Genomic DNA, 115,343 nt, shown 5'->3' on the forward strand with positions numbered 1-115,343 from the left:
CAAAGCCTTGCGATTGCTTCATTCCACTTCGTTGCATTCGCAATGACATATCGTAAGTGATTTGCCGAACTTGATATAATTTCATTATAAGTAGGATTTAAATCCTTACTCAAAAAATAATTATGAATTATAAATTATCAGTTAAAATTTTTTAGGTTATTCAGTACTTATTATGCTAAATTATTAAATAATAAAAATAATTGTAATTGTATCAATAACTACTTTACGAATAAATCAATTTCTTTTGGTTAGGCGAGAGTAGCAGCTTCTATCAAAATTGAAAATACTTTAGTGTTAGTAGTTAACTTTACTTTAATAACATCAGGTAGACAAGAAATACTGTCATCTCCATTCAATCGAGATATCAAATATTGCCAAAACAAATAGGCTAATTTTCAACAAGTTTTTTTAGACCCGTAAATGTATCATGGACCCGACGACCATGATTATGTCGCGTGCCACCACTAATCTTGCGTCAAGTGAAATACTCTCAAATATCAGAGAAGTTGCCAAAAGCTGAGTTTAAAACACATACGACTGTTTAGGGACTTCCAGAAAATAAATTATCCAAATTTACTCAGATAAGATTTTTCTTTCTCCCCCTGCTCCCTGCTCCCTGCCCCCCGCCTCCACAGTGATAGGATATTTTTTTAGTTGGAAGTCCCTTAGCTATTTGTAGCTATTACTAGTGCGATCTGAGGCAGGATGAACCGGAGTAGAAGCGTAAACAAATATCCTCCATAGCAAGAAATACAGTTACCACCACCCCGGATAGCCGTTTTTTAGTTCATCTAACTCGCGTTAACAGGCACAAATTGAAACAGGATAAGGAATATAAAGTTCATACTAACCCTTGCATTAAGGAATAGAAACCGATCGCAATAATCGCTCAATAACAGTTCTTGCGTTGCGACCTCCTCTAGGAATCAGGCGATGGCAAAGAACATGAGGGACGAGAAATTTCACATCGTCAGGAATGGCATAATCACGCCCTAATAGAAAAGCTAGCGCTTGGGTAGCCCGTTGTAATGCTAATGTGCCACGCGGACTGACACCAAGGGCTATTTCCTCATCTTGGCGTGTTGCCCGCACTAACTCGAGAATATACTGTTGCAAGGAAGTTGCCACTTTTACTTGAGAGCATAAGTAACGCAATTCCTGTACTTCTGCCAAGGTAATACAAGGCTGCAAATCAGCAACTTTCACACCATTTTGGAGATTTTGCAGCATCTGGAGTTCTTCTGTCTCGGAAGGATAGCCCAAACTCAGGGACAACATAAACCGATCCATTTGCGCTTCCGGCAGAGGAAAAGTACCTTGATACTCAATAGGGTTTTGAGTAGCAATGACAAAAAACGGTTGGGGAACTGCACGAGAGACACCATCGACTGTTACCTGATGCTCTTCCATAACTTCCAACAAAGCTGACTGAGTGCGGGGTGTAGCGCGGTTAATTTCGTCAGCTAACAGCACATTGGCAAAGACTGGCCCAGTCAGAAAAGTAAATTCGCCGCTTTTTGGGTTCCAGATGTTGGTACCAGTGATATCAGTTGGCAGTAAATCGGGAGTACATTGTAGCCGTTGAAACTTGCCATCCAGTGAACGAGCTAAAGATTTCGCGAGCAGGGTTTTACCAACACCAGGGACATCTTCTAGGAGAGCATGACCACCACCTAGCAAGGCGACTAGCACTAAGCGTATTGCTTCGGTTTTACCAACGATGGTAAGAGCCAGATTTTGTGTTAAGGCGTCGATTTTTTCTCTCATGCGGTGCGGGGAATAGGGAGTAGGGAATGGGGAATTGGGACACAACTCTTGGAGAGGCTGCGCCAACGACAAGCAGTAGTTGAGCGCAGTCGAAACTCAGTGCATCGCTGGGGACTGGGGGACAAGGGGACAAGGGGACAAGGGGACAAGGGGACAAGGTGACAAGGTGACAAGAGGTGAGAACTTGCAACAAGTCTTTCCCCTTGTCCCCAATTCTCCTTGTCCCCTTGTCCTCTGCCCCATGCCCTGTTTGGCCAATGCCCAATTCCCAACGCCCAATGCCCTATCTATTGTTCCCACTAAGCACTCAAAACTTCTTTAGCAACAACGCAGTCAAGTTGAATTTGTGTTTTCAGGGCTTCTAGAGAAGGAAATTTTTGTTCAGGGCGCAAAAATTTAACTAGCTGGACAGCCAGTTTTTTACCATACAAATCACCTGACCAATCGAATAAATGTACTTCCGCAGATGAATAAGTACCATTTACAGTTGGGCGATTACCGATATTCATTACGCCCAAGCTCTCACTAGGAGGGACATCTGATGTTTCACTGAGAATAAAAACGCGGACAGCATAGACTCCTTGGCGGGGCAAAAACTTTTCTTTTGGTAGTTGGAGGTTGGCGGTGGGAAAGCCAATCGTTCTGCCCAATTGTTGACCTTGAATGACATCACCAAGGAGGGTGTAGGGACGTCCTAGTAGTAGATTGGCGTTTTCGATGTCGCCATGCTCAAGGGTTTGGCGGATTAATGAAGTGCTAATGCGGGCATCCTGAGCCGGAGTAGTACTGACGCAACTGCTTTGCGTGGGCGAGTCACCTGTATAAGTTTGTAAGGGAACGATCGCCACAGGGATATTGTACTTGGCGGCGATTAATTGCAAATCTTTGGCAGTACCACTACGCTTTTCGCCAAAACAAAAATCTTCCCCGATACTAATTCGCTGGCATTGCAGTTGTTGCACGAGAATTTTTCCGACGAATTCTTCGGGGGTCAGGGCAGATAATTCTTTGTCAAAGGGTAGTAGTACCAGTTGTTCTACCCCAAGCGATCGCAATTGTTGGACTTTTTCATCCAGTGGCGTTAACAAAGTCCGGGGCTGCCCTGTAAAGAACTCCTGTGGATGGGGGTCAAAGGTGACAACTGTTGAGTAGGTATATTCTTGATTTGTCAGTTGTCCGTTGTCAGTTGTTAGTTGTTGATTTTCTTTTGACTGCGGACTACTGGCGACTGAGAACTGACTCCCAGCGTGCAAGACTGGTTGAATTACCCTTTGATGACCAAGATGAACGCCATCAAACTTGCCAAGGGCAACAGCAGTCGGCGTTAGCAGCCCTTCGCTCGAAGAAGCAACCCACACAGAACACCCATTTTTAGACAAATTTAGCACGTGGATTCTGAGATTTTAGGTTTATTTTAGCTATCAGCAGGAAGCTACCCTATGGTAAACCGCCTTGAGGAGGACATTCACTAACTGCCCATGAGGTTTTTTGCGATCAGCCAGGGTATTGATGCAATCCCTTTTAGCTATCAGCCAAAAGCCTAACCCACGGTAAGCCGCCCAAGATAATATCTTGTGCTATTAGCTTGACAGCTAATTGCTAAGTCCAGATAACCCCAAATACCAGAGCTAAAAAGCCTCTAGCTCCTTGTTGAGGCTGTAACGAGGTTAATCTCTGATTCAGCCACAAGAGAAGGCGTTTGTGAGTATCTAGGCTGTGTTGGTGAATCTATGAAGTTTGTCCTCCTGTTGCCGCCCTGATCCTGTGGTTGGCGCTCTGACAACTCTGGGCAGTGCTGTCTCACCGTACAGCCAACAGTTACGCTCTCGCGCTGAAAGCTTCTGATCACCAATCTAATCTAAAATCTCCAATTCCTCCGATCGCAATCTTTAGGTAGAAAACTTGCTAACAGGAAAAGATTCTGATAAGGCAACTGAGGTGGAAACCTGAAGTACCATTCCTTCTCGTGCCATAATAGCACCAGGAAATTTCTCAGCTGCTTGTTTGCCTACACGATCCAAAAAGTCGTCATTGTGGGCGGGGTCGTGGTGGTAAATAACCAAAGTTTTGACGTTAGCAGCTTGTGCCACTTTCACTGCTTCTTGCCAGGTAGAATGTCCCCAGCCAATTTTCAGGGATGTTGGGCAATGATATTCTTCGTCTGTGTAGGTAGAATCGTAAATCAGGATGTCGGCATTACGAGCTAGCCACAGCACATTTTCATCGAGTCGGTCGGAAAAATGTTCGGTATCAGTGATATAAGCAGCAGCACCACCACGCCAGTTGACACGGTATCCTACAGCTTCACCTGGATGGTTTAAAGGTGCGGTTTCTACGGTAACGTCATCGATATGAATTGGTTGCCCCGGTCGAATGTCGTAGAAATTTAAATTGGCTTGCATAATCTGCAAGGGTACGGGAAAGTTCGGGTGCAACATTTGATCGTTGAGGCGCTGTTCTATGGTCGAACCATCAGGTGCGATCGCGCCGTAGATATGAAAATCATTCCCCTTGACAAACCCTGGGGTAAAGAAGGGAAAACCCTGCATGTGATCCCAGTGAGAGTGGGTAAAAAATATATGAGCTTCTAACGGCATTTGGCGCAACAAAGATTGCCCCAAAACATGTAGTCCTGTGCCAGCATCGAAAATTAAGCGTTTATCGCCCGCTTGCATTGATATGCAAGGGGTATTACCGCCGTAACGAACAGTGTGTGGCCCTGGACTGGGGATGCTACCGCGAACGCCCCAAAATTGTACGGTAAATTGGTTCTCTATCCTAGACATGGGTGTTGCTTGCTGGACTGAGCGGGCGATAAATGGAAGTTTTGTTACTTATTTTGTCTAAGTTTATGCTGTCTCACCGATTTTGCTAGAGGGAGGATTTCTTGGTAAAACAGCATACCCTGTTTCTGGCTGATTGTGTAAATGTGGATGAAATACTGTCAGTTAAAATTTTCCAGGTTTTAGGGTGGATGTGTATCCGTTATTTCAAGAGTGCCCCTACGTTATAGCCTACATTTTTCTGTAATGCATTTGAATAACTCCAGTTTTATCCTGATAAATCAAATGATTCACTGAAAATTGAATTCCCACTCAGACAATTTATCTAGCCCAGTTGCGTAGGTTAAATTGTATTGTAACGGAGTAATACTGATGTAGTTTTTACGTACAACCTGCACATCTGTAGGTACATTTTGAGGCAGATTTAATCCGCTTGGGGGTTCTACATCCTCAATTACCTCTCCGGTTAACCAGTAGTACGTTTTTCCGCGAGGATCGACTCGTTTATTAAACACATCAATGTAATGCCGTAGGCCTTGACGGGTGAGAGTAACTCCGGCAATTTCTTCCCACTTCACAGCAGGAATATTGACGTTGAGCAACATTAAATCTGGCAGAGGTTTTTGGGCTAACTGGTCTACGAGAATTTTGGCAAACTTAGCAGCAGCTTGAAAATCTTTAGAGGTGTGACTAATAAGACTCAGCGCTACGCTGGGAATGCCTTCAATTAAACCTTCCATTGCCGCAGAAACAGTGCCGGAATACAAAATTTCAGTTCCCAAATTTGCACCTTGATTAATGCCAGAGAGAACCAAATCAGGGGGTGTCTCTAGCAAAGCCCACAGTGCCAATTTAACGCAATCTGAAGGCGTACCATCGCAAGCCCAAGCTTTGATAGCAGGATGAAAAATCCCTTCAACAATTTCGGCACGAATGGGTTGGTGTAAAGTTAATCCGTGTCCAGTTGCCGATCGCTCTCGATCTGGGCAAACTACACTCACATCATGACCTGCATCTGCCAAGTAATTGGCTAGGGTACGAATCCCCAAGGCAGAAATGCCGTCATCGTTGCTAATTAGTAATTTCATAGTCATTAGTCATTGGTCATTAGCTATTAGTTATTTGTTATTAGCCATTTGTCAATGTCTGAGGTCACAAGCAGCAATAAAATATTTATACTCACTAGATACTGTGGTGGAGTTCGCCTACCTTCAACCAGGTGCTCTGAGCAATTTGTCTAATAACTTGTCTGGTTAATTGAGATGTTAGCTAGATTTACGCCAAGCTGTACTAGCCCAATCGTCTCTAACTAATAAAGATTTGGTTTTGATCCTCGCCTTTAGCTGATATTAATGGTATGGCTGTAGGTTTATTTATCGAGCAGCTTATAGCTTTTGACTATAGACTAATGACTAATGACCAATGACTAATAACTAATGACTAGCAATTTAGAAGCTCAACTTTTAGCACTGCGGCAGGAAGGAGAAAAAGCGATCGCAGCCGCCAACACCCTAGAACGCCTAGAGGAACTCAGAGTTAACTATCTGGGTAAGAAAGGGGAACTGGGGGCACTGTTGCGAAGTATGGGGCAAATGAGCGCAGAGGAACGACCGAAAATTGGAGCGATCGCCAATACAGTCAAAGAATCCCTGCAAACTAGTCTAGACCAGCAACGCGCTGCCCTCGAAGCCGCACAAATTCAGCTACAGCTAGAGGCGGAAACTCTGGATGTAACTATGCCGGGTATTTACAGCCCCCAAGGTCGCATTCATCCCCTCAACGGCATTATTGATCGGGCGCTGGATATCTTTGTTGGTATGGGCTATACCGTAGCTCAAGGGCCAGAAATGGAAACAGATTACTATAATTTCGAGGCTCTCAACACCCCGCCTGACCACCCCGCCCGTGATATGCAAGATACCTTCTATCTGCCAGATGGTAATCTTCTGCGGACTCATACTTCGTCAGTGCAAATTCGTTACATGGAAAGAGAAGAACCACCGATTCGGGTTGTTGCTCCAGGGCGAGTTTATCGGCGAGATAATGTAGACGCGACTCACTCAGCAGTTTTCCATCAAATAGAACTTTTAGCCATTGACGAGGGACTAACTTTTACAGACCTCAAGGGCACAATTAAAGTATTTTTACAAGCAATATTCGGCGAGTTGCCAATTCGCTTCCGCGCCAGTTATTTTCCGTTTACCGAACCATCTGCTGAAGTTGATTTGCAGTGGAATGGACGCTGGCTAGAGGTGATGGGCTGCGGGATGGTCGATCCAAATGTACTTAAGTCTGTGGGTTATGACCCAGAAGTTTATACAGGGTTTGCTGCCGGTTTTGGTGTAGAACGCTTTGCAATGGTGTTACATCAAATCGATGATATTCGTCGCTTGTATGCTAGTGATTTGAGATTTTTGCAACAATTTTAGGGAAGCGATCGCTTTAAATAATCAGGGGTTTACTAAATCTCTTGCAAAAATTAATTGGATGAAAATATAACCACAGATAAATACTCATGAATTATCTGTGGTTTTAAATAATGAATCGGGATTGATGAATTTGGTAAACTATCAATGTGTAACTTCTGTTGACGTGATATGACTGCAATTACTGGCAAACGTCTAACGCTTGAAGAATATTTAAAGTATGACGATGGCACGGATAGTCATTATGAACTTGTGGCAGGTGAGTTAGTTGCAATGCCACCCGAAAGCCCAAAAAATGTCCAGATATCTCTCTTTTTGCTGGTCACTTTTCTCAAGTTCGTCCCGTTCAATCGGTTAAGTAACAAAGTTGAAATTGTTGTTGCTGGTTCTCGTGCGACAACTCGCATTCCTGACTTAGTTGTGCTGACGGATGAACTTGCAACAGCCTTAGAAGGTGCAACACGATCCACAATCACCCTGGATATGCCACCTCCGGCATTAGTTGTCGAAGTTGTTTCTCCTGGCAAAGCTAACGAAGATCGGGACTATCGCTACAAACGTTCTGAGTATGCCGCAAGGGGAATTGCTGAATATTGGATTGTTGACCCCCAAATAAATGCAGTTACCGTACTGATATTAGTTGATGGGTTTTATGAAGAAACCAGATTTACAGGAAATAGTGCGATCGCTTCTACTATTTTCCCAGAGTTACAGCTAACTGTAGAACAAGTACTCAAAGCTGGAGAAAGCAATGCGGGTGATGCCATTCCTTAATTTAAATTTAAAAGGCAGACTGACGAAGGGATTTGAGAGGTGTGATCGCACAGTTTTTTTGCATAATTGCGGCTGAAGGAGCTTTTTGAACGTACAAAAACTTTGCTTGAGTCAGTTACCCCATTTTATTAACTGCAATTATGATTGCTTTCCTCTCGATTTCAGGGCAACATATCTTATAGTAAATCCTGTAATCCTAAGATACTAAAGATGAATAGGAGAGATTTAATTGCTAGAGGATATTTCCCAAAAGAACTGCCTCCTCCTTTTAATACAATTTCCCTTGCTGACTTTGCTACTTCTAGTAAAATAACCTTTCCACTTTACCCTAAGACAACTGCAAAGATTTATAGCCATAATCATGTTAGATATAACTCATTAAGAAGAAATTTAGGTGTTCCAAATCCAGTATTCTTCTTAGAACTTTCTCATTTTTTAGATAATAATTGGTCTACAATTGATCAAATAATAAAACGTTCTAAATTTTCAAAAAGTAAGCCTACTCATACTCCACTTCCACAGCGTGAACGTTCTATTTCACCTGTACTTGATTTCTACTTAATTCCTGTTGAAAGAGCTAAAAATAGGATAGCTGGGCGATATATATTACATACAGACATTTCTCGATTTTATCAATCTATTTACACTCATAGTATTCCCTGGGCAATACATGGAAAATCATTGGCTAAACAAAAACAACAGAGAAATAACATGACTCTTCTGGGAAATAATCTTGATAAAATTTTGAGAAATAGTCAAGATGGTCAAACGCTAGGTATTCCTATTGGCCCAGATACTTCATTAGTAATTGCCGAATTGATACTTTGTACAACAGATATAGAACTAGAAAAACGATTAAGAAACACTTGTAGTTATCCATTTAAAGGCTTCCGGTATAGTGATGATTATGAGTTTGTCTTTCAAAATATTTCAGATGCTGAATCAGCTTTAAGTCAAATTCAACAGGTACTTTCAGAGTTTGAACTAACTGTCAATTCTGAGAAAACTAAAATTATTGAGTTACCGTGTTCTTTAGATTCAATATGGGTTTTAGAACTATCTGACTATAAATTTAGCGAAAGTAGACTTGCACAAATGCAAGATATTATTCGTTATTTTGATAAAGCATTTAAACTTAGAAATGAATTTCCTGGAGAACCAGTACTTAAATATGCAGTTGCACGAATTAGTAATATTAACAACCTTGACATAGAGAATTGGTCTCTTCTTGAAAGCCTTCTCTTACAGTCAATTACTATTGAACCTAGTACTTTACGTGATTCTCTTTCAATAATTCAAGAAAAGAAGGTAAACAAATATAATATTAACTTATCGTTGCTTGAAGAAGTTATTAACTTTCAAATCTACAGAAATGCAATACTTGGACATAGCAGCGAAGTCGCTTGGGCTATTTGGTCAGCAATGGTATTTGACTTATCAATTAACAAGCTAGCTACAGAGTCTATTTCTAAAATGGAAGATTCTATAGTAGCAATTTTAGCTTTAAATGCACGTAAGCAAGGACAGATTAAAGAAAGTTTAGATACAAGTACATGGGAACAATTTTTAAATGAAGATGAACTTTATGGTGAGCAATGGCTCCTTTGTTATGAAGCTAATCTACAAGGATATTTATCTAAAGGAGTCGATTACGTATCAAAAGATCCTTGGTTTTCTCTGCTAAAGGATAATGGCGTTACTTTTTATGGAAATAAGACTCCCTTAGTTATTCCGCCAAGCTCTACTAGTGGCCCCTCTGGTAGATTCTGAACTTTGGCTATTTAATTTAACTTGTTAATACTAGTATTTGGCGAGAAATTATTCTGCGATCGCATCCCTCGCTCGCATTTCTCGCTCAAGCCATTTTCTAGTCTGCCAAACCAGCCTCCTGCTAACCATAACTATTGGTAAACTAAAGGCAACGCCAGTTCTACTGAGTGATTTATTCTATGTTCGCTGAAACCTCCTCGCGCTACGTTACCCGTAACCCTGAAATTTTGAGTGGAGAGCCAATTATTATAGGTACTCGGACATCTGTTCGTGCAATTGTCGGTTTGTGGCGATTGGGGATTATGCCAGAAGAAATCCTGAACCATTTGCCACATCTGACGCTAGCACAAGTGTTTGATGCTTTGAGTTTTTATCTCGATCATCAGGCAGAGATTAATGAATACATTGAACGAAACCGAGTACCCGATGAATTAATACATCCGTCTGTAAAAGCTATATTGGGGACATCGTGACGGTTTTTGCTGCACTTTACAGCGATGAGGATATGTCAGCCTTGGTTGCGACACTATTGCGTAAACGCAAAGCGGTTTGTCGTTAGACATCGCGCGGTCTGGATATCACAACTGTTTCAGAACAAGCAACACTCGGAAAAACTGACCGCGAACAACTTGAATTTGCAACTTCTGTAGGCAGATGTATTCTGACACATAACCGTGTCGATTTTGAGCGGTTGCATCTCCAGTATATAGAGGAGAATAAAGAACATTTTGGGATTATCGTTGTGCCTCAGAAAAATGCTTATGAAGTCGCGCAACGGATTGGCATTCTGGTAAGCACACTAACGGCTGATGAAATTAGGAATCAGTTGTTGTATGGATAAATCCTTCCAAATTAAAAATATTAAGGTGGTCAGTGAATGACACTAACCACCTTTTTGAGACTTTATTTAACTATTCCTGAATGACCAGGGATATCTGCCAAAGGTTCAAATCTACCGCCTAAGTATTTGGCGAGAAACTCTTCTACGATCGCAAAAAAGTGCAACCGATTTTCTGGTCTAGCAAAACCATGTCCTTCATCTGTGTAAAGTGCATATTGCACCGGCAAACCAGCCTGTTGCATGGCGTTGACAATTTGATCGCTTTCTGATTGTTTCACCCGTGGATCGTTTGCACCTTGACCGATAAGTAAAGGTTTTTGAATTCGGTCAGCAAAGAATAAAGGCGATCGCGATTTCAGAAACTCCTCTTCTGTCTCCAAGTTACCGACACGATGAGAAAGCATTGCCTTCAATGGTTCCCAATAAGGCGGTATAGTTTCTATCAGCGTAATCAGGTTACTCGGCCCCACAATATCCACACCAGCAGCAAAAACTTCTGGTGTAAAAGTTAACCCCACTAAGGTAGCGTAACCACCATAAGAACCGCCCATAATGGCAATCTTTTGCGGATCGGAAATACCTTGTTCCACTAACCAGTTAACGCTGTCAATCAAGTCGTCATGCATTTTAGCAGCCCATTCTCGATTTCCAGCATTCAAAAATGCTTTGCCGTAGCCAGTGGAACCGCGAAAGTTTACTTGCAGAACAGCATAACCCCGGTTAGCTAGCCATTGCGTTGTGGGAGAGAAACCCCAAACATCCCGCGCCCAAGGGCCGCCATGAACCAGCAGTACTGTTGGGAGATTCTGGGTAGGTATTCCCACAGGGGTTGTTAAGTAACTGTGGATAGTCAAGCCATCCCGTGCTTCGTAGGAAATCGGTTGCATTGAAGCTAACTGCAACGCTTCGAGTTTGGGTTGGTTGCTAAAAAGGAAAGTGCTAGTTTTGGACTCTCGGTTATAGGCATAATAATAAACTGGCCCATTGTCAGTTCTATAAGCTACTAGCCAGGTTTTATCTTCCAAGTCGCGGCTAATTACAGAGAATTCTCCAGGACGCACCTTGGCGATTTCCTCAAAATCTGCGGTGATACTGTGATCGATTACCTGCCATTCTTGTTTATCTTTGTAGAAAGAAACTGCTTGGATAACTCGCGTCAGTGGCTGAATGATTATCCCCACGACATCATACTGCTGGTCTTCAGCAATGACAGTTTCTTGACGGGTATCTAGGTCAACAGCTAGCAGACGTTTGGCATTAGCATCATGATTCCCTTGAATGTAAAGGGTTTTGCCATCATCTGAGAAACTTACAGAATTCCCTTCCTCTTCTGGCCCCCAGTGGCGAAGAATTTCCCACTGTTTATCTGGTTTCTGCAATAACAAATCGTAACCACCATCGGCTGTGCTAGCTGTTGCTGCACCTATTTGGAACTGAGCGTCAGATGTCCAACTGATAATGTTACCGGGGTTGTCAGTGTCGAACTCCACTGCACCATTTTTGAGGTTGATGCGGTAAACATCAAACTTTTGGGGATTGTTCAAGTTCAACGCTACCAGCACTTGATCTGGAAATTTAGGTTCCAGTTCCACAAGTTCGGCTTTCACACCCTGGAATGGCGTTAAGTCACGCACAATTTTGGAGTGGATATTAACCAAGTGGAGGTGAAAGTTCTCGTCGCCATCCGAGTCTTGCATATAAATCAACTGGTCGGGATTATAAGTCCAGAAGAAAATGCGGATACCGCGCTTTTTGTCGGCAGTTAGTATCTGGTCGTCTTCTTGTCCTACAGTTCGCAACCAAACCTGCAAGACATTTTTTTCATCAGGGGCAATATATGCCAAGTACTTGCCATCAGGCGATAGTTGTGGGCTGGTTTTTTCGGGATTCCCAAACAGAATTTCGCGCGGAATCAGTGGTGGTAGGGAGGGCGCTTGAGCAGATGACATATTTTTATCCTCTACTTGACTACCCTATTGTCACTTGGTGGCGAAAATGACAATTCATCCTATTGGATGAACCTAGCTGGAGAATATGTAGGGGAGCAGGGGAAAGAAAAAAGTTTTAACTTATTCCCTGTCGCACGATAAGATTATTTATCTTTTCCTTTGCGTCCTTCTCTAACGAGACGCTGCGCGATCGCAGTTATTAAAAAATCTACGTATTCTAGCGGGAACACCTGACGGCGAACAAGCAGCAAGGGAGTAATACTCGTAAATGAGTCTTTTATATTCGGCGATGAGTCTTTGATATTCGTGAATGAGTCTTTTATACTCGGCGACGAGTCTTTGATATTCGTGAATGAGTCTTTTATACTCGGCGACGAGTCTTTGATACTCGTGAATGAGTCTTTTATACTCGGCGACGAGTCTTTGATACTCGTGAACGAGTCTTTTATACTCGGCGACGAGTCTTTGATACTCGTGAACGAGTCTTTTATACTCGTCAATGAGTCTTTGATACTCATTGACGGCAATTATCGCAATGTCCGCAACGTAAGTTCGCAGCTTCTTTGTCAAAACCAAAGGCATTTAACAAAAACTGCCAACGACACTGCTTAGTTGTTAGGTATTGCTGCATCTGTTTAACAGCGTGTAATTGAGTTGGTGGCTGATTTCCGGCTTTTTGCCCAATACTGTAATGGAAAGGATCGAGCCAGTTTAGCTGACCGTTGCTATGGAGTAAAGCTAGCGCCGTTGCACCTTCGGGAAATTGTCGAGTTACTGCATTCACTTCTCCCTGTTTTGGTAATCTTTTCACAAGTTGCTGCGCTATTTGTTGTTGCGATCGCATTTGCTCTTGAAAAAATTGCTGTCTTTGCTTATCCTCTGGATCTAACCACCCAGTAGGTTCACTCACCAATGTCAACGCTTCTGCTGGTTTCCCATCCCTTCCAGCCCGGCCAATTTCTTGCACATATTCAGATAACAAATGTGGTGCGTGAAAGTGGGCAACCCAACGAACGTCACTTTTATTTATCCCCATACCAAACGCACAGGTACACACAACAAAGGGGATTTTGCCACTTAACCAGCTTGCTTCTACTTCACGGCGTTCGGTTGCACCCAATCCCGCATGATAACTAGCTGTGGCATAACCCATCTCTGCTAACCATTGGGCTAAATCTTCGCTATCTCTCCGAGTGCGAACATAAACTAATCCCGATTGTTGGGGTCTATTTTGAATAAACTTTAATAATTGTTGTTTCCTACCTCGTGGTGTCCAAGCGATGCGAACGCTAGGATGCAAGTTTGGACGGTAGGGATTCAAGCGGAAAATATCTGGTTGCTGTAATTGTAAAACTGTTTGAATAATCTTTTGGGCTGAGGGGTCAGCAGTAGCGGTAAAAGCAGCGATGCTGATTTTTGTTCCTGGTGGTTTTGATTTGAGCAATGCCGGACGCACCGCCCCTAATCTGCGGTAAGCTGGGCGAAAAGTATCGCCCCACTGCACTAAACAATGAGCTTCATCTAAAATTAAGCCATTAATTTGCAATTGCGGGTGAGATAATCTTTCCCAAACTGGCGCACTGAGCAAAGTTTCGGGCGATAAATACAGTAATCTTAGCTGTTGACGTTCTAAAGCTTGCAGCGTTGCACGGCGTTGAGATGAAGATAATTCACTATGCAAAAGTGCTGCTTTTTGGTGGCTTTCTCGTAGTTCCTGAACTTGGTTTTCCATCAACGCCACCAAGGGCGAAACTACCAGAGTTAATCCTGTTTGTAGCAGTGCGGGAAGTTGAAAACAAATTGACTTCCCGCCACCTGTGGGCATAATAATCAGCGCATCTTTTTGTGACAATAAACTGCTAACAATTTCTCCTTGCGGTGGACGAAAATCTTCATAACCCCAGATTTTTTGAAAAGCAGCGCGGACTTCTTGCCAAGATTTGGCTGTAGACTGATTCATAATCAATGATAAATGCACCCATATCCTTGAATGCTGAATATAGCCTCTGTTATCCAGCTAATGGTTCAGTAATTTCATCATTTGACACTATAAACCCCTGACCCCAAGAATGAATTATAATTTTTCAACCTATTAAATAAAAGATGTAGCAAGATGAATGAAGAGTTAAAACATCGATTTTACATTAACACCGATAAATCTAAATTAGATATTCAAATGATTCATGATTTTTTACAAACTTCTTATTGGGCTGAAAACATCCCATTGGCCACTGTAGAAAAGTCAATAAACAATTCTTTATGTTTTGGACTTTATGAAGATAATCAACAAGTTGGCTTTGCGAGAGTCATCACTGATTATGCAACTTCTGCGTTGTTAAAAGATGTTTTTATTTTGGAGCCTTATCGAGGACAGGGTTTAGGAAAATGGTTTGTAGAATATATTTTGGAATATCCAGAATTGCAAGACGTTCAAAGATGGATGTTAGGCACAAAAGACGCTCATGGACTTTATCGCCGTTATGGATTTAAAAATTTGACAGAACCGGAAAAAATTATGATGCGTCTAAATCCAAATGCTGATCAAGAATAAGTGTTTTAAAAGTATTAGGCGACTAGAAGTCGCTATTACACAAACATAGACGTTTTGCGGCTTCCCGCAGGTTAGTCCACGCAAGTGGACTAACACAAAATCAAGGGTTTGCTAACCTGCGGAGGCGGGTTTTGCCTGGTGTAACCGCGACTTCTAGTCGCTAGGATTACTGATTTTGGGAATGGAAGGGACAACCGCCTGCCGTTAATTTCTGAAGAAAGACATTATTATCAAAATAATGCTCTAAAGACTCAATCTTCAAATCATCTGTGACGCGAGCAATACTAACTCCTACGATTTCTATTGTTTCACCTGTGGGTGCATAGTCTTTATAGGAACCATTAAATGTTCCCCAATGTCGCCATTTAAAGGTAACATTAGGTGGTCCCGAAAGGACTTCTGTTAATTCCCAAAGGAAGCCATTAGGAAAGGCTGTATGAAAAACTTGAAATGAAGATTCAAAGGTTTCTGTTTCAGAGTTATATTGCTCACTTTGACCTAAAAACAGGTTATAAGTACCTTCGACTGCAACATCTTGAGCAGTGAATTGTTGTCCTCCATTGGTACTCATTTTAAACTTATCATTAACAATCGAAAGCCACTGTTGAGGATTAGATTTATTAGAAGCTTCCATCTCAAAATTTCGGACTAAGTTTTGGGCGATCGCTTCTAAAGAACCTTCAGGATGCTGAAATTTACTCTCTTGATGAAGAAATTCATTGGTGTAAGAATAATCCGGGCGTTTTCCTTCTCGCCATTGTACTTCTTCATCATGAGCAATGACTATATCTCTATCTTGTACCCAGAGTGGCAATTCTGTTGTTTTTTCGCTACTCATACAAGTTGACTGATTATAAACATCGTTTCTCAGAATAAAATTTTATGCCTACAAGTAAATCAAAAAATCTAAAAAAGTAAAAAATATTCATAATGAACTTAATAAACTTAACTTGTAGCACAAATCCGAATATGAGCAAACACGGATGCTTCTTGAGCTATAAACTTATCCTGTCAGGTTTAGGTTTGTTCATCCGCTAGTTACACAGAATTCAATTCTGTTAGCGGTAGCGGGGCGTTTAGCCCATTCTGGCTCCTGACTCCTCAGTTTTGTTTCGTTAAATCAAATCTAATTGCATTAAATTACCTTCAGAGAAACCGAGGCTGGAGTAAACTGGTTTACCTGATGGCGAGGCGTTAAGAAGCACTCGCGTGCAACCGATCGCTTTTAAATATTCAATTGCTCTATTAGTTAGGTCTTTAGCTATGCCTTGTCTGCGGTAAGGTTGTTCAACGTAAACGCCCCAAATATATCCAAATTTGCGGTATTCATCTTTGAAAACATTTGGGTATAAGCCTGCAAAAAGTTGACAACTTACAGAACCCACAACTGTATTATCAAGCTCTGCAACAAAAGCCTTATAAAACAAATCTCGACGAGCCTCTTCTATAAATTTGAGGGTAATATTCTGCCACTCCAGAAGGATATTACTCTCATGAACACCAATATCTAGCCACATTTCATAAGAGTGTTTTGCAATCAGTGAGTCTTCTTTGGTGGTGGCTTCTCTGATAGTAATATGTTTTTCTGTCAGCATAATTTTCTAACAATTTTTCGGAACTCACAGATAACTCCTCCCCAAGGTCGGGGAGGAGTTATTGAGCATCAGCTAAAAATAAGGTGCGGTGATTTTATTGTGGGCGAGTTGACAGATCCGATCTCAGACTTTCTGTGCAGACACTTCCTCTGGCTTTTCTTGACTTTGCAAAGATGCATACAACCTATTCAACGCATTTACATAAGCTTGTGCGGATGCCACGATGATATCTGTGTTCGCTGCGTGACCAGAAAACACTTTAGATTCATAACGTAAACGAATCGTTACTTCTCCAATGGCATCAATACCGGCTGTTACTGACTGCACAGAAAACTCAATCAACTGGTTGGGTACATTCACCACACGGTTGATGGCCTTGTAAACTGCATCCACGGGCCCAGTACCGATCGCAGCATCGGTTAATTCTTCGCCGTCTGGGGTACGCAGGGTAACTGTAGCGGTGGGACGGGCGTTGCTACCACAAGAAACTTGCACCAACTCTACCCGGAACAAATCGGGTGCTTGTTGAATTTCATCGTTAACGATCGCTTCCAAATCCCAATCAGAAATTTCTTTCTTTTTATCTGCTACTTCTTTAAATCTGACGAATGCTTTATTTAATTCAGTATCCGACAGTTCAAAGCCTAATTCTTTCAACCGAGTGCGGAAAGCATTTCTACCTGAATGTTTGCCCAAAACTATTTGATTGTCTGTTAAGCCAATCAATTGGGCATCCATAATTTCGTAGGTTAGCTTGTTTTTTAACACACCATCTTGGTGAATCCCAGACTCATGGGCAAAGGCATTAGCCCCAACGATCGCTTTATTTGGTTGTACTAACATTCCCGTCAAATTGGAAACTAAGCGTGAGGTTTTGTAAATTTGTCGGGTGTCGATATTTGTCAAGGATTCTTGAGAATTTTCTGGTCTGCCGAGATAAGGGTTAAAATATTGCCGCCGCACGTGCAACGCCATTACCAATTCTTCTAGTGATGCATTTCCGGCCCGTTCACCAATGCCATTGATTGTACATTCTAGTTGCCTTGCGCCATTTTTGACGGCTTCTAAAAAGTTAGCAACTGCCAAGCCTAAATCATTATGACCGTGAACAGAAATAATCGCTTGGTCGATGTTGGGAACATTGTCGATAATGCCCTTAATCATCGCTCCAAATTCGCTAGGAGTTGTGTAACCGACAGTATCGGGAATGTTAACTGTTGTTGCACCTGCTGCGATCGTCCGCTCTAATACTTGGTACAGAAATTCTGGATCGGTACGAGCCGCATCCATCGGTGAAAATTCGACATCTGTCATGAAGGATTTGGCATAAGCTACCATTTCTTCGGCGATCGCTAACACTTCTGCCCGTGACTTCCGCAACTGATACTCTAAATGAATATCAGAAGTCGAAATAAATGTGTGAATTCTGGCGTTAACTGCTGGTTTTAATGCTTCAGCAGCCGCTTCTATATCTGCTTTAATGGCTCTTGCCAAACTACAAACTATCGGGCCATTTTCTGTTCCGACAATTTGAGCAATCTTCTTGACTGCTTCAAAATCTCCGGGACTAGCAAAAGCAAAGCCTGCTTCAATTACATCTACACCTAGACGCGCTAATTGCTTGGCAATAACTAGCTTTTCGTCTATATTCAAAGTCGCTCCCGGACACTGCTCTCCATCTCGCAATGTTGTATCAAAAATGATGATTCGATCTGTTTTGTTTGTCATTTGCCCTTTGTTGTTTAGTGTTTACGTTTAGCTCAATATATCTTCAACCTTAGTTTTTCTTTTACTCTTACCTTTGTAAATAATTGCTAAGGCTACTAACCTTCAGTTTTTTCTATTTGATCTCTGATATCATTTAAATCTATATATCTATCAGTAGCATTGCGTAGCTCTCTCGCGATCATTCCTTCAGTTGATACTACCGTAATATGTGTATTTTTTGAGCGTAATAGTTCGATTGCTCTTTCAAAATCTCCATCGCCACTGAATAATACTACTCTGTCATACTGGTCTACTGTATTAAACATATCTACAACAATTTCAATATCTAAATTCGCTTTTTGCGAGTAACGACCGGAGGTATCATCATAGTATTCTTTAAGAATTTTAGTTCGGACTGTATATCCTAAACTAATTAGAGCATCTCTAAAACCTCGCTGATCTTGTGGGTCTTTTAAGCCAGTGTACCAGAATGCATTAATTAATGTTGTTTCTGATTGCTCATGTTTAAAATATTCTAAGACTCGCCGCGGGTCAAAAAACCAGCCATTTTTTTGTTGAGCATAGAACATATTGTTTCCGTCTACAAAAATAGACAGACGATTCATTGGAGAACCCATACAAATTTACACCTAATAATATATATGAATTTAGATGGAACAATAGATTATAGCAATTTTCAAATGCCTTGTTTGCTAATATCTATAAAGTAGCTCTTCATCTATAGCTTTTATCCTACCTCTTTCAAGGCATAAAAACGGATGCAACATTTGGAGTTGAGATCCTGGGTGCTAACCTTATTCACCTCCAGCACTGCAAGAGCTACCCTGTGATCAAAATCTACCAATAAAATTGACTGAGTAACAGCATTCATAGCTGCATAACACTAAAGTTTACTCCTAAAGAGGTATAGCATAGGCTAGTGGTGGGATATGAGTTAATGCCTATCTTTAAGTTTTACTTTCAGTAGTGCTGAGTCCTGAGTCTTCGCCGATCATTAAAATAATGGGGATCGAATAAGGAACTTGTTTCTTTTTCTGTACGACTCAACTCGCTTGCTTTAGTAGCAATTTCCGAACAACTTCAACAATCATCTGCAATGTGTTAACTCAGCACAGGCTAAACCCTAGCTATTCGCTAACAGGACTCTTTGCTCGGAACTGTTTCGCTCACTATCAGGACACGCTTTGTAAGAAGTACCAATATTGCGCCAGAGAAAGAAGACGGCCTTGGGACAGCTTTGGGTAGAGCACCCAGCTAGGAGCATACTTGTTGGTTAGGTTAGGGTAAAATCTCACCGCAACCAAATGCACAGGCAAAGTATATCCGGTTCTGATCTGTGAGACAATCACTAGTTGTAACTCATTCAACAGAAAATGAATAAATTAGGTAGTGCTTGAGTAAGAATCTCTTGGGGGCTAGCTCTGACAATAAAAGTTTGTTGATGAATAGAAGATAGTTTACAAATGTATAAGATTGTCATTTAAGTCTTATTTCAATGTGCTTACACTAAAACGTGGTCTGAATAAATAAAAGTGTTCGACTTAAATCAATCAGTAACACGATATGGCAGAAGAACCTACATCTACCTTAACTAAAAACTATGTCTTTGCTGCCAATAGACACTCAAGTAAACCGACAAAACTGACTTCGACAGCATCGGTTCGCCAGTCCAGGTGGATGGTTCGCTTAGGTCATCTTCTGGCTGGCGCTTGGGCAATGGGGGCAGCACTGCTGAGTGCTTCTGGTGGGGAATTGGTTCAATTGATCGAAAATCAGGCGCTTTCTGGCTTTATTCAAGTGCGTGGACCGATTGTGCCTCCAGAAGACATCGTGATTTTAGCAATAGACGATCAGTCAATATCAGTTCCCGAACAGTACTATAAAACAGATCCGCAACAGTATGCCTACCTAGAAACACTGAAATCTTTTCCTTATCAACGTGCTGCTTATAGCCAGGTAATCACAAAATTAATCAAAGCAGGTGCTCGCTCTGTAGCATTAGATATAGTTTTTGATACACAAAGTAGTTATGGAATTAGCGACGATCGCCAACTCCAGGTAGCATTGCAAAAATATGGTAGCAAAGTTGCCTTAGCAGCCATCTACGAAAACTCCCAGACGCACCAAGGGTCTTTTATGCAACTGACAGACCCACAACAGATGTTTCGTAAAGAGTCAGTGTCCATTGGCTCAGTTAATTTCCCCTTAGAAGTAGATGGAAAAGTTCATCGATTAGCGAGTGAGTTTCCCAAGTTATTAGGTGAAGATAATTTATTTACCAAGAAGCGACTCTCCTTTGATGAAGCGGCTCTCAAGGCAGCACAAGTAAATTATCCCCCACCTAAGGGCGATCGCATTTATTTTTGGGGGCCTGCGGGTACATTTGAACAAATACCCTTTTGGCACGTACTCGACCCGGAAAACTGGAACACCTATTTACAGCAGGGAAAGTTCTTCAAAGACAAGATCGTGCTGATTGGTGCAACAGATAAGTTACACAATGATTATTATCCAGTAGCTGCTAGCAATAGCACTCAACCGATGTCAGGCGTGGAAATTCACGCCAATGCGATCGCAACTTTGATGACAGGGAAAGCGATCGCTCAAGGAATTAACACTCCACTATTGCGGGGTTTGTTTGTGCTAATTCTAGTTGGCAGTACAGCCTTGTTGATTAGCAGACGCAAACGTAGCATAAATAGATTTTTGTATAGCCTCGCCTTGTCTGGCGCTTGGGTAGGAATTAGCTATGGGTTATTTGTCTATGGTCAGTTAATTTTTCCCACTACTGTACCAATAATCGCGATCGCTATGATCGGACTTTGCTACCTGGGAACCTCAGTAATGAGGGAAAGCATCAGAAAACGCCAATTAGTAGATATTTTTCAGAAGTATAAAACTTCTCCCGTTGTCCAAGAGATTATCAGCCAACAATATGACCTGCAATACCTAATCCAGCAAAGAGATTTAGCCTTATCAGGTAAAGTCCTGGCTCAACGCTACAAAATTGTCAAAGTTCTCGGTTCCGGTGGATTTAGCGAAACCTACATTGCCGAAGATACTCTACGTCCAGGGAATCCGCAATGTGTTGTTAAGCAACTAAAACCAGCCAGCACCAAACCAGAAGCCTTGCAACTTGCCAGACGTTTATTTAACTCAGAGGCGCAAACCTTAGAAAAATTGGGAACTCACCCTCAAATCCCTCAACTTTTGGCGTATTTTGAAGAAGATGAAGAATTTTATTTAGTACAAGAACAGATCATTGGTCATCCTTTAAATCAGGAATTGCTAGCAGGTAGAGCAATTGATGAAATTGCTACGATCAAAATTGTCAGCGACTTATTGCAAACATTAACATTTGTCCATGAAAACAACGTGATTCACCGAGATATTAAGCCCAGCAATATCATCCGGCGACATTCAGACGGTAAACTGATACTGATTGACTTTGGCGCTGTCAAAGAAGTCAGCACAAAACAGCTCGATTATCAAGAGCAAACCCCTTTTACCATTGGCATTGGTACTCAAGGTTACGCACCAAGCGAACAATGTTTTGGGCGTCCACACTACAGTAGTGATATCTATGCAGTCGGCATGGTTGGGATTAAAGCCTTGACTGGTATAGCACCCCGTGACCTCGATAGAGATGCTGATGGGGAAATCCAATGGAGCGATGCCTACGGCGGTAAACTACGCTTCCAGGTGAGCCACTCTCTAGCTAAGATACTTAGTAAAATGGTGCTGGATGATTTCAAACAGCGATATCAGTCTGCATCAGAAGCTCTTAAGGATCTTGAATCTCTTGAAGCTTTCGACGATTTGGTAAATTCCCAAAGCAGATACCATATCCCACAAGATGACTCATTAATGAATACGTTAGACGAATTAGGCGCTCCCACAAAATCTTGCTCTGAAGCATCCTCAGAAACTCCTTGAGAAGGACGCAGGGACGCAAAGAGAATATTTGATCTATTTCTTTGCGTCTTCTTCAATGAGTCCTGCACCTGATGTTAATTCAACGACAGAAATTCTTCTCCTGCCGTGGGATGAATGCCTATGGTTTCATCTAAGTCTTCCTTGGTAATGCCTTTGCGAATTGCCACACCGAGACTTTGAATGATATCTGCTGCGTGTTCACCCACCATGTGAGCACCCAAAACTTGCCCAGAATCAGCATTTAGGACTAACTTCATAGTGGTTGGCTCATTCTGTTGGATTAACTGATACAACAGTGGTTGAAATTGGGTGTAGTAGCATTGTATAGATTCACCAAATTTTTCCCGTGCTTTCGCCTCCGTCATCCCTACGCTAGCCGCTTCTGGACGGCAAAAAACAGCAGTGGGCACATAATCATAATTTAGTTTTTGCACCTTGTTGCCAAAAACTGTATCTGCAAAGGCAATACCTTCTGCCTTAGCCACTGGAGTTAATTGCACGCGGCTGGTGCAGTCACCCACAGCAAAAATATTTTCTTGGCTGGTGCGGCTGTATTCATCTACTTTGATTGCACCATTTTTACCAAGTTCAACATGGGCATTTTCCAAACCAAGATTCTTGGTGTTGGGAGCGTAACCTGTGGCAACTAAGATCGTATCTGCTGTAATTATTTTTCGCTTCTCACCAGTAATAGTTAGCAACAAACTCTCATCTGAGTATTTGATTTGTTGAACGCTGCTATTGGTGAATAACTTAATTCCCCGTTTGCTCAAACCTTTTTGTACAGCAGAGCAAATGTCATTATCAAACCCCGATAAAATCATCTCGTCTTTTTCAATTACCGTCACCTCACAACCGAAAGCGTGCATCATGCTGGAAAATTCTACACCAATGTAGCCGCCGCCAATAATTGCTAAACGTTTTGGTAGATAAGGTAGTTGAAACATCTCGCGGGAGGTGATGGCGTATTCTATACCTGGGATTTTGGGCTTGAGGGGTTGCCCTCCCACAGCAATTAAAATTTTGTCAGATGTAACTGTGCGTCCATCAACATTGATAGTATGGGCATCTATAAAAGTGGCATGTTGAGAAATTAATTCAATTCCAGCTTTTTGCAATTGCTGAAAATAGGATTGGTTAACGCTCTCAATATGCTGATGTACTGACTTAATAAATAATGTCCAGTCAAAGTATGTTTGACAGTCACTCCACCCATAACTGTGCGCTATTTGATTTTGCAGGGCGAAATCAGCGGCGTAGACAATCAGTTTTTTCGGAACGCAGCCGCGATTTACACAGGTTCCACCAATGGCTTCTTGTTCGGCAACAGCGACACGTACACCGTAACTAGCTGCTTTTTTAGCTGCTGCCAACCCTCCAGGCCCAGCACCAATGACAAACAGGTCGTAATCAAATGCCATAAAAATCTGTTCCTTTTTTACTGTTTGGAAAGCAGAGCTATTTCATCCCTTATAGTTATTCAGACAAAACTTCATCTACTGTCTTTGGGTGGACAATTTGGCATGAAACCAGGCTGATATGTAGCAGATTGCCCCATTAATAGCAATTACATCCAAAAAGAACAGCGATCGCTCGATTATTACTAAGTTATATTACACTATGTTGCCAAAGAAGCATCTTGTCTATTCTACAAGAGGTAGATGTTTGCGTAGGCGTAGCCCGTCGTAGACATCGCTTCTGTCGGGTAGGCGATCGCTTAGTTTTGGTTGGTATGCAATCGCATTTCTATGCAGCAACTGCATTGAAGAAAAAATTCAGCCGATTAAGCCATTGATGCCAGACGTGAATTAGCCTTGCACGATCAAATTCAAAAATCTCTGCTTCTTCACCTGGTAAGGCTACGACAATGAGAGCATGGTTAATTTTGCAGTTAAAGAGGCGATCGCTATAATACCGATTTATCGCACCACCATAAGCAGCTAGTTGTAAAGGCTTGTCATAAAGCTTATCAATTCTCAGTTTTGGTTCCTCGGCTGTAGTCCATTCAATTAAATGTGGAACACCTTGGTAACGAGTAACTAAATCAACTTTCCCGGCGTAAAGTTCCTGATAGTTAGGCACAAGTTGCTCAACCAGTTGAACATCGCTAAGTTGGTTTAGCACAGATTGAACGCTATCCCAGTAAGGCTGAATCAGGCTGCTGTCAGGTTTGGGTGAGTAACCTTGCAGGTGTTCTTTAATCAACTGGTGCAAGGCATTTCCTCGGTGACGGCTGTTAGCAGCAATTCGATTTGCTTCTGCATCGCCAACTTTATTGCGCCAATAGGAAAGGGCGGCTATAGACTTTGGTGGCTGTGTCGCTTTTAAAACTGTGGTGACAGCAGGAAGAAGAACGCCACCATTGCCTTGATAGTAGCATCGTCCATTGATGTAGGTAGATTTCATAAGTTGCTAGTAGTGAATTACTACATCAACTTTTGCGTTAGCCTAGTACACAAGTAATACACATGCTGTGAGTCTTTGTGACTATATCGAGTACACAGATGTGTATTGTGGTTGTGATGCGCTAAGAGTTATGAATCAACAACATTTCAATGCAGTATTTAATCGCTTAACTGAAAGGCGGCGAGAGGTGCTGCTGAAACTACTGGCTAATGAGAAAGATGAAGCGATCGCAAAATCTCTGTATATCAAACCAACAACGGTTAGAAAACATCGTCAGGAGATTTGTGAGGCATTTGGTTTAACGAATGAATTTCAAGATCAACGCCACTCGAAGCTTCCCGAATTGATTACTCTATTTGCAAAGTACAAGCCTGAGTTATTAAATCAAAGTAGTTTAGAATTCCCACAATCTGAAAATCCCACTGAAGAGAAAACGATATTTAAGAATCCTGATTTTGTGGGGCGTGAGGAAGCGATCGCACACCTCAACAACCTTGTTAACGAAGGCGCAAAAGTTATTCTAATTCACGCAGAGGGCGGTATAGGTAAAACAACCTTAGCTACAAAATGGTTTGAGCTTCAAGGTTTAGAATATCTTGAACTGCGTGTAGGAAGTACACCCCAGAACCTGAACTCAGTAGAAGATTGGGTAAGAATCAAGCTCATAAATTACTTTAAAGTAAATCCAGAGCAAAATTTTATTGTTATGCTGGAGCAATTGAAAATTCAGCTAAAGACTAGAAAATTTGGTGTTTTAATTGATAATCTTGAATCTGCTTTAATAAATGGCGAATTTATAGAACCATATCATAGCTATTATGTAGAACTATTAACCGTACTAGCTCATAAAAGTGTACATTCGGTAACGCTTATCACAAGCCGTGAGCAAATTTATGACTATACAGTAAAACGTCTTCAAAATTTTACTAATTATGAGTTGGATGGATTGAAGCAAGAGTCATGGCAACAGTATTTTAAAAGTTGCGAAATTAGTATAGATGATAATGCTCTTGGTGAAATGCATCAAGCCTATGGCGGGAATGCTGAGGCTATGTTTATCCTTAGTCCTGAGATTGTCAAAGAAGCTCAAGGGAATTTAAAAGTTTACTGGCAAGAAAACTGTGAAGATATATTAAGACATCCAACTCTCAAACAACTTGTTCAATATCAATTAGATAAGCTTAAAAATAATAATTTACAAGCCTATGAACTAGTTTGCCGTTTAGGGATTTATCCTAATCAAGATATTACTGTTCCAAAAGAATGGCTGTTTTGTTTACTTTGGGACGTACCAGTAAATCGGAAGCAAAGAGTGATTGATGCTTTAATAAAACGTTCTCTTGTAAAGGTAAATAATTATGGTTATTACTTGCATCCAGTTACTCGGACAGCAACCATAGAAAATTTAAATTCAAGAAATGAATCGCATGATGAAAATTTATTATTAATTAAACATGAAATTGATCAATCGATTAGTCTATTATATAATTTGCAGCATATATTTAATTTAATAAATAAAAAGTTTTATAGAGTATCTCAATACTATACGAAAGCTGGCTTTAGAGCTTTTTATTTGGGCTTTTTTCTTGTCTATAATCTTGGTGAACGCTCCAACTTCGTGCAATATAGTGATAGATATTACTGCGAACTTGCTTGTATTCTTGAACACGCTTTTGCAATATACTGTAAAATGCAATTACAAGATACTGAAAAGCTAGGTGAACTATTAGGAAACTTCATAGTAGAAAAATACACTGACTTTATAATTGATTATTTCAATAAAAATAAAGAAGAGTTACAAAAATCTATTATTAGAGACTATAAAAAAATTGATCGGCGAATTATGTCATTAAAAATGATTGAAATAACAATTGAACACTTTGGTATTGAATTATCGAGTTTTTGTGAAATAAACATAAATAGATTATTCCTATATGATATAGATATAGTTGCTAATTTGCTTGGCGAAATAATACTTAATATGGAAACCATAAAACTAGATAAAAGTTTACTTACTAAAAAAAATAGAGTTAATACACTCAGAGTTATTAGCTCAGGAATTAGTGAAGCTATTAGTCAAAAAAAGGATACATATAAATTAAAAACTATTTTCAAGGAAATATCTGAAGACTTAATCAACCCAGATAAAATGCCAGAGTATGGACTTTACTTCTGTATAAGAGAAACAGATAATAATATTTTAAAATTGCAATTAACTGAAGAAGAGAAAACGCGATTAAAAAATTACTATGATACTAATAAGTTGTTGATTTATTCTTTAAAGCAGAATATTTATGTATCTCATGAGGTGCGATCGCACATCGAAGACACCCTACTCTTACCCATCGCTGAAATAGAAAAACGACCATTCAAAAATTAAATTGCCTTCTTCTTTGCGTAATGAGAAAATCAAAAACAAAGGCGGGTGCGGGGATTGAACCCGCTAATCCCCACAATGGTGGAGACGTAACCGATAACCCTAAATTCTTCGGCCCTGAAAGGCAAGTTGCGAACAAGGATAACCCGCCATGAAGTATGAAGGATAAAGTGTTTCATCCTTTACCCTTCAGCAATATCTACAATTCACCCGTACCTAGCATCTGAATGATCCGAGGTATACCTGGGTCGAATCCTGCCAAATCCCAAGACAGCGAATCTTCAGGATCTACCAAGGTAATTTGGTAAGGTGTCAAGGTGACATACACCGCCTTGACATTGGGATTTACCTTTTTACGGTACTCCTTCAGCGCTTGACTTGGATGCTTATACCCAGCCCAGCTTTCCGAGTCAGTCCAAAAGCAAACTACATCTGCTTTAAACTTATTCTTAATCATCCAGTCGTAAGCTACAGATGCATCCGTTCCACCAAAGTTTTGATTGCTAGCTTTGCGAACCGCAGAACTAAAACTATCTTTGGCGGTGATATCTAATTCCCGGAATTCCGTAGCAAAACCACGAATCATGTAGTTTTTCTCTGCTTTTGCTGTCACCAGTGCCATTGTGGTGGCAATTTCACAACAAGTTAGCCCCATATCTGCAACCAAGCTACCCATAGAACCAGAAACGTCTACGGCGTGCATGAAAACTTTACCTGTGGGTTGCACAACATCAAAAGACAGTTCAACCGCCTTTTCTAAGATGTCCACAATCCGAGGAACTGGATTCCAAGTTTTCTTACTGCGTCCTAATGTTCCACCAGATTGATATGTTTTGAGTGCTTTCAAAACATCAATTGGATGGATGCGACCTTTACGCAGATGTTCTCTGCGATTAAGAACTGCTTCCACTTGGAGCAAATTGGCGCTTTCATCAGCTCGCAACACACCCAGTTCAGTCAAAGAACCCAGGTTACGCAGCATTGCACCTATTGGCATTTCCTGAAATAGCAGCTGCCAAGCTTCCCGATCCATTTTGCCCACAGGTGCAGCCATTTCGTGGGTTAGGCGTCCTTGGGAAATAGCTTCATGGGTTTGGGTGGGATTCCGCTTCAGCCACTCATACCACCAAATCTGCGCCAACGCCTCTGAGGGGATGTCTGCTGGCAATTCTTCCCAGCCTCTAACTACCCACTCAAATAGTTGACGGTGATTTTCTGTAGGCGGTTTGACATGGAACAACCGCAACGCATCTCGGTGGGAGAAGCCTTGACGCTGTTGATATTTCAACAGTTGATAAGCTAAACCCTTGACATCTTCCCGTGAGAGCCAAGTTTTACCAGCTTCCCGCACTACTTTGCCAAATCCCCGCAGAGATTTGGTGTAGTTCAACCATTCGTAGAAGTGGCTACCAGTACGGACAACTTGCGGGAAGATTTCACCAAATGCCTGTTTTGCTGCTGGTGTTTCACCCATCGACAGCAATACCAAAGCCAAGATAGGCGCACTGTTATTGATGGCGCGTCCATCGCTAACATAAAGAATTTCTTCTGCTACACGGCCGGGATTTTCGGCAACAGCTTGTTTGACAACTGCCACAAAATCCTCAGTTAATTCCTGTTTACCAGCGTAGTAAGTGCTTTTTGCTGTGCCAACTAACAAACAGCGGCGCAGCATTTTCCAAATACCAGCATCAAACATCCAGCCGCCGGAACGCCCCTGAACCATTTCTGCTTCTCGTCCGGGGATAGGTTGATTTTGGGGTGTAGTTGTCTTCTTTTTAGTGAAAAAATTGTAATTCATCGTTTCATCTCCCGGCCCTTACGGGCAAAAATGAAAGGTGGCGGAGCGGGATTTGAACCCGCGACCTCTCGAACCCTAATCGATAACCTTAATTCGTCGGCCTTTGCAGGCAAGGGGTGAACAAGGATGTTTAGCGCTCTACCTCTGAGCTACCCGCCACATGAAAATTAAAAATTAAAAATTAAAAATTAAAAATTTAAATTTCAGGACTAGATTTGGTGTAGTGGAGCGGGAATCGAACCCGCGACCTCCCGCTTGGCAGGCGATAACCCTCAATTCGTCGGCCTTTTCAGGCAAGGGGTGAATAAGGATATTTAGGCGCTCTAGCCACTGAGCTACCCACCACATAGAAAATTCAAAACTCAGCACTCAATTTGCTGTAGCGAAGTAGGATTTTTACCTACACCTCCAGAAGTTTGATCGAGGGTGTTTTAGTTATATGCGATAACCCTCAATACGTCGGCCCTTCCGGGCAAGGTGGGCGCTCTGCCATTTGAGCTATCCGCTACTAGTGAAAGCTAACTCCCTAATGGAAGTTGACTTGTATTATTAATGTAGTATATGTATTATTTATTGTCAAGAGGATGGCAAGCTAATTTATAGAGTTGTTGGTTGAGTTAAAAACATTTTTATTTTCTCTGGAAAAAAACTTTTGCCCGATCGCAGACCCAAGCCTATAACACCTACTGAAAAAAGCTTTTGCCGGCAAATTTGCCGCAACTTTGCCAAAAGATACAATAAAGTGTCCCAATTTTTGCCAATATAATAATATTATTTCCCAAAATTCACTTGGCAAAAATCGGCATGAGTGAGAAACCCATAGAAGGTAACGGCAAGGCTTTTCTCGTTCTACTTTTGCCCATCTCGTTTTTGATTATTTTCCTGGTTGCTACCTGGAGAATTTTACTGGCGCTAATTGTGCTGGTAATTGGCTTCAAGCTTTGGCAGGAATATCAATGGCAACAGTGGACTGTGCGAGTTAACCCAATTTTTCATCAGTTGGTTCGCGAAAATCAGGGCAGACTTACGCCAATGGACTTGGCAATCAGGGGCAATTTTCCTGGAACAACGGCAAAACGCTACTTAGATAGTAAAGCTTCAGAATTTGGTGCCAGTATAGTGAACTCCGAAGAGGCGGGGCAGTCTTATTACTTTATAACTGCCAGCATTCTCGGTAATATTCTTGACAGTAGTGAGCCTGTCAAAGAACTTCCGGCTCAACAGGTTACTAAAACAGCGCGATCGCTCCTAGCACCACCACCAACCCCACAGGAGGAAGAACCAGAAACCGAATCACTGCCACAGCTAACCCATGAGGAAGCTAAACAATCGCTGGAAAAACAGTTAATTTTTGGCTCTCTGATTCAATCTGAACTTGCCAAGCGACTAAATGTCTATTCCAGCACGGTTTATAAACGGCGAAACGATCCAGAGTTTCCAGAATGGAGCCGCAGCAAAGACCCTGATGGTATTGCCTGGTCATTCTCGGAAAAAACTAAAGAGTTTTTCCCAGTGGAGGAAGAAGAACAAGGCAAAAGTTAAAAGGTAAAAGGAAAAAGAAAGAACTTTAAAGCTTTACTTTTTACTTTTTACTTGTAAACCCACAGCTTCGTTGATGGAATTTAATCCGTTTTGTTCTAGCTGGGAAAGCAAACCTGCTAGAATCCGGCGTACCATCAGTGGCCCTTCGTAAATCCAGCCTGTATAAACCTGGATTAGGCTAGCACCAGCAGTAATTTTCTCCCAAGCATCTTCAGCAGAAAAGATGCCACCAACGCCAATAATCGGCATTTGTCCTTGGGTTTGCTGCCAAATAAAACGAATTACCTCAGTGGAGCGATCGCGCAATGGTTCACCGCTAATTCCGCCAGCTTCTTCCTGGGGTGATTTGCCAGTTTGGTCAATCACCTGGGTTTTCAGTCCATCACGGCGGATGGTGGTATTAGTGGCGATAATTCCCGCCAGTTGATAGGTTTTAGCTAAAGAAATAATGTCAGCGATCGCTTCCCATTCTAAATCGGGGGCTATCTTGACAAAAATAGGTTTTTGTGTAGTATTTTCTTGTTGTAATAAATCTAAGATGGCACTGAGCATAGAAGCATCTTGGAGTGATCGCAATCCCGGTGTATTGGGAGAAGAGACATTAACAACAAAATAGTCTCCCAAATTCTTGAGTAAACGAAAACTATCGAGATAATCTTGTGCGGCTGCTTCTAGGGGAGTTACCTTAGATTTACCTAAATTTATTCCTATAGGTATTGATTGGGTTAGCTTCTGCTTTTCCTGTTCCAAACGTGCCGCCATTGCTGCTGCACCGCGATTATTAAAGCCCATCCGATTCAGAGCAGCTTTGTCCAATGGCAAGCGAAACAAACGGGGAGGCGGATTTCCTGGCTGTGCGTGAAAAGTCACAGTTCCTAGTTCCGCAAAACCAAAACCCAGGTTAGACCAAATGCCAGCAGCTACTCCATCCTTGTCGAAACCAGCTGCTAACCCTACAGGATTTGGAAAGTTTAGCCCAAACAAATTTTGTTCTAGGCGGGAATCGTACAGAGATAAGGATTTTTGTAAGCGTTGGTTTACCCAACTAGTAGGGGTTTGAGATAGCCAACTAAAACTGCGAATCGTCTGCTGGTGTAACCACTCTGAATCAGTTTTTACCAGATTGAACAAAAGCGGACGAATAGCAAGTTGATAAATATCCATTTCAATCCTTAATACTACGCGAATTCGGTAGACTGCCGCGCTTCCTCTTTAGCTTGTTGAAGTTCCTCTCTAGCTTGTCGGAGTTCTTCTCTAACTTGCCGTGCTTCCTCTTTAGCTTGTCGGAGTTCTTCTTTAAATTGCCGCATTTCTTCACCAATCTGCCGCGCTTCTTCGGCAGTCCCTCTGACTTCTTCAGCAAGCTTCCGGGTTTTTTCGGCAGAATTTCTCATTTCTTCAGCAAGCTGTCGCTGCTCCTCTTGTGAGAGCCTGACATCTTCAGAAGACTCCCGCTGCTCCTCTTGTGAAAGCCTGACATCTTCAGCAGACTCTCGCTTTTCCTCTGAGACTTGTCTCTGCTCCTCTTGAGCATCAGACGAAGTTTCGCCCATTTCCCTAGCACTCCATAATCTAACTTTAACGAACCTGTTACCTACAACTTTTAGCAAACACCTGTGGCAATATTACTCAGGGTGCTTTTCTGGGCATCTTATATATTACAAGTTATGTTAACCAATAAATCAGATGGGGCAGCCGCAAAAACCTATAGCCGCCGAACAGCAGATCCTCTCCTTGGGACGTGTCCTCCAGAGCCTCAGAGAAGAAGATGATGTTGACGTTCTGATTGAAACTACTATTTCTTATCTCAAGGAACAGTTTGACTACAGACTGATTTGGATTGCTCTTTACGATCGCCTAAATCACATATTATTCGGCAAAGGGGGCATCACACCCGATCGTGACACGAGCTTTTTACGACAAAGGGTTGTTCTTAGCCCTGGGGATTTATTAGAGCAAGTGGTGATTGAACAGCATCCCTTGGGCGTAGCTGATTTGCAAACTGAAATCCGCGCCGCCGAATGGCGAAAAATTGCTGAAAAATTTCACATCCAAGGAACGATTATTTTACCAATTCGCTATAAAGACCGTTGCTTGGGTGTATTGTTACTGGGTTCAGAACGTTGGGGCTACCTACTCACAGGAGAAACAAAAGCACGTTTGATGATGGTTTTAGGTGAACTGGGGGCAGTGCTTTATCAAAATGAGATACATAAGCAGCAAAAGCAAACCAGGCGAACCGATGAGCCATTATTAGAATTGCTAGAAAATTTACGCACTCTCAGTAACCTGAATCAAAGACTTGAAGCAGCGGTGCAAGCAACTCATAAATTTGTTTCCCCCAACCGGACAAATGTTTACTGGTTTGAGCGGGAAGGGCGCTACTTTTGGTGTCGGATGAGCAATCAGCTAGTCAAAATCGATCGCAATTCCAGCACTCAGCAAGCAGCAGGAATGACTGTACAGGAGTTGAGCGATTTTTATTATGCTTTGGCAGTTAACCAAATTGTTTCGATTGGTGATGCACGCAGTTCTTTAAAGAGCCATTTTACGGCAAAATTGCTGCAACGCTTAAAGGTGCGATCGCTCCTAGCAGCTCCGATAATCTGGCAAAAGAACTTAGTTGGTTTTCTGGCGGTGGAAAGCAATGAACCTCGCATCTGGACGGACACAGACAGAAATTTCGTCCAGGGTGTTGCTGGTTTAATTTCCCTAGTTGCACCTACCGAAAGTATGGAAAGCACTATCAAACAGATTCAAGAGGATGCCCAACTGACTGGCCAAGTTGCCCAAGGTATCTATAGCGAACATGACCTTCAGGAAACTTTACACAGTTGTGCTAAAAGAGTTTTAGCTCGACTAGGTGCCACTCGCTTTTTGCTGTTGCAGTATGACCCTGAGCAGAATAATTATCAATTTATTTACCAAAGTCAGCCCCATAATCGCCGACCGTTGACATTTCCCCTTCATACTCTCAAAGAATTAGATGGACAGCTTTTGCAACGTTCAACTCAAGCGGTGGAAATTGAGAACTTAGATGAAGATTTACGCTTTTTTAACTGGCGTCCCCCTTTACTAGAAAATGGTGTGCGATCGCTACTTGTTTGTAAATGCACTCACGATCAGATACCAGCAGCGCTTTTGGTCATCACTCACGAATCCCATCGTTCTTGGACAACTCTGGAAAAAGAATTGCTGTGGTCCGTCAGTCAACAGATTGGTGTCATTGTTCGTCAGTGGCAATTACATAACCGCACCACCCAGCAGCAAAAAATTTCCCAGGCATTTGAGCAATGTCTACGCATCCTGACACAATCCCAGAACAGTATTGAGGTTGAAAAAAAGGATCTAGAACGTACCGCACTTGAACAAATAGCATCGATTCTGGGTTGTCCCCTAGCGCTACTACTATCCTGGTCGCCTGGTGAAAATTGGGCAGAAATTATCCCTGGAGTGATTGACAATAGCCAATTTGGGATTTTTTCTGATGCATCTATTCCTATCCAGGCTGAAGCCTTAATTCAGTGGGCACTTGCTACGGAGAGTTACCTGACTTTGAAGGTAGATAATTTACCCCCAGAAACTCGAAAATGGTTGAGTGTTCCAGACAAAGGTCAAATTTTGGTAATGGCATTACGTACCAATACTGTTTATGAAACTACAGGTGTAGTATTGTTAGCAGACTATCAAGAGCGTCGCTGGTCAGAACAAAGCCTCAGTGCGACGGCAACTCTGATTTCTCAATTAGCCTGGTGGCGTCGGGAAAAGCAAATTACCCGACTTCTAGAGTCCACAACTGAGGAATTACGACAACTCAACTGGTATAAACATCGTCGCCTAGAGGAAATTCAAAGAATAACGGCGCTGTCTCTTAAACAAATACATGATTTGGGTATTCCTGCTAATGAACTGACTCAGATGCGGTACCAGCTATTGCTGCGCCAGTTAGACCATACGGCTGCCTCCATGAGTGGAATGTTAAAACTTGAGCACTGGCAGCTACATATCAGTTGGGAAACTATGCCCATAGCCAGTTTACTGAAGCGATCGCTCGAACGCATTGAAAATTTACTTAAACAACAAAAGCTGTGGATTGGTGTACATGGCTTGGGACAACCGATTGAGGAGCAATCGCCAAACAATTCTTCATTAGTTAGAGGCGTTCCTACCTCCAGCGCTCAATCTTCAATGGCGATCGCTGGTGATATTGTCAAAATTGAATTAGTTATCCATGAATTATTGGTTAGTGCCTGTAACCGTTCTCAAATCGGCGGCAGAATTGATATTTGGTGTCGCCGTTTAGATGCATCAAAACCCTCAGATACAAAGCATTCTTCTACAAGTGGAGGGGCCGATCATCAGACATCGCTAGAACTGTCGATTACACACAATGGTGCAATTGAACCACAGCTTTTAACAGAACTACATGATAATACACCCAAAGATGTGCTTGCTCCCTCCAACCTTGACCAACCACCAGGCTTACATCTGCTGATCTGCCAAAACCTCATGCAAGAGTTGGGAGGAGAGTTGAATTTCTATCAGTTACCAGATAATCGAGTAGTTAGCCGCTTGCTGTTGCCGTTAGTTGGTCATGATTCTTAGTACCATTTTTCAAAACAAGTGCCTGGAATTGACATCCTCAGCCTTAACCTATTTCTCTATTAAATTATTATTCAAAGGCGTACTCCAACTTTATACTAACGCTTTAAGTAAAGCCTGAAGTTTAAGTTGCACCTCTGCAAACTCTTTATCAGGATCAGATCCAGCCACGATCCCAGCACCAGCATACAATCTCGCGCGATCGCCATCGATCAATGCTGAACGAATTCCCACAATAAACTCGCAGTTACCCTCAGAATCTATCCAACCTAGAGGCGCAGCATACAAACCTCTCTCAAAGCTTTCGTAACGACGAATTTCGGCACAAGCAACATCTCGTGCTGCACCGGCAACAGCTGGTGTAGGATGCAATTGTCCAACAATTTTTAATGGATGTATATTAGTAGGAACCATAGCACTTATTGGCGTCCATAAATGCTGGATGTTAGATAATTGTCGCAGGCGAGGTGCTAATATTTGGGGTAATAAACCTAGCTGGCATAGGCGTTGTGTAATGAAATCAATTACCAGTGAATGTTCATGCTTTTCTTTCTCACTATTCAATAAACGATTAGCATTGGCTGCATCTTCAGCAGGGGTTTTACCTCGTGGTGCAGAACCAGCCAAAGCATCAGTGATTAACTGTTGATTATTAATACTAATTAATCTTTCTGGGCTTGCACCAATAAAGTTTTGTCCTTTGCCATTACTTGTAGAAAAAATATAACAATTAGGATGTATTTGCCTAAGATTATTTAAAGATTTAACTAAGTCAAAGTGGTTGCTTGATTTTACATCTAATATATCTGCTAGTACAATCTTACTTAAATGACTAGACCGAATTTTTTCCAAGGCAGATACTACTGAGCGTTTAAATTGAGCAGCATTTGTGACGGATTTTTTGTAGAAGTTTGCGGGGAAAGAATCAATATTAGCAGAGTAATATTCTAAAGATTGGATAAATTCAATTTTATTTTGCACATTTTCTAATAATCTTTCAATATTTACATTTGCATTGATAATTATATTTGTTACTAATATACAACGCTGATTTTTTACAGCTACTTGCCAACGTGGAAGAAAGATGGTGGCAGATGGAAATGGATAATCTACTTGGGCATTTTTATCAAAAAAGCTGAAATAACAAAAAAAGTGAGGTCCAGAAAAAGGTTGATTAGCGTTACCAAAATTAATTATATTTTTTAGACAAGATTTGATAAAATGTTCTGCTTGACTAAAACGGTCTTTGCCATCAATCTGTAATTTTGCTACAGCATCAATTGCCGCGATCGCTTCTCCTTTACCTCTATCCTCAAAGTAAAAATTTATTTCATTTGCTTGTGTAAGTTTCTCCAATACAAGTAAAGGGTCAACTAAATCGATCTCCTGAGAGATACTGACAATTTGCCTGCAATTATTTTTGACGCACTTTTCTTGCACTGCTACCAGAAATTGATATAAATCTTTGTGCTCTACAAAGAAGTTGCTACGACATGGTGAAACTGTCATAAATCTCACTATAGTAAATTTTTTTTAAGTTAACTTCCTAAAGTGTAATTAATCGTGGTCGTATTTCTACAGGTAACATATTAAGTTGTCATTTCACCAGCGTAGGATTTGCCTTGTTCGTGGTGTTCCTAGACCCTGACAAGCCATTTCCAGCCTTAGGCTGCAACGTGAAGGTGCAGTGTTAACAACGCAAGGTTAACGAGCCACAGTAAAAGTGGGAGTTGTTTTTAGTTCATGAATATCTAGTGTCTCTTTAAATCATAAAATCTCAAGTGTAAGTAATATTCCGGCAATTTAATTAATCACAACTGATGACAACCAAGCAGATTTTATATCCCAACACTAAGTTATGGATGGCAGCGATTAAACCGCCAATGTACAGCGTTGCCATTATGCCCATTTGGATAGGAACAGCAGTAGCATTTGCCGAAACTAAAATTTTTAATGGTGCAGTATTTTCTACTTTTGTAGCTGCGGCAATTTTAATTCTTGCCTGGGAAAATATCAGTAATGATGTCTTTGATTCCGAAACAGGTATTGATCAAAATAAGCACCATTCTCTGGTGAACTTAACTGGCAATAAGCCATTAATATTTTGGATAGGAAATTTGTGTTTAGGTTTGGGGTTGCTGGGCATACTAGCGATCGCATTTTGGCAACAAGACCTAACTGTTATCGGCATAATTATGCTGTGCTGTGGTTTGGGCTATATGTACCAAGGGCCTCCCTTTCGTTTAGGATATCTGGGTTTAGGCGAGATTCTTTGCTTTTTTGCCTTTGGCCCCTTAGGAGTGGAGGCAGCATACTACAGCCAAACCCAAACTTGGTCAATGACAAGTTTAGCAGCCTCAGTGATTGTCGGGATTGCCACAACCTTAATTTTGTTTTGCTCACACTTTCATCAAGTTAAGGATGACATAGCCGCAGGTAAGCGATCGCCTATTGTCCGTTTGGGGACAGCAAAAGGTGCTCAACTCCTAGTTTGGTTTACTGCTAGCATTTATCCCCTTACCTTGCTGTTTGTGCTGTGGGGAATTTCTCCACCGTGGACGTTACTTAGTTGGGTGAGTTTACCCTTTGCCTTCAAATTATGCCGCCACGTCCAAGAAAATCACAACCAGCCTGACAAAGTTAGTAACTGTAAATTCATTGCCGTAGCCGTGCATTTCTGGGCTTGCTTGCTGTTCGGACTGGGATTTATGCTTTAGCAATTACTAATTGATGCGTTATCAATTTAAATTTCGTCCCTATCGGCGAAGATTTTTGCGATCGCTTACCACCAATCACGGTAAGTGGGAGATTCGTGAAGGTGTTATCCTCCGTCTCACCGATGAAACTCTCAAAGTCGGCTGGGGAGAGATCGCCCCCATTAGCTGGTTTGGTTCCGAAACCCTAGAACAAGCCTTAGATTTTTGTTGCCAACTCCCAGGAGAAATCACAGACGAGATGATTTTCTCCATCTCAGATGAGTTACCAGCTTGTCAATTTGGCTTTGAGTCAGCCTGTGATATGGGGAGTAGGAGAGATAATTTTATAACTCCTAACTCTTCACTCTTCTACAGTGCCTTATTACCAGCCGGGGAAGCGGCTTTAAATCAATGGCAAACCCTATGGCAGCAGGGATATCGCACATTTAAGTGGAAAATTGGTGTGTATGCGATCGCTCATGAACTAAAAATTTTTGAGTCATTGATATACACCTTACCAGCCTTTACCAAACTGCGATTAGATGCCAACGGTGGACTCAGTTATGAAGAAGCTAACTTATGGTTGTGGACTTGCGACAATTTCAAGGCAAATGCAGAACTACCCCTAGAAATTGAATTTATCGAACAACCGCTACCCGTTGAGCAATTTCAGGGGATGTTGGAATTGAGTACGAGTTATGAAACTGCGATCGCCTTAGATGAATCTGTCGCCACACTTGGGCAACTCGCTGCTTGTCATCAACAAGGTTGGCGAGGGATTTTTGTCATCAAACCTGGGATAGTTGGATCGCCATCTCGTCTGAGAAAGTTTTGCCACCAACATCAAATTGATACTGTATTTTCGTCAGTGTTTGAAACTGCGATCGCAAGACAAGCAGCACTCCAACTAGCAGCCGAATTATCCCAAAACAACAGAGCAATTGGTTTTGGCATCGACCATTTTTTTGAACAAGAAGAAACCTGGCTTCAAAGTTTATGCAACAGCCTTTAGACTGTCTTAATAACCTAACTCAGGATGATTGGCTTATTGGTTACAACAGCCATCAATTTAATCAAATAGCTCAAGAATTATATTTAGAACTAACACAATTATCAGCCTGTGGAACATCACCAAAAATCATCTTAGCTGAACGCGAACCTTTAAGATTTCTAGCAAGTTTTATAGCTGCTTGTGCAGCTAATTGCCAGGTTTTTTTGTGTAACCCAGACTGGGGAACACAAGAATGGCAACAAGTCTTTGATTTAGTACAGCCAGACATTATTTGGGGAGAATTTCTCTACTCTCCCACTCCCCCACTCTCTTACTCAGCACGGGCTAAACGCCCTGCTACCGCTAACAGCACTCAGCACGGGCTAAACGCCCCGCTACCGCTAACAGCACTGATTATGATTCCCACAGGTGGTTCATCGGGGCAGATTAAATTTGCCATCCATACTTGGGAAACTCTTATAGCATCTGTACAAGGATTTACAGAATACTTTCAACTAAAACAAGTCAATTCTTTTTGCGTGTTACCGCTATATCACGTTAGCGGTTTAATGCAATTTATGCGCTCTTTTACCACCGGAGGCAAACTGGCTATTCTGCCATTCAAAGTAGTAGAATCTGGTCAAATACTTAATATTAAACAATCAGAATTTTTCATATCTTTAGTACCAACGCAGTTACAACGCCTCCTGCAAAATCCAGAATTAACTGAATGGTTATCCCAATTTAATACAGTACTTTTGGGAGGTGCGCCAGCATGGAACGAACTACTAGAAAAAGCCAGATTTCATCGCATCCGGTTAGCACTCACTTATGGTATGACAGAAACCGCCTCTCAAATTGCCACCCTCAAACCAGATGATTTTCTAGGCGGTAAAATTAGCAGTGGTCAAATTCTTCCCCATGCCAAAGTAACTATTCGCAATCAGCAAGGCGAGATATTAAATCCCAATCAAATAGGAAATATCACCATTCATGCTCAATCTTTATCCTTTGGTTACTATCCGATAACCAGAGAAAATCAGGATACTTTTCAAGTAGATGATTTAGGCTTTTTAGACACTCAAGGTCATTTAAATATTGTCGGACGTAACAGCGACAAAATTATTACAGGTGGAGAAAATATTTACCCAGCAGAGATTGAATCAGCGATACAAGCTACTCAAATGGTTGCCGATATTTGTGTCATCGGCATCCCAGATAAACACTGGGGACAAGCCTTAACAGCGATTTACATTCCCAAAAAATCAGATACCTCTGCCTTAAAAATTCAAACCCTACTCAAAAACAAACTCAGCAAATTTAAAATCCCAAAATATTGGATTCCTCAGCAAAACTTACCCCGCAACTCCCAAGGTAAAATTAACCGCCAACAGTTACAGCAAATCGCCACAGAATTCCTCCAAAATTCCATCACATAATCTCTCTCGACCTTCTTCTCTCTGCGTCCTCTGCGTCTCTGCGGTTCGTTTCCAACCACTGAATAATCTCATCAGGTAATTCCTGCTTACTTCGACTACTTGCATCAATACAAACATGGCGAGTAATAGCCTTAGCAACTACCACCTTAGCCACAGTAATTTCATAAGTAATTTCAAACTTATCAGCACCGATTTTTTGGGGAATTAAGCTAATCAGTAACTTGTCCCCGACAAACATAGGGCGCAAAAAATCCACACTAGTATGAACAATGGGAAACCCCACAGACGGATTAGTAAAAAAATCTTTGAGATTAATATTTGATGCTTCTAGAGATTCTTCATAAGCTTCATGGCAAATACTCAAGGCGTTAGCAAAATAAACTACCCCAGCAGCATCAGTATCTTGGAAGCGAACCGTGCGGTTATAAGTAAAAGGCATTTTTGACAATTGAATATTAAAAAACAGCAGGTTTATCCCCTGCTTTACAAACTAATTTTATTGCAACTAAGTAAGTTTGTGATAAAAATTTAATTTCCCCAATTCTGAGTTTGTATCGATTTGTTTAGCCTCATTTAATGCTTTGGGGTTGAATATATGGTAAGGAAAGGCGATCGCTTCTACATCGACTCCAACGGCGGAACCTCAAAGTCATTAAACGAGGAAACATTGTAAGACGAAGTGGCTATTGCTTTTACCAGCTTACCGTCGAGAGTCAGCAAAGTAGCACCTACCTGCTGTGAAAGTGCAATATAAGAGCCATCGTAGGCGGAAATTCCATAACTCAAGCTTATAGTAACTGCATCCGCCATCAAATCAGCTGTTGAAACAACACGCAACGGAAAAGCTTTCAGAGTAGCTAAATCTGTCTGAACCTCAGCAGCAGTGTACATCCTTGCACGGACATACTTCCAGAACGTGTTAGCACACTCAATGTAAAAAAGGTCTGGAACAAAAATTTCTGTCTGTGGATTAGCGAGATGACCGAAGAGTTGATTAACTTTGCCAGTTAGTGGGTCAGCAATAAAATACTTGATGTACACACTGGTATCTACCACGCATCTAAGAGGATTGCTCATCTATCGCGGTCTTCTCGAATTAGTTGAGTACTATCAGGTAATCCAAAGTCTGCTGGATTCAAGCGGCGGCGACGGCGACTAATTTCCTCTAGGAGTTTTGGGACATTTTTTCGCCTTTCCTCTTCCGTTGGCTGTGTTTTTGCCTGCAAAGCGTTCTGCAAGATTGTAATAACTTGAGCATCAATTGAGTTATTTTCAGCTTTAGCTAAGTGTTGTAGTTGTTCGTATAATTCATCAGGTATATTGAGCGCATGAATGGTAGCCATTGACTGACCTCCCAAAAGAATTTATTGGTAATGGTAGCACGATGGCAGTAGGGGGAGAGGTTAGGGTGCGATGATCTGTAGTCTAAGTTCCTCTTTAACAGATTGCCATACATCTTGGATAACTTGGCTTCTAAGATTTCTATAATTAGCTATGTATCTTGAAATCCTAAAAGATAACACTCGTACAACGTTAGTAAGTAAACATAACTATCAGTACGAATCCTGATCGAGTGATTTGCCAATCAGACTGTAAATTTCTCGTAATTGCTCAGAGTCTAAAGTTTGAATTAGCTGCTCTGCTGCTTTCTTAGAGTTCTGACGAGGTATAGTTAGCCATAATCCTTGATTAAGAGTAGCAGATGGTAATTTTTCTAACCATTCTCTAACCACTTTTCGCCCTTCTTCTGTAATCTGATAATAACCACGTTTCTGACCTGATAATCGTTCAATCCATCCTAAATCAAGCCAACGTTGCCTCCAAATGTGTGCATTACTGAGTACTGTATGCAACACTTTAGCAATGTGCGCGGCATTGATAGATTGCTCATCTGGGAAAGCCTGAATGAGCTTAGAAAACTTCTCTAAATATTTCGACGAGCTGCCCCAATTGTTTAGGTGATTATCCTCTATATCAAATGCTTTTGTATTGCTTGATTCTAGTTCTTTAATAATTTTGTCAATATCTGATGGTTCACAACCCAACCCAAAAGGTGGCTGTGCTTTGCACAATTCCTCGTAGGTTTTGAAAGGCTTTCCATATTCATCAACTAATTGCTGATAACCATCATATTCCTTCATCAAGTCACGCCATGCTTTTAACTGTTGAGCATTAAACACGGCATCGTGTAGAACTGCTTGCATCTCTAACCTAACAGCAATTGCCCAAGCTTGTGAACCAGGTGGTGCTGTTAGATCACCAGCATTTCCTAAAGTTCTTATGTGAGCTTTTAATCTGTCACTGGATAGTTCTTTTGTAGCCATGCCCACACTTCCCTCAATTCTTCTAGTGCCATTTCCTTGCGAGACTTGTTAAAATAATTGACAATTTCCCCATTGAGCAATTTGGGTTCTTTTCCATTCTTAATTCCATATCGGCGGACATAATTTTCAATTTTTTCACGCATAATATTTAATTCTTCACTTGGAGTGAAAGATTCTCGCGGAAAATTTTCCATATTAATAACCTCTTTCTGTTCTAACCTTGAATTACACATTTCTAGAAAATGTTTCAAATTAATTGTGCTGCTACTAATTCCAAATGTCTGTGCAGTTGATTGAATTATTTCTGTCTCTAAATAATCAACAGTTTCTCCAGTACTTAAATCAGATGCTCTTAAGCGGGTCAAACTTGAATTTAATGGAATAATAGAATTATTTCGTTGGAAATTGCTATTTTCTTCATTGCTAGCACCAGAACTTTTCCTTTCGTTTTGCTCTTTTTCTTTTAAAACAACCTCTTGCTCTGTAATGATTTTCTCTACACACTGACGAGCTAACTGATCATCGGGAATAAAAATTAATCCTAAACTTTTTAATTCTCCTGCTTTTCTATCAACTCTAGCTGCTCTTGCCCATGATTGTTCTAGCCAGGGTACACTTCTTATGTGAGTTAAGCAAGCAACATGAGTAATAGCTGGAACATCAAGTCCTTCGTATGCCATTGCCACTGTTACTAAAACATCAACTGCTTTTGCATCTCTTGGTTGGTACTCTTTTTTGAATTTTTTAATTGCAGATTGCGCGTCTTTTGATTCATCACTTGTTGCTTTAACAGCCGTGTTAATTCCTAGCTCTTTCAACCAGTCGAGATATTGATTAGCTGTTGAAATTAATGGTGCAAGTACAAGTAACTTGGAGCGAGGGTTAATTATTTTATGTTGTTTCCAATTATCAACACAGTTTTTTAATAACTGACGAGCATATCCTGTACTAAGCGCTGTTTGAAGTACTATGCCTGTATAATCTCCAGCTTCTGAAAAACTTTCCACTGAACATTTCTGTCCCGTTTCATCAATCCACTCAGCCTCTCCATCTCCCCACTCAAAATGAAGAGGAACTATAGCACGTTCTCTAAGAGCTTGACTACGTGTATACTCAAGAACTATTGTATCCTCGGTGTTAGATAGATTAGGAGTAACACCAGCAGGAGTTTGTTTGTAAGGCATAAAAGCAATTTGCTGGCAATCTCCACGCACATGAGTTCCTGTTACGAGAATTAGTAAAACTGCTTGATCTACCAAAGGTTGTAAGAATCGATGCCAAACTCCCCCCTCTTTAACATGATGAAACTCATCCAGCACGAGAATGTAGCGCTTGCGCCGAAACTCTTGAGCATGAAGATCGGGGTTAGCTGCTATTGCTTGGTAGGTAGCTACATAGCCTGACATTCCCTTACATGGGTTAGGCTCATTATTATTCGCCATCACTCTGTGTTCATGCACTAAGTGTTGTTTAAAAAAAGCATCATCAAAATTTTCTTCTCCTTGCTTTTGTAAATTTAGTTTTGGGACCATCCAACATATTGCATCAGCGATAGTTCCATGTAAGCCTCTCTGAGAAGGCTGATTTGGAATTAGTTGCGCCGCACCAATTACTGGAATTAAGCTTTTACCACCTCCTGGTGTAACCAACATGAGAATTTTTTTGATAGGCTGTCCTGCCTTGATAAGTTTACATATCTCTAGAAACTCGGCTTGGTGTTTTCTTAGATTTAGTTGCTGACTTAGATTTAGCTGCTGATGGGAAGGTTCTGAAAACAAGTCGAGTTGCTTGGCAGTTGTCATTTTTCTATTCTCTTGTGCGGTTTTTATGTAATGGCATTGAGGACATAATCCCTGCATTTCATGAACATTTGTTCGGTGAGTTTCTGCCCACTGAACAATATGATCTGCATGCCAATTTGAAGGCATATCGCACCCGCACAGTTGACACTTTCCATCAGCCGCATACCAGAGGCTGGCGCGTAGTCGTTTCGACCGGAGGAAACGACTCTCTTTTACCATCTAAAAATTCCTCCAGTAGTTAACTTATATAGGCTATAATAGTACAAGTGTTCTGCAAATGTTTCTATTCTGAGCCAGTTACTTCTGAAAAGTCCAATTAGGGGACAATTACCAACTAGCTGATAATTTAGCAGAATATTGCTCAGTATGTTTACTGTGCAATCAATAATTCACATATTACTGAGTAAAGAATAATTTACTTTTAACTTCCAACGGAGAGGGGGAGATTCGAACTCCCGGAGGTTTTAGCCTCATCCGATTTCAAGTCGGACGCAATCGACCACTCTGCCACCTCTCCAGTAAATCTGTCAAACTTGTGTTTATCCTAGTTTCAGACGCTATTTAGGCGCTTTTGTTGGTTAGCACTAAACTTGACAGATAATACTATACCCTATTATTTACGCAGATTGCACTACTGGATGCGAATGTCTACGACACAATACGCGATCGCTCATACAAAATTTCCCCCTTAGCCACCTGAAAGTCATTCCCCACCCAAACTAGGGAAACTTGCGAAACCACACCCGCCTCTAGGGTGACAATGGAAAAGTTACGCAACTTCTCGCTGTCATTTTCCACAATCCTGGGGACACTAGCCGCATTTAAGTAAATTGTCCCCTCTGGACTTCTAAAGATAGGTTTGCGTTGCACCTTCTTGGTATGGCGTAAATCTCGGTGCATGTGACCAAATGTCACCAGAGGAATGGTTTTACCAGCAGTCAAGGCTTGAGAAATCGCCTCGCCCAAATCTGGATCGCCAAAGTCGCCGCCAATTGGATGCCAGTCTTTGCCGCAGGGGTCTTCGGGGCGATCGCCTAACCCACTAGGCCCATTGTGACCCAAAAATATAATTGTCTCGTAAGCGGCGCTTTTAACAGCTTTGAAGATGCGATCGGCGGATTCTTCCAAACTCGTCACACCGTAACGTTCTTTACAGATTTCCGCGAATTTCCACTCCGGGCCACCCCAGGTAAAGGGACGGCCCCCCACTACAGTTAAATTCCAAGCGGGAAAATCCAACTTACCATAACCGACATGGGACGAACCTAATAAATCGAGTTGTTCCTGTACCCAGTCTTCCTTAGAGCGGTCATAAGGAGCCTTTTTGCGTCCCCATTCGGTGGCGGTGTACCAGGCATCGTGGTTGCCCATCACGGCTGCTTTGGGAATATCGAGAGAGGCGATCGCTCTGACCACTTCCACCGATTCATTGCCAAAATCCCCGACAAACAGCGCTAAGTCAACACCCAGATGCTTGAGTGCAATACCATCTTCCACTTCCCATTGGTCGTGAACATCTCCAATTACAGCAATTTTGAGGGTTATCGATTGAGTTTTCTGACTGGTCATGCCACTTTCCTTGCCGTCTATCTCCAGGATATGAAACTCAGCCCGATTTGGACACAACCCCAAAATATCAACCGTCCACTATTTTTGGTAAAAACTACTATAATTGAATCCACAGGACATACATTTGCAACATAAAGCACCCCTAAACTGTGTTTACCACTGCACTAGCTCAACGAGAAAACACCCAACTGGGTGAACTACCACTAGATTTGTTTGCCGCGATTCAGAGTCTCAAAAAAGAACTCAACGCCGTTATCCTGGCGCATTATTATCAAGAGCCAGATATTCAGGATATTGCAGACTTTATTGGGGATTCATTACAACTAGCAAGAGCCGCCGAAAAAACCAATGCGGATGCGATCGTCTTTGCTGGTGTTCACTTCATGGCAGAAACAGCAAAGATACTTAATCCCGATAAATTAGTACTTTTACCAGATTTGAATGCTGGTTGTTCTTTAGCAGATAGTTGTCCAGCAGACGAATTCGCAGCTTTTAAAGCAGCGCATCCAGATCATTTGGTAGTGTCTTACATCAACTGTTCTGCTGATATCAAGGCGATGAGCGATATTATTTGTACTAGCTCCAACGCTGTGAAAATCGTGCAGCAGATACCGAAAGAACAGCCGATTATTTTTGCCCCAGATCGGAATTTGGGGCGGTATGTCATGGAACAGACGGGACGAGATTTGGTGCTATGGCAAGGTAGCTGTGTTGTCCATGAAACCTTCTCAGAAAAGAAAATTGTCCAGTTAAAAATTGCCCATCCCGAAGCAGAGGCGATCGCACACCCAGAATGTGAAAGTAGTGTATTGCGCCACGCCAGCTTTATTGGCTCCACAGCCGCTTTACTCAAGTATTGCCAAAGTAGCCCTACCAAAGAATTTATCGTTGCTACGGAGCCGGGAATCATTCATCAAATGCAAAAATTAGCTCCTGACAAGCATTTTATTCCTGCACCGCCGATGAATAACTGTGCTTGTAACGAATGTCCGTTTATGCGGTTAAACACCCTAGAAAAGCTCTACTGGGCAATGAAAAATCGCACTCCCGAAATTACCATGTCAGAGGATATTCGGCTGGCTGCACTGCGACCAATGCAACGAATGCTGGAGATGAGCATGTAACCAGTATTTTTTATACAGATGGTAGAGACGCAGTTTTGTTGCGATCTCTACCTGCAAGTTATTTTTTCTAATCACTTGCAATTTATAAAACATGGTGCTAAGATTTTAAATCGTGAGACAAATCGGGTCGGTGTCCGAGTGGTTAATGGAGACGGACTGTAAATCCGTTGGCTAGCGCCTACGCTGGTTCAAATCCAGCCCGGCCCACCACTTACGAAGTTATAAGTTATAATGACTGGGTAAGCATCAAAACTCCCAGCATTTTAACTTCTAGCTGAAAAATCGTAATTGTATTTCGCCCGTGTGGCTCAGTGGTAGAGCACACCCTTGGTAAGGGTGAGGTCACGAGTTCAATCCTCGTCACGGGCTTTTTAGATGAATATAAACACAACAGAAGCATTAAGTTTCAGTTTTTTCATAAGCTTTCTTAACCCAATACCCTCTGGGTGGCTTTTCTATCCCATAAGACTTACACCACTTCTCTACAGCTTTATCAGACACGCCAAAATCTCTCCCAATTTGTGCAGTTGGCTTTTCCCAAACTAGTTTTTCTAGTTCTTCTTTCGATGGCCTTTCAACTTTCCTGGTATGAATTCTAGAGTCTGGGTTAATTTTTCTACTTGTTAAATCAACGCCAAACTCCTTGTAGGTTCGCTTAGACGCTGCTTCAGTAAAGTCTGTAAAATCCTCCCACCAGTAAAACGGTGTAGCTGAATTAGGTATCTGGGTAGTTATGTAGCAACCCTTAAAGTTAATTGATGGATAAACAACTTTATCTATGTCAGGCAGATAAACAGCATAAAAGTCAAAGTCATTTACTTTGTACTTCTTCTGATGAGTCCCATTTTTATCTACCCAAATAGTTTTATTTACTACCCTGTTATCTCCCGCGTATTTAGCTTGTATTTTGTAAAATTTATCGTCTTTGTAAGCAACAAAATCGAAAGGTAAATGTTCACAAACAAGTGGCGTGAGGACTAAATAACCTTTAATGGTTAGATCAGCCATCGCTTTTGTCGCAGCAATATCGCCTTTGTTCTTAGTATGATGCAGCAAAACGAACCCTCAAGCAAGGAAACGATCGTATCACTTCACGGTGCTTGAGGGTTCATATTGAGTTAAAACGAGCGCGGCAGGGTTCGAACCTGCGACCGATTGCTTAGAAGGCAATTGCTCTATCCACTGAGCTACGCGCCCAAAACAAAACTATGGCTCCCAAGGGAGTCATCTAAACTATTATATCGTCTTCACCTACCAAGAAGCAATCGAAAATTGCAGATTTACCACTAGCAAGGCTAAGATGCTAGTCGCTAGTTAGTGCAATCTACACCGAAAACAAAACAGATGGGGTATTGGTTTAGATATATTGAGTTGTCAAGGGGTTATTTGCCTGTTAACGCCACCGCCCTCTGGGCGGCTACCTTCGGGAAGGATCTGGCGATCGCTAGGCCCATTTTCACAGTACGCTAGGTAATTTCAGCCTTGGCGATACTGCCAAATGCCATTATATATTCCATATTAAGAGTGCCCCTGTGAGGAGTTATTTGCTAGTGCCATGTTTATTCTCAAACGGCAGGATGTTGAAATATCAAGCATTCAGCACCCAAAAAAGGATCAGCAGGTGCCGATCCTCAGTTATCAAGGGCAGACTTTCCGCTTGATTAGTGTTTTCAAAGCTAGTCAAGAAGAAGAAGCTAGAGGCTTATGGAGAGAATTAACGGATAACCGAGGTAAAGCCTGTGTTTTGCTGGAAGAACCCGAACGCTTTAGTGTTTGGGGTAAAATCCGTTTAGAGCAACTAGATAGTGACACAGGTGGTCATGGCAAAACGGCAATTTTAATCCAAGCCGGTATTTTGCTGTTGCAGGGTGTTTCTATCGACATTGAAGAGTTTTTAGGTGCTAGGCAAGCTGCATTATTTGAAAAAGATATTGCGGAGGTGTTCAAGCAGAAACAATTTCCCCAAGCATCATCCCTAGAAGCGGTTAAATATTTGGTATCTACTAATCCTTTGCCGACAGCTAAAATACCTGATTGGCAAGAAAATCATGTAGTTATCCTGTTACAAGAACTGCATCGATTAGGAAAAGCCTATTTTGGCAATGCTAATTTTACCAAACAAGTGATTTATAAGCTAGAAGATATGCCAGAAGCCGAGCGATCGCTGTTTATCAATTGGCTAAATCAATCGTCACTGGGTAAACTATGGCAGTAGCATGGAAATTATTTAACAAAATTCCTGCCACTGGCACTTGCTTTTGGTGTCCGATTGTGCATTACCTGGCAGATACACTGCTAGATATACAGTCCTTTAACTCAAAATACTGCCAGAGTGCATCTACATAGTCAAGCCCTATGAATAACTCTTACGAGAATTCGTTCCTTTCTAAATCAATTTTCACCACTCAGAACATTGTCTTAGCTAATATTGGCTGGGCCGTCCTGGCACTGCTATACTTTTTGTTGTTTAGTGCCAAAGTTCCCGGAGCAAATGGCATAGAAAGCCGAGCCGAGTGGTATGTGATTGGCACAAATATTTTTGAAGCTTTAGCTTATTTGGGTGCCAGTATCTTATGCTTGAGGAACTGGCTTAGTCCGCAAATCGTCAGTGGCCGGAATGTTTGGCTCTTAATTGGGTTAGGTATGCTTTCCTATTTCGTTGGGGGGATAATTTTCGGCTATACCGAAATAATTTTAAAAGATGAACCAGATGTGTCTGTAGGTGATATATTTTTTGTACTTAGTTATGTATTACTTGGCGCAGGCATGATTTTAGCTGTGGCTTCCAGGCGAATCAATCTGGAAAAATGGCAGTGGCTGATTGTGTTAGCAATTGCAGTGTTCGGTAGTTTGTTGGCATGGTGGATTTCTATGCAACAGGAAACACCCTCAGAACTGCTAGTCGCTATTTTGAATTGGTTTTACGTAGTTAGCGATGTGGTTTTGTTAATTATTGCTACCACCCTGCTACTAGCCTTTTGGGGAGGAAGAGTTTCCCAGTCTTGGCGAATGATTGCAGCGGCGGCCTTTTCGCTCTACATTGCAGATATGTGGTTTAAATACGCCCAAGGCCCCAATTATCAAAGTGGAGAGATATTAGAAGTTTTTTGGGTGTTTAGTGGGGTGTTATTTGGCATGGGCGCTGTCTTAGAATATGACGCATCACTAAGACGAACGCGGCGTACCAGCGGACGGAAACGAGCTTAGTAAGGATTTTTGGTATCTACCGTGAGAAAACTAACAGACTCTGACAAGCAAGAAATTCTTAAGTTATATCGAGAGACTGCCGAAACAACCTCAACTTTGGCAGACCGCTATGGTGTGAGTAATTCGACAATTAGTCGTCTGCTCAAAAGCACTTTGCCAGAAGATGAGTATGAATACTTAGTCTCTTTAAAGCGGGCTGCGAGAACTCCTGAGGGTAGGGCGCAGGTAAGCTACGAGCAGTTACCTCTGCTGACTCAACCAGAGCCGGAGGTAGAAGTTCCACCCATCGAGAGCCACCCTGTGGAAGTGCCAAAGGTTGAGCCACTGCCACGTCGGGTAATTCATGTAGAGCAGGAACTTTTCTCAGAGGAAACAGCAGAGTCAATCGCCGCTAGTAGACGAGTGCGGCGACGCCCCTCGGCGGCGGAAAAACCGAAGCTCCGAGTCCCAGAGAAATTAGAAACTCCAGAGCAAAAGCCGCCGGAAATAGTCAGCATTCCCATCCCACCGCTAAAGAATGAACATCCAGGAGCGGCTGTCATCGCGCACATGCTGGGCGAAGATTTGCTAGACGAATCGGAGGATTTGGATGATTTAGAAGATGATGATTTAGAGGATGACGACTTTGAGGAAGAAGACTTTGATGACGATGACCTGGATGACGAAAGACCTTTAGTCACAAAAAGAAGACCAGGTGAAGCATCAGTTCAAGTTTTACCTCTGTCGATAGCCAATTTGCCGAAAACTTGTTATTTGGTAATTGACCGTTCCTCGGAATTAATTACCCGACCTCTGAAGGACTTTGGTGATTTGGGACAAATTCCCAGCCTGGAAACCCAGCAAAGAACTCTGCCGGTGTTTGATAATCATCGCGTCGCCAAGCGCTTTTCTACCAAGCGCGATCGCGTGATTAAAGTTCCTGATAGTAAAATGCTCCATAAGGCTCGTACTCATTTGCAAGCTAAGGGCATCACACGGCTGCTGATTGATGGTCAGGTTTATTCCTTATCTATGACGGTTTAAAGGTCATGGAGACACCTGCTGGCTATGGTGTGGTATTGGTGACAGCTGGCAACATGCGGGAGGCAGAAGCAATTGCAAATGCCCTTGTGGAGGCTAAACTTGCTGCTTGTGTGAGTCTGTTACCAATCCACTCAATTTACACCTGGCAAGGGGAACTGCATAAAGAGCAAGAATGGCAATTACTGATTAAAACTGATTTGGCGCAATTTCCTGCATTGGAGGCCAAAATTAAGGAACTTCACTCCTAATGAAGTGCCAGAAATTATTGCTTTACCAATTGTTGTAGGTTCTCAAGCCTACTTACAGTGGATTTCTCAGCAAGTTAAAAGTAAAAAGTGAGGAGTTAGGATTTTCATAACTTCTCACTCTTTACTCTCAAAAACTAACTCTAAGCGTAAACAGCCCTTGCAAAACGTTCTGCCAAATAGATAATGTCCTGTCTACGAGCAATTTGGTTCATCCATTGTTGAGGAATATTTTCCACGCCGTAGTAAATTCCCGCTAACCCACCGATGACGGCAGCAGTAGTATCTGTATCTCCGCCTAAGTTAACAGCTTTCAATACCGCCTCAGAATAAGATGAACTATTTAACAAACACCACAGGGATGACTCCAAGGTATCAATCACATAGCCACCAGAATTAATCTCTTCCACTGGTAATTTGGCAATCTCACCAGTGAAAATTCTGTCAAAATACGGCTTCTCTAACAAAAATTCTTGGGCAGAATAAATTGTTTGGATATCTTGCAATCCTTGTAGATAAGCTGTTTGGGGGTCAGCCCCTTCCAAGAGCGCCACTGCAATACTGATATAAATGCCACAGGCCATTTGAGAACGGAGATGAGCGTGGGTAATGGAAGAAACTTGATGTACTCGTGCAATCAATTCATCCAGAGATAAACTTTTGTGACAATAAGCCATCGGCAAGATTCTCATCAACGAACCATTGCCATTACTATTTTCACTAGTACCACCTGCTTTCAGGGGTGGAGTTCCTTGTTTCCAGTTCGCAATTGCTAAAAATGTGGTGTTACCGATATCAAATACTTCGCCTTGAGCAGTCCAGTAACTTTCGTGATACCAGCGCCAGAAGGAATTAGCAATTGCATCCAGCGAAAATCCCTCACAAAGACATTCTGCCAAGCAAAAGGTCAGCGAACTATCATCTGACCACGTACCAGCAGGAACATCCCAAGTTCCATAACCCAGCATCGATATGACTGGAGATTTTACTCGTTCAGCGCGGCTGGTGAACTCCACTGGCACGCCCAACGCATCACCAACACATAAACCCATCAAACCAGACAATGTTTTTGCAGCGGTTAGCATTGTTCAACCAGCATGAAACTTTTCTACAACTGATTTTACTTGCGAAAAGTCCCTTATCAAATGCTTGGTATAATTTATAGTTCCAAACTAGCTGTAAACAGCCCTTGCAAAACGCTCTGCTAAGTAGATAATGTCTTGTCTACGGGCAATTTGGTTCATCCATTGTCTGGGAATATTTTCTACCCCGTAATAAATTCCTGCTAGCCCACCGGTGACGGCGGCAGTAGTATCTGTATCTCCGCCTAAGTTGACAGCTTTTAGTACCGCCTCAGAATAAGACGAGCTATTTAATAAACACCACAGGGACGATTCTAAAGTATCAATCACATAGCCACCAGAATTAATCTCTTCCACAGGTAACTTGGCAATCTCACCACTAAAAACTCTGCCAAAATGCGGCTTCTCTAACAAAAATTCCCTCACAGAATAAATTGTTTGGATATCTTGCAATCCTTGTAAATAAGCTGTTTGGAGGTCAGCCCCTTCCAAGAGCGCCACTGCAATACTAATATAAATGCCGCAGGCCATTTGCGATCGCGCATGAGCATGGGTAATCGCCGAAACATCATGCACCCGCGCCAGCAATTCGCCTAAAGTGAAGCTTCTGTGACAATAAGCCATCGGCAAGATTCTCATTAAAGAACCATTGCCATTACTATTTTCAACCTTACCACCCGCCTGATGGGGAACAACTCCCTGTTTCAGGCGCATAATTGCTGTATGAGTAGTTTGACCAATATCAAAGACATCGCCACGGGGAGTCCAGTAAGCCTCTTTGTACCAGCGCCAGAAGGAATTGGCTATAGCGTCCAACGAATACCCCCGACAAAGGCATTCTGCCAAGCAAAAGCTTAACGAACTATCATCTGACCAAGTTCCTGGTGGTTGATTCCATGTGCCATAACCCAACATCGTTGTCACTGGAGATTTCACTCGTTCAGCACGGCTAGTAAACTCCACCGGCACACCCAACGCATCACCGACACATAAACCCATCAAACCAGACAACGTTTTTGCAGCGGTTAGCATTATTCAATCTCCACGAGAATTGCTCAAAATTAACTTTATAGATTCCCTCTATAGCTTGTTGCAACAGATGCTACAGCCTACTGTTTCATCCTATGTGAAAGGCTCGGAAAATTTTTTTTAATAGATATTTTATTTAGCGTATTCTGACTCAGTTTTAGTTCCAAATCTTGTGCCAGTTTAGAAAGCGTCTATCTTAGAATAAACAACCAGAATGAAAAAATATTGAAATGTAATTATAACAGCTTATTTATAAATATAAGGGATAGTTAGCCTGTAAGTTTGATGCATCAATAACAACAGTCATTTAAGAAAAAGTGGGAAACATTTGGAACATTATCACGCGATTTTCGACCTGGAATATACAAGTAAAAAATACAAAGTTTGGTAAAAATTATGAAGCGCTTATTCAAGTATTTCATGACAATTTCTGCATTTTCTTCCTTAATAGTTGCTCCTCTGGTTTTATCAGCTGGTCAAGCTTCTGCTGAAACCAAAAAGGGTACTGATGCTAGTTATGTTGGTGCTGGTGTTGCAGCTGGCGTTACCAGTGGCGGACAAGGCATCAACGATGATGCCACATTTGGTGGTAACGTTACAGGTCGCGTGAAATTAGGAACTACGCCATTTTCTGCACGCGGTAATGTCCTCTGGAGTGATAAAACAAGTGCCATCATCCCAGAACTTTCTGTGGATGTGCCTATCGCTAATAAAACTAACGCCTATTTAACTGGTGGTTATTCTTTTGTAGAGAAAGATGGCTCACCAACTCCTATAGGTAACAGAGATTCAGTTGTGGTAGGTGCTGGTGTTGAATCGGAAGTTGCTAACAACTTCCTCGTCTACACTAATGCCAAAGTCGGACTTGGTGCTTACCAAAATAGCGATGCTTCTGCTGTTAGCATCAATGGTGGTATTGGTTATCGCTTCAAATAAAAGATTATTGAGTCCTCAGTCAGTTTATACTTTACTTAGTACTCAGGACTCAGCACGGGCTAAACGCCCCGCTATCGCTAACAAAACTTACCACTCCAAAAAGCTGGTTTTGTTAAGTATTACATCACTGACAAAGCCAGCTTTTGCCGTGGTAAAATTAAAATATTCCTCATTATTCCGGCCGGATTACCGGGGATCAAGTAGCCGAAGGGTGCTGATTCGGCGTCTACTAATGCTTTATTGAGAATACTATACAAGTCTAATGGTTAAATCTGCTCCTTCCCCCATCGCTAGCCGTAAGCCTTCCAAAGTAGAAGGAATCAAGGAAAATAGTAATTTTTTGCGTGAACCTGTAGCAACTGAGATCCTTCAAGATACTACCCATTTTACCGAAAATGCGGTGCAGCTTTTGAAGTTTCACGGTTCTTACCAGCAGGATAACCGCGACAACCGCACCAAGGGACAGGAAAAAGATTACCAGTTTATGCTGCGGACAAAAAATCCGGGTGGTTTAGTACCGCCGCAGCTGTATCTGGCTTTAGATAAAATAGCTGATGAGTATGGCAACCACACGTTACGAGCAACTACGCGTCAAGGTTTCCAACTACACGGTATTTTAAAGAAAAATCTTAAGTCAGCAATTGCCACGATTGTCAAGAACCTGGGTTCGACTTTGGGAGCTTGCGGCGACATCAACCGCAACGTGATGGCACCACCAGCCCCTTTTAAGAATCGCCCAGAGTATCAGTATGCTTGGGACTATGCCCAGAATATTGCTGACTTGCTGACAGCACAGACAGGCGCTTATTACGAAATTTGGTTAGATGGCGAAAAAGCAATTAGTGCTGAAGAAGACCCAGAGGTGAAGGCAGCCCGACAGCGCAATGGCAATGGCACAATTATTCATGACAACGAAGAACCGATTTATGGCACGTACTATATGCCTCGCAAGTTTAAAATTTGCGTGACAGTGCCAGGGGATAATTCGATTGATTTGTATTCTCAAGACCTGACGTTGGTAGTGATTACCAATAAAAAGAAGCAATTAGAAGGATTTAATATTTTTGCTGGTGGTGGTTTAGGTAGAACCCACGGTAAAGAAGAAACTTTCGCTAGGTTAGCAGACCCCATCGGTTATGTGGCGAAAGATGACGTTTACGACATAGTGAAAGCGATTGTTGCTACCCAGAGAGATTATGGCGATCGCACCGACCGTCGTCATGCCAGATTAAAATATCTAATCAACGATTGGGGTGTAGATAAATTCCGTGCCCAAGTCGAAGAATATTTTGGTAAAGCAGTTGAAGCTTTCAAACCACTGCCAGAGTTTAAATATCACGACTTCCTCGGCTGGAATGAACAAGGTGATGGCAAGCTATTTTTAGGAATTTCCATTGACAATGGTCGAGTCAAGGATGAAGGTTCGTTTCAACTGAAAACTGCCTTGCGGGAAATTGTCGAGCAGTTCAACTTGCCCATCCGTTTGACACCCAACCAAAACCTGATTTTTTACGATATCGAACCAGATAGCAAGCAAGCTATTCAAGATATTCTCAGCCGTTACGGTGTCGGAGACGACCCTAGTAAAATCGAACCTTTAGTGCGGTATGCAATGGCTTGTCCGGCTTTGCCTACTTGCGGCTTGGCAATCACGGAATCAGAACGCGCAATACCAGGTATTTTGGAGCAGGTTCGCGCCCTTTTGGATAAACTTGGTTTACAAAATGAGCATTTTGTGGTAAGGATGACAGGATGCCCCAACGGTTGCGCTCGTCCCTACTTGGCAGAATTGGGGTTTGTCGGTAGCGCTCCAGAATCTTACCAATTATGGTTAGGGGGTTCGCCAAATCAGACTAGACTGGCGCAACCTTACATAGAAAAGCTGCACCATAATGATTTAGATAGCTTTCTAGAGCCAATTTTTGTTTACTTTAAAAAATCTCGGAAATCGAAGGAAAGCTTTGGTGATTTTTGCGATCGCGTTGGTTTTGATGCCATCCGCGAATTTGCTGCCACCTACGAACCCCAAACATCTAATGGTGCAAGCAAATCACGCCATCGGGTAAATTTGAAAGAAGAGGTTTATAGCAAGTTGAAGGAAGTTGCAGAAAGCCAAGGTAAACCGATGACTCAGTTAGTGACTGAAGCGCTAGAGGTTTACTTCCAGAATCTTTCGTAAGCCGAATAAGTAATTAAACCATGAATGGACACAGATGGACTTATCTGTGTCCATCTTTGATTTGATCTTCTTGAAATTCCCAAATCCCATGTCTCAACTGCAAAGAATTGCGATCGCACCCTCCCAATTCCAACAAGGGCAAATTTTACTTACAAAAGAACAGCAACATTATTTGGGGCGTGTGTTGCGCTTGCGTGAAAGCGATCGCTTTATTGCAATGGATGGTCAAGGAAAATGGTGGTTGGCGCAGCTAGCAGGAGAACAAGCACAGGTTTTAGAAGCGCTTTTGGTAGAAACTGAATTACCTGTATCGATTACGCTGATGGTGGCTTTGCCCAAAGGCAATGGATTTGATGAAGTAGTGCGGTGTTGTACAGAGTTGGGAGTAACTTGTATTGCACCAGTACTGAGCGATCGCACTTTGCTTCATCCTAGTCCTCAAAAGCTCGAACGCTGGCGGCGCATTGCTGCGGAAGCCGCCGAGCAATCAGAGCGCTCCTTTGTGCCGACAATTTTAGAGCCTGTTGCTTTTAGCACTGCTGTCACTGCTAATCAAACAAATCACCGTTACATTTGTGAGGCTCGTGGAGAGTATCCCCATTTAAACAAAGTGCTGAGTAGCATCTCTGACGAGATTGTCATTGCCACTGGCCCAGAGGGAGGATGGACAACACAAGAAGTTGAGAATGCGATCGTAGCTGGATTTCAACCTGTTTCCCTTGGTCGCCGTATCTTGAGAGCAGTTACAGCTCCAGTAGTAGCATTAACCTTGATTACCGCAAGTTGTGAAGTATAAATGATTTATAGCTCACGCAAAATTAATTTTGCGCGAGACATCATTCCACTTTCTATTTAAAGTGATGATTGAGCAAGTTGCGATCGCCTTTGAGCATAAAAACTATCAAACAGCTGCTAAATTACTCAAACAGCTGCAAAAAGAATCGCCCGAAAATCCTTGGGTACAATATTATCTCGGTCGGCTACATGAAGTATCTGAAAAGCGCCAAGATGCAGAAAAAATTTATCGGCAACTGCTGCGAGATACGACCAATACCAAGATAGTGACGCTAGCACGTCAAGGTTTGCGACGGCTGCAAGAAATTGAGCAAGAAGAAAGACAAAGAGCCATTTCTCAAGCAACAGTCCAAGCAAGTGACATTCAACTTGGTGTACTAATTTTAGAGCCACTCAGTAACGAGATGAAAACAGAAGCATCTCGAAAATTCGCCCAGATTATGCAGCTAGACCCATACACTGCACGACTAATACTACCAAGTCGTGGTTGGAGGTTATACCGCACTGGCCAAGTGGGAGAACTAAAATTTTACGGCAAACAGCTACAGCAAGCTGGCATTCCTTGCTTTTGGGCAACAATAGCTCAAATTCAGCAAATTCAAGTTTATCAAGTCAAATATTTCCAAGAATCTACCCCAAAAGCTACTATTGTTTGCTGTAATGATACAAATCAACTTGGTTCTCTCACCTTTGACTGGTCAGAAGTCACAGCAAAAGTAGTGGGACTATTGCCCATTTTTGAACAAGTTGTAGATGTTGATGCCTACCGTAAACTGGAATGGAAAACTCAAACACAAGACTATGCTCAGTTTTGTGATCTACACCTACCTGGTAGACGTTGCATTCTCCGAATTTATGATAACGGGTATGAATTTCAGCAAGGTTTAGAAATCATTACCCAAGCTAGCCAAAATACAATCAGAATTAATTGGAATAGTTTATCGAGTTGGATTGACCAGCAACTACCTCAAGTCAAAATTTGGTCAGATTTTACGTCCTTTGCAGATACAATATTAGACCAAACAGAAATGCTGGGGCATATCAAGTCTCACATTCATTTGTTGCGTAGGGAACAGACTAATTGGGACTCAGCTTTTCATTTATATAGTGGACTGGTGTTTGTTAAATAATTCGTAATTCGTAATTAAGTTACCTATTACCTACCTTAAGAAATAAACCACAAATCAAATAGGAGTGCTATATCAAATCTATGAATACAGTAAGCGATAAAAACCAACATTTAGGGGGTTTGTACGTCCAATCCCATCAAGGAGAGCAGCTAGTTTTTCCGCTCAAGCATACGGAAGTTATAGCAAAAATTGCAGGTAACTTGTCACGAGTTGAGGTCATTCAAAGCTTTGAGAATCCCTTTAAGCAGCCTTTAGAAGCAGTCTATATCTTTCCATTACCCGATGAGGCGGCGGTGGATGACATGGAAATCAAAATAGGCGATGCCTTCGGCAACCCCTCCGGTGTACGCATCATCAAAGGTAATATTAAAAAACGTGAAGAAGCTGTAGCTATCTACGAAAAAGCCAAACAAGAAGGACGCACCGCCGGACTTCTAGAACAGGAACGAGATAACATCTTTACCCAATCTCTGGCTAACATTAAACCTGGTGAACAAATTGATGTCACAATTCGTTACACCGAAAGTTTAAAATTTGAGGCGGGAAACTACGAATTTGTTTTCCCGATGGTGGTGGGGCCAAGATATATTCCAGGAACGCCGATAGATGGTAGCGGTGACACAGACCAAGTTCCTGATGCTTCTCGCATTACACCACCTGTAGTCTTAGAAGGAACGCGTAGGCGTAGCCTGTCGCAGACATCGCGTCACAATATTAATGTCACAGTAGAAATTGATGCAGGTTTACCAATTTATCAAGTGCGTTCTCCTTCCCATCAATTAGCAATTGAACACTCAGGTAAAATTGTACGGATTCAATTAGCGGGAGAAGATACAATTCCCAACAAAGATTTAATTCTCCGCTATCAAGTTTCTGGCCAAGAAACTCAATCCACAGTATTAACTCAAGCTGACGATCGCGGTGGACATTTTGCAATATATTTGATTCCAGCTTTGGAATATTCTACTGATGAGATTGTCCCCAAAGATGTCGTATTTTTGGTGGATACTTCTGGTTCGCAATCTGGCGATCCGTTATGGAAGTGTCAAGAACTAATGCGGCGATTTATTAATGGGTTAAATCCCAACGATACTTTCACAATTATCGATTTTTCCGATAGAGTCAGACAGTTATCAAAAAAACCTCTGCCGAATACACCAGAAAATCGTGCTCAAGCGATCGCTTACATTAACAATTTACAAGCTGATGGCAGCACAGAAATGCTCAGTGGCATTCGTACAGCCATCAATTTCCCCACACCTATCGGAAGATTACGCAGTGTTGTACTCTTAACCGATGGCTATATCGGCAACGAAAATGAGATTTTAGCAGAAGTACAACAGCACCTCCAACCAGGAAATCGCCTTTACAGTTTTGGTGCTGGTAGTTCAGTTAACCGTTTTTTACTGAATCGCATTGCCGAAATTGGCCGGGGAATATCCCAAATTATTCGTCATGATGAACCCACGGAAGAAGTTGCCGAAAAGTTCTACAGGCAAATTAACAACCCCGTACTCACAAATATTCAAATTTCTTGGCAAGGTGAGACAGAATCGCCTGCCATTTACCCAGCAATAGCACCTGATTTATTCAGCGAACAACCATTAGTTTTGTTTGGTCGAAAACAGGATAGAGTCAGCGGTAATCTGCAAATTTCCGGTATTGCTGCGGGCGGTAAGCACTATGAAAAAACGTTTAACCTCAAATTTGAGGAAACAGGAAATCTTGCTGTAGCGCAGTTATGGGGACGTGCTTGCATCAAAGACTTGATGAATCAAATGGTGAGCTTTGAAACTAAAGCTGGTGTAGAAGCAGTTACAGAAACAGCCTTAACTTATCAACTGCTTTCTCAATACACCGCTTTTGTTGCTGTCAGCGATGACGTGCGGGTTGAACCAGGAAGTGAATATCTGTCTATGCAGGTGCCAGTGGAAATGCCTGAAGCAGTTAGTTACCAAGGAGTGTTTGGCAATGCTCCGGCTGGTGGTTTTGCGCCTCAAATGAAATTCTCAAAGTTATCAGCGCCAGCTTCAGCAGAAGCTCCAGATTTTCTTCGGCAAAGGCGATCGCCACAATCTCCAGTAAGCAAAGAAGTCGAGATATCTTTGAGTCTTGATTTCGAGGAGACGGAACAAGATGAAATATTAGACACAGCCATCAGCCATCAGTTAGAGGTGATCGGCGTTACTGGCTTGGATGACACAGAAATTGCTGACTTAACCCAACACCTTCAACAACTAAACTTTCCTTCAGGCTTCAGTGGTGAAATCGTCTTTGAGTTCAGCGTCAAGAAAGGTCGGGTAGAACGGGTAGTTTTAGATGAGGAAACCTCGACTCTAAAAGATGCAGTTGTAGTGGAGAAAATTAAGCGATCGCTCCTACTTTGGAGAGTTCCCCTATCTACAACTGGTAAACTTGTCTTAATTTTGCGTATTCACACTTAATTGATCGTTACTAGAAAGACACGAAAGAGACGCGAAATTTCGCGCCTCTGTGATTTAACCAGGGGTTTTAACCTGACGTGCCATGTCTAGGTAAACACTCATATTTGCACCTGGACGCCGACGACCATTAGAGCTAGTAACCGAAGGAGCAAGATATTTAGGCGCAAAGGTTGTTTCAGTTGGCTGCTCTTTAATTACTTTGGCTGCTGCGGCTTTTGCATTTTTGCCAGGTTCAACTTTAAGACCTTCAGCAGTCTGGACTAGCTGAACATCGGCTGGTTTGGGATTTTTAGCTGATTTTCCCTTACCTTTAGCCGCGGCGGTTTTTGTTCCGTTCAATGATTCTGGCTTGGATGGAGTTGGTGCTTCTGATGAAATTGTTGACGTTACTTTCTTAGCATTCGATGCAACTGTCTCTGCTACTTTCTTCGCGTTCGATGCTACCTCTTTAGCAGCATCTTTGGCAGCATCTTTGGCTTCGTCCAATTCTAAGAAGTAGCCGTTGCTTTTCTTCTTCCCTGGTAACAGCCCAGTAATGAAGCCCAGAATACCGCTAAAAAAACTCAGAATACCCGAAATTAACTTTTTGATAAAATCCATTACAATTACTCCTGCCTTTTACCTTTTATATTTGGATTAGAACCCGACCGTAATTGTTAAGTATTACGACAAAATGTTACATTTTCTGCTTTACGCCACCCCATTCCGGTGACAACCCTTTTTATAGGCTTGTGCTTAATTAACATTGTAGTAAAACTACAGGGCAAATGTTGTATTGCAAGCACTTGCAACCTGTATACACCGAGAACTAATTATTAAATTTTACTGTAACTAAGAGCAAGATTCTGAAAGCAGGCTTCATAAAAATTAACATTTGTTTGTTTGAAAATTACCGATTGGAGAAAAGTAAGCAGTTTACTCTCAACCAGTGGGAGGAGTGTCATAGCCTGTTGGCAGATGGTGAGACTAATTAGTTAAATTTTATACGAGCTATCTTGGTAAGCATTTCGGTTTTGCAAAAATATCTTTTAAAGAATCCGAAAAGCAATAGTTTCAGTTTGTAGAGCAGTATCTACCTACAAAAGTGATACACACCATTAATCCAGCCAGATTTTGTAAATGAACATTGAAAATCAACAACGCAATCCCGTTTTGTTGATACACGGGATTGACGACACAGAGGCAGTTTTCCATAAAATGAGGGCATACCTCATACAACGAGGTTGGTCTGTATATAGTCTGGATCTAGTTCCCAATAATGGTGATGTGGGTCTTGATGAGTTGGCAAAGCAGGTAGCCGATTATGTTACAGCTACCTTTGCACCAGAACAACGTCTAGATTTAATAGGCTTCAGCATGGGAGGAATTGTCAGCCGTTACTATGTCCAACGACTAGGAGGGATTAACCGCATACAGAGGTTTATCACAATCTCTTCGCCCCATAATGGAACTGTGGTTGCTTATGGTTCCCGGCGTCCTGGTTGCGTACAAATGCGCCCCGACAGCATTTTTCTCAAGGATTTAAATTCTGATGCTGTAATATTGGGGCAGCTAAATTTTACGTCTATCTGGACACCTTATGATTTGATGATTGTCCCAGCGAATAGTTCACAAATGCCCGTAGGACAGGAAGTAATAGTACCAGTTGCTCTACACCCTTGGATGCTGACAGACTCCAGAAGTTTAGCAGTAGTCACAGCAGCTTTAGTAGAGCGTATTAAGCTACCCTTGCTGAAGAAAAAATCCAATCAGTAGCCAGGATGCTTGTTACGCTTATATTTCTTGATTTTTAATTTTTTAAGTCCTATCCCCAATTTGTGTATGTTCGTAACTTCCAAAAATCGCTTCTGGGTGACGATAATACTTGAACTCCATGAGGTTATAAAAGGGATCTTCTAAAAAGAAAGTGCGATGCTCAAGAGGAGAACCAACAAAGCGATTTTTGGTTTCTTCGCGAAAAAGTAGCTGTTGTTGTTGTGCTCTTTCTAGTAAGTCTTGCCAGTCACGTTCTTGAGTAAAAATTAGCCCAAAGTGTCTGGGATAGATAGTGGGTTGCGGTGTCAAGAGTTCTTTGGTGACGTGAGCCACTAGTTGATGACCGTAGAGATTGAGAATCAGGGCGTGACGATTTTCACGACCAGGAATACAGCCCAAGCCATCTACATAATATGCTTTTGTTTGGGCAATATCAGTAACTGGAAAAGCAAGATGGAATAAAGTTTGGCTCATAGCTTGTGCGGAAAAGACTAGTAGTTGATCCTATCTATAATTTATGTTGTTAAGTCTTGATTGTGGTTAACTTGAACACAGTTTTAATTGACATTAACTTATATCTTTATCCTGATGACTAAGATTGGGAACTAGTTTTGAGGCAGTTCTTGCTGGAGGTGAGACAGCGAGGTCTTCTCCCAAAGGGAGAGGCTAGTACCGCAAGGCGGAATTAAAAATTAAAAATTAAAAATTAAAAATGAATACAGCGTAAGCATTTCATTGATTTAGAATGGGTGGTTTATTTCCGCCGTGTTGTACTAGCGCCAAGGGGGTTTCCCCCATGAGCGACTGCGTTCGCCGAAGGCGTTCTCGAAGAGTACCCGAAGGGCACGAGGTAGAAACTCTTTATATCTGATGCGTGAGTCCTGCATTTTGTACTTCACTTAAAAAGCAAACTGCTGTAACTTACAACTTTATTAGGGTGTGTTGAGAACTTAACATAGCTGATGAAAGTGCTTTGGGTGCATTACGCACTCGAAGAGTCCACCCCACTAAACAGAAGTTTTGCATTTTGTTTAATCGACGTTCTTTAGTCAATATTGCAGTGTATATCTAAGACATTGTTTGTAGTTTTACACTCAGCTTTTAGGGCGATGCCTACACTATTGAGTTAATAATACAAACATATTACTTGATCTGGAGAGGTTTCAGAAATTAAGCACTAAGCGTGACAAATTCGTTATTCTGTTGATATTCAGAAAAAATTACGCATAATTAATTGCTGATGTCATCTTTAATTGATTCTGTTAATCCTTGGTTGGTAGCAGTAGGATTAAACACAATTTTATTGGGTTTAGCTTGGATTGCTCCGAAAAAGCTACTTACCCCTGCTGGATTATTCCACGCCTGGTTCCTGGCCATCTTAATTTGGGTAACTCTCGGCTGGCAGGGATATGCAGTAGTGATGTTCTATTTTCTGGTTGGTTCTGGCGTTACCCGCATCGGTATGGCGCAGAAGGAGGCAGAAGGAATTGCTGAAAAGCGTTCTGGGGCAAGAGGCCCAGAAAATGTTTGGGGTTCGGCTTTGACTGGGGCGCTGTGTGCCTTAGGAGTAGGGATGATCAATTCAGGGTTTCTTGTACCTAGCCCCCAATACTTCGACTTCGCTCAGTACAAGTCCCTACCCCCCAATCCCCAATCCCTATTATTGTTAGGCTATGTAGCAAGTTTCAGTACCAAGCTGGCTGACACCACTGCTAGCGAAGTTGGGAAAGCTTATGGTAAAAGTACCTTTTTGATTACCACACTCCAACCAGTGCCTCGGGGTACAGAAGGAGCGGTAAGCTTAGAGGGAACTTTAGCTGGTATTGTGGCTTCTGTAGCGATCGCATTTGTGGGTTGGGGAGTTGGTTTAATCGATCTATTGGGAGTCGCTTGGTGTGTGCTGGCAGCATTTATTGCCACCAACTTAGAAAGTGTGATTGGGGCAACATTGCAATCTAAGTATACCTGGCTGACCAATGAGGTAGTAAATATTTTTAATACATTAATCGGTGCGATCGCAGCTGTGCTACTTGCCTGGACATGGATAAGTTTCATTAAGTAAACCGACGAGAATAAACAATTACTCGTTTAAGTGGGGCATTGGGCACTTGTACTGAGCGCAGCCTCTCCAAGAGTTGTATTGGGCATTGGGCATTGGCAGAAAATAAGCAATCTGCCTTACTACTGCACTACCCCTGATATTTTCAATCCTGTTTTGTCCCCACTAGACTGTAAAAGTGATTATGGCAAATTATTTTATTTACTAGCTATATAATTTTTTGACCATTTAGATGTAATTAGTTCATGGAATCTTTATCATTTTTGACAATTAATGACCAGATGATTTCTATATGATTTAATTTAAAAGTTCTATAAGTGTTTAACCATTTTCACATAATTAGTTCATGGAATCTTTATCATTTTTGACAATTAATGAGCAAATAATTTCTATTGAGCAAGCAGTAAAATACCTGCAAGCCTCTGGAAAATTGGGACAGTTCATTGGGGATATTCTCCGGCAGTACGTAATTGAGGAAGAAATCCGAACCCGAGACGATATTGAGATTGGCACAGCAATAACTGAACAGTCAATTATTGACTTTAGGCTGAAAAATCAACTCACTGACCCCGAAAGTTTTCAAGAATGGTTAAAGACAAATAACACAGATTACGCTACCTTTCACACATCGGTTACTTTTGGTTACAAGTTAGAAAAGCTGAAAGCTGTAGTGACGGAAACAAAACTCCAAGAATATTTTATTGAGCGCAAAATTTTTTTGGATCGGGTAGTACTTTCCCGGATTGTTGTTGATAATCGAGAATTGGCAGACGAACTCCACACCCAAATTGAAGAAGGAGGTAGTTTTGAGCAACTAGCTAAAGAGTACTCACTTTCAGATGACCGAATTGTGAACGGCATGATGGGAATCGTCAGCCGAGGCAGTATGCCAGATGTATTACGGGCAGCTATTGATGTGGCAAGTCCTGGACAATTGGTAGGACCAATAGAAATCGTTGGCAAAGACTCTCCCCAAGGAGAAGGACCGTATGGTTTGTTTCGAGTAGAACAATTTCTGCCAGCGTCTTTAGAAGATACTCAACTAAAGCAAGCACTACAAAATGAGTTGTTTGAGAAATGGCTAGCAGAGAAAATTCAAAAACTGACAGTCAAGTTACAAGTGAGTTAAAAATTCTGGATAATGAATCTTTACGATTAAAAGTGCTAGCTTCTTTACCTTGGAATCAGCCGCCGCTATGCTGGCTGACTCTCGAACAACAATCCCGATTGGAAAATGAGTCCCAAACCCGTCAATATCGTCTTGGAGAAAAAATCTGGTCAAACGATGTCGGCGGTTATCAATTCTTAATTGTGGCTGGGAAAGTTCGCTTGCGGGAAGATGGCATTGGCAAACCTTTAGCAGCCCTAGATGTGGGGGACTGGTTTGGCGACTTCCAAAAGTTGTCTGCGGATTTTAAAGCTGTAGCTGCTAGTAAAGAAGTGGTAGTAGTTTGTTGGGATACTGCGCTGTGGAAAGAATTTTCTAACCCACAAATTCAGGAGTTCTGGCAAGTGTTACCAGTGGATATAGAGGGAGAAAAAGAGACATTTTCCTTCTCTTCCACTCCTTCATTAGCGCCAGCTTCAGAGGGAACTTCCAGCCCCCACAGCCTCCAACCCCAAAGAGGACTTCCAGCCGCCAATCTGATCGTCTCAAATTATCCGTTTGTTGCCAGTTGGAACACCGCTGCTGCTTGTTTAACAATGGTGGCGCAACAGTTAGAAAATTCTGTGCAACTGGAATGGGTGCAGCGTCAACTCAGAGGACAACGCCCAAAACAGGTTGTGGAAGCAGCAGAAAAGTTAGGGTTAGTCTTGCGACGGTTACAAGTGAATTGGGGTGAGTTGCGACAGCTGTCATTTCCAGCTTTACTACTGTGGAATTCTGACTCACCCCAGAGTCCATCCTGGGTAGTGGCTTATGGAGTTAAAGGCGATCGCTTAATTATCGCTAACCCTCTAAATCCGGAACGGACTTGTGAAACCTTGCCGCAGTCCATAGTTGAAGCGTCTTGGGATGGACAATTGTGGCAAGTAGAACTCATATCTCAGCAAGAAACATTTAACCTGAGTTGGTTCACCCCAGCAGTTTGGAAGTATAAGGGATTGCTCACAGAAGTATTGTTAGCATCTTTTACCTTGCAGCTTTTGGGCTTAACAACACCGCTAATTACCCAAGTTGTCATTGATAAAGTAATGGTGCAGGGGAGTTTGCCGACTCTCGATGTGATGGCGATCGCACTTTTGTGCGTAGCCATATTTGAGTCCATACTTGGCATCCTGCGTCTATTCATCTTTACCCATACAGCTCGTCGTCTGGATTTGAGTTTGTCAGCACAGCTGTTTCGCCATCTGATGCGTCTGCCTTTGGCTTATTTTGAGTCGCGGCGCGTCGGAGACACAGTAGCACGAGTCCAAGAACTCGAACAAATTCGTCAGTTTCTCACAGGTACAGCATTAACTGTGATTCTAGATAGCATCTTTGCTGTGGTGTACCTGGCATTGATGTTTTACTATAATATTCCCCTCACCTTTGTCGCCTTAGCAGTATTGCCACTATTTGCAACTTTGACGATAGTTGCAACACCAATTCTGCGTAACTGGCTCAACGAAACCTTTAACCGGAGTGCCGATAGTCAATCATTTCTAGTGGAGACGGTGACAGGGATTCACTCCGTTAAAGCCCATGCAGCAGAACCAGTAGCACGCGATCGCTGGGAAGGCTTATTTGCTCGCTTCATTCGCACAGGTTTTAAAGCCTCTACTACCTCCAATATCAGCAGCAACATTGGTGACTTTCTTACCAATTTTTCCACCATGCTGATTCTCTGGTTTGGTGCCAAGTTAGTCATCGAACAAAAGCTCACAGTCGGACAGCTAGTTGCATTTCAAATGCTGTCTGGTAGAGTCACAGGCCCACTTTTGCGCCTAGTACAGTTGTGGCAAACCCTCCAACAAGTGCTACTTTCTGTAGATCGCATTGGTGATATTCTCAACGTCTCCCCAGAAGCTGAACTGGGAACTGGCCTAGTTTTACCACCGCTTAAAGGACAAGTCACCTTCGAGCAAGTCTTTTTCCGCTACCGGCCGAACTTTGAAGCAATTCTGCGGGGAATCTCTTTCAATGCCGAACCAGGGCAATTTGTTGGCATTGTCGGACGCAGCGGTTCTGGTAAAAGTACTCTGTCTAAGCTATTGCAACGCCTCTATCAAATAGAATCAGGACGCATCCTTATTGATGGTTTTGATATAAAAAGTGCCGATTTAGCTTCACTGCGACAACAAGTTAGTGTAGTTCTCCAAGAAGACTTTTTATTCAACGGTTCCATTTTGGAAAATATCACTCTCGGTACTCCCGACATTACCGCAGAGCAAGTAGTAGAGGCAGCAAGGCTAGCAGTAGCACACGACTTCATCAGTCAATTACCCTACGGTTACGAAACCAATGTTGGTGAACGCGGTACCGCTTTATCTGGAGGACAGAGACAACGTATTGCCCTAGCAAGGCTATTTCTTTCCCAAGCGCCGATTTTAGTTTTGGATGAAGCTACCAGCGCTTTGGATAGTGAAACTGAACAACAAGTACTGCAAAATCTGCAAAAAGTTTCTGCGAACCGTACTGTGTTCCTGATTGCTCACCGCTTTGCTCCCCTCAAACGTGCTGATTTGATTTTGGTGTTGGAACAAGGTGTGATTGCCGAACGTGGTACTCACTCACAGTTGTTGCAGCAAAAGGGTTTGTATTGGTCACTATATCAACGCCAGCAAGCAAATATATAATAGATTTAACCAACTCAAAGCTTGTGGCTGTAAAGCACAGCCTAAATCCAGCTACCATCCCAATTAACGAGACAAGTAGGGCAATTCATGAATTGCCCTCTAATATCGTGTTCGGGTAAAGACTTATCATTTAGACCACAGGGGGCAAGGGGTAGGGAGCAGGGGGCAAAGGGCAGTTCTTGCTGGGGGCACGGGGAAAGAGGCTTTTACGATTTTTGCACAGATGTGGTAATCATAAGTGATTAACCGGACTTAATATAACCCGATTTTTGGCTAAATCTTAAGTATTATTACTTAGGAGCAAATATTTAATTACTTTAGGCTGTCAACAAGGGTCACAGTGTACTAGATAAAAGATAAACGCTTGGCGAGCGGCGTAAGTATACTCTTAGGCGAATGGAGCATAACTCCATTCGTCTTTTAAATTTGATTGCATTTGTTGAGACGGAACATCTATGGCAACTCCCCACATTGCTGGGGTAATCACTTTGATATTTAAGTGCAAAGAAATACCCAAGTGCGTCAGATTGTCACAATGACTACAGAAAATAGTTAGGCATAAAGCAATCTCTTAAGTGTGCATAAAACTGTAATATTACTTGCTAATTACGTGATTTTATAGTTAAGTGTACTTGTAGCACTTGTCTTACAAAAAAAGATATTTTCCGGCTCAATCCCTTACATTTCAAGGATTTGAGTAATTCTTGTGGTGGAATTTACTTAGATACTACGAGGTAAAACTACTCATGCTTTTTAGCAAAGACGGTAACTCCATTAATGAAATTACTAGTATAAAAGCTAGTATTGGGTTATCGAAAACATCTGATATTTTTAATTATGCTAATAATTATTCTGGCTCCAGTTTGAGTGGTATCAATACTTTTAGGTCTAGCGATCGCAGTAGTTACACTGCTTTGGAAATTGCCACTTCTGGAGGTAAGAATCACACGTATGACTACGCTGTTAAGAGTAAAGAAAGCAATAAAAATGATACTCAAGCTATTATAGCTGCGGCTATTCAACCAGACCTGATAGCCCGAAGGCTCCGATAACGTTAACAGTGTTGCCGCAGGTGCTACTAGCTCAGAGACAGCATCGCTTATCATCGCTAATGCGATCGCCACGGGTAACTATTACTTGCTCTATCAAGCTGATGGTGCAGGAAGTGCGATTGAGAGCAATGAAACCAACAACTTTGCTAGCAAAGCGATCGCTATTACCCAAGCAGACTTAATAATACAAAACGCTTTAGCTCCCAGTACAACAGCCGTTGGTAGTACCATTCAACTGAGCTATCAGGTAAAAAACCAAGGTGTTGGTGGTGCTGTTGCAACTACCACCAAGTTTTATTTATCCAAGGATAATGCTTTTAGTAATGATGATGTGTTGTTAGGCTCCGATAGCGTTAACAGTATTGCGGCTGGTGCTACTAGCTCAGAGACAGCATCGCTCATCATCAACAATGCGATCGCCGCAGGTAACTATTATCTGTTGTATCAAGCCGATGCTAATGGCAATATTGGCGAAAGCAACGAAACTAATAACATTGTCAACAAAGCGATCGCTATTAATGGCCCAAAACCAGACCTAGTAATACAAAATCCTTCGGCTCCTGATAGCGCTAACATTGCCACTTCAATTCCACTCAGCTATCAAGTCAAAAATCAAGGTAATGGCAAGGCTACTTTTAGCTCTACATACTTTTATCTTTCCAAAGATGGAAACTTCAGCAATGATGATGTCTATTTAGGTTCTGACTTAATTAATAACTTTAACGATCTTGCACCCTCTGCTGTAAGTTCAGAATCTACATCTTTGTACATTCCCAGCACCATTACCACTGGTAATTACTATCTGCTGTACAAAGCACAGGGATCTGCTTCGTCTTTGAAGGAAAGCAATGAAAACAACAATATTGTTGCCAAAGCAATCACAATTACTGCACCAGATTTGGTCATCCAAAATGCTACATCTGCTAGTAGTGCTGCTATTGGTACTACACTCCTAGTTAATTATCAACTGAAAAACCAAGGTAATGGCAGTGCTGGAGGGAGTAAGACAAGTTTTTATCTTTCACGAGATACAACATTTGGTGATGATGATATCAGTTTAGGTACTGAAATTGAGGGTAGTTCTACTCTGGCACCTTCTGCCGTTACTTCTCGCTCCACATCTATTACGCTTGCTCCTACTATTAGTCCTGGTAAATACTACCTGATATTTAAAGCCGATGGACCAGGAAATATTGTTGAAAGCAATGAAGGTAACAACGGCGTTTACATCAACACACCAATTACCTTGAATCCTGTCAATGGTGGCGGGTTTAACTCAACTACAGGTTATGGCTTAATTAATGCCGCCGCCGCAGTAGCGAAAGCTTTAGGTCAGAGTACGTTTGCTGATGTCCCTGACTTGGGTGGTGATAATTGGGGAGCCGACGCAATTAAAGCACCGGAAGTCTGGGCAAAAGGATACACTGGTCAGGGTGTTATCGTTGCTGTGGTGGATAGTGGAGTAGATTACAATCACCCAGACTTAAACGCTAACACTTGGAAGAATACCAAAGAAATTGCTGGCAACGGCAAGGATGATGACGGTAATGGTTATATCGATGATATCTACGGCTGGAATTTCGTCGGCAACAACAACAATACTTTAGACGGCGACGGTCATGGTACTCACGTTGCTGGCACGATCGCGGCAGTGAAAAATAACTTTGGTGTTACAGGTATTGCCTATAATGCCAAAATTATGCCAGTGAGAGTTTTTGATGATGGTGAAAATGGGTCAGGTTCTAATAGCGCGATCGCAAATGGTATTCGTTATGCAGTCAATAATGGAGCGCGTGTAATTAATCTCAGCTTAGGCGGACCTTCTCCTACCAGTGAAATACTCTCAGCTATTCAATATGCTGTCAGCAAAGGAGCAATTGTCGTCTCGGCAGCAGGTAATGAAAGTGAGTCAGCGCCAGGCTACCCAGCTCGCTATGCTGACAAGTTGGGACTTGCTGTTGGAGCGGTCTATTATGATAGAACACTGACCGACTTCTCCAACCGCGCTGGAACGACTCCACTCGCATACGTTACAGCTCCTGGAGCATACGAAAGCTTTTTTGGTATCGGCATTTACTCGACATATCCTGGTAATAAATATGAATTTCTTCCAGGCACTTCTATGGCGGCTCCTCACGTTGCGGGTGTAGTTGCGCTGATGCTCAGTGCAAAGAAAGACCTAACAGATACTCAAGTGCGTCAGATAGTCACAACTACAGCAGGAAATAGTTTGGTATAGAACAATTCTCAAGTGTGGTTTCTGAAAAGTAAAATATTTGATTTGCTCGCCACCAAGAGGCTCAGATCCCCGATTTCTTCAACAAGTAGGGGATCTTTTTGTTTGTAATTCATTTAGGATTGCTATACATAACACAATTAATTTTTTATTCTACCAATTGATACTTACACTACGAAAAATTTAAGATTTATTGTATTAATTAAGTTCTGAATAAAACTTCTATTATTGATTATGCTTTTTAGTAGTAGAATTAGCATTTTGTTATGAGATTACATAGTAATTATTGACAATGGAGCTTATTCACACATTAAAATCTTTTTCTTGCAAAGATTTTAACGCTTCAATTTGTCAAAAAACGATTGCTATCTTTGAGAAAAAATACTTATGCTCATTGATGATGTTAATAACAATGTGCTGTCAGATAAACCGCTAAATGTCACTTCAATCTCCTCTTTAGATAGCTTTAATCCGAAGGATGACTACAGCCTCAACTTCAGCGGACGTAGTAGCTATAACTCAACAGATGCTGATGTGCAGTTGCAAAATAGTAGTGACTCCGAAAATAACAATAATGCAACTGCTAATGCTTTTAGTACTGGGAGCTATAACTCCACCAATGGCTATGGCTTGATTAATGGAGCAGCAGCAGTCGCTAGAGCTACTGGTCAGAATACCTTTGCTGATGTTCCTGACCTTGGTGGCAATAATTGGGGAGCAGACCTTGTTAAAGCACCAGAAGTTTGGGCACAGGGATACACAGGTCAAGGTGTTGTTGTTGCTGTTGTAGATACTGGGGTTGACTATAACCACGAGGATTTAAAAAATAATATTTGGACGAATGCCAACGAAATTGCGGGTAACGGTATTGATGATGATGGCAATGGCTATATTGATGATAATTACGGCTGGAACTTTGCTGCGAAAAACAACAACACCTTAGATAAAAACGGTCATGGTACTCATGTTTCCGGCACGATCGCAGGAGAAAATAATAACTACGGTGTCACTGGTATTGCATATAATGCCAAGATTATGCCCGTCAAAGTTTTGAATGACTCTGGCTCTGGTTCCTATAGTTCCATATCGAAAGGTATTCGCTATGCTGTCGATAATGGAGCTAATGTGATTAATCTCAGTTTAGGAGGCGCATCTTCCAATCGGACTCTAGAGTCAGCCATTGACTATGCCAGCAGCAAAGGAGTGATTGTCGTCATGGCAGCAGGTAATGATGGTGACTCATCACCAGGCTATCCCGCCCGCTATGCATACAAGTCGGGAATTGCCGTTGGGGCAGTGGATAAGAATAATAACATGCCTGACTTCTCTAACCGCTCTGGAACTAATGAAATCGCTTACGTCACAGCCCCAGGAGTCAAGGTCTACTCCTCAGTTCCAAATAATCAGTATGACAGTTATAGTGGCACGTCTATGGCTACTCCCCACGTTGCTGGTGTAGTTGCCCTGATGCTTAGTGCTAACTCCAGCCTGACTGATGCTCAAGTACGTCAGATTGTCACAGAAACCGCAGGAAATACTACACAAACTACGAACTCTAGTTTTAATATTTCTAATGTCAGTTCTCTAGCGAGTCAAGTAATTGCAGACACAGCAGTAAATAATAGACAAACTACAATCTCTAGTTTTGATATTTCCAATGTCAGTTCTCTGGCAAAGCAGGCGATGTCTGATGACAACCTGCTACGCGTCTATGCACAGACTGCAAATTATCTCACATCACAGACAAGTTCTAGTTTTAATAGTTCTAATTTTGGTTCTCTGATGGGTCAGGCAATTACAGAAACAGCAAAATATCTGACACCAGAAACTATCGCTAGTTTTAATAATACCAATGTCGATTCTTTAATAGGTCAGACGATTACAGAAACAGCAAAATATCTGACACCAGAAACTATCGCTAGTTTTAATAATTCCGATTTTAGTCCTGTAATCGATCAGGCGATGTCTAACGACAAGCTGCTGGGCATCTACGCAGAAACAGCAAAATATCTGACAAATGTGGATAGTAATGAGGATGAGAATAATGTTGATTTTGGCAAACTCCTAGAGGGAATTCAAAAACAAATAGAACAGTACAGAAAATTCTTGGGTATGGCTTGAAAAGTATAGCGATTTGCAGTTGAGTCCAATACTGCTCGGTTAAGAAAATCAACCAACCTCTCCCTGCCTTGAACTAAAGTTCAAGTCTGTCCCTCTCCGACTCGGAGAAGGACGGTTTTGCGTAATAAAACCTCTTAGAGGTCTTTTGGTTAAGCTAATTAGGCAGACAGTATATGAGCCGTCGAATTCACGTTAAACCCTTACGTTTTAGGTCTGGGTTGTGGGATGCGTAGGCTAGCAAAAACCGCAGCGAAAAGTCAAGATGATGCTTTCCGAGGCAAGGTGACAGAAAAGCAACTGATGAGGAACGAAGGCTACCCTGCAAAGAAGCAAGCTACGCATTACCTCTAGTACAGAAGGAGTACCGCCGTTGGTGCACCCTGCCGCAGGTATTTGTTAGCGATAGCGCAGCGTTAGCATTAGCAAGGAACAAGCGTCATTTTTCAAGACGGGCATGGCTTTTGTAATGGTTATGAAAATAGGAGAAGCTACAAACCTACCTAACTGAAAATGCTTCGCTGAATCGCCGTGTCACAGGCTCAGTGATGAATGTCAAAATTGACTTTTTACGAGTGACAATTTCACCTGTAGCAGCCATCCCTGGTGTAAATTCTACATCTTGCCCCCGCACATTAACTGAGTGTTTACTTAGCTTAATTCTTGTAGGAAAAACCAAGCCTAATTCTTTATCAACAATTGCATTGGGGCTAACTTGCACAACTTCGCCATCCACAACGCCAAATTCCTGGAATGGGAAAGTTGCCATTTTCACTTTTGCCTTCATTCCCTGACGAATAAACCCAATATCACGGTTGAGAACTTTCACCTCTAGGAGCATTTCTTCCCCTTCCGGCAAAATTGACAGCAATTCTTCACCAGATTGCACTGGCCCCTTGGTGGCTTTGACTCTGTAAATTGTACCGGCAACGGGAGCTTCAATCGTTTCTAAAGCTTGCTGCTTCCTGGCCTGCTCTAATTGACCTTGAACAGTTGTCAGTTCTTCTTTACGCTTATTGAACTGGGTCAAAATTTCACTTTGGCGTTCTGATGATACACGCTGGGCCTGACTGCGTGCAGCGTTGTAAGCTTGTTCTGCTTGGCGAATTTCCTGGACTTGGGCAGCAATATCTTTTTCTAATGATGAGACTTTATCTTGAGCCTCTGTTATTCTATTCTGGGCGTTGGTCACTTCATCTTGTGCTCTGGTGATTTCTGTTTTTGCACGAGTTAATCTTTCTTGAGCATCCAGGTAATCGACACGAGGTACAGCACCAGGAGTAATTAGAGTGCGTAGGCTTTTTTCCCTTTGTTGTGCAAGTGCCAAATTACTTTCAATTTTAATTCGGATGCTATCTGCGTTGACAAGGTTGGTTTGAGCATTCGCAAAGCTGCTTTTGGCATTAACTAAGTTGTCTTGCAATCGAGTCAAGCGGACTTTAGCTTGATCGATGAGTGCTATTTGGCGATTTGCTTCTGCTTCCGCCGCTGCTTGACGCGCTTGGTAGTCTTGCAGGCGGGAGCTTAAAAGTTCATCTTGTAGTTTCGTTCCAGTAGCTTTGCCTCCGGTGCGTTCTGCATCCAAACGTTGCAAATCATCTTGAATCAATCTAGTAGATTTGGCTAGGCGGGAAACATCGGTTTTTTGCAAGTCTGGATCTTTTTGAATTAGAACTTCACCTTTAGTAACGCGATCGCCTTCTTGCACTTTGACGGCGACAATTGACCCTCCACCCAAGGATGTCACCGGTCTTACCTGTGTGGAAGCAATTAATTCCCCTGGTGCTGTTGCTACTTCATCTATTTGCGAGAAGTACGCCCAAGCGATCGCTCCAAATACGATGACGCTCATCGTTCCCGCTAATAATCTCGTGTACAGGGGTGGTAATTCCTGTACCGCCTTCCCCAATTCATAAGTGAGTTGTTCCTCTGGTTGGGCGAATCGCTCTTTTGTCTGACGTGCTTGAGCAGCATTTGCAGCTAGGGAAGATTTCATTTTTGTCCTTTGTCCTTTGTCCTTTGTCCTTTTTCATTAGTCATTTGCCCTTTGTTATTCACTAATGACAAATGACTAATGACTAATGAATTTTGTTTAATTCAAACTGCTAGATAGCGCCGTAAAAAATTTTCTAATGTCTCCAACTGGAAGTTAAAAATCGCCTCTAAATTAGCAGTTTCATCTTTTGTAGAGAAAAATTCATTTGCTAGTAATGTGCGATAAGTTCCCAAAGCTTTTTGGATTTGGGGATTAATTAAACCCAATGCACTCTGTAACCCATCAACAGCAAATAGTGGTGAGTTAATTATTACTGGCTGTTTGTTGAAGATCCGACCAAAAATCCGGGGAATATCTTCTCGTAATAAAATCTCCGGCCCTCCCACTGGGAAAATCTGGTTACGAGCGCCTTCAACTGTCACAGAATCCACCACTATCCTTGCCAAATCATCGGTACTGACAATTGAGGTACGGTTTTTGCGATCGCCAATGAGCAGATACAATCCGGTTTCCCGAAATCGTTCTACTAGTGGCAGCAAGTTAGATGCTAATCCAGATGGGCGTAAAATAGTGTAATTCAAGCCACTAGCTTGCAAATATCGCTCTACTGCTCGTTTGGCTTTGAAAACGGGAGCGTCTTCATATCCGCGATCGGCTCCCAGCACGGAAATGAAGACAAAATGCTCTACGCCATTGGCTTTCGCCTGGTCAATGAGTTCAATATTGGCGCGGTAATCTAAAGATAGGGCATCGCTATCAGAACCGTGGGCGCTAATAATATACTGGACACCCCGACTAGCTTTCTGGATATCTCTTTCCTCTAGTAAGTCACCGATAAAGATTTCTGCACCCCGGTGTTCTAACTCGCTGTAGCGCGAGGTAAGGCGGACAAATGCCCGTACAGACTGTTCTCGTTGCCGTAGGAGTCGCACAACTCTGCGACCAATTTCTCCCGTTGCTCCAGTTACCAGAAACATATAAATACCTTAATTGAATACTTCAGCGTTTATAGTTCTTGAAATACTTGATATATACTCAAAATCTGATGAGCAATACTTAAACAGAGATATGAGCATATTTTTATACCTAGTCACCATGCTCAAGATATCCTCACGCCAACTAAGCCAATAAGCCACACCTTATTTATCTTAATACTCTAAAAATTATCCCCTATATCTTTTCTAGATGCAGGGGATAGGGTAATGGTTAGTTTTACTGGCTCAACAAGTCAATAGCTTGTTCAAGCGACATCTTAGCTTTGTACATGTTCAGCAGGTTCTCCTGGTCGTATCGGTCAGGATAGCTCATTTTACTGCCCTCCAAAGTTATCCGAATTAGTGCTGCTTGCTCATCTGTGGGTGAACTCATCTCATATAGCAGAACTGATTATCTGGATAGCGTTAAAGTTAGGGAATTTTAACCCTTTACCTTACTTCATTTGTTGCAGCGCTAAAAGTGGAAATGCCATCAGAGTTACGATGTACGAGTTTTTGTATCCTGCATTTCCAGTTGGTTTGATGCCGTATCTACGACACAAGTCGCGTAATTCTTTAATAGTCTTGATTTCAAGTTCAGAACGCGTGAACATAAAATAGTAGTGTCCATTTTTGAAATTGGATATTGGTGGTTGTACTTCCGGCAAGTTGTAGCAACCACCAAAAAACAATTTAATCTGCTGCCTACCAGTGATTCAAATTATATTTATATTTTTACATAAATGCCTAACCCTAAAGGTCATTCAGAAAATTTAAAACCATTTAAATCAGAGAGGGAAGAACCTTTAAGTGAGCGTCTTAATTTACGTGTCACAAAAACTATGAAGGAAGAACTATACACTAAGGATGATCCTCCAGAATTTTGCCGTCGTGCGATCGAGGAAGCATTAGATAAAGATAGAGAAAAGTAATCTCAAAGGGATAATTGTCACGAGTGTGTGAATTACTGGGATGAGACAGTAATCAAGCATATTGCTTTTTCAATATGCTTGATTGCTTGCGGAAAACACCGAAATGAGAAAGCAAACTGGGGTTTGAGTAAGTAAAAGCTTATTTGACTTGCGGAAAACACCAAAATGAGAAAGCAAACTGGGGTTTGAGTAAGTAAAAGCTTATTTGACTTGCGGAAAACACCAAAATGAGAAAACAAACTGGGGTTTGAGTAAGCAAATACAGCTTTTGAATAAGTCAAATGCTATTCTGCTTATTAAATTCGACTTTAGGGACTCCCAAAAAAATACTCAACTACTTCTTGTGGGGTGGGCATCTTGCCCGCCCATAACCAAAAGCGGGCAAGATGCCCACTCCACAAGATTGAATAATTTATTTGTTGGAAATCCTTTATTTATTTTTCCGATACATTAACTAGTAACTTAAGTAAGTAGGCAAGAATAAATGAAACTATATTACGTAATATAAAATTAATTAAAGCAGTAAGTATAATGCGTTGGAAATTATTGCCGATATAGAGAAATGGATGCCAGGAGAATTATAGATGAGTGACGAACATCAGTTTGATGTCTTCCTTTGCCACAATAGCAAAGACAAGCCTGAAGTTATAGAAATTGCTCATGAATTAATAAGACAAGGAATTAAACCTTGGCTAGATAAGTGGCAACTTCCTCCTGGTTTACCATGGCAGCCTTTGCTAGAGGAACAAATAAAAAAGATTAAATCAGCAGCAGTTTTTGTAGGTAGGAGTGGATTTGGCCCCTGGCAAGATAAAGAGATGAGAGCTTTTTTAAACCAATTTGTAAAGAGAAACTGTCCCGTGATTCCCGTTTTGCTTGGGAATACAACAGACCAGCCTGAACTCCCAATTTTTCTTGATGGTCATACGTGGGTTGACTTTCGGACAGATACTGAGGCCATGGAGAACTTAATTTGGGGGATTACTGGAAAACCGCCAGAGCGAAAACCAAAGGTACAGCCAGTAATTCAAGCCGATGATCTCAGTTCTGAAAAGGGAGTAAACTACACGCGATTGCGAGATTTGCTAGCAGAAGGCAAGTGGAAAGAAGCGGATGAGGAAACTTTAACTGTCATGCTCAAGGTATCTAGCTGGGAAGAGGAAGGCTGGTTTGATATCAAATCCATCAAGAGTTTTCCCTGTACTGACTTACGTACCATTGATCAACTTTGGGTAAAATATAGTGGTGGGCGCTTTGGCTTCAGCGTTCAGAAGAAAATTTATTTGAGCGTTGGTGGGAAGCTTGACGGTGAATACTATGAAGAAGCCTGGGAGAAATTTGTTGATCGCGTAGGGGGGCGGAGAAAAGGAAACTGGGACTCGGATGTAGCTTTTAATATTTCAGCGCCAGAGGGACACCTCCCCTATAAAATATTAGAAACAATCGGGATCAGGTCGGGTGGGACATCTTTGTTCGCGTCGAGACTTGCAATGTGTAATATTTAAGCACTTCAGACTTTTATAAATATTTGTAACAGGGTTGTTTTCTACGAGTTAATCAACATTTCAGAGATTCGATACCTAGCACTGGGGGTTGATAGCAATTAGCTTGAATCAACTTTTATGCTACATCCTGCACTTCAGTACTCTCTGACACCCTCTGCTTGTCCCAAGGTGAACTCAACTGTCCCGGTGACTTTTTCGACTTACCTTTAATCTTCATTCCCGTTAACAGGCAGCTCCACCAGTGTTTTCTTTTCTCTAGCTTTGCCTGTGGTCGATATTTCTTGTAAAATTCTCGGTATCTAGCAGCGCATTTATTTGCAAGAATCCTTTTTAATTGTCGCTTGTAGGACAGGGAACAGATTCTTTTCCTGACCAATCTGTAAGAGTATTTTCATCTTTGTAATGGCGGGGAGTTTTCAGCAGTAAGTACCAAGCCTCCCCAGCATCCAATAAATTAAAGCTTTCAGAATAGTGAGTTTCTAACAAATCCCTAACTATAAAATAATAGTCAGAGTTCATTCCTGGAAAAATATGATGTTCAGTGTGGTGAGAAAAATTTAAATGCAACAGGTCAAATATTTTATAAACCCTTAAAGACACACTATTTATCAGTGGATCGTTAACGCTGGTCATCCTACAAAGTAAATGATTTGTATAAATATAAAAAATTATTCCAGCATAGCCAATTGCAATAGGTAAAAAGTAACCAAGTATGAGTTTTATGGGTTCAAATTCTAGATAGATTAGGATACTCAGATGAATCATTATCATCATCAATACTTCCGCTGCGATCGCTCGACGATCTTTAGGACTGACTGTAAATGCAGCAGGAACATAATCGACGGATTCATGATTGAAAAATAGCACAGATGTCACATTGCGAAAAGTATGTACTCCCCAAGCAGAAGTCAATCCCACAGTGAACCATATAGGATTGACTTCAGTAGAAGGCACAAATAAGTCCTGAATCCATTTTCCCCAGGTTGAAGACTGTTCATATAAGTAATTGCGATCGGGGTCGCCCAAATCATTAGTGTGATTATGATGTACTCGGTTATGAACTGCTTTCCACAATGTTGGTGGCATCCACAACATTGTTAGCCCTAGAAAGCTAATGATATAGGTTAACCGGGCGTTTTTAATCACGCTTCCATGCATCAGATCGTGGGAGCTAAATAGTAAGACAACCACGCTATTGCCCATAATGATGGTTAGAGGTAGATAAAGCCATAAAAGATATGGCGACCAACAATCTAACCGTGCTGCTATCATCCAGCCTAGAATCAAAATTGCTAGATTAATGAACAAGATAACTAACTTACTTGGATCGGGAATAAATGCTTCAGGTGGAATCAGGGAACGTAATGCTTTGGCATATATTTTCTGGTGAACCAGTGTCCGATCGCTACTAAAATTCATAAATCATTGTCAGGTAGAGAATTTAACTAAGTACAGTTTGCGGTAAATCGTAGCGTTTTTAAACTCGGACGATTCAATTCACAATGGGCAAGCCTTTCACCATACCACATGTTCACCTCAGAATAAATTCTGCGGCTGATAGCGAAAGTCATCTGAACCTGCTGAAATTCTTGTTTTACCAGTATTCCCCGCTAGAGGCTAGAAAGGAGTCTGGGAAAAGTTTTCCCAATTTACAATCCCCTCACATCTTTGTAGATGCAGGGGGAGTATTAACAATTCAAAATTGTTTCAGATGGGGATTTAAATGCTTTGTGCAAGCAGCCCACTTCAAAACTATTCAGATGCTTTGTTATTAGCTCTATTGGCACGCGCCTCAGCCGAAGCCATCACCTCATCGAAATTCTCTAGCACTTCGCCAGGGAAGTTTTCCAAAACTCTGGTGGAAAGAGCAACCCGCCCTTTACCTTCATCCAAATCAATAATTACAGCTTTAATGGGCTGACCAATTTGAAATACTTTTTCGAGAGATTCAATGAATTTTTGGCTTACCTGCTTGATATGAAGTAAGGCGCTCATCCCACTTAAATCGACAAATACACCAAAAGGTTTGATGCCAGTAACTTTGCCTTCCACCAGTTGACCTAATTCTAATAAGCTGAAGTTGCTAGAACGAGTTGCTAAACGCTGGGAAAGGATGAGTTTGTTGGTGTTGCGATTAATTTCCAAAAAACCCACAGTCAGATTTTGACCTTTGAGTGCTTCTAAATTATCACGCTCTGCCAGGTGCGATCGCGGAATAAATCCCCGCAAAGAGAGAATATCGACGGTGACACCACCTTTATTCACACCCATAACCCGTACTTGCACAGTCTGAGCATTCTCCTGCATTTCGGCTAGTCGTTCCCAGATGTGCTGAATTTCTAACTGCTTTCGAGAAAGGGTAACTTGACCTTCTGCATCCTGATCTCGGATAATCAAAAACTCCAGTTCCTCTTGCAATGGCAGTACCTCCGATAAATCGGTAACTGCTCTCAAAGAAGCCTCATCGCGCGGTAGAAAAGCTGACGACTTACCACCAATATCGACATAGGCTCCATCATGGTCAAGTTGGAACACTTTGCCATGTACAACCTGTCCCTTTTGAAACTGGTAGTCGTGTTTTTCTAGTGCTTTGGCAAAATCGTCCATCGTAAACGACGAATTGGCTGTTTGAGAAAGTTTCGATTCGGAATTCATGACTTTTGAAGATTAATTGTTATTTGATATGGTGCAACTGGAGTTTAGATTGTCATTTGTCATTTGTCCTTTGTTTGTAGTTACGCGATGTGGAACTTAATATTCTGACCTCTCTTTTTTTAAGAGAGAGGCTTTGAATTTTCCCCCTTCTCTCATAGAGAAAGGATCTCGGGGGTTAGGTTTGAGAAAAAGTTGCACACGGTATTGTGGTTTTTACTAATGACAAATGACAAAAAACGAACTTGGCTGCATGGGCTTCAGTTTAGTTGACTAAAGAGTTGTTTCACTTGCTCCCAAGCATCGGCCGCAGCTTTAGGATTATAACTGGCACGATGGTCACAGAAAAATCCGTGATCAGCTCCATCGTAGCGAAACACACGATGAGGAATTTTATATTTTTCTAACTCTGCTTCAATCTCATCTACTTGTTCGCGTGGGATGCTAGCATCTTCTGTGCCAAAGAAGGCATAAAGAGTACCTGGAATTTCTCTGGTGCGGGTGACTGTAGGAGCGCCGCCTCCCGGTGTGCGAGTGGTAATTCCAGCACCATAGAAGGAAGCTGTAGCTTTAATATCTGGTAAGGTGGCTGCAAGATATGCGACATGACCGCCAAAGCAGAAGCCAATACAGCCAAAACCATCTTTTTTCACTTGGGGCAGATTTTTGAGGTAGTCAATTGCTAGTTGAATATCGCTCAATAACTCTGAGGCTTGAGTCTGCATAGCGTAGCCTCTGCCCGTTTCAATATCTTCAGGTGTATATCCGGTTTCAAAGCCAGGAGCAATCCTTTGAAAAAGTGCTGGTGCGATCGCTACATACCCAAGTTTGGCAATCCGTTCTGTAACTTCCCGAATGTGAACGTTGACACCAAAAATCTCTTGTAATACCACCACTCCTGGGTAAAATCCAGATTCTTTTGGCTCTGCGAGATAAGCAGACACTTGAATATTATCTTGCAAAAGATTAACCGTTGTGGTAATTATTGCTTGCTCTGTCATAATAATTTTTACCAGTGCTATGTGATTAACCGTGTGTTTATTTGATATAACTATGCCAGTATGCCGAAGTTTTTTCTAATTAAATTATCAATTACCAATAGTGAGAGCATTAGAAATTTGTATCAGAACAACTTTATATGTAAATAAAACATTCAATATGTAGCAAATGCATCTGGACAACAAAATAGTGCTGAGTTAAAAGTGCTGAGTAGGTAAGCAACACTTAATACTCATACCTCAGCATTTAGTATTCAGCACTTAGCACTTAGTATTCAGGAGGTTTGGTGATGATTCAATTCCGTATTCAGCCAGACAGCGAAATTCCCGCATCGACCCAGCTGTTTAACCAAATCCGGTTTGCGATCGCTTCCCGGCAATATCCCCCTGCTTACAAATTGCCAAGTACACGGGCACTGGCAATGCAAACGGGGTTACACCGTAATACCATTAGCAAAGTTTACCGTCAACTGGAGGAAGACGGATTTGTTGAAAGTATGGCTGGTTCGGGAATTTATGTTCGCGCCCAAGGTCATGAGGGCGGTAGCAGGCTGCAATCACCAATTCTCAAACAAAATCCTGATGCATATCAAGTTGTCCAGCAAGCACTAGACGACCTACTCTCTCAAGGATGTTCACTGAATCAAGCCAGGGAGTTATTTTTAGCAGAAATTGACTGGCGCTTGCGTTGTAGTGCGCGAGTACTGGTTGCAGTTCCATCCTATGATATGGGTGCTGGTGAGTTGATGGTCTATGAATTAGAGCGATCTTTAAAAATCCCAGTCCAGTTGGTAGCAATGGAAGAATTAACAGCTGTGCTAGATAAAACTACCTCTGCGACAGTAGTTACAAGTCGGTATTTTATCAGTAATGTGGAAGCGATCGCAGCTCCTAAAGCTGCACGGGTAATTCCTCTAGATATCTACGACTACACCAAAGAACTCAACCTCTTAAAAACCCTACCAAAAGAAAACTGTGTAGGCATAGTTAGCCTCAGTTCCGGGATTGCACGAGCAGCAGAAGTCATCCTCCACGGTTTGCGGGGAGATGAACTACTGGTGATGACTTCGCAACCAAAAGATGCTTATAAACTTCAGGCTATGGTTAAACGAGCTGAGGTAATCATAAGCGATCAAGCCAGTTTTGCGGCAGTGCAAGCAGCGGTGCAAGCATCTGATGAAGATATTATTCGTCCACCGAAGCTGATTAAGGTTGAAAATTATATCGGCATTAACTCAATTAACTTGCTAAAACGAGAACTGGGTTTGAGTTAATCCCAAGATAATTCGACCAACATCTTTGAGAGCAATTGATACAGGAGGGATAAGGTAGTGCAGATTGTGATTGTGGGCGCAGGCCCAACAGGTGTAACCCTTGCCCTGCTCCTTGTAAAACGTGGTATTGCTGTAACGTTAATTGAAGCAGCAAAAGACTTTCATCGCGTTTTTCGCGGTGAAGGATTAATGCCCAGTGGGTTAGATGCCCTAGAGCAAATGGGTCTATCGGCGTTGTTGGAGCATATTCCCTATCGACAACTCGACGCATGGGAATTCATTCTGGGTGAAAAGCAGTTGTTTCGAGTTGATGAACCAATGGGAGCAGCTCGACCCTGTACACTGGTTTCACAACCACCGCTACTCAATGCACTAATTTCGGAAGCTCAAACCAATGATGGGTTTGAATTTATCCAGGGTGTTCCAGTCAAAGATTTATTGTGGAGTAATCAACGTGTCGCAGGTGTAGTACTGAGCGATGGCAGAGAACTTACTGCTGACCTAGTGATTGGGGCAGATGGTCGAAACTCTCTTGTGCGACAACGTATAGGATTGGAATTGGTACGCCAACCCAAAAATATTGATATTCTCTGGTTTAAGCTTGCTGCTAGCCCTGAGTTTGCAGCCGAGAATGTATTTCGTACTATTGTAAATGGCGATCGCACATTTAGTATCTTTCACGGAGCAGAGCAAGGAAAACTGCATCTGGCTTGGGTAATGTCAGCAACCGAAAACACTGACTCTAAACAAGCCAACTGGGCAGAGATTTTTGCCTCCCTATCACCCTCATGGCTAGCAGAGCATTTCCGTAATCATGCAGACACCATCGAATCCCCGATTCGGCTTTCTGTTGTGGTTGGTTATTGTCCACAATGGCACGCACCAGGGGTACTGCTTCTGGGTGACGCTGCACACCCAATGTCTCCTGTCCGCGCCCAAGGAATTAATCTAGCATTCCGTGATGTGATTGTTGCTGCTAATCATCTTGTACCGCTGTTACACAAAGAAACTGGACACCAGGATATTGACATGGCACTATCGCGCATCCAAGCAGAACGTGAGCCAGAAATTATCCGCGCCCAGCAACTCCAGTTAGAGGAAGCTAAACAAGGCGAACTACTGCGAAAAAATGCACTGCTGCGATCGGTGTTGATTCAACTTGCTCCCTTACTCCGTAAAATAATTAAAAAGTCTTGGTTAAGGCGACAATATAAAATGCGTCAGGGTATCACACAGGTACACTTAACTGTCTAAAAAACCGCCATCAGTTATCCGACTTGTGGTTGTGGGGTGTTAATTTGCAAAAACTCTTGTACGCGTCGCAAGTAAGTTGGCGCATCTTCCAACATTGGGAAATGCGCGGTGTTAGGAATCATCACAAATTCTACTTTGTCACTCAATGCAGCTGCTTGACGCCCCATCTCGGCTGGAATAATCTTGTCGTACTCGCCCGCCACAAGCAGAGTTGGTACTGTCAGCTTGGTAAACTCTTGCGGCATCACTTCAGATTGAGCCTTACTGACTGAAGTAAAAATTGTCCCTAAAGCCGCATCGTAATCTGCTTCGAGAAAATCTTCTAAAAAAGCTTGCCGCTCAGAATGTGGTATGGAACTATGCAGAAATCTGGCCATAAACATCCGGTCAACAAATGGAATTTTGCTTAACCACTTAGGACGGAATTTAACTACATAGCCACCAAATTTATGAAAAGCACTAAAGGATTTTTCGTCGTACTCAAAAACGCCGCTACAGGTTAAAATTCCTCGTTCTACTCGTTGGGGGTAGCGGTTAAAAAATAAAGTGGCAACAGACGCGCCCATTGAATGAGCATTGATATAAACACGCTGAAGATGCAACCCATCTAACAAAGCTGCCAAATCATCAGCGTATTCCTCTAATTCATAGGTTAATTCTCTGATTGCCTGTGATTCTTCTTGAGGGGATTCAGATTCGGCAACAGCTTCACTTGCTTCGGCTATAGTTGGCTTCCCACCAGAACGGCCAAATCCCCGCATATCGTAGAGTAAACAATCAAATTGCTCTGATAAAGCATTAGCAGTATTTTGCCAATACCTAGCCGAACCAGCCCAACCGTGGATGAAAACCATCACTGGTTTTACCAAAGAACCAGATGGTTTTTTCACCCATTCGTAGTAATGCTCAACGCCACGAACATTAATATAAGGCATTAGTCATTAGTCCTTTGTCAGTTGTCATTAGTCATTTTCCCTTATTACATGGTTATTAGTCTTTAGTTTTTGACTAATAACCAATCACTAATGACCCTTCGGGTGACGCTCGTACCGACGCTCGATGACTCGCTAACGCTGCGCTATCGCTAACGCTACGCTAACACCAGTTGCTATGGGGGACACCCAGACGCTTGCGGACTCGCTCTAAGCGAAGCCATGCCGTTGGCGGAGCCTCTCGTAGAGAAGGCTTTACGCTGCGCTATCGCCCTTGGCGTCTCCCCTTCTCCCAAAGGGAGAGGCTAGCGCCAAGGGAGAAGACCGCACTGGCTCACCAATGACAATTAGGCTGATTCTGGCTTCGGTAGTGAAGATGGATGTATTATCAGTTCGGCAGTTGATCGCTTCTCGACCATCTCGCGTGTTACTGTACAGCGTGTCACATCCTTACGGGATGGTAACTCGTACATTACATCCAGCATTAGTTCTTCGACAATGCCCCGCAACGCTCTAGCACCAGTTTTACGGCGATAGGCTTCTTGAGCGATCGCTCGTAAAGCTTCTGGTTTAAAATCTAACTGGACATTATCCATCTTTAGCAGCTTTTGGTACTGCTTCACTAAGGCGCTGCGTGGTTGGGTGAGAATCGCCATCAGCGCTTCTTCATCTAGCGGATCTACCACTGCTACCATTGGCACGCGCCCAATAAATTCTGGAATCATGCCAAATTTGACTAAATCATCCGGTTCTAGATGGCGGAGAGTATCTGCTGCACGTTTCTCCTTCGATTGACCTTCTCCTGGTTGCACAAAGCCGATTGCTTTTTTGCCAACTCTCTGATCTACAACCTTTTCTAAGCCCACGAAAGCACCACCACAGACGAACAAGATATTGCTTGTATCAATCTGGATGCAGTCTTGATAGGGATGCTTGCGCCCTCCTTGGGGTGGTACATTGGCGATCGTTCCCTCTAGCATTTTCAGCAAAGCTTGCTGCACGCCTTCACCGGAAACATCGCGGGTAATTGACGGGTTCTCACTCTTCCGAGCAATTTTGTCAATTTCGTCAATGTAAATAATTCCGCGTTGTGCTTCCTCTATATCCAAATCTGCCACCTGCAACAGTCGCAGCAAGATATTTTCTACATCTTCTCCCACATAGCCCGCTTCCGTCAGCGTCGTGGCATCAGCGACGGCAAAGGGTACATCCAAGATTTTTGCTAGGGTTTGCGCTAAGAGAGTTTTGCCGCAACCAGTCGGGCCAATTAACAAAATGTTGGACTTTTGCAGTTCTATTGCATCATCTGCTCCAGCTTTGCCACTGGCTTTAGACTGAATGACCGCCAGCCGCTTGTAGTGATTGTAAACAGCTACTGACAGCACTTTCTTCGCTTCGTCTTGACCAATGACGTGCTCGTCTAGATACTTTTTAATCTCTCTTGGCTTTGGTATTTGATTAAACGAAATACTAGAAGAGTGAGTACGCCGTTTTTGAGGTGGCTCTGCTCTTGGTGCTGGTTGTGCTGCCGCACCATTGGTATCGAGTAACTCCTCGTCTAGTATTTCATTACACAAGTCAACGCATTCATCGCAGATGTAGACTCCCGGCCCCGCGATTAATTTACGCACCTGCTCTTGAGACTTGCCACAAAATGAACATTTTAAATGGGAGTCGTACTTAGACATACCAGCCTCTTATTTCAGAATGGTGACGTTTTCCCCTGCTGTGGGAAGATTTTGCCTGGAAATGACCTGATCAATCAAACCGTAGTTTTTCGCCTCTTCTGCCGACATAAAAAAGTCGCGCTCAGTATCTGCTTCAATTCTTTCTAAGGGTTGACCAGTATGGTGAGCCATTAACTGATTCAACTTAGCCTTAACGTAAAGAATTTCTCTGGCTTGAATTTCAATGTCAATGGCTTGACCTTGAGCGCCACCAAGTGGTTGGTGAATCATAATCCGGGAGTCGGGCAGAGACATTCGCTTACCGGCAGCCCCTGCTGTCAACAAAAAAGCCCCCATGCTTGCGGCTAATCCAAAACAGATGGTAACAACATCAGGGCGAATTTGCTGTATTGTATCATAGATTGCCATCCCTGCGTAGACCGAGCCGCCAGGAGAATTAACATACATTTGGATGTCTTTTTCTGAGTCTTCGGCGTCTAGGAATAACAACTGAGCCACAATTGAGTTGGCTACGGCATCGTCTATTGGCGTTCCCAAAAAGATAATCCGCTCTCGCAGCAGGCGGGAGTAGATGTCGAAAGCCCTTTCTCCCATGCCAGATTGTTCTACCACCATCGGCACGATGTTGCTAGGGCTGCTCAACTGGGAGTTTATGTTTATTCGACTTTGGTTGCTGATGGGGTAATTTCCCGACTGCGATTCAAGCATACAAGCTTTCTTTGACGATAATTTAGGACAAATGTTTCAGCAGCAAATGCTGCCTTTTCGACGAATGGAATTTTTATAAGCTACGTGTTAACCATTATGCCTCATATAATTTCCTCTCGTGTAACACAGTATCAAGCCCAGGTGATAACAGGTGTCACTATTTGCCAAAAATTCATTAATTCTTTAATTTTTTTGACTTAATCCCTGAGTTATGAGGAGTTAAGAGTCAAGAGGCAATGGTCTTTCATCTCCTCCTGCTCCCTCATCTCCCTTACCCATTTCACCAGTACTTTAACTCAGAACTGGTGAACTCATAGCTGTGGGATTTTTGATTATCCTTCTGTGACTTCAGTGGAAGTTTCGCTGCTTTCTTCCTCAGTCTGAGGTGCATCAACATCTGATTCTGCGTCTTCCGTTTCCTCTACAGGACTCAAGGAACCTTCGGGTACAAGTTCAACTGACGAGTGTTCTAAGAGCCAATCGACAATTTTCTCGGTTAACAGTTCGTTTTCTACAATTGAGCGCAGTTTATCTTCATCAACGTCTTGCTCATCTGGGTACTGCTCTAAAAGTTCTGTGACTCTAGCTGCGATTTCTTCTGGGGTTACCTCGATAGATTCGCGTTTACCGACTTCCCGTAAGGACAAGGAGCGTTTGATGCGTTCAATGGCCTCAGTGCGCGATCGCTCCCGCAGTTGAGGAATAATATCTTGAGTAAACAACTTCCTCACATCTAATCCCTGCTGAGATAGCCGCATTGCTGTTTGCGTTAGCATTGCATCCACTTCTTGCTCAATCAAGGTTGCTGGTAAGTCAACTTCTACGTGCTTAAGCAGTTCTGTTAACAAAGCTTCCTGCTTATTTGTTTTTGTTTTGTCGTCTGCCTCTTTTTGATATCGCTCTACCAAAGAAGCACGTAACTCTTCTAAGGTTTCAAAATCGCTGATTTCTTGAGCGAAATCGTCATTTACTTCTGGTAGCTCCTTTTCCTTGAGTTCTTTGAGCGTCACTGTGAAAGTTGCCGCTTTTCCAGCTAAATCTTCATTAGCATAAGGATCTGGGAACTGCGCCGCAATTTCTTTGGTTTCTTCAGGATTCATCCCCACTATTCCCGAAATAAAGCCTGGAATAAACTTATCCTCCTGCAATTCCACTTGAAAGTCAGTTGCTTCAGCTCCGGGAATAGGTTCTGGTTCAGCTGTTTCGTCTTCGCCCTCGGCTTTGGAGAATACACCTTTAAAATCGACTACGGCGATATCACCGATTTGGGCTGCACGTCCTTCCACAGGAATCAATGTCGCCAATTCTTGACGTTCTTTATCCAGCGTGCTCTCCACTCGTTCTGGATCGTACTTGACTTCTTCGGCCTTGGCTTGCAAATCAGTGTACTGCACTAGATTTACTTCTGGTTCTACATCGACAGCAGCCGAAATCGTCAGGGGTTTTCCAGGTTCATAATTCTTAATCAAATCCTCAAAAGAGGAGCGCAATTGCGGCTGACCGATTGCCGGGATAGCTTCTTGTTTGACTGCTTGCTCAATGCCATCTTGAATTAGTTCTTCCAGCGCTGCTGCCTTGATTCGAGTTGTCCCCAGCCGTTGTAGTAATATCGGCCGAGGCACCTTGCCTTTACGAAACCCAGGAATATTGGCAGTACTCGCTAAGTTTTTAATGACCTGTTCGTAAGTTTGCTTGGTAATTTCCGGCGTAATCTCTATTTCCAGGCCAATTTGGCTGGCGGGAAGTTTTTCCTGGGTGACTTTCATGCTTCGTCTCTAGTTTTCTGGTATTTTATACTCCGAGTACACACAAGACGCAATAAAATAATTGTTTGCGTTTATGGCTGTGATGTCTCTTAGGGACAATGGGAGTTTGCCAAAAGGTCTGATGACATCCAAGGATGGATGTTTGTCCTGGGGCAAAGATCCAGTTTACTGCCAATGACCAAGGACTTGACATTTTACCTTCATAACAATTGGTTAATGGGGGCATTGATTATTCTCCTTGTCCCTCTCATCTCCCTCATTCCCTTACTCCCTCTGAACTTAGGAATTAATTATTCAGTGGGCTAACGCCGTGATATCCTGGTTCTCAGTGAGTGGTTAGTACTCCCAAGGTAAAGTTATAGTATTGAGTCTAGCTATATATTAAGTTGTGGGATGAAAGTGCATTTTTTGCCTAGCCGCATAGCTCAGTTTTATGCTTTGCTGGTTTTATGCATTTCGCTACCTAGTATATTTATCATCTTGGTAAGCAACTTTGCAGCCAAGGCATTTGTTGGTTTACAGGTGAGATGCCTGTTAAACGTCTAAGTGCAGATATCTCCATTTTTCTGCTAAATGGCGGTTTGTTGTATAATAATATATAGTTTAAATCGATGGGAAAGTTGGATAGTCATTGTTGCAGAATGCAACATCACTTAACCTATTAAATAGCCAAGAAAATAAATGTTTTAGATATATAAAGATCGACTAAATTAGAGAAAAATCTAAATCTATTCAAAATGTATTTCAAAATTAGATCGTTATTTAAATATTAACTAAATTGTCAATTGTTCCAAAAAATTGCAGATAAATCTCTTAAAGGAGGAAGCAAGCTTGTCGAAATCCTATCGTTTAGCTATTTTGGGAGCGACTGGTGCAGTTGGCACAGAGTTGCTGGAATTATTAGAAAGTCGTAATTTTCCTGTTGCTGACTTGAAGTTATTGGCATCAGAGCGGAGTGTCGGGCGATCGCTGCGGTTTAAAGATGAAAATATACCAATAGAGGCAGTGAGCGATTGCGCCTTTGAAAATATCGATATAGTACTGGCTAGTGCAGGTGGTTCCACATCTAAAACTTGGGCAGCAGTTGCTGTCGAAAAGGGCGCAGTAGTAATTGACAACTCCAGTGCCTTTCGGATGAACCCGGAAGTTCCCTTAGTAGTACCAGAGGTGAATCCACTAGCCGCAGCTAATCACCAAGGCATTATTGCCAACCCTAACTGCACAACAATTTTAATGGCTGTGGCAGTATGGCCATTGCATAAAGTTAAACCAGTACAACGCATCGTTGCCTCAACCTACCAATCTGCTAGTGGTGCTGGGGCCAGAGCAATGGCAGAAGTCAAAACCCAAACAAGCGCTATACTACAAGGACAGCCGCCAGTTGCTGAGGTATTGCCTTACCCATTGGCATTTAATTTATTCCCCCATAACTCCCCATTAAACGATTTGGGTTATTGTGAGGAAGAAATGAAAATGGTCAACGAAACCCGAAAAATATTTGGTACGCAGCAAATCAGAATCACTGCGACCTGTATACGGGTTCCCGTACTCCGCGCCCATTCAGAAGCCATTAATTTAGAATTTGAGACTCCCTTTAGTGCAAAGGAAGCCAGAGAAATTTTAAATTCCTCCCCTGGAGTAAAATTGGTAGAAGATTGGGGAACTAATCATTTTCCGATGCCAATTGAAGCAACGGGTGAAGATGAAGTTTTAGTGGGAAGAATTCGTCAGGATATTTCTCATCCTTGTGGCTTGGAATTATGGTTATGTGGCGACCAAATCCGCAAAGGCGCAGCATTGAATGCAGTACAAATCGCCGAGTTGTTGGTAGAAAAAAATCTACTCAAACCATTAGCTATTAGTCATTAGTTATTGGTGATTAGTCATTAGTAACTGACAAATGACTAATGACACTTGAAAGCAGTTTGCAGATAGGTTATTACAATAGAGAACCACCAAGATACAAAAATATGGGTAATCAGGAGTGAAAAAAGGGTGGGAGATTTTGGCAATGTTTTAACCGCTATGATTACGCCGTTTAAAGCAGACGGTAGTGTCAATTATGATGTAGCGGCAGAACTGGCGGCGCATCTAGCTAACAACGGTACAGATACATTAGTGATGTGTGGCACAACAGGAGAATCCCCGACGCTAAGTTGGGATGAGGAATACCAGTTGTTTGTCGAGGTATTGCAGTCCGTGGCAGGAAAAGCCAAGGTAATCGCAGGTTGTGGATCCAATTCCACTAAAGAAGCGATCGCAGCCACCCAAAAAGCGTCTAAGATAGGAGTACATGGTTCGTTACAAGTTGTTCCTTATTACAACAAACCGCCACAGGCGGGATTAGAAGCGCACTTTAAGGCAATAGCACAAGCCTGTCCCGACCTACCATTGTTGTTATATAATGTCCCCGGTCGTACCGGACAAAACCTTCAGCCAGAAACAGTTGCCCGGTTAGCTGAGGTTAGCAATATTGTCGGGATTAAAGAATCCACTGGTAATATAGATCAGGCAAGCGAAATTCGTCGCTTGACACCAAAAGAATTCCACATCTATTCTGGTGATGATTACATGACTTTGCCCTTGTTAGCGATCGGGGCAAAGGGTGTGGTAAGTGTGGCTTCTCATCTGGTAGGAAACCAACTACAGCAGATGATCCAAGCTTTTAGTGCGGGAAAAATTGAGGTAGCAAGCGACATTCATCTCCAACTTTTCCCGTTGTTTAAAGCTCTATTTCTCACTTCAAATCCCATTCCAGTGAAAAAAGCACTGAAACTTCAAGGTTGGGAGGTTGGTTCAACTCGTCCGCCGCTATGTGAAGCTGATTTAGAAGTCACTCAAAAGTTAGAAGCGGTTCTGAAAGAACTTAGTTTAATCTAGCCACCAGCTAGTTAAGGGCTGGTAGTTTGCTCCTTGCTAAAGATACATATAAACAACGATCGTAATTGTTCATAAGTTGCAATTTAAAAACCTGTGCTAGGACTGATAGATATAGTATGAATCCTTGAATGTACAGTCGATTTTATTGAATAAAAAATTGAAGATTTCAATTAAAACTTGATTGCTTTCAGACTGACTTAAGAGACAGATAATGTTGTCTTAAATACAAGGAAAGTTAACTATCAACTTAATTAACCACAAGTAACAATCTAAGGAGAAAATGGCTAAAAACGAAGCTAATAATTCCGCCTTGAAAATTATTCCTTTGGGCGGTTTGCATGAAATTGGGAAAAATACTTGTCTTTTTGAGTATGACGATGAAATCATACTGTTAGATGCAGGATTAGCTTTTCCCACAGAGGCGATGCATGGAGTAAATATTGTTCTGCCAGATACGACTTACCTGCGAGAAAATCGCCACAAAATTAAAGGGATGATCGTTACTCATGGTCATGAAGACCATATTGGCGGGATTGCTTTCCATCTCAAGCAATTTGATATCCCCGTGATTTATGGGCCCAGACTAGCAATGGCAATGCTAGAGGGTAAATTAGAAGAAGCTGGAGTACGCGATCGCACAGAAATCAGAACAGTTCTACCACGTGATGTGGTGCGGATTGGCAAAAACTTTTTAGTGGAATATATCCGCAACACTCACTCCATTGCTGATAGTTTTACCGTTGCCATTCATACTCCCCTTGGTGTAGTCATTCACACAGGGGATTTTAAAATTGACCATACCCCAGTGGATGGTGAAAAGTTTGACTTGCAACGTCTAGCAGAACATGGTGAAAAAGGCGTTCTTTGCTTACTGAGCGATTCCACAAACTCAGAAGTGCCAGGATTTACACCTTCAGAACGTTCAGTTTATCCCAATCTAGAGAGAGTATTTAGTCAAGCTACTGGGCGATTATTTGTCACTACCTTTGCTTCTAGCGTGCATCGCATCAACATGATTTTGGATATTGCGAAGAAGCAGAACCGTGTAGTAACGGTTGTGGGGCGTTCCATGCTGAATTTGATTGCTCATGCCCGCAATTTAGGTTACATCAAGTGTGAAGATAATCTGCTGCAACCATTGCACGCAGTCCGCAATCTCCCCGACGAAAAAGTTTTAGTTTTAACTACAGGTTCTCAGGGTGAAATGATGGCAGCAATGACCCGCATTGCCAACAAAGAACATCCTCACATTAAAATCCGCCAAGGAGATACGGTAGTATTCTCTGCTAACCCAATTCCCGGAAATACCATCGCTGTAGTCAACACCATCGATAAGTTGATGATTCAAGGGGCAAAAGTAATCTACGGTCGGGATAAGGGGATTCACGTCTCCGGTCACGGCTGTCAGGAAGAACAAAAACTGATGATTGCCTTAACTCGACCCAAGTTCTTTGTGCCATTTCACGGCGAACATCGGATGCTAGTGAAGCACGCAGAAACGGCTCAGAGTATGGGTATTCCCGCAGAAAATATGATCATTATTCAAAATGGTGATATTGTCGAACTGACTGAAGATGCTATTCGCGTCGCTGGTAAAGTGCCATCTGGTATCGAATTGGTGGATACTACTAGTTCAGGTATGGTAAGTGCCAAAGTGCTGCAAGAACGGCAACGCATGGCTTCAGAAGGCATTATTACGATCGCAGCTGCCATTGATTGGAATGGTAAACTGTTGGCTAAACCAGAAATTCACCTACGGGGTGTAGTAACAAGTGTAGAACGATCGCTGCTACAAACCTGGGTAAAACAACGCATTGAAGAAATCCTCACTGTGCGCTGGTCAGAATTTGCTCCTAGTGAAGGGGAAGCAGCAGATATAGACTGGGGTGGATTGCAAGGTACTTTAGAACGAGAATTGCAACGTTCCATCCGCCGGGAATTGCAATGTCAGCCATCTGTGACTTTGTTGATGCAAATTCCTGATGAGCCACCCGTGAAAGTTGCCGATGGCAGAAGACGACGCACTCGGACTGCTGCTCAAGTGGCATCATAGAGAATTTAAGATAAAATCTCATGTTAAAGCGCAGAGACGTAGAGTTTTTCTAACGTCTTTGCGCTTTGGTGTGAAATAGGATCTTTTATTATTGTCTTAAGGAATATCTTCAGGCATAATTTTTATCATCATTTCCTTAGTAACGTTTGGAAATTTGACAAGTCTGTTTGCCTGCTTCTCGATTGTTTTTTCAAAAATATTTCTTACCAGCCTTCCATTTCCAAATTTCTTATCTCGGCTTGCATATAAATTAGTTAATTTATTAAGTAATGCCTGCTTTGATTTATCAGTGAGCTTGAAATGATTCTGCTCACAAGTTTTTTCAAACATATTCAGTAACTCATTAGGCTGGTAGTCCTCAAAGTAAAAATATTTATTAAATCTTGACTGTAGTCCAGGATTAGCATCTATAAATCTAGACATTTCTTCACTGTAGCCTGCAACGATCACTACTAGTCTGTCCCTGTAGTCCTCCATTCGTTTTAGCAGAGTATCTATAGCTTCTTGTCCGAAATCATTACGGGAACTTTCTGGCTTTAGTGCGTAGGCTTCATCAATAAACAACACGCCGTCTAATGCTGATTCAACAAGTTCATCTACTTTAATAGCAGTTTGCCCAACATAACCTGCTACCAATCCTGATCTATCAGTTTCAACAAGATGACCTTTAGAAAGTATCCCTAGTTCTTTGTATATTTCACCCATTAAACGAGCGACAGTCGTTTTTCCAGTTCCGGGAGGCCCGCAGAATACAGAATGTAGTGTCACAGAAATAGTAGCAAGTTTTTTTTCCTGCCGGAGTTTCTGGATGTTAAGGAAATTAATGTGAGTATTAATCTCATCTTTAACATTCTTCATCCCCACCAGATTATTTAGTTGTTTAAGAACACTCTCCAATCCTTCAGAATTAGAATCATTATCAACATGGCGCTTCTTTAGCTGTTTTTTCAATTGTTCTAGTTCAGCGTCAATTTCCTCATCCCACAAACCCTTATTCCAAATAGTCATATTTTATAGCCTCTACAAGTAAGTAGCAAATGTATTCATATAAACAGGCACAATCCAAGTAAGATGTATTTAACTTTGGCTGAACCTAAAGTAGAGTTAGCAATATACACGGGTATCATTTGATTACCGCAACTCACTTTGTACAAAGTTATCTCAGATATCTCATAGACGCAAACAATAGAAATTAGAGCGATCGCCCTCAATCAACCCAGAGGTACACTAGAACTAAAGTACACACTGTTAATGGCGCTCCAAACTTTAAATGTTCCCAAAAAGTTAGCTTATAACCTAAATCAGCAGCAGCTTCTACAACTATCAAGTTGGCAACTGAACCAAACAAAGTTAGATTCCCTGCCAAAGTTGATCCAGCTGCCAACAATAGCCAATACTTAGTGTCACCTGGAGGAACTAGGGGATGCAGCAGAAGTACAGCAGGCACATTAGAAATTAAGTTAGATAAGACAACAGTTACACCCAAAAAACTCGCAGCAGAGTTGATTGCATGGGTAAATGGCTGGAGTAAATTCAACTTTTGTGTGACTCGCGTCAGGATAAATAATCCAGAAAACATTACCAGCAGGTTCCAATCCACCTTTTGCAAAATACGCTGGGGTTTAACCCGGCGAGTGATTAGCAATAAGCTAGCAGCAACTAAAGCAGACTCCCCTAACGGTAAACCGATAGTAAATGCAATTAGCAGCCCAATTGTAATGACTAATGTTTTATTAAATAACGGTTTAAAAATGCGTTGGTTGCTAGTAGGTAATGATTGGCAAGGTTTGACTGAGCGGACATCTGGGTAAAGTAGCCACAGTAATATTACCTGAATTACCAAGCCTATTAGGGCAACTGGGGCCAATACACGCAGAAAATCTAGATAGGAGATGCCTGAAAAGGAGCCAATCAGAATATTTTGGGGATTACCGCTCAAAGTTGCTACCGAGCCTATATTAGTTGCACCAGCGATCGCTAGTAAATAAGGAATCGGATTTAAACCCAAAGCTTGAGTCAGGCTCAAGGTTAAGGGTGTAAATATCAACGCTAGAGTGTCATTGAGAAAAAAAGCGGAGAGAATACCACTACCAAAAGTTAAAGCAATCAACAAACCTAGCGGACTACTAGTGATACTCAATATCACTGATAGCGATCGCCTAAAAAATCCTGCATAGGATAGGTTGGCATTAACTACCATCATGCTCAAGAGAAATACGATGGTATTGGCATCAATGGCCTGCCATGCCTCCTGTAAATTCAAAACACCTAAAGCAATTAAAAAGGCAGAACCGACCAAAGCGATAGTGGCGCGGTTCATGCGTAAACCAGGAATGTAGCCCAATGCTAACCCCAGATAAGTTAGCCCTAAGACGCCATAGATTACAAATTGGAGAAGAATCACTTTCTTTGCCGAGACTTTGCGACGACCGATGTTTCATAACTAGCCGCTCTGCATCTGCTGAGAAATCCAACCCACCTGGCTTTAAGCCGCAGCCGCGTCTACAGACTTCTCTCTACTTCTACGCCATTCAGCCAGCAATGAACAGGATGCTCTTACGTGAGAAAGTGGGAACACGGAAAGGAAAAATGCCTTCTAGGGTATTACTGATGTTTATACTTAGCAAAAATACTTTCAGAAAGACCTTATATTAAGTTCTGTAAATGTTACACTAAAACCTATCCAATGACAGATGTCTTTATTAAAATTTAAACTGTGTCAAGTTATGAACAAGATCGTAATATTACACTACCGATCCCCAGAAAATTGCGATTAACTTGACGTAGTAATAAATTAAGTTCTGACTTAAGTGGCTAATCAGGTATTACATTATATCGCAGTCAGAACGAGATTCTTCCGGGAAACTTCGTTGCCACATTGTATATATTCATCAAAAAGATGAATAGCCTCAATAACACAGAGGATTAACCATGAAGGTATTCGACAATACCACAAAAAAGATTTTTCTGGCAAGCTGGGTATCAATCAATCAAGCAGAGACTAGTGACCATAAAGTAACCCAGCTAAACCCTTCTGTTTCCAAATTTTACTGGAACATTCTCCAACCCCTACGGCAGCGGGTAGAAAACATTCAAGTCCGCGATCGCCAACTGGCTCACCGCCTGTGCAAACTGATTCCATCTCAGTGCCCCTTTGAACGTGATGTCAAATTATTTGGGAAAACCCTGTTTCACATTCCGCCCATGTGCAAGCTCAACCCCTTATATGAAGAAGTGGTTGGTTTGCGTTTTCGAGCACTGTGCTATCTAGCCGACGACTGTGGCGAAGATGTATCGCAGTACTGCTAATGCTGTTAGCGGATAGCCAGGGTTGAGGCATTGCTGAGAGAAAAGTTATGAGTAGGGAGTAATAGGTCGGGGATCAATAATATAACTCCTTATTCATAACTCCTAACTATTCTTTTACTATTTTTTTACTATTTTTTTGCCATTTTTGGATGGCATCCTGAGCATCTTCGTAAGCAGCTGTCTCCTCTGGTACTAACGCAGCGGTCGCAATTGCAGCATTACGTTCTCCTTCGGCGGCGCGACGCTTGGCCAGGTCTAAAATTTTCTCACTCCAGTTATTGATCGATTTTTGGGCAGTATCGAAGCCTGGTTCACCTGCTGGTATTTTCTTGGCAACTTCGATCGCCCGATTGTAGGTAGATGCCTGTCCGGACTTAATTAAAGCATTAGCTGCATCTAAAAGAGTTTTGTTACTCACATACTGCTTGCCCTCTAGCCGCCACAGGTTAATTGCTGCTTGTGCTTTGGCATAGGGGGCTTCATCTTTGGTGATTAATCGAGCGGCAGCTATAGCGCTTGCATACTGTCTTTGTTTAGCACGACCCTCTGCTAAATCTAAAATCATCCGGCTCCAAATCTTAATATTCTCCTGAGCTTGTTCGTACAGTGGTTCACCGGGTTGAATTTTCCGGGCTGTAGCGATCGCCAAGCTTAAATCGCTAGCCTGAGTTTGTCTAAGCGACATTTTCGCCAGGTCTAATACTGCTTGATTTCGTTTTTTTGACTCGGAACTAGAGACTATTTGGGCGCTAGATTGGTTGTTGAGTCTAACTGTTGGAGTGCGTAGGCGTAGCCCGTCGGAGACATCGTTTGGTAAATTCTGGACAACCTGGCGATCGCTAACAGTAGCATTGGGTGATGTGCTTGATATTTGCTTAATTCTAAAAGTTTCTTGATTACGCAGAAAAACTACGGCAATTAAACCTGCTACCAACAGGCTGCCTCCGCCCCATAAGATAAACTGTTTCCAAAAAGGGATGCTTGGCTGATTAGATGGCAATCGAGAGACGTAGCCTTGAGAAGAATTGGGAATAAATCTTCCTCTCGTGTTCACTCCCAAAGAAGTTTCCGGCATTGGCTGCGAAACTAAGCTGCCGGCTGACTCGTGGACTGGTTGACCCTTAGACTTCTCGACCTTATAAGCCTTTACCTGTTGGGACGAGTTCACTGTAGCTTCTCCCCATCTGCCCCGATCTGCTGAAGTTCTAGGGTAATCGTCGAGGGGAGGAGCTGCAAGGGCAACAGCAAAGGATTCTTCGGGATAAATCACCGGTTCTGCTTGCAAGTCACTTTCCATTGCCAATTTTGGCAAGATTACTTGCTGCCTTGATGGGATGATAGTGGCAGGGTTTTGAATAGGACGCCAGTGGTGGTGACATAATTTTGGCATCAGCAGGCTTAGGTAGCTTTCTAAATCTGCCAAGTTGTTGCCATTGCCAGAACGTAAAGCTTCTAACAAAGCTGCTGTAAAAAATCCGTGACCTAATTCGCTACTTTCATGGGAGAATTGCTCTGGTTGGCAAGAAAGAATTGTCGCGAGTTGTAGTTCTTGGGCTAGTTCTATTGTTTCTTCACCAACAGGAGCATCTGCTTGGGTGCCAAAAGCGCGGTTGATATCGAGTAGTAGCAATACATTCAGGTCAGCAAGTTGCAGACTTTGCATTAGCGATCGCAATTCTATGCCAGTCTCTTGCACAAGTTCGGGGTTGCCCTCTACTGGCATTAGGTAATCTTTGCCCTTGTAGTTGACCCCATAACCGCTAAAAAATAACCACAGATAGTCTTCCGGTTGCCAACTTGTCGCTGCCAAATCCTCAAGTAGCAGCAGAATATTCTCTTTAGTCGGATAGGTCGATCTATCCCCAATCGGCGGCGAAGTATCTGTCATTAACAGACAGTGTTTGGGGACAAAACCTGCATTTGTCGCCAAAAAATCCTCTAGTGCCTCAGCATCTGCTTGGGCACAACTTAAAGGTTGAAATAACTGATATTGATTGATGCCAATCGCGATCGCCCAGTAATTTGCCATCCCGCTCTTTGTCAGTTATTGTTTGCTGGTCTTAAAATTGCGGTTGGCTTTGCCAAAAAAACAAAGCTAACCTATGTCTTATAGTCTAGGTGATTCTGATCGAATCTTAAGTTAGAATGTAATTTTTATTACGTTAGCTGTCCGGAAAATACTTTCACCTAATTTCAATAAATTATCATCACTAAGGAGATAGAAGGTCATGAGCAAAATTTCTGCTCACCTACCATCATCGATCACTCCCTTTTCAGTTATTAGCCAAATTGCCAGAAGAATCCGGATAGTTCCTCTAGTAGTTTTGCTCATATCTACTGTTCCTGCGTGGTTTTTGATGGAAGCGATCGCACCTCAGGTTGTGCGAGCTTACACCGCTAGAGTTGATCTAGCTATTGACCGCCTGCCGGAAGAAAACTATGAAACCATTCTCAGGAGGGCGGAAGCGGCCGCTAGGGCAGCTGCTCAAAGAAGCTTCGACCAAGATATCTTGGTGACAGATGTTTCCATTATTGTGTCCGTACAAAATTATGGAGCGATCGCACCAGTTCTGACATTAGAAGTTAGTCGTCCCCAATGGCGATCGCGCCCTGATGCTCAAAATTGGGCAACTTACTTTAAAACTGCGCGATCGCTACTTTTCTTTGAAAATAGCTCTAATTCAGTTCCAGCAGCTAGCGGTCTGTCAACCCAAAAATGACGGGTTGAGCTAGATACAGATATAAGTCTGAGCCAAGGCTTCCTTGGTTCGGAACTTCTCCTAAGGGAGAAGCTACGCGTAGCTTCCCCGTAAGATTACAGGAGATGCAAAGAGTGTCACTCTTGGAATTCCTTCTGTCTTTGCGTCAGTTTCAACCCAACTTACTTATTCCTGACTCAACTGTTGTCTTTGGCGTCAGTGGATGGCCTAGAATAAGAAGGTTGTCAAGAATCGCGATATCTGCTGACATGGCTGTTCCTAAGAAGAAAACTTCCAAATCAAAACGAGATAAACGTCGAGCTACCTGGAGGCACAAAGCTGTCGTCGAAGCTCAGAAAGCCCTTTCTCTAGGCAAATCGATTTTGACTGGACGTTCTACATTTGTATATCCAACTGCTGAAGAAGAGGAAGAAGAATCATAATTTCTCAGTCAGGAAAAGCATGAACAGCACCGATAGATTTGATTGCCAAAGTCACAAATCAAACTTATTACCACTGGATAAACGCTTTTTATTAGCTTTCCTGATTGGATTATGAATCTTAGATACTCTACACAAGCTCATTAGATCAAAAAAAATTGGTAGTGAGTAATTGGGAACATCCATTACCCATTACCTATCATTCATGAGTAACGATCAAGTATTCATATAAAGAGTAAAACATCTGGTACTGTTGGCAACTCAGTAAAAAGCTTGTAAATAACTTGAGAAAACTTATTTTTCTGCAATTATGCTAGGAAAATTTTTTCAGAAACCAGGGAAGGAAGAGGGCGATGGCTCCGCCAAGGGCGAACGCGTTCCTCCTGGTCAACACTTAGCTAAAGGTTTCCCCGTATTAACTTACGGTGCAACTCCCCAAGTCAGCACTGAGGAATGGGAGTTTCGAGTTTCGGGTTTGGCAAAACCTGCTACCTTTAATTGGTCAGACTTTATGGCGCTACCCCAACACGAATTCACAGCGGACTTCCACTGTGTAACGCGCTGGTCTAAACTCGATGTCAAATGGACTGGCATTAAAGTTACAGATTTTATGGGTCTGGTTGAGTTAGACCCCAAGGTAGCCCACATTATGGAACACTGCTATGGCGGCTACACTACGAATATTTCTGTAGAAGATTTTATCCGCGAAGAAAACTTCTTTGCCTTTAAAGTCTTTGGTGAAGACCTTCCATCTGAACATGGTGGCCCGATGCGGCTAGTTGTTCCCCACCTCTATGCTTGGAAAAGTGCTAAGTGGATCAATGGATTGGAATTTTTAGCTGATGAAGAACTTGGTTTTTGGGAGCGCAATGGCTACCACCGCCGTGGTGAACCCTGGTCCGAGGAGCGCTACAGTAACGCTTTTGGGTTTTAATAGTGAGGATTGAGGAGGGATGAATTTTTATTCCTCACTCCTCACTCATAACTTTTAACCCAGAAGTTTTTTGATGAGGGGCAATTTGCCCTCATAGGGGGCGTATCGCCATTTTAAATCCAGCCAGAACGAGTTTTGCAATACACTTTTTTCATGGGAAAAGGTGTCAAAACTAGCTTTGCCGTGATAGTTACCAATACCGCTATCCCCTACCCCACCAAATGGTAAAGACGAGACGCCAACCTGCATTACTGTATCGTTAATACAGACTCCACCAGAGGAAGTTTCCTGCAAAACTCGCTTTTGCAGGTTTTTGTTTTGAGAAAATAAGTATAACGCCAAGGGTTTAGACCTAGAGTTAATCAAGGCGATCGCTTCTGCTATGTCAGTATATTCAATGATGGGTAGAATGGGGCCAAAAATTTCTTCCTGCATTACAGAATCTTCTAAAGAGACATTATCAATCACTGTGGGGGCAATATAACGCTCTGAAGGATCAGTTTCTCCACCAATAATAACTTTCCCATCTTTGAGAAAGTTAACCAATCGAGCAAAGTGTTTTTCACTAATAATCCTGGCATAATCAGGACTGTTTACAGGATTATCGCCATAAAATTCTTTTAGACCTTTTTCCAGCCCATTTATCAAATCTTTTTTGATTTTCTTATTAACTAAAAGATAGTCAGGGGCGATACAAGTTTGTCCAGCATTAATAAATTTACCCCAAGTGATTCGTCTGACAGTATGTTCAAGATTAATGTCAGCATCTACAATACAAGGGCTTTTGCCACCCAATTCTAAAGTAACTGGTGTGAGATATTTTGCCGCTGCTGCCATGATGATTTTGCCGACGGCTGTGCCACCAGTAAAAAAGATATGGTCAAACTTTTCTGCTAGTAGTTTTTGACTCGCTTCCACACCTCCTTCTACCACTGCAAGATAAGCTGGGTCGAAATACTTGGCGATAATCTTAGCGATGATGGCGGAGGTATGAGAAGCAATTTCTGAAGGTTTGATAATTGCACAATTCCCGGCTGCGATCGCACCTATTAACGGTGAGATAATTAACTGAAATGGATAGTTCCAAGGCCCAATAATTAAAACAACCCCTAACGGTTCTGGATAAATTCTCGCTGAGTATGAAAAAAAATCCCAGGAAACCGCTGCTTTTTTGGGCTTAGTCCAGCTTTGAAGATGTTTTATGGCGTAATCAATATCCTTAATTACGCTGATTTCTGTAAGGTAAGTTTCCACTTCTGGTTTATGTAAATCCGATTTTAGTGCCTCGACTATCGACTGTTCATGCTCAATGATTGCTTGCTTAAGATTTTTCAGTTGTTCAATGCGAAAAGTTACATCTTTAGTTTTGCCTGTTTGAAAAAACTCTCGTTGATTCTGGATAATATCGCCAATGTTAGATAATTCAGTGGTAATCATTATTTTTTCCTAACAAAAACTATTTAATCCTAACGCTGCTATATCAGCATATTTTATTCGTCAGATTTTGGGGTTAGATTTTATAATTAGAATATTTACTTTAAATTATCGGTAGATAGTAGTAAATTTATAAATTATGAATTACTAGGGTAAAAAATTCCATAATTCATAATTTATAATTACTGATTTTCTCATGTTTTGATGGGTAGAAGCACAATAAATACACTACCTTTGCCCAACTCGGAATTAAGCAGAATAATGCCTTGATGTGCCTCGACAATTCGACGAGCAAGATAGAGTCCTAAACCACTACCAGAAGTCTTGTGGCTGCCTTGGCGAAATCGTTCAAAGATGGTGGCTTGTTCTTCAGGGGGAATACCTGGGCCTGTATCCGCTATTTCAATTCTAATGTAGTCAACGAAATTGGATTTTCCAGAGAACTGAGGTTGGCTACTTTTGTCGAACTGGCGTTGAGAAGTAAGACGAATAGTCACAGAACCAGAGTCGGTAAATTTGATCGCATTCCCGATAAGATTGGTAAATAGACGATGCAGTTCTAAGCGATCGCCCATGACTGTATTTGTAATTGCCTCCTCAGTAATGTCCAAATTTAGGGACAGTGTTTTCTCTTGAGCTAAGGGTGACAATTCTCCAGTCACCTCCTCTAGCAATCGGTCTAGATTAACTGGTTGAAATGCCAAAGTTTTGCGACCTGCTTCAAAGCGATAAACTTCCAATAAGGTATTCACCATCGAAAGCAGGTTGATATTGCTACGGGCCATAATGGCGATTACCTCCTGCATTTGCGGTGATAATGCTCCTAACGCACCTTGCTGAAATAGCATCAACATGCGATCGGCGGCTACTAAGGGAGTGCGTAAGTCGTGGGTGAGGCGGGAGACAAAATCTTCTCGCTGGCGGGCAATTTCATCACGTTCATCCATACTATGCTTCAAACGCAGGAGCGATCGCACTCGTGCCAGCAATTCATCTACTGTTACAGGTTTGCGGATAAAATCATCAGCACCCAAGTCTAATCCGTGGGCGACGTTGGGCGCATCGTGGGCAGTTATTAGCAATATGGGGATGTATTGCGGCAATTTCATCTCTCCACGAATGTGCTTAGTGACTTCGTACCCATCCATACCTGGCATCATCAGATCCAGCAGAACCAAGTCACAAGGAGAAGCTTTCAATTCTGCCAAAGCCGAAATCCCATTTTCTGCGGTGCTAACTGTGTAACCTTCTTCCTCCAAAATAGTTTTGATCAAAAACACGTTATCAGGAGAGTCATCGACAACTAGAATTTTGTCAGAGCGAGAAGATTGTGAAGTCATATAGATGCAAGGTACAGGGTAAAAGTAAATTTTTAGCGAAACTGGTTTATTGGTATAGTTTTTTTAGATATTACCCTTAGGTAAACTTCCTCCGAAGAAAAATTGTTTACCAATAAATTTATATAAATGTATTTTAAAAACTACTTTACTTACCTTTTTAACAGATAGCCACAAGCTAATTGATTATGGCTCGTAAACTTCTAGAACTGGATACAGAGGATAGCGGCACAATTGTGGTAGCAGTTAATTCACCAAATATATCAGTAGATCGGGTATCGGCTACTGGCGAGTTACCTGTAAAAAAAGTAAAGGCTAGCTTCGATTCTGTATATTGCAAGAAAAATAGTCAAAATTGTCAAAGTTTCTGGATAATCATTCAACTATGCCAGCAGCCAGCAAAAGCGCCAGATTTTTCATTAGCTACCGCAGCCAAGATCCAGACCTGAGTTTAGCCCAGAATTTTTATGAAGGCATTAAAGCTGCTGGATACGAAGCATTCATGGCGAGCGAGAGTATTCGCCTGGGGGAAAAATGGCCTTGGCGCATCGATGAAGAATTAAAACGATGTGATTACTTTTTGTTGCTGTTGTCTGAGCGATCGGCAACTAGTGAGATGGTGACAGAAGAGGTGAGACAGGCCAAGCAGTTACGGGATAGCAGTGATCAGCATAAGCCAGTGATTTTGCCCATTCGCGTCAACTTCCCTTGGAGTACGCCACTAAATTATGATTTACGGGGTTATTTACAGCAGATTCAGCAGCGAGAGTGGAATTCACCTGCCGATACTTCCAAAATTTTACAGGAAATTTTTAGTTTACTGGCAGACGGTGAGAGTGGGAGAGTGGGGAATTTGGAAAGTGGGGAATTTGGAGACGAACAATTATTTCCTGCCATCGCCTCATCTGCTCATCCTCCTTTGCCAGTCGCAGAACCAGAATTGCCTGAAGGACAGGTGGGTTTAGCTTCGGAATTTTATATCGAACGTCCCCCCATAGAATCTGATTGTTACGAGACAATTTTGCAGCCAGGATCTCTGATCAGGATTAAAGCACCCCGACAGACAGGTAAAACTTCACTTATGGCAAGGATTCTTTACCAAGCTTCACAGCAAGGTTATCTGACTGTGCCTTTAAGCTTTCAACTGGCAGATGGAAGAGTTTTTGCCGATTTGGATAAGTTTCTTCAGTGGTTTTGTGCCAGTGTCGGACGGAGGTTGAGGCTACCCAACAAGTTAGCGGATTACTGGGATGTGATTTTTGGCAGTAAGGACAATTGCACCGCTTATTTCGAGGAATATCTTTTGCCAGAAATCAACCAACCCCTAGCTTTGGGTTTGGATGAAGTTGATTATGTCTTCCAGTATCCTGAAATTGCTGGTGACTTTTTTGATCTGTTACGCGTTTGGCATGAAAAGGGCAAAAATCTGGACATTTGGAGAAAACTGCGGTTGGTAGTGGTGCATTCTACTGAAGTTTATATCCAGCTGAATATAAATCATTCGCCATTTAATGTAGGCTTACCAATTGCATTATCAGATCTCACCCCTCAACAGGTGCTTGATTTGGCACAAAGGCATGGAATTAATTGGAGTTCTAGCCAAGTTGACCAACTTATGGCAATGGTGGGAGGGCATCCTTATCTTGTACGAGTGGCACTTTATTGCATCGCCAGACAAAATACTACGCTCGATATGCTACTACAAATAGCACCTACGGAAGCTGGCCCATATAACGAGCATTTACATCGACACTTATGGAATTTAGAACAGCGTCCGGAATTAGCAGCTGCGATGATGGATGTAATCACCAATACTAACGCAGTTAGGTTGGATTCGATGCAATGCTTTAAATTACTCAGCATGGGCTTGCTGCAACAGCAAGGAAATAATGTGACGCCGCGTTGTGATCTGTATCGTCAATATTTCGGCGATCGCCTGAGAGTCATCTGATGAAATATCAAGTCGGCGGGAGTTTGCCAGTTGATGCCCCGAGTTATGTAGTCCGAAAAGCAGATACAGATTTGTCTAAAGCCTTGAGGGCTAGTGAGTTTTGTTACGTGCTGAACTCGCGGCAAATGGGTAAGTCTAGCTTGCAGGTGCAAACGATGCACAAGCTACAAACAGAAGGGATTGCCTGTGCTGTGATTATATTGACGGAAATTGGTAGTAACCACATTATTACCGTAGATCAGTGGTATGCAGGTGTAGCACGGATTTTAGTGAGAAGTTTTGCGCTGGGTGGCAGGTTTGATTTACGCAGTTGGTGGCGCGATCGCGATCATCTTTCTCCTGTGCAGCGATTGAGTGAATTTATCGCAGAAGTTCTGCTAGTTGAAGTCTCTCAAAATATCGTTATTTTTATAGATGAAATCGATAGTGTTCTCAGCCTGAATTTTTCTACAGATGACTTTTTTGCTTTAATCCGTAACTGCTATAACCAGCGTGCTGATCAGCCAAAATATAGGCGTATCACCTTCACACTTTTGGGGGTGGCGACTCCTTCTGATTTGATTCGAGATAGCAACCGTACACCGTTTAATATTGGTCGAGCAATTGAACTCAACGGCTTTCAATTGAATGAAGCCAAACCATTAGCCCAAGGATTGGAAGGGAAAGTTAGTAATCCCCAAGGGTTGCTGCAAGAGATTTTGAATTGGACTGGTGGGCAACCATTTCTCACTCACAAGCTTTGTCAACTCATTCCAGATGGGATGAATGTGGCACAAGTAGGGGAGTTAGTGCGATCGCGAATTATAGAGAATTGGGAATCACAGGATCAACAGGAGCATTTACGGACGATTAGCGATCGCATTCTCAGAAATGAGCATAAAGCTGGGCGACTTTTAGGACTATATCAGCAAATCTTGCAGGAGACAGAAGTTGCAGCTGATGATAGCCCTACACAAGGAGAATTATGTCTGTCAGGATTGGTACTCAAACAACATGGCAAGTTAAGAGTTTATAACCGCATTTATGAGTCTGTTTTTGACGAAAGTTGGGTTAATGCGGCACTAGCGAGATTACGACCTTATGCTGAAGCAATAGAGGCATGGTTAGATTCCAATTGTCAGGACGAATCGCGGCTGTTACGCGGACAGGCATTGCAAGAAGCGCTGGAATGGGCAAATCCTAGAAGCTTGAGTAATAAGGACAATCAGTTTTTGACGGCTAGTCAACAAGCCGAACAACGAGAAGTTGAAGTTGCTTTAGCAGCTGAGATAGAGGCGAAGCAGATTTTGGCTCAAGCACAAAGGAAAGCCAAACAGACGATTAAAAAAGGAATTTACGTGCTGTTTGTGATCGCAGTTGCAGCAATATTTGTGGTAACAGCAGCGATCATATCAGTCAACCAAGCACAACAGAAGCTAACACAAACCCAAACAGCCACGAAATTAGAGAAAGTAGGAGCGCTTGCGTTGCTACAGTTTGAGACTGCACCACTAGAAGCTTTAGTTTCGGCTATGAAAAGTGGGCAAGACCTGAAAAACTTAGTTACTAGTCGCCCTTTGGAAGAATATCCAGCCGTCAGTCCCACCTTGGCTTTACAGACAATTCTCGACAACATCCGTCAAGAAAATCAGATAGACACTCGTCAGGATGGGATCAATAGTGTGCGTTTTATTGATACCAAGAATGACATGCTAATTGCTACAGGTGGCGAAGATGGCACTGTCAAGCTAATGAATAGCAAAGGACAAGAGCCGTTAAAATTTCAAGCCCATGAACAGAGAATCTTAAGCATTGATGTTAACCAGGATGCAAAAAAATTGGCTACAGGGAGCACGAATGGTAGCTTAAAAGTATGGGACATATCAGATCATAAGTCAGCTCATAAGCTAGCAGAATTTTTGACAGGACAAGGTAGTGTTAACAATGTTCGATTTATTGGAGATGACGAAATTGCTACATCTGGAGAAGATGGCACTGTCAGGTTTTGGGATCTTTCAACAAAAGAAGAAAAGTTAAAAAAAATTAAAGCTCATGAGCGCTGCAATAAAAATGTACCTACTCCAGCCATTGAATGCGATATTTATCAGCCCACTATTAAAAGCTTGAATTTTAGCCCTATCAGAAACCAAATTGCTACAGCTGGAGATGATGGTTTGGCGAAGCTGTGGCAACTAGATGGCAGGTTAGTAGCAACATTGGCAGGTCACAAAGGTAGGGTAAATAGTATTGCCTTTAGCCCTGATGGTGAGATTATCGCCACCTCTGGAGACGATGGCACGATCAAGCTATGGAATTCTACAGGACAAAAATTGCGAGAATTTACAGCTAATTCTGAAGGTGTTGAGACTGTCCGTTTTTCTCAGAATAATGGCGAAATTCTGGCAGCAGCTAACAAGAATGGCACAGTAAATCTGTGGAATACCCAAGGAAAGCTCCTAGCAGAATTTAAAGGACATCAGGGCAGTGTCGTGAGTATTCGTTTTAGCCCAAAAGGTCGTTCTAATATTTTGGCAACAGCGGGTAGAGATGATGCCACTGTCAGGTTATGGAATCTTGATGAGAAGCCATTGCTAAAATTCAAGGGACATAGAGGCAAAATTAGAAGTGTCCGTTTTAATCAAGATGGAACACGAATTGTTACGGCTTCTGATGATGGCACAGTCAGGCTATGGGACACTAAGGAAAGAAAGCATTTAAAAATATTTCAGGATGGTAAAGGTAAGGTACAGAGTGTCCGTTTTAGTCCCACCGATGACAATTTAATTGCTACAGCAGGAGATGATGAGTTTATTAGACTGTGGAAACTGAATAAAAAACCGCCAGAACCAAAAAAGTTCAAGAGTCGTCAAGACAGTATTGCAACCGTAAATTTTAGCAACGATGGCACAATGCTGGCAACAGGTGGAGAAGATGGCACTGTAAAACTGTGGGATCTCAACGGCAATCGGTTGAAAACATTCGATAATCCAACAAAGGTTGAGGCTGTAAGATTTAGCCGGGATGATAAGTTTCTAGCCGTAGTCGGAGGGGGTGGCATGGCAAGGCTGTGGAACATCCAAGAAGAAAAAAAATGTGTAGAACTCAAAGGTCATCAAGGCAGTGTCTATGGTGTCAGTTTCAGGCCAGATGGTCAGCAAGTTGCCACTGCTGGTGATGATGGCACTATTAGACAGTGGAATTTATTAGGACAGCAATTGGGAGAACCAATCAAGACTTATCAGGGGAGCGTCACAAATATCAGTTTTAGCAATGATGGTCAACTACTTGCGACAGTCGGCTTTGGTGGCACGGTAAAGCTGCGGACTGCTTCTGGAGAACAACTGGCAAATTTTAAAGGTCATCAAGGCATTGTCAGAAGTGTCAGTTTTAGTAACGATCGCAAGTGGCTGGTGACAGCTGGAGGTGACAATATAGCAATACTCTGGCCTGTGAGAGGGTTAGACGAACTGCTAAATCAAGGTTGTAAATGGCTAAAAGATTACTTTGACACTTACCCTCAAGACAAACTTAATGTCTGCCAAAATAAATAGGCATTCAATCATACTCTTAAACAAAAGCAAGCGATCGCACCCATTACATAATTTGCACTGATTGAGTGTTAATTTCTATTAAATTAACCAATCTTACATCATTTGTAAACAATGTTGCATTTAGAGATTTTGCAGTTGCTGCAATTATTGCGTCAGGAAGCCTGAGTTTGGATTGTTTGCGAAATGCAATTGTTAAATTTTTAATATTATTATCAATACCAATGATTGTAATTTTATTTAAAAAATCAATAATTTGTGTTTCTTCTTCTAAACTGAGACTCGGATAAGCGAGCAATTCAATCTCAGTAATCACTGAAATAAAATATTGTCCTGATGGTAGTGGATTTACCAAGCGACCACCCAAAAAATACAAGACTACATTTGTATCTAAAAAAATCAAAGGTTGTGTCAAGACTACTCATCCCTAATTTGCTGCTGATATTCCAAAGGGTCTTGAGTTAGTTGAATTACACCAGCATACTCGTTTAAATTAAACTCTTGTTTTTTTTGTGATTGATGAGCTTCTAATATCTTCTCAATTTGCTGCCAGTCCTGATAATCAATCAACACCGCTACCGGACGCATCGCTTCATCAGTCACTATTTTTTTCTTAAAAGGTAGCATGATTTTCTACATCAGATGCAACGTTTAACTATTTGATCGTAACTCTAAAACAAAAAATTTATGAGGGCAATATTACTCTCATCCTTAAAAGCGATAAGTTGCCCGCTCATGAATTAGAACAAAAAGTACCTCTGTGCCATTGGTAAAACTGTCGCAGGTTCACAAATCAGCAATTCACCATCTGCCCTGACTTGGTATGTTTCTGGATCTACTTCAATGTGGGGTAGTGCATCATTCAGTTTCATATCCCGCTTACTCAATTGGCGTGTCCCAGAAACTGCAACTGCTGACTTTTGTAAACCTAGCTGGCTGGGAATTTCTTTCTCTAAAGCTGCTTGCGAAACAAAAGTTAATGATGTGGCATGACGCGCCCCTGCAAAACTACCAAACATCGGTCGCATATACACTGGTTGCGGTGTGGGAATACTGGCGTTAGCATCGCCCATTTGCGACCATGCAATCATTCCGCCTTTAATGACTATCTCTGGTTTCACGCCAAAAAATGCAGGACGCCACAAACATAAATCTGCTAATTTTCCTTCTTCCACTGAACCCACATATTCAGCAATTCCGTGAGCGATCGCTGGGTTGATAGTATACTTAGCAACATATCTTTTTGCCCTAAAATTGTCTGCTTTTTGCTCATTTCCTTGTGGGTTAAGAGTTCCCCGTTGCACCTTCATTTTATGAGATGTCTGCCAGGTGCGAATTATCACTTCGCCTACCCTTCCCATTGCCTGGGAGTCGGAAGAAATCATGCTAAATGCGCCTAAGTCGTGCAAAATGTCTTCCGCAGCAATGGTTTCTCGACGGATGCGAGATTCGGCAAAAGCAACATCTTCGGCGATCGCAGGGTCAAGGTGATGGCATACCATCAACATATCCAGGTGTTCGTCTAAGGTGTTGAGGGTATAAGGACGTGTGGGATTGGTGGAAGATGGTAGAACGTTAGCTTGGCTGCAAACTTTGATGATATCTGGTGCATGTCCACCGCCTGCCCCTTCAGTGTGGTATGTGTGGATGACACGATTATTGAAAGCGGCGATCGTATCTTCGACAAATCCGGCTTCGTTCAGAGTATCAGTATGAATCGCTACTTGCACATCATATTCATCGGCAACGCTGAGGCAAGTATCAATTGCTGCGGGTGTAGTTCCCCAGTCTTCATGGAGTTTTAACCCCATTGCACCGGCATTTACTTGTTCTACAAGTCCTTGGGGTTGACTAGCATTTCCTTTACCCAAAAATCCTAAGTTGACAGGAAAAGCATCAGCAGCTTGCAACATCCGGTAAATATTCCAAGGGCCTGGGGTGCAGGTAGTGGCGTTTGTACCAGTAGCGGGCCCAGTACCGCCGCCGATCATGGTGGTAATACCGGAAGCGATCGCAACTTCAATTTGTTGCGGACAAATAAAATGAATATGGGCATCGATGCCGCCAGCAGTAAGAATCATTCCTTCACCAGCTAAGGCTTCGGTTCCGGGGCCGATAATAATATCTACATTATTTTGAATATAAGGATTTCCAGCTTTACCAATTTTGAAAATCTTGCCATCTTTAATGCCGATATCTGCTTTGACAATACCCCACCAATCGAGAATTAAGGCATTAGTAATTACTAAATCAACAGCACCATCGGCGTTAGAAATGGGGGATTGTCCCATTCCATCTCTGATAACTTTACCACCACCGAATTTCACTTCGTCGCCGTAGTTAGTAAAATCTTGTTCAACTTCAATAAATAATTCTGTGTCTGCAATTCGGATGCGATCGCCTACAGTTGGTCCATAGGTTTCGGCATAGGCGCGGCGATCCATTCTGTAACTCATTATCTCATTCCTTTTAATTTAAAATATCTGAATCAATTCCTAATTCAGTTCTCCATTCTAATAAAGGTTTATCCCAATGTTCTTCCCACTTTTGCGCTAATAATGGTTTTGCTTTTGAACCCATTGTGTAACCGACAGCTATCTGTTCTAATAAATCAGGGAGAACATCTGGTGATTTTACAAGGATGGATAATAACCCGCCTCCTACTAAGAAAACAGCTAAATTTCTCCGAGTTTGGGCTAATTCAAAAGCTTTAAGACCTAGTTCTCCCAGTCCATCAGTCTTAAAACCTGTAACTACATGCCAAATATCATGAGTCTGACGGCTGCGTAAAAGTACATAACTCACATCGTCTTCTACTTGCATTTGACGATAAAAACCGGGGTCAAAACCAGATTTTTTAATATAAGATGCATAGGCATATCCTAATGAGTCTTCAGGATATTGCAGCAATACTTCGATATTAGGAGATGGTGCAATATAACGTTCTTGAATCAACAGTGATACTTGCGGTTGAGTTTTTAACCACTCAACAGCTAATAAGCTTGCCTGAGTATAACGCAACTCATCTTCCAGATTATAAATATAGTCTAGATTAGTTGGTTCTCTAAACAGACACACCATTGATTTCAATATAGTTTTAAAATCACGGCTGATGCGTCGCTGTTCTGCTGTTAACATATAAAATCCTCAATGAATGTCTGAGTCTATTTTATATTTAGTGGCAAGTTTCCGTTAATTTTGGCATTGAAGCCGTAGACTTGGCGAGTCCCAGCTAAGGGGACTAAAGTCACTTCTTTTGCGTCGCCTGGTTCAAAGCGGACTGCGGTTCCGGCGGGGATATCAAGACGCATTCCTTTGGCTTGTTCTCTGTCAAAGTTTAAGGCGGTATTGACTTCATAAAAGTGAAAGTGAGAACCTACTTGTATGGGGCGATCGCCTATATTTGACACTTGCAATTTAATAGTAGGACGACCAACATTTAGTTCAATTTCACCTTCTGGTGTAATAATTTCCCCAGGAATCATAATAAATTAAAAATTAAAAAATTATCGAATTGGATTATGTACTGTCACTAACTTTGTGCCATCAGGAAAAGTAGCTTCTACCTGCACTTCATGCACCATTTCTGGTATGCCTTCCATGACATCATTTCGCGTTAAGATAGTTGTACCATAACTCATTAATTCAGCTACAGTTTGTCCATCTCTTGCACCTTCTAAAATGGCAGCAGAAATATAAGCGATCGCTTCGGGATAATTCAGTTTTAAACCCCTTCCTTTACGTCTTTCTGCTAATAAAGCAGCAGTAAAAATTAATAGCTTATCTTTTTCCTGGGGCGTCAATTGCATTCTTATTTCCTCCTCTGTGGTAGCCTGCGGCAAGCTGCTACGCCTCTACGTTCAAATCTGCCACACTCTTGGTATACAATTACCACGATTCAAAAAAGAAACTCGCAGCATCTGCCAAACATCAATAAACCATTTTCTCACCTCTGATGTGGAAGAACCGCGATATCGGCACAATAATCCATGTTGTAATCGGCTAACACCGACTTCTCCTTCCCCATTCCATAAATTTCGCGTTTTTGCGACAATTTCTCCTGAAACTGCACCACCAGCCCAAACTAGACTACCTACTATTGGTTTTCCAGCCAAGTCATGGGGACTGTGAAAAGTTTCTTCGCTACCCCGTAACCATTGCCGATCAATCCACAATGGAACACCTTGTTGCCAAATTTCGGTGTGCGATCGCCATTCTCCTTGCAAGAATTTTTCTC

95 protein-coding genes, 6 tRNA genes and 2 pseudogenes (1 of these 103 running past the window's edge) are annotated in these 115,343 nt (G+C 42.1%); 48 read left to right on the top strand and 55 right to left on the bottom strand.

The features are described from left to right. Positions 1-858 precede the first annotated feature (858 nt). From RM347_RS00005 to surE, 4 genes are all read right to left on the bottom strand, one after another. Positions 859-1,767 carry an AAA family ATPase gene (locus RM347_RS00005; protein ID WP_322722017.1) on the bottom strand — a complete coding sequence of 303 codons (909 nt, stop codon included), beginning with the start codon at positions 1,765-1,767 and terminating at the stop codon, positions 859-861. Between the two features lie 299 nt (positions 1,768-2,066). After that, entirely contained in the window at positions 2,067-3,155 is a 1,089-nt protein-coding gene (locus tag RM347_RS00010; protein ID WP_322722018.1) for a bifunctional riboflavin kinase/FAD synthetase, read from the bottom strand. A gap of 501 nt (positions 3,156-3,656) precedes the next feature. Next, a complete protein-coding gene (locus RM347_RS00015; protein ID WP_322722019.1) occupies positions 3,657-4,553 on the bottom strand; it encodes an MBL fold metallo-hydrolase in 897 nt (298 codons plus the stop codon). A gap of 287 nt (positions 4,554-4,840) precedes the next feature. Continuing rightward, positions 4,841-5,638, bottom strand: a complete 798-nt coding sequence (surE, locus tag RM347_RS00020) for a 5'/3'-nucleotidase SurE (RefSeq protein WP_322722452.1) — start codon at positions 5,636-5,638, stop codon at positions 4,841-4,843. A 348-nt stretch (positions 5,639-5,986) separates the two neighbouring features. Between surE and pheS the strand changes: the two genes are divergently transcribed. From pheS to RM347_RS00045, 5 genes are all read left to right on the top strand, one after another. Further along, positions 5,987-6,979, top strand: coding sequence for a phenylalanine--tRNA ligase subunit alpha (gene pheS, locus RM347_RS00025; RefSeq protein WP_322722020.1), 993 nt, complete (start codon positions 5,987-5,989; stop codon positions 6,977-6,979). Positions 6,980-7,147: 168 nt separating this feature from the next. Then, complete coding sequence (locus tag RM347_RS00030) at positions 7,148-7,750, top strand: Uma2 family endonuclease (protein ID WP_322722021.1); 603 nt, start codon at positions 7,148-7,150, stop codon at positions 7,748-7,750. Positions 7,751-7,960: 210 nt separating this feature from the next. Beyond that, positions 7,961-9,520, top strand: coding sequence for an RNA-directed DNA polymerase (locus RM347_RS00035; protein ID WP_322722022.1), 1,560 nt, complete (start codon positions 7,961-7,963; stop codon positions 9,518-9,520). A 179-nt stretch (positions 9,521-9,699) separates the two neighbouring features. Then, a complete protein-coding gene (locus tag RM347_RS00040) occupies positions 9,700-9,993 on the top strand; it encodes a DUF433 domain-containing protein (protein ID WP_099102280.1) in 294 nt (97 codons plus the stop codon). A gap of 104 nt (positions 9,994-10,097) precedes the next feature. Then, a complete protein-coding gene (locus RM347_RS00045; protein ID WP_416211951.1) occupies positions 10,098-10,361 on the top strand; it encodes a DUF5615 family PIN-like protein in 264 nt (87 codons plus the stop codon). A gap of 62 nt (positions 10,362-10,423) precedes the next feature. Here RM347_RS00045 and RM347_RS00050 read toward each other — a convergent pair whose 3' ends face one another. From RM347_RS00050 to RM347_RS00060, 3 genes are all read right to left on the bottom strand, one after another. Then, complete coding sequence (locus RM347_RS00050) at positions 10,424-12,310, bottom strand: S9 family peptidase (RefSeq protein ID WP_322722023.1); 1,887 nt, start codon at positions 12,308-12,310, stop codon at positions 10,424-10,426. A 171-nt stretch (positions 12,311-12,481) separates the two neighbouring features. Beyond that, on the bottom strand, positions 12,482-12,880 hold the full coding sequence (locus RM347_RS00055) for a hypothetical protein (RefSeq protein ID WP_322722024.1): 399 nt from the start codon (positions 12,878-12,880) through the stop codon (positions 12,482-12,484). Continuing rightward, the gene (locus tag RM347_RS00060; RefSeq protein ID WP_322722025.1) at positions 12,825-14,270 is read right to left on the bottom strand and encodes a RecQ family ATP-dependent DNA helicase; all 1,446 of its coding nucleotides are present in this window, start codon (positions 14,268-14,270) and stop codon (positions 12,825-12,827) included. Before RM347_RS00060 ends, RM347_RS00055 begins: the two co-directional genes overlap by 56 nt. 153 nt (positions 14,271-14,423) lie before the next feature. Between RM347_RS00060 and RM347_RS00065 the strand changes: the two genes are divergently transcribed. Continuing rightward, on the top strand, positions 14,424-14,861 hold the full coding sequence (locus RM347_RS00065) for a GNAT family N-acetyltransferase (RefSeq protein ID WP_322722026.1): 438 nt from the start codon (positions 14,424-14,426) through the stop codon (positions 14,859-14,861). A gap of 166 nt (positions 14,862-15,027) precedes the next feature. On the opposite strand, the gene RM347_RS00070 is transcribed toward RM347_RS00065, so the two are convergent. The 4 genes from RM347_RS00070 to RM347_RS00085 all read right to left on the bottom strand — a co-directional run bounded on the left by RM347_RS00070 (position 15,028) and on the right by RM347_RS00085 (position 18,801). Beyond that, positions 15,028-15,699 (bottom strand): SnoaL-like polyketide cyclase, encoded by a 672-nt coding sequence (locus RM347_RS00070; protein WP_322722027.1) that lies wholly within the window; start codon positions 15,697-15,699, stop codon positions 15,028-15,030. A gap of 277 nt (positions 15,700-15,976) precedes the next feature. Further along, the gene (locus tag RM347_RS00075) at positions 15,977-16,456 is read right to left on the bottom strand and encodes a GNAT family N-acetyltransferase (protein WP_322722028.1); all 480 of its coding nucleotides are present in this window, start codon (positions 16,454-16,456) and stop codon (positions 15,977-15,979) included. 123 nt (positions 16,457-16,579) lie between these two features. Beyond that, the gene (locus RM347_RS00080) at positions 16,580-18,184 is read right to left on the bottom strand and encodes a 2-isopropylmalate synthase (protein WP_322722029.1); all 1,605 of its coding nucleotides are present in this window, start codon (positions 18,182-18,184) and stop codon (positions 16,580-16,582) included. Positions 18,185-18,279: 95 nt separating this feature from the next. Further along, a complete protein-coding gene (locus tag RM347_RS00085; RefSeq protein ID WP_041565194.1) occupies positions 18,280-18,801 on the bottom strand; it encodes an NYN domain-containing protein in 522 nt (173 codons plus the stop codon). A gap of 946 nt (positions 18,802-19,747) precedes the next feature. Here RM347_RS00085 and RM347_RS00090 point away from each other — a divergent pair. Further along, positions 19,748-22,120, top strand: coding sequence for a CHASE2 domain-containing serine/threonine-protein kinase (locus RM347_RS00090; RefSeq protein WP_322722030.1), 2,373 nt, complete (start codon positions 19,748-19,750; stop codon positions 22,118-22,120). A 74-nt stretch (positions 22,121-22,194) separates the two neighbouring features. Here the strand turns inward: RM347_RS00090 and gorA are convergent, their stop codons facing one another. Both gorA and RM347_RS00100 read right to left on the bottom strand, forming a co-directional pair. After that, complete coding sequence (gene gorA / locus RM347_RS00095; RefSeq protein WP_322722031.1) at positions 22,195-23,541, bottom strand: glutathione-disulfide reductase; 1,347 nt, start codon at positions 23,539-23,541, stop codon at positions 22,195-22,197. Positions 23,542-23,866: 325 nt separating this feature from the next. After that, on the bottom strand, positions 23,867-24,526 hold the full coding sequence (locus tag RM347_RS00100) for an exonuclease (protein ID WP_322722032.1): 660 nt from the start codon (positions 24,524-24,526) through the stop codon (positions 23,867-23,869). 130 nt (positions 24,527-24,656) lie between these two features. On the opposite strand from RM347_RS00100, the gene RM347_RS00105 reads away from it, so the two are divergent. Next, complete coding sequence (locus RM347_RS00105) at positions 24,657-26,906, top strand: NACHT C-terminal helical domain 2-containing protein (RefSeq protein ID WP_322722033.1); 2,250 nt, start codon at positions 24,657-24,659, stop codon at positions 26,904-26,906. 20 nt (positions 26,907-26,926) lie between these two features. Next, complete coding sequence (locus RM347_RS00110; RefSeq protein ID WP_322722034.1) at positions 26,927-27,058, top strand: hypothetical protein; 132 nt, start codon at positions 26,927-26,929, stop codon at positions 27,056-27,058. A 44-nt stretch (positions 27,059-27,102) separates the two neighbouring features. Here RM347_RS00110 and RM347_RS00115 read toward each other — a convergent pair whose 3' ends face one another. The 3 genes from RM347_RS00115 to RM347_RS00125 form a co-directional block, all read right to left on the bottom strand. Beyond that, on the bottom strand, positions 27,103-28,704 hold the full coding sequence (locus RM347_RS00115) for a TROVE domain-containing protein (protein ID WP_322722035.1): 1,602 nt from the start codon (positions 28,702-28,704) through the stop codon (positions 27,103-27,105). A 37-nt stretch (positions 28,705-28,741) separates the two neighbouring features. Beyond that, positions 28,742-28,863, bottom strand: a tRNA-OTHER gene (locus RM347_RS00120). Positions 28,864-28,920: 57 nt separating this feature from the next. Further along, positions 28,921-29,050, bottom strand: a tRNA-OTHER gene (locus tag RM347_RS00125). Between the two features lie 458 nt (positions 29,051-29,508). Between RM347_RS00125 and RM347_RS00130 the strand changes: the two genes are divergently transcribed. Then, the gene (locus RM347_RS00130; protein ID WP_322722036.1) at positions 29,509-30,246 is read left to right on the top strand and encodes a hypothetical protein; all 738 of its coding nucleotides are present in this window, start codon (positions 29,509-29,511) and stop codon (positions 30,244-30,246) included. 33 nt (positions 30,247-30,279) lie between these two features. On the opposite strand, the gene RM347_RS00135 is transcribed toward RM347_RS00130, so the two are convergent. Together RM347_RS00135 and RM347_RS00140 are read right to left on the bottom strand one after the other, a co-directional pair. Further along, a complete protein-coding gene (locus tag RM347_RS00135; protein ID WP_322722037.1) occupies positions 30,280-31,410 on the bottom strand; it encodes a quinone-dependent dihydroorotate dehydrogenase in 1,131 nt (376 codons plus the stop codon). Between the two features lie 14 nt (positions 31,411-31,424). Beyond that, a complete protein-coding gene (locus RM347_RS00140; RefSeq protein WP_322722038.1) occupies positions 31,425-31,799 on the bottom strand; it encodes a hypothetical protein in 375 nt (124 codons plus the stop codon). Positions 31,800-31,932: 133 nt separating this feature from the next. On the opposite strand from RM347_RS00140, the gene RM347_RS00145 reads away from it, so the two are divergent. Continuing rightward, on the top strand, positions 31,933-34,851 hold the full coding sequence (locus tag RM347_RS00145; RefSeq protein ID WP_322722039.1) for a GAF domain-containing protein: 2,919 nt from the start codon (positions 31,933-31,935) through the stop codon (positions 34,849-34,851). Between the two features lie 90 nt (positions 34,852-34,941). Here the strand turns inward: RM347_RS00145 and RM347_RS00150 are convergent, their stop codons facing one another. Beyond that, positions 34,942-36,357 (bottom strand): isochorismate synthase, encoded by a 1,416-nt coding sequence (locus RM347_RS00150; RefSeq protein ID WP_322722040.1) that lies wholly within the window; start codon positions 36,355-36,357, stop codon positions 34,942-34,944. Positions 36,358-36,668: 311 nt separating this feature from the next. Between RM347_RS00150 and menA the strand changes: the two genes are divergently transcribed. From menA to RM347_RS00165, 3 genes are read left to right on the top strand one after another with little or no spacing between them, the layout of a single operon-like run. Next, positions 36,669-37,565: a 2-carboxy-1,4-naphthoquinone phytyltransferase gene (menA, locus tag RM347_RS00155; protein WP_322722041.1), complete on the top strand. Its 897-nt coding sequence runs from the start codon at positions 36,669-36,671 to the stop codon at positions 37,563-37,565. A gap of 13 nt (positions 37,566-37,578) precedes the next feature. After that, positions 37,579-38,556 carry an o-succinylbenzoate synthase gene (locus RM347_RS00160; protein ID WP_322722042.1) on the top strand — a complete coding sequence of 326 codons (978 nt, stop codon included), beginning with the start codon at positions 37,579-37,581 and terminating at the stop codon, positions 38,554-38,556. Next, the gene (locus tag RM347_RS00165) at positions 38,541-39,974 is read left to right on the top strand and encodes a 2-succinylbenzoate--CoA ligase (protein WP_322722043.1); all 1,434 of its coding nucleotides are present in this window, start codon (positions 38,541-38,543) and stop codon (positions 39,972-39,974) included. The genes RM347_RS00160 and RM347_RS00165 overlap by 16 nt, the downstream gene beginning before the upstream one ends. Here RM347_RS00165 and RM347_RS00170 read toward each other — a convergent pair. The 7 genes from RM347_RS00170 to RM347_RS00200 form a co-directional block, all read right to left on the bottom strand. Beyond that, positions 39,967-40,413 (bottom strand): acyl-CoA thioesterase, encoded by a 447-nt coding sequence (locus RM347_RS00170; protein ID WP_322722044.1) that lies wholly within the window; start codon positions 40,411-40,413, stop codon positions 39,967-39,969. The two genes, RM347_RS00165 and RM347_RS00170, sit on opposite strands and share 8 nt — an antisense overlap. 179 nt (positions 40,414-40,592) lie before the next feature. Next, on the bottom strand, positions 40,593-41,051 hold the full coding sequence (locus tag RM347_RS00175) for a type II toxin-antitoxin system VapC family toxin (protein ID WP_322722045.1): 459 nt from the start codon (positions 41,049-41,051) through the stop codon (positions 40,593-40,595). Then, complete coding sequence (locus RM347_RS00180; RefSeq protein ID WP_322722046.1) at positions 41,048-41,317, bottom strand: hypothetical protein; 270 nt, start codon at positions 41,315-41,317, stop codon at positions 41,048-41,050. Before RM347_RS00180 ends, RM347_RS00175 begins: the two co-directional genes overlap by 4 nt. Positions 41,318-41,527: 210 nt before the next feature. Next, the gene (locus RM347_RS00185) at positions 41,528-42,298 is read right to left on the bottom strand and encodes a hypothetical protein (RefSeq protein ID WP_322722047.1); all 771 of its coding nucleotides are present in this window, start codon (positions 42,296-42,298) and stop codon (positions 41,528-41,530) included. Then, a complete protein-coding gene (locus tag RM347_RS00190; protein ID WP_322722048.1) occupies positions 42,265-44,226 on the bottom strand; it encodes a DEAD/DEAH box helicase family protein in 1,962 nt (653 codons plus the stop codon). The genes RM347_RS00185 and RM347_RS00190 overlap by 34 nt, the downstream gene beginning before the upstream one ends. A 306-nt stretch (positions 44,227-44,532) precedes the next feature. Continuing rightward, positions 44,533-44,617, bottom strand: a tRNA-Ser gene (locus RM347_RS00195). A 131-nt stretch (positions 44,618-44,748) separates the two neighbouring features. Beyond that, positions 44,749-45,669 (bottom strand): TIGR04168 family protein, encoded by a 921-nt coding sequence (locus tag RM347_RS00200; RefSeq protein WP_322722049.1) that lies wholly within the window; start codon positions 45,667-45,669, stop codon positions 44,749-44,751. Between RM347_RS00200 and RM347_RS00205 the strand changes: the two genes are divergently transcribed. The 4 genes from RM347_RS00205 to RM347_RS00220 all read left to right on the top strand — a co-directional run bounded on the left by RM347_RS00205 (position 45,649) and on the right by RM347_RS00220 (position 47,162). Next, positions 45,649-45,804 carry a hypothetical protein gene (locus tag RM347_RS00205; RefSeq protein ID WP_163937771.1) on the top strand — a complete coding sequence of 52 codons (156 nt, stop codon included), beginning with the start codon at positions 45,649-45,651 and terminating at the stop codon, positions 45,802-45,804. The genes RM347_RS00200 and RM347_RS00205 overlap by 21 nt on opposite strands. A gap of 14 nt (positions 45,805-45,818) precedes the next feature. Then, positions 45,819-46,793 (top strand): quinolinate synthase NadA, encoded by a 975-nt coding sequence (gene nadA, locus RM347_RS00210; protein WP_322722050.1) that lies wholly within the window; start codon positions 45,819-45,821, stop codon positions 46,791-46,793. Between the two features lie 124 nt (positions 46,794-46,917). Further along, positions 46,918-47,003 (top strand) — tRNA-Tyr (locus tag RM347_RS00215). 87 nt (positions 47,004-47,090) lie between these two features. After that, positions 47,091-47,162 (top strand) — tRNA-Thr (locus RM347_RS00220). Positions 47,163-47,192: 30 nt separating this feature from the next. On the opposite strand, the gene RM347_RS00225 is transcribed toward RM347_RS00220, so the two are convergent. Beyond that, positions 47,193-47,801 (bottom strand): group I intron-associated PD-(D/E)XK endonuclease, encoded by a 609-nt coding sequence (locus tag RM347_RS00225; protein ID WP_322722051.1) that lies wholly within the window; start codon positions 47,799-47,801, stop codon positions 47,193-47,195. A 116-nt stretch (positions 47,802-47,917) separates the two neighbouring features. Continuing rightward, positions 47,918-47,990 (bottom strand) — tRNA-Arg (locus tag RM347_RS00230). A gap of 358 nt (positions 47,991-48,348) precedes the next feature. Between RM347_RS00230 and RM347_RS00235 the strand changes: the two genes are divergently transcribed. The 4 genes and pseudogenes from RM347_RS00235 (at position 48,349) to cutA (ending at position 51,362) form a co-directional block, all read left to right on the top strand. Further along, positions 48,349-49,008 carry an Npun_F0813 family protein gene (locus RM347_RS00235; protein WP_322722052.1) on the top strand — a complete coding sequence of 220 codons (660 nt, stop codon included), beginning with the start codon at positions 48,349-48,351 and terminating at the stop codon, positions 49,006-49,008. Positions 49,009-49,148: 140 nt separating this feature from the next. Beyond that, on the top strand, positions 49,149-50,000 hold the full coding sequence (locus tag RM347_RS00240) for a hypothetical protein (RefSeq protein WP_322722053.1): 852 nt from the start codon (positions 49,149-49,151) through the stop codon (positions 49,998-50,000). 21 nt (positions 50,001-50,021) lie between these two features. Then, positions 50,022-51,023, top strand: a complete 1,002-nt coding sequence (locus RM347_RS00245; RefSeq protein WP_322722054.1) for a transposase — start codon at positions 50,022-50,024, stop codon at positions 51,021-51,023. Between the two features lie 5 nt (positions 51,024-51,028). Then, a pseudogene (gene cutA / locus RM347_RS00250) lies at positions 51,029-51,362 on the top strand (divalent-cation tolerance protein CutA). Between the two features lie 49 nt (positions 51,363-51,411). Here cutA and RM347_RS00255 read toward each other — a convergent pair. Both RM347_RS00255 and RM347_RS00260 read right to left on the bottom strand, forming a co-directional pair. Continuing rightward, the gene (locus tag RM347_RS00255; RefSeq protein ID WP_322722055.1) at positions 51,412-52,353 is read right to left on the bottom strand and encodes an ADP-ribosylglycohydrolase family protein; all 942 of its coding nucleotides are present in this window, start codon (positions 52,351-52,353) and stop codon (positions 51,412-51,414) included. An 87-nt stretch (positions 52,354-52,440) separates the two neighbouring features. Beyond that, entirely contained in the window at positions 52,441-53,382 is a 942-nt protein-coding gene (locus RM347_RS00260) for an ADP-ribosylglycohydrolase family protein (protein ID WP_322722056.1), read from the bottom strand. A gap of 393 nt (positions 53,383-53,775) precedes the next feature. Here RM347_RS00260 and RM347_RS00265 point away from each other — a divergent pair, with 393 nt between their 5' ends. The 5 genes from RM347_RS00265 to RM347_RS00285 all read left to right on the top strand — a co-directional run bounded on the left by RM347_RS00265 (position 53,776) and on the right by RM347_RS00285 (position 60,863). Beyond that, complete coding sequence (locus tag RM347_RS00265) at positions 53,776-54,315, top strand: hypothetical protein (RefSeq protein WP_322722057.1); 540 nt, start codon at positions 53,776-53,778, stop codon at positions 54,313-54,315. 262 nt (positions 54,316-54,577) lie between these two features. Next, positions 54,578-56,494 carry a sulfite reductase, ferredoxin dependent gene (gene sir / locus RM347_RS00270; RefSeq protein WP_322722058.1) on the top strand — a complete coding sequence of 639 codons (1,917 nt, stop codon included), beginning with the start codon at positions 54,578-54,580 and terminating at the stop codon, positions 56,492-56,494. 88 nt (positions 56,495-56,582) lie between these two features. Further along, positions 56,583-57,290 (top strand): 16S rRNA (uracil(1498)-N(3))-methyltransferase, encoded by a 708-nt coding sequence (locus RM347_RS00275; RefSeq protein WP_322722059.1) that lies wholly within the window; start codon positions 56,583-56,585, stop codon positions 57,288-57,290. Positions 57,291-57,354: 64 nt separating this feature from the next. After that, positions 57,355-58,419, top strand: a complete 1,065-nt coding sequence (locus RM347_RS00280; RefSeq protein ID WP_322722060.1) for a tetratricopeptide repeat protein — start codon at positions 57,355-57,357, stop codon at positions 58,417-58,419. 80 nt (positions 58,420-58,499) lie between these two features. After that, a complete protein-coding gene (locus tag RM347_RS00285) occupies positions 58,500-60,863 on the top strand; it encodes an after-VIT domain-containing protein (protein WP_322722061.1) in 2,364 nt (787 codons plus the stop codon). 54 nt (positions 60,864-60,917) lie between these two features. On the opposite strand, the gene RM347_RS00290 is transcribed toward RM347_RS00285, so the two are convergent. After that, positions 60,918-61,463, bottom strand: a complete 546-nt coding sequence (locus RM347_RS00290; RefSeq protein WP_322722062.1) for a hypothetical protein — start codon at positions 61,461-61,463, stop codon at positions 60,918-60,920. Between the two features lie 519 nt (positions 61,464-61,982). On the opposite strand from RM347_RS00290, the gene RM347_RS00295 reads away from it, so the two are divergent. Further along, entirely contained in the window at positions 61,983-62,618 is a 636-nt protein-coding gene (locus RM347_RS00295) for an esterase/lipase family protein (protein ID WP_322722063.1), read from the top strand. Positions 62,619-62,660: 42 nt separating this feature from the next. Here RM347_RS00295 and RM347_RS00300 read toward each other — a convergent pair whose 3' ends face one another. After that, entirely contained in the window at positions 62,661-63,092 is a 432-nt protein-coding gene (locus RM347_RS00300) for a VOC family protein (RefSeq protein WP_322722064.1), read from the bottom strand. A 766-nt stretch (positions 63,093-63,858) separates the two neighbouring features. Between RM347_RS00300 and RM347_RS00305 the strand changes: the two genes are divergently transcribed. The 6 genes and pseudogenes from RM347_RS00305 to RM347_RS00330 all read left to right on the top strand — a co-directional run bounded on the left by RM347_RS00305 (position 63,859) and on the right by RM347_RS00330 (position 73,866). Beyond that, positions 63,859-64,680, top strand: coding sequence for a DUF92 domain-containing protein (locus tag RM347_RS00305; protein ID WP_322722065.1), 822 nt, complete (start codon positions 63,859-63,861; stop codon positions 64,678-64,680). Between the two features lie 343 nt (positions 64,681-65,023). After that, the gene (locus tag RM347_RS00310; protein WP_322722066.1) at positions 65,024-65,806 is read left to right on the top strand and encodes a peptidylprolyl isomerase; all 783 of its coding nucleotides are present in this window, start codon (positions 65,024-65,026) and stop codon (positions 65,804-65,806) included. After that, positions 65,755-68,457, top strand: coding sequence for a type I secretion system permease/ATPase (locus tag RM347_RS00315; protein ID WP_322722067.1), 2,703 nt, complete (start codon positions 65,755-65,757; stop codon positions 68,455-68,457). The genes RM347_RS00310 and RM347_RS00315 overlap by 52 nt, the downstream gene beginning before the upstream one ends. A 746-nt stretch (positions 68,458-69,203) precedes the next feature. Beyond that, on the top strand, positions 69,204-69,509 hold the full coding sequence (locus RM347_RS00320) for a hypothetical protein (RefSeq protein ID WP_322722068.1): 306 nt from the start codon (positions 69,204-69,206) through the stop codon (positions 69,507-69,509). Beyond that, positions 69,499-71,748: pseudogene (locus RM347_RS00325) on the top strand (S8 family serine peptidase); the annotation flags it as partial. The gene RM347_RS00320 and the pseudogene RM347_RS00325, both read left to right, overlap by 11 nt. Before the next feature lie 384 nt (positions 71,749-72,132). Beyond that, complete coding sequence (locus RM347_RS00330; RefSeq protein ID WP_322722069.1) at positions 72,133-73,866, top strand: S8 family peptidase; 1,734 nt, start codon at positions 72,133-72,135, stop codon at positions 73,864-73,866. A 496-nt stretch (positions 73,867-74,362) separates the two neighbouring features. Here the strand turns inward: RM347_RS00330 and RM347_RS00335 are convergent, their stop codons facing one another. From RM347_RS00335 to RM347_RS00350, 4 genes are all read right to left on the bottom strand, one after another. Further along, entirely contained in the window at positions 74,363-75,859 is a 1,497-nt protein-coding gene (locus tag RM347_RS00335) for an HlyD family efflux transporter periplasmic adaptor subunit (protein ID WP_322722070.1), read from the bottom strand. A 101-nt stretch (positions 75,860-75,960) separates the two neighbouring features. After that, the gene (locus RM347_RS00340) at positions 75,961-76,836 is read right to left on the bottom strand and encodes an SDR family oxidoreductase (RefSeq protein WP_322722071.1); all 876 of its coding nucleotides are present in this window, start codon (positions 76,834-76,836) and stop codon (positions 75,961-75,963) included. Between the two features lie 235 nt (positions 76,837-77,071). Then, complete coding sequence (locus RM347_RS00345; RefSeq protein WP_322722072.1) at positions 77,072-77,227, bottom strand: hypothetical protein; 156 nt, start codon at positions 77,225-77,227, stop codon at positions 77,072-77,074. Between the two features lie 61 nt (positions 77,228-77,288). Then, positions 77,289-77,447, bottom strand: a complete 159-nt coding sequence (locus RM347_RS00350; RefSeq protein ID WP_322722073.1) for a hypothetical protein — start codon at positions 77,445-77,447, stop codon at positions 77,289-77,291. A gap of 129 nt (positions 77,448-77,576) precedes the next feature. On the opposite strand from RM347_RS00350, the gene RM347_RS00355 reads away from it, so the two are divergent. Next, positions 77,577-77,765, top strand: a complete 189-nt coding sequence (locus RM347_RS00355; RefSeq protein WP_322722074.1) for a hypothetical protein — start codon at positions 77,577-77,579, stop codon at positions 77,763-77,765. Positions 77,766-78,349: 584 nt separating this feature from the next. Continuing rightward, positions 78,350-79,270, top strand: a complete 921-nt coding sequence (locus RM347_RS00360) for a GUN4 domain-containing protein (protein WP_322722075.1) — start codon at positions 78,350-78,352, stop codon at positions 79,268-79,270. A 330-nt stretch (positions 79,271-79,600) separates the two neighbouring features. On the opposite strand, the gene RM347_RS00365 is transcribed toward RM347_RS00360, so the two are convergent. From RM347_RS00365 to RM347_RS00375, 3 genes are all read right to left on the bottom strand, one after another. After that, positions 79,601-80,689: a fatty acid desaturase family protein gene (locus RM347_RS00365; protein ID WP_322722076.1), complete on the bottom strand. Its 1,089-nt coding sequence runs from the start codon at positions 80,687-80,689 to the stop codon at positions 79,601-79,603. 333 nt (positions 80,690-81,022) lie between these two features. Further along, a complete protein-coding gene (locus RM347_RS00370) occupies positions 81,023-81,925 on the bottom strand; it encodes a S1 RNA-binding domain-containing protein (protein WP_322722077.1) in 903 nt (300 codons plus the stop codon). Between the two features lie 257 nt (positions 81,926-82,182). Next, positions 82,183-82,923: a dienelactone hydrolase family protein gene (locus RM347_RS00375; protein ID WP_322722078.1), complete on the bottom strand. Its 741-nt coding sequence runs from the start codon at positions 82,921-82,923 to the stop codon at positions 82,183-82,185. A gap of 287 nt (positions 82,924-83,210) precedes the next feature. Here RM347_RS00375 and RM347_RS00380 point away from each other — a divergent pair, with 287 nt between their 5' ends. Then, positions 83,211-84,194, top strand: a complete 984-nt coding sequence (locus RM347_RS00380; protein ID WP_322722079.1) for a GntR family transcriptional regulator — start codon at positions 83,211-83,213, stop codon at positions 84,192-84,194. Positions 84,195-84,251: 57 nt separating this feature from the next. Beyond that, positions 84,252-85,448, top strand: coding sequence for an FAD-dependent monooxygenase (locus RM347_RS00385; RefSeq protein ID WP_322722080.1), 1,197 nt, complete (start codon positions 84,252-84,254; stop codon positions 85,446-85,448). A 14-nt stretch (positions 85,449-85,462) separates the two neighbouring features. Here the strand turns inward: RM347_RS00385 and RM347_RS00390 are convergent, their stop codons facing one another. The 4 genes from RM347_RS00390 to tig all read right to left on the bottom strand — a co-directional run bounded on the left by RM347_RS00390 (position 85,463) and on the right by tig (position 90,542). Beyond that, on the bottom strand, positions 85,463-86,383 hold the full coding sequence (locus RM347_RS00390) for an alpha/beta fold hydrolase (RefSeq protein WP_322722081.1): 921 nt from the start codon (positions 86,381-86,383) through the stop codon (positions 85,463-85,465). A 344-nt stretch (positions 86,384-86,727) separates the two neighbouring features. Further along, complete coding sequence (gene clpX, locus RM347_RS00395) at positions 86,728-88,068, bottom strand: ATP-dependent protease ATP-binding subunit ClpX (RefSeq protein WP_322722082.1); 1,341 nt, start codon at positions 88,066-88,068, stop codon at positions 86,728-86,730. A gap of 9 nt (positions 88,069-88,077) precedes the next feature. After that, the gene (clpP, locus tag RM347_RS00400; RefSeq protein WP_322722083.1) at positions 88,078-88,776 is read right to left on the bottom strand and encodes an ATP-dependent Clp endopeptidase proteolytic subunit ClpP; all 699 of its coding nucleotides are present in this window, start codon (positions 88,774-88,776) and stop codon (positions 88,078-88,080) included. A 332-nt stretch (positions 88,777-89,108) separates the two neighbouring features. After that, positions 89,109-90,542, bottom strand: coding sequence for a trigger factor (gene tig / locus RM347_RS00405; RefSeq protein ID WP_322722084.1), 1,434 nt, complete (start codon positions 90,540-90,542; stop codon positions 89,109-89,111). An 831-nt stretch (positions 90,543-91,373) separates the two neighbouring features. Between tig and RM347_RS00410 the strand changes: the two genes are divergently transcribed. The 3 genes from RM347_RS00410 (at position 91,374) to RM347_RS00420 (ending at position 95,475) form a co-directional block, all read left to right on the top strand. Further along, complete coding sequence (locus RM347_RS00410; RefSeq protein ID WP_322722085.1) at positions 91,374-92,411, top strand: aspartate-semialdehyde dehydrogenase; 1,038 nt, start codon at positions 91,374-91,376, stop codon at positions 92,409-92,411. A 126-nt stretch (positions 92,412-92,537) separates the two neighbouring features. After that, positions 92,538-93,422: a 4-hydroxy-tetrahydrodipicolinate synthase gene (gene dapA / locus RM347_RS00415; protein WP_322722086.1), complete on the top strand. Its 885-nt coding sequence runs from the start codon at positions 92,538-92,540 to the stop codon at positions 93,420-93,422. 280 nt (positions 93,423-93,702) lie between these two features. After that, complete coding sequence (locus RM347_RS00420) at positions 93,703-95,475, top strand: ribonuclease J (RefSeq protein ID WP_322722087.1); 1,773 nt, start codon at positions 93,703-93,705, stop codon at positions 95,473-95,475. Between the two features lie 96 nt (positions 95,476-95,571). Here RM347_RS00420 and RM347_RS00425 read toward each other — a convergent pair whose 3' ends face one another. Further along, positions 95,572-96,483, bottom strand: a complete 912-nt coding sequence (locus tag RM347_RS00425; RefSeq protein ID WP_322722088.1) for an AAA family ATPase — start codon at positions 96,481-96,483, stop codon at positions 95,572-95,574. Between the two features lie 199 nt (positions 96,484-96,682). Continuing rightward, the gene (locus tag RM347_RS00430; RefSeq protein ID WP_322722089.1) at positions 96,683-97,879 is read right to left on the bottom strand and encodes an anion transporter; all 1,197 of its coding nucleotides are present in this window, start codon (positions 97,877-97,879) and stop codon (positions 96,683-96,685) included. A gap of 527 nt (positions 97,880-98,406) precedes the next feature. On the opposite strand from RM347_RS00430, the gene RM347_RS00435 reads away from it, so the two are divergent. Continuing rightward, positions 98,407-98,784 carry a Mo-dependent nitrogenase C-terminal domain-containing protein gene (locus RM347_RS00435; RefSeq protein ID WP_322722090.1) on the top strand — a complete coding sequence of 126 codons (378 nt, stop codon included), beginning with the start codon at positions 98,407-98,409 and terminating at the stop codon, positions 98,782-98,784. A 106-nt stretch (positions 98,785-98,890) separates the two neighbouring features. Here the strand turns inward: RM347_RS00435 and RM347_RS00440 are convergent, their stop codons facing one another. Continuing rightward, positions 98,891-100,813 carry a caspase family protein gene (locus tag RM347_RS00440; RefSeq protein WP_322722091.1) on the bottom strand — a complete coding sequence of 641 codons (1,923 nt, stop codon included), beginning with the start codon at positions 100,811-100,813 and terminating at the stop codon, positions 98,891-98,893. A 199-nt stretch (positions 100,814-101,012) separates the two neighbouring features. Here RM347_RS00440 and RM347_RS00445 point away from each other — a divergent pair, with 199 nt between their 5' ends. The 3 genes from RM347_RS00445 to RM347_RS00455 all read left to right on the top strand — a co-directional run bounded on the left by RM347_RS00445 (position 101,013) and on the right by RM347_RS00455 (position 102,857). Beyond that, positions 101,013-101,504, top strand: a complete 492-nt coding sequence (locus tag RM347_RS00445) for a hypothetical protein (RefSeq protein WP_322722092.1) — start codon at positions 101,013-101,015, stop codon at positions 101,502-101,504. Between the two features lie 248 nt (positions 101,505-101,752). Beyond that, positions 101,753-101,926, top strand: coding sequence for a 50S ribosomal protein L32 (rpmF, locus tag RM347_RS00450; RefSeq protein WP_012407602.1), 174 nt, complete (start codon positions 101,753-101,755; stop codon positions 101,924-101,926). Between the two features lie 307 nt (positions 101,927-102,233). After that, the gene (locus RM347_RS00455; protein WP_322722093.1) at positions 102,234-102,857 is read left to right on the top strand and encodes a sulfite oxidase-like oxidoreductase; all 624 of its coding nucleotides are present in this window, start codon (positions 102,234-102,236) and stop codon (positions 102,855-102,857) included. Between the two features lie 54 nt (positions 102,858-102,911). Here the strand turns inward: RM347_RS00455 and RM347_RS00460 are convergent, their stop codons facing one another. Both RM347_RS00460 and RM347_RS00465 read right to left on the bottom strand, forming a co-directional pair. After that, positions 102,912-104,294: an aldehyde dehydrogenase gene (locus RM347_RS00460; protein ID WP_322722094.1), complete on the bottom strand. Its 1,383-nt coding sequence runs from the start codon at positions 104,292-104,294 to the stop codon at positions 102,912-102,914. A 191-nt stretch (positions 104,295-104,485) separates the two neighbouring features. After that, positions 104,486-105,631 carry a hybrid sensor histidine kinase/response regulator gene (locus RM347_RS00465; protein ID WP_322722095.1) on the bottom strand — a complete coding sequence of 382 codons (1,146 nt, stop codon included), beginning with the start codon at positions 105,629-105,631 and terminating at the stop codon, positions 104,486-104,488. A 185-nt stretch (positions 105,632-105,816) separates the two neighbouring features. On the opposite strand from RM347_RS00465, the gene RM347_RS00470 reads away from it, so the two are divergent. From RM347_RS00470 to RM347_RS00480, 3 genes are read left to right on the top strand one after another with little or no spacing between them, the layout of a single operon-like run. Further along, positions 105,817-106,077, top strand: coding sequence for a hypothetical protein (locus tag RM347_RS00470; protein ID WP_322722096.1), 261 nt, complete (start codon positions 105,817-105,819; stop codon positions 106,075-106,077). Continuing rightward, the gene (locus tag RM347_RS00475) at positions 106,014-107,579 is read left to right on the top strand and encodes an AAA-like domain-containing protein (RefSeq protein WP_322722097.1); all 1,566 of its coding nucleotides are present in this window, start codon (positions 106,014-106,016) and stop codon (positions 107,577-107,579) included. Before RM347_RS00470 ends, RM347_RS00475 begins: the two co-directional genes overlap by 64 nt. Continuing rightward, positions 107,579-111,109, top strand: coding sequence for an AAA-like domain-containing protein (locus tag RM347_RS00480; RefSeq protein ID WP_322722098.1), 3,531 nt, complete (start codon positions 107,579-107,581; stop codon positions 111,107-111,109). Before RM347_RS00475 ends, RM347_RS00480 begins: the two co-directional genes overlap by 1 nt. 43 nt (positions 111,110-111,152) lie before the next feature. Here RM347_RS00480 and RM347_RS00485 read toward each other — a convergent pair whose 3' ends face one another. From RM347_RS00485 to RM347_RS00515, 7 genes are all read right to left on the bottom strand, one after another. Beyond that, a complete protein-coding gene (locus RM347_RS00485) occupies positions 111,153-111,521 on the bottom strand; it encodes a type II toxin-antitoxin system VapC family toxin (RefSeq protein WP_322722099.1) in 369 nt (122 codons plus the stop codon). A gap of 2 nt (positions 111,522-111,523) precedes the next feature. Further along, the gene (locus RM347_RS00490) at positions 111,524-111,709 is read right to left on the bottom strand and encodes a hypothetical protein (RefSeq protein ID WP_322722100.1); all 186 of its coding nucleotides are present in this window, start codon (positions 111,707-111,709) and stop codon (positions 111,524-111,526) included. Positions 111,710-111,846: 137 nt separating this feature from the next. Further along, positions 111,847-113,562 (bottom strand): urease subunit alpha, encoded by a 1,716-nt coding sequence (ureC, locus tag RM347_RS00495; RefSeq protein ID WP_322722101.1) that lies wholly within the window; start codon positions 113,560-113,562, stop codon positions 111,847-111,849. A 13-nt stretch (positions 113,563-113,575) separates the two neighbouring features. Continuing rightward, positions 113,576-114,244, bottom strand: coding sequence for a Coq4 family protein (locus tag RM347_RS00500; RefSeq protein WP_322722102.1), 669 nt, complete (start codon positions 114,242-114,244; stop codon positions 113,576-113,578). A 26-nt stretch (positions 114,245-114,270) separates the two neighbouring features. Next, complete coding sequence (locus RM347_RS00505; protein WP_322722103.1) at positions 114,271-114,591, bottom strand: urease subunit beta; 321 nt, start codon at positions 114,589-114,591, stop codon at positions 114,271-114,273. Positions 114,592-114,612: 21 nt separating this feature from the next. Beyond that, positions 114,613-114,915 carry an urease subunit gamma gene (ureA, locus tag RM347_RS00510; protein WP_322722104.1) on the bottom strand — a complete coding sequence of 101 codons (303 nt, stop codon included), beginning with the start codon at positions 114,913-114,915 and terminating at the stop codon, positions 114,613-114,615. 51 nt (positions 114,916-114,966) lie between these two features. Further along, on the bottom strand, positions 114,967-115,343 hold the 3' portion of the coding sequence (locus RM347_RS00515) for an urease accessory protein UreD (RefSeq protein WP_322722106.1). Its footprint extends 463 nt past the window's final position; the window shows 377 of its 840 coding nt (coding positions 464-840); the start codon falls outside the window, past its right edge; the stop codon is at positions 114,967-114,969.

Origin of the sequence: Nostoc sp. ChiQUE02 (assembly GCF_034531305.2) — a bacterium.
Classification (GTDB): Bacteria; Cyanobacteriota; Cyanobacteriia; order Cyanobacteriales; family Nostocaceae; genus Nostoc.

Bases quoted from the DNA above. Each gene is read 5' to 3' on its own strand.
- RM347_RS00015 (WP_322722019.1), bottom strand. From the start codon at position 4,553: ATGTCTAGGATAGAGAACCAATTTACCGTACAATTTTGGGGCGTTCGC.
- RM347_RS00440 (WP_322722091.1), bottom strand. From the start codon at position 100,813: ATGGCAAATTACTGGGCGATCGCGATTGGCATCAATCAATATCAGTTA.
- RM347_RS00175 (WP_322722045.1), bottom strand. From the start codon at position 41,051: ATGAGCAATCCTCTTAGATGCGTGGTAGATACCAGTGTGTACATCAAG.
- RM347_RS00290 (WP_322722062.1), bottom strand. From the start codon at position 61,463: ATGGATTTTATCAAAAAGTTAATTTCGGGTATTCTGAGTTTTTTTAGC.
- RM347_RS00310 (WP_322722066.1), top strand. From the start codon at position 65,024: ATGGAATCTTTATCATTTTTGACAATTAATGAGCAAATAATTTCTATT.
- RM347_RS00170 (WP_322722044.1), bottom strand. From the start codon at position 40,413: ATGCCTTTTACTTATAACCGCACGGTTCGCTTCCAAGATACTGATGCT.
- RM347_RS00140 (WP_322722038.1), bottom strand. From the start codon at position 31,799: ATGGGCGAAACTTCGTCTGATGCTCAAGAGGAGCAGAGACAAGTCTCA.
- RM347_RS00190 (WP_322722048.1), bottom strand. From the start codon at position 44,226: ATGCCTTCAAATTGGCATGCAGATCATATTGTTCAGTGGGCAGAAACT.
- RM347_RS00425 (WP_322722088.1), bottom strand. From the start codon at position 96,483: ATGACTATTTGGAATAAGGGTTTGTGGGATGAGGAAATTGACGCTGAA.
- RM347_RS00065 (WP_322722026.1), top strand. From the start codon at position 14,424: ATGAATGAAGAGTTAAAACATCGATTTTACATTAACACCGATAAATCT.
- RM347_RS00165 (WP_322722043.1), top strand. From the start codon at position 38,541: ATGCAACAGCCTTTAGACTGTCTTAATAACCTAACTCAGGATGATTGG.
- RM347_RS00320 (WP_322722068.1), top strand. From the start codon at position 69,204: ATGCTTTTTAGCAAAGACGGTAACTCCATTAATGAAATTACTAGTATA.
- RM347_RS00265 (WP_322722057.1), top strand. From the start codon at position 53,776: ATGAAGCGCTTATTCAAGTATTTCATGACAATTTCTGCATTTTCTTCC.
- RM347_RS00060 (WP_322722025.1), bottom strand. From the start codon at position 14,270: ATGAATCAGTCTACAGCCAAATCTTGGCAAGAAGTCCGCGCTGCTTTT.
- RM347_RS00255 (WP_322722055.1), bottom strand. From the start codon at position 52,353: ATGCTAACCGCTGCAAAAACATTGTCTGGTTTGATGGGTTTATGTGTT.
- RM347_RS00115 (WP_322722035.1), bottom strand. From the start codon at position 28,704: ATGAATTACAATTTTTTCACTAAAAAGAAGACAACTACACCCCAAAAT.
- RM347_RS00005 (WP_322722017.1), bottom strand. From the start codon at position 1,767: ATGAGAGAAAAAATCGACGCCTTAACACAAAATCTGGCTCTTACCATC.
- RM347_RS00295 (WP_322722063.1), top strand. From the start codon at position 61,983: ATGAACATTGAAAATCAACAACGCAATCCCGTTTTGTTGATACACGGG.
- RM347_RS00335 (WP_322722070.1), bottom strand. From the start codon at position 75,859: ATGAAATCTTCCCTAGCTGCAAATGCTGCTCAAGCACGTCAGACAAAA.
- RM347_RS00455 (WP_322722093.1), top strand. From the start codon at position 102,234: ATGCTAGGAAAATTTTTTCAGAAACCAGGGAAGGAAGAGGGCGATGGC.
- RM347_RS00475 (WP_322722097.1), top strand. From the start codon at position 106,014: ATGCCAGCAGCCAGCAAAAGCGCCAGATTTTTCATTAGCTACCGCAGC.
- sir (WP_322722058.1), top strand. From the start codon at position 54,578: ATGGTTAAATCTGCTCCTTCCCCCATCGCTAGCCGTAAGCCTTCCAAA.
- RM347_RS00090 (WP_322722030.1), top strand. From the start codon at position 19,748: ATGGCAGAAGAACCTACATCTACCTTAACTAAAAACTATGTCTTTGCT.
- RM347_RS00275 (WP_322722059.1), top strand. From the start codon at position 56,583: ATGTCTCAACTGCAAAGAATTGCGATCGCACCCTCCCAATTCCAACAA.
- RM347_RS00390 (WP_322722081.1), bottom strand. From the start codon at position 86,383: ATGCCTTATATTAATGTTCGTGGCGTTGAGCATTACTACGAATGGGTG.
- RM347_RS00100 (WP_322722032.1), bottom strand. From the start codon at position 24,526: ATGAAATCTACCTACATCAATGGACGATGCTACTATCAAGGCAATGGT.
- RM347_RS00360 (WP_322722075.1), top strand. From the start codon at position 78,350: ATGAGTGACGAACATCAGTTTGATGTCTTCCTTTGCCACAATAGCAAA.
- tig (WP_322722084.1), bottom strand. From the start codon at position 90,542: ATGAAAGTCACCCAGGAAAAACTTCCCGCCAGCCAAATTGGCCTGGAA.
- RM347_RS00180 (WP_322722046.1), bottom strand. From the start codon at position 41,317: ATGGCTACCATTCATGCGCTCAATATACCTGATGAATTATACGAACAA.
- RM347_RS00135 (WP_322722037.1), bottom strand. From the start codon at position 31,410: ATGGATATTTATCAACTTGCTATTCGTCCGCTTTTGTTCAATCTGGTA.
- RM347_RS00235 (WP_322722052.1), top strand. From the start codon at position 48,349: ATGTTTATTCTCAAACGGCAGGATGTTGAAATATCAAGCATTCAGCAC.
- clpP (WP_322722083.1), bottom strand. From the start codon at position 88,776: ATGCTTGAATCGCAGTCGGGAAATTACCCCATCAGCAACCAAAGTCGA.
- RM347_RS00150 (WP_322722040.1), bottom strand. From the start codon at position 36,357: ATGACAGTTTCACCATGTCGTAGCAACTTCTTTGTAGAGCACAAAGAT.
- RM347_RS00345 (WP_322722072.1), bottom strand. From the start codon at position 77,227: ATGAGTTCACCCACAGATGAGCAAGCAGCACTAATTCGGATAACTTTG.
- RM347_RS00085 (WP_041565194.1), bottom strand. From the start codon at position 18,801: ATGGGTTCTCCAATGAATCGTCTGTCTATTTTTGTAGACGGAAACAAT.
- RM347_RS00380 (WP_322722079.1), top strand. From the start codon at position 83,211: ATGATTCAATTCCGTATTCAGCCAGACAGCGAAATTCCCGCATCGACC.
- RM347_RS00260 (WP_322722056.1), bottom strand. From the start codon at position 53,382: ATGCTAACCGCTGCAAAAACGTTGTCTGGTTTGATGGGTTTATGTGTC.
- RM347_RS00365 (WP_322722076.1), bottom strand. From the start codon at position 80,689: ATGAATTTTAGTAGCGATCGGACACTGGTTCACCAGAAAATATATGCC.
- RM347_RS00370 (WP_322722077.1), bottom strand. From the start codon at position 81,925: ATGAATTCCGAATCGAAACTTTCTCAAACAGCCAATTCGTCGTTTACG.
- RM347_RS00505 (WP_322722103.1), bottom strand. From the start codon at position 114,591: ATGATTCCTGGGGAAATTATTACACCAGAAGGTGAAATTGAACTAAAT.
- RM347_RS00030 (WP_322722021.1), top strand. From the start codon at position 7,148: ATGACTGCAATTACTGGCAAACGTCTAACGCTTGAAGAATATTTAAAG.
- RM347_RS00470 (WP_322722096.1), top strand. From the start codon at position 105,817: ATGGCTCGTAAACTTCTAGAACTGGATACAGAGGATAGCGGCACAATT.
- RM347_RS00330 (WP_322722069.1), top strand. From the start codon at position 72,133: ATGCTCATTGATGATGTTAATAACAATGTGCTGTCAGATAAACCGCTA.
- RM347_RS00340 (WP_322722071.1), bottom strand. From the start codon at position 76,836: ATGTTTCTGGTAACTGGAGCAACGGGAGAAATTGGTCGCAGAGTTGTG.
- ureC (WP_322722101.1), bottom strand. From the start codon at position 113,562: ATGAGTTACAGAATGGATCGCCGCGCCTATGCCGAAACCTATGGACCA.
- RM347_RS00080 (WP_322722029.1), bottom strand. From the start codon at position 18,184: ATGACAAACAAAACAGATCGAATCATCATTTTTGATACAACATTGCGA.
- RM347_RS00160 (WP_322722042.1), top strand. From the start codon at position 37,579: ATGCGTTATCAATTTAAATTTCGTCCCTATCGGCGAAGATTTTTGCGA.
- RM347_RS00200 (WP_322722049.1), bottom strand. From the start codon at position 45,669: ATGACCAGTCAGAAAACTCAATCGATAACCCTCAAAATTGCTGTAATT.
- RM347_RS00305 (WP_322722065.1), top strand. From the start codon at position 63,859: ATGTCATCTTTAATTGATTCTGTTAATCCTTGGTTGGTAGCAGTAGGA.
- gorA (WP_322722031.1), bottom strand. From the start codon at position 23,541: ATGGCATTTGATTACGACCTGTTTGTCATTGGTGCTGGGCCTGGAGGG.
- RM347_RS00350 (WP_322722073.1), bottom strand. From the start codon at position 77,447: ATGTTCACGCGTTCTGAACTTGAAATCAAGACTATTAAAGAATTACGC.
- RM347_RS00225 (WP_322722051.1), bottom strand. From the start codon at position 47,801: ATGGCTGATCTAACCATTAAAGGTTATTTAGTCCTCACGCCACTTGTT.
- RM347_RS00185 (WP_322722047.1), bottom strand. From the start codon at position 42,298: ATGGCTACAAAAGAACTATCCAGTGACAGATTAAAAGCTCACATAAGA.
- RM347_RS00035 (WP_322722022.1), top strand. From the start codon at position 7,961: ATGAATAGGAGAGATTTAATTGCTAGAGGATATTTCCCAAAAGAACTG.
- RM347_RS00420 (WP_322722087.1), top strand. From the start codon at position 93,703: ATGGCTAAAAACGAAGCTAATAATTCCGCCTTGAAAATTATTCCTTTG.
- RM347_RS00300 (WP_322722064.1), bottom strand. From the start codon at position 63,092: ATGAGCCAAACTTTATTCCATCTTGCTTTTCCAGTTACTGATATTGCC.
- RM347_RS00355 (WP_322722074.1), top strand. From the start codon at position 77,577: ATGCCTAACCCTAAAGGTCATTCAGAAAATTTAAAACCATTTAAATCA.
- RM347_RS00375 (WP_322722078.1), bottom strand. From the start codon at position 82,923: ATGACAGAGCAAGCAATAATTACCACAACGGTTAATCTTTTGCAAGAT.
- RM347_RS00465 (WP_322722095.1), bottom strand. From the start codon at position 105,631: ATGACTTCACAATCTTCTCGCTCTGACAAAATTCTAGTTGTCGATGAC.
- RM347_RS00070 (WP_322722027.1), bottom strand. From the start codon at position 15,699: ATGAGTAGCGAAAAAACAACAGAATTGCCACTCTGGGTACAAGATAGA.
- pheS (WP_322722020.1), top strand. From the start codon at position 5,987: ATGACTAGCAATTTAGAAGCTCAACTTTTAGCACTGCGGCAGGAAGGA.
- clpX (WP_322722082.1), bottom strand. From the start codon at position 88,068: ATGTCTAAGTACGACTCCCATTTAAAATGTTCATTTTGTGGCAAGTCT.
- RM347_RS00480 (WP_322722098.1), top strand. From the start codon at position 107,579: ATGAAATATCAAGTCGGCGGGAGTTTGCCAGTTGATGCCCCGAGTTAT.
- RM347_RS00460 (WP_322722094.1), bottom strand. From the start codon at position 104,294: ATGATTACCACTGAATTATCTAACATTGGCGATATTATCCAGAATCAA.
- RM347_RS00285 (WP_322722061.1), top strand. From the start codon at position 58,500: ATGAATACAGTAAGCGATAAAAACCAACATTTAGGGGGTTTGTACGTC.
- RM347_RS00110 (WP_322722034.1), top strand. From the start codon at position 26,927: ATGAGAAAATCAAAAACAAAGGCGGGTGCGGGGATTGAACCCGCTAAT.
- menA (WP_322722041.1), top strand. From the start codon at position 36,669: ATGACAACCAAGCAGATTTTATATCCCAACACTAAGTTATGGATGGCA.
- RM347_RS00445 (WP_322722092.1), top strand. From the start codon at position 101,013: ATGAGCAAAATTTCTGCTCACCTACCATCATCGATCACTCCCTTTTCA.
- RM347_RS00240 (WP_322722053.1), top strand. From the start codon at position 49,149: ATGAATAACTCTTACGAGAATTCGTTCCTTTCTAAATCAATTTTCACC.
- RM347_RS00130 (WP_322722036.1), top strand. From the start codon at position 29,509: ATGAGTGAGAAACCCATAGAAGGTAACGGCAAGGCTTTTCTCGTTCTA.
- RM347_RS00500 (WP_322722102.1), bottom strand. From the start codon at position 114,244: ATGTTAACAGCAGAACAGCGACGCATCAGCCGTGATTTTAAAACTATA.
- surE (WP_322722452.1), bottom strand. From the start codon at position 5,638: ATGAAATTACTAATTAGCAACGATGACGGCATTTCTGCCTTGGGGATT.
- RM347_RS00280 (WP_322722060.1), top strand. From the start codon at position 57,355: ATGATTGAGCAAGTTGCGATCGCCTTTGAGCATAAAAACTATCAAACA.
- RM347_RS00435 (WP_322722090.1), top strand. From the start codon at position 98,407: ATGAAGGTATTCGACAATACCACAAAAAAGATTTTTCTGGCAAGCTGG.
- RM347_RS00315 (WP_322722067.1), top strand. From the start codon at position 65,755: ATGGCTAGCAGAGAAAATTCAAAAACTGACAGTCAAGTTACAAGTGAG.
- RM347_RS00075 (WP_322722028.1), bottom strand. From the start codon at position 16,456: ATGCTGACAGAAAAACATATTACTATCAGAGAAGCCACCACCAAAGAA.
- ureA (WP_322722104.1), bottom strand. From the start codon at position 114,915: ATGCAATTGACGCCCCAGGAAAAAGATAAGCTATTAATTTTTACTGCT.
- RM347_RS00040 (WP_099102280.1), top strand. From the start codon at position 9,700: ATGTTCGCTGAAACCTCCTCGCGCTACGTTACCCGTAACCCTGAAATT.
- RM347_RS00105 (WP_322722033.1), top strand. From the start codon at position 24,657: ATGAATCAACAACATTTCAATGCAGTATTTAATCGCTTAACTGAAAGG.
- RM347_RS00050 (WP_322722023.1), bottom strand. From the start codon at position 12,310: ATGTCATCTGCTCAAGCGCCCTCCCTACCACCACTGATTCCGCGCGAA.
- RM347_RS00145 (WP_322722039.1), top strand. From the start codon at position 31,933: ATGGGGCAGCCGCAAAAACCTATAGCCGCCGAACAGCAGATCCTCTCC.
- rpmF (WP_012407602.1), top strand. From the start codon at position 101,753: ATGGCTGTTCCTAAGAAGAAAACTTCCAAATCAAAACGAGATAAACGT.